Origin of the sequence: Curtobacterium sp. VKM Ac-2852, assembly GCF_013205045.1 — a bacterium.
Lineage (GTDB): Bacteria > Actinomycetota > Actinomycetes > Actinomycetales > Microbacteriaceae > Curtobacterium > Curtobacterium flaccumfaciens.
The window spans coordinates 451932-567005 of the sequence record NZ_JABMLI010000003.1 but is presented as its reverse complement, the minus strand read 5'-3'; the positions used below and the strand labels follow the sequence as shown (position 1 = coordinate 567005).

At 70.6% G+C, this 115074-nt stretch carries 103 protein-coding genes and 1 tRNA gene (2 of these 104 running past the window's edge); 48 read left to right on the top strand and 56 right to left on the bottom strand.

The window, feature by feature from the left end:
- The 3 genes from HQQ79_RS13825 to HQQ79_RS13815 form a co-directional block, all read right to left on the bottom strand.
- Positions 1 to 1334: the 5' portion of a thiamine pyrophosphate-requiring protein gene (locus tag HQQ79_RS13825; protein ID WP_173034988.1), read on the bottom strand. Its footprint begins 481 nt before the window's first position; only the first 1334 of its 1815 coding nucleotides appear in the window; it begins with the start codon at positions 1332 to 1334; its stop codon lies off the left edge, out of view.
- A 152-nt stretch (positions 1335 to 1486) separates the two neighbouring features.
- Positions 1487 to 2413 carry a sugar phosphate isomerase/epimerase gene (locus HQQ79_RS13820; RefSeq protein ID WP_173034987.1) on the bottom strand — a complete coding sequence of 309 codons (927 nt, stop codon included), beginning with the start codon at positions 2411 to 2413 and terminating at the stop codon, positions 1487 to 1489.
- Positions 2410 to 3567: a Gfo/Idh/MocA family protein gene (locus HQQ79_RS13815; RefSeq protein WP_035808774.1), complete on the bottom strand. Its 1158-nt coding sequence runs from the start codon at positions 3565 to 3567 to the stop codon at positions 2410 to 2412. The genes HQQ79_RS13820 and HQQ79_RS13815 overlap by 4 nt, the downstream gene beginning before the upstream one ends.
- A gap of 76 nt (positions 3568 to 3643) precedes the next feature.
- Between HQQ79_RS13815 and HQQ79_RS13810 the strand changes: the two genes are divergently transcribed.
- The 3 genes from HQQ79_RS13810 (at position 3644) to HQQ79_RS13800 (ending at position 6063) form a co-directional block, all read left to right on the top strand.
- The gene (locus tag HQQ79_RS13810) at positions 3644 to 5065 is read left to right on the top strand and encodes a glucose-6-phosphate dehydrogenase (RefSeq protein WP_173034985.1); all 1422 of its coding nucleotides are present in this window, start codon (positions 3644 to 3646) and stop codon (positions 5063 to 5065) included.
- A 29-nt stretch (positions 5066 to 5094) separates the two neighbouring features.
- On the top strand, positions 5095 to 5880 hold the full coding sequence (locus HQQ79_RS13805; protein ID WP_173034983.1) for a dienelactone hydrolase family protein: 786 nt from the start codon (positions 5095 to 5097) through the stop codon (positions 5878 to 5880).
- 110 nt (positions 5881 to 5990) lie between these two features.
- A tRNA-Arg gene (locus HQQ79_RS13800) sits at positions 5991 to 6063 on the top strand.
- Positions 6064 to 6222: 159 nt separating this feature from the next.
- Here the strand turns inward: HQQ79_RS13800 and HQQ79_RS13795 are convergent.
- From HQQ79_RS13795 to HQQ79_RS13755, 9 genes are all read right to left on the bottom strand, one after another.
- A complete protein-coding gene (locus HQQ79_RS13795; RefSeq protein ID WP_051596854.1) occupies positions 6223 to 6855 on the bottom strand; it encodes a TetR/AcrR family transcriptional regulator in 633 nt (210 codons plus the stop codon).
- 92 nt (positions 6856 to 6947) lie between these two features.
- A complete protein-coding gene (aroQ, locus tag HQQ79_RS13790; RefSeq protein ID WP_051596855.1) occupies positions 6948 to 7628 on the bottom strand; it encodes a gamma subclass chorismate mutase AroQ in 681 nt (226 codons plus the stop codon).
- Entirely contained in the window at positions 7625 to 7846 is a 222-nt protein-coding gene (locus tag HQQ79_RS13785; RefSeq protein WP_027466125.1) for a hypothetical protein, read from the bottom strand. The genes aroQ and HQQ79_RS13785 overlap by 4 nt, the downstream gene beginning before the upstream one ends.
- A 29-nt stretch (positions 7847 to 7875) precedes the next feature.
- Positions 7876 to 9537: a glycoside hydrolase domain-containing protein gene (locus HQQ79_RS19210; RefSeq protein WP_173034981.1), complete on the bottom strand. Its 1662-nt coding sequence runs from the start codon at positions 9535 to 9537 to the stop codon at positions 7876 to 7878.
- 218 nt (positions 9538 to 9755) lie between these two features.
- Positions 9756 to 10850, bottom strand: coding sequence for an alkene reductase (locus tag HQQ79_RS13775; RefSeq protein WP_173034979.1), 1095 nt, complete (start codon positions 10848 to 10850; stop codon positions 9756 to 9758).
- Positions 10851 to 10914: 64 nt separating this feature from the next.
- Positions 10915 to 11127: a hypothetical protein gene (locus HQQ79_RS13770; RefSeq protein WP_173034977.1), complete on the bottom strand. Its 213-nt coding sequence runs from the start codon at positions 11125 to 11127 to the stop codon at positions 10915 to 10917.
- Positions 11128 to 11178: 51 nt separating this feature from the next.
- Positions 11179 to 11622 (bottom strand): MarR family winged helix-turn-helix transcriptional regulator, encoded by a 444-nt coding sequence (locus HQQ79_RS13765; RefSeq protein WP_017888357.1) that lies wholly within the window; start codon positions 11620 to 11622, stop codon positions 11179 to 11181.
- A gap of 134 nt (positions 11623 to 11756) precedes the next feature.
- The gene (locus HQQ79_RS13760; protein ID WP_173034975.1) at positions 11757 to 14408 is read right to left on the bottom strand and encodes an MMPL family transporter; all 2652 of its coding nucleotides are present in this window, start codon (positions 14406 to 14408) and stop codon (positions 11757 to 11759) included.
- An 87-nt stretch (positions 14409 to 14495) separates the two neighbouring features.
- Positions 14496 to 15134: a TetR/AcrR family transcriptional regulator gene (locus HQQ79_RS13755; RefSeq protein WP_027466131.1), complete on the bottom strand. Its 639-nt coding sequence runs from the start codon at positions 15132 to 15134 to the stop codon at positions 14496 to 14498.
- A 185-nt stretch (positions 15135 to 15319) separates the two neighbouring features.
- On the opposite strand from HQQ79_RS13755, the gene HQQ79_RS13750 reads away from it, so the two are divergent.
- On the top strand, positions 15320 to 16801 hold the full coding sequence (locus tag HQQ79_RS13750; RefSeq protein WP_173034973.1) for a mannitol dehydrogenase family protein: 1482 nt from the start codon (positions 15320 to 15322) through the stop codon (positions 16799 to 16801).
- Between the two features lie 84 nt (positions 16802 to 16885).
- On the opposite strand, the gene HQQ79_RS13745 is transcribed toward HQQ79_RS13750, so the two are convergent.
- Complete coding sequence (locus tag HQQ79_RS13745; RefSeq protein WP_173034971.1) at positions 16886 to 17443, bottom strand: GNAT family N-acetyltransferase; 558 nt, start codon at positions 17441 to 17443, stop codon at positions 16886 to 16888.
- 201 nt (positions 17444 to 17644) lie between these two features.
- Between HQQ79_RS13745 and bla the strand changes: the two genes are divergently transcribed.
- Positions 17645 to 18448 carry a class A beta-lactamase gene (gene bla, locus HQQ79_RS13740; protein ID WP_367948103.1) on the top strand — a complete coding sequence of 268 codons (804 nt, stop codon included), beginning with the start codon at positions 17645 to 17647 and terminating at the stop codon, positions 18446 to 18448.
- A 46-nt stretch (positions 18449 to 18494) separates the two neighbouring features.
- On the opposite strand, the gene HQQ79_RS13735 is transcribed toward bla, so the two are convergent.
- The 8 genes from HQQ79_RS13735 to HQQ79_RS13700 all read right to left on the bottom strand — a co-directional run bounded on the left by HQQ79_RS13735 (position 18495) and on the right by HQQ79_RS13700 (position 25028).
- On the bottom strand, positions 18495 to 19484 hold the full coding sequence (locus tag HQQ79_RS13735) for an alpha/beta hydrolase (RefSeq protein ID WP_173034967.1): 990 nt from the start codon (positions 19482 to 19484) through the stop codon (positions 18495 to 18497).
- A 90-nt stretch (positions 19485 to 19574) separates the two neighbouring features.
- Positions 19575 to 19766, bottom strand: coding sequence for a hypothetical protein (locus tag HQQ79_RS13730; protein WP_027466139.1), 192 nt, complete (start codon positions 19764 to 19766; stop codon positions 19575 to 19577).
- A gap of 55 nt (positions 19767 to 19821) precedes the next feature.
- Positions 19822 to 20391 (bottom strand): GNAT family N-acetyltransferase, encoded by a 570-nt coding sequence (locus HQQ79_RS13725; RefSeq protein ID WP_216852515.1) that lies wholly within the window; start codon positions 20389 to 20391, stop codon positions 19822 to 19824.
- A gap of 76 nt (positions 20392 to 20467) precedes the next feature.
- On the bottom strand, positions 20468 to 20704 hold the full coding sequence (locus HQQ79_RS13720; protein ID WP_173034965.1) for a hypothetical protein: 237 nt from the start codon (positions 20702 to 20704) through the stop codon (positions 20468 to 20470).
- 79 nt (positions 20705 to 20783) lie between these two features.
- Positions 20784 to 21809, bottom strand: a complete 1026-nt coding sequence (locus HQQ79_RS13715) for an ABC transporter substrate-binding protein (protein ID WP_173034963.1) — start codon at positions 21807 to 21809, stop codon at positions 20784 to 20786.
- A gap of 11 nt (positions 21810 to 21820) precedes the next feature.
- On the bottom strand, positions 21821 to 22765 hold the full coding sequence (locus HQQ79_RS13710) for an ABC transporter ATP-binding protein (protein ID WP_173034961.1): 945 nt from the start codon (positions 22763 to 22765) through the stop codon (positions 21821 to 21823).
- Entirely contained in the window at positions 22762 to 23913 is a 1152-nt protein-coding gene (locus tag HQQ79_RS13705) for an iron ABC transporter permease (RefSeq protein WP_173034959.1), read from the bottom strand. Before HQQ79_RS13705 ends, HQQ79_RS13710 begins: the two co-directional genes overlap by 4 nt.
- An 11-nt stretch (positions 23914 to 23924) precedes the next feature.
- Positions 23925 to 25028: a FecCD family ABC transporter permease gene (locus tag HQQ79_RS13700; protein WP_367948102.1), complete on the bottom strand. Its 1104-nt coding sequence runs from the start codon at positions 25026 to 25028 to the stop codon at positions 23925 to 23927.
- A gap of 28 nt (positions 25029 to 25056) precedes the next feature.
- Here HQQ79_RS13700 and HQQ79_RS13695 point away from each other — a divergent pair, with 28 nt between their 5' ends.
- A complete protein-coding gene (locus tag HQQ79_RS13695; protein ID WP_173034957.1) occupies positions 25057 to 25887 on the top strand; it encodes a siderophore-interacting protein in 831 nt (276 codons plus the stop codon).
- Between the two features lie 665 nt (positions 25888 to 26552).
- Here the strand turns inward: HQQ79_RS13695 and HQQ79_RS13690 are convergent.
- The 3 genes from HQQ79_RS13690 to HQQ79_RS13680 form a co-directional block, all read right to left on the bottom strand.
- Positions 26553 to 27464: a carbohydrate ABC transporter permease gene (locus HQQ79_RS13690; RefSeq protein ID WP_027466145.1), complete on the bottom strand. Its 912-nt coding sequence runs from the start codon at positions 27462 to 27464 to the stop codon at positions 26553 to 26555.
- A gap of 1 nt (position 27465) precedes the next feature.
- Entirely contained in the window at positions 27466 to 28437 is a 972-nt protein-coding gene (locus tag HQQ79_RS18730) for a carbohydrate ABC transporter permease (protein WP_027466146.1), read from the bottom strand.
- Positions 28438 to 28521: 84 nt separating this feature from the next.
- Positions 28522 to 29877 carry an extracellular solute-binding protein gene (locus HQQ79_RS13680; RefSeq protein ID WP_027466147.1) on the bottom strand — a complete coding sequence of 452 codons (1356 nt, stop codon included), beginning with the start codon at positions 29875 to 29877 and terminating at the stop codon, positions 28522 to 28524.
- 295 nt (positions 29878 to 30172) lie between these two features.
- Between HQQ79_RS13680 and HQQ79_RS13675 the strand changes: the two genes are divergently transcribed.
- Positions 30173 to 31678 carry an alpha-N-arabinofuranosidase gene (locus tag HQQ79_RS13675; RefSeq protein ID WP_173034955.1) on the top strand — a complete coding sequence of 502 codons (1506 nt, stop codon included), beginning with the start codon at positions 30173 to 30175 and terminating at the stop codon, positions 31676 to 31678.
- A gap of 326 nt (positions 31679 to 32004) precedes the next feature.
- Here HQQ79_RS13675 and HQQ79_RS13670 read toward each other — a convergent pair whose 3' ends face one another.
- Complete coding sequence (locus HQQ79_RS13670; protein ID WP_035808788.1) at positions 32005 to 33030, bottom strand: LacI family DNA-binding transcriptional regulator; 1026 nt, start codon at positions 33028 to 33030, stop codon at positions 32005 to 32007.
- A 196-nt stretch (positions 33031 to 33226) separates the two neighbouring features.
- On the opposite strand from HQQ79_RS13670, the gene HQQ79_RS13665 reads away from it, so the two are divergent.
- The 4 genes from HQQ79_RS13665 (at position 33227) to HQQ79_RS13650 (ending at position 38539) form a co-directional block, all read left to right on the top strand.
- The gene (locus HQQ79_RS13665) at positions 33227 to 34171 is read left to right on the top strand and encodes a carbohydrate ABC transporter permease (RefSeq protein ID WP_027466150.1); all 945 of its coding nucleotides are present in this window, start codon (positions 33227 to 33229) and stop codon (positions 34169 to 34171) included.
- A gap of 158 nt (positions 34172 to 34329) precedes the next feature.
- A complete protein-coding gene (locus tag HQQ79_RS13660; protein WP_071261973.1) occupies positions 34330 to 35139 on the top strand; it encodes a carbohydrate ABC transporter permease in 810 nt (269 codons plus the stop codon).
- A 97-nt stretch (positions 35140 to 35236) separates the two neighbouring features.
- The gene (locus HQQ79_RS13655; RefSeq protein ID WP_173034953.1) at positions 35237 to 36571 is read left to right on the top strand and encodes a sugar ABC transporter substrate-binding protein; all 1335 of its coding nucleotides are present in this window, start codon (positions 35237 to 35239) and stop codon (positions 36569 to 36571) included.
- Between the two features lie 138 nt (positions 36572 to 36709).
- A complete protein-coding gene (locus HQQ79_RS13650) occupies positions 36710 to 38539 on the top strand; it encodes a beta-galactosidase family protein (RefSeq protein WP_173034951.1) in 1830 nt (609 codons plus the stop codon).
- Between the two features lie 111 nt (positions 38540 to 38650).
- On the opposite strand, the gene HQQ79_RS13645 is transcribed toward HQQ79_RS13650, so the two are convergent.
- Entirely contained in the window at positions 38651 to 38956 is a 306-nt protein-coding gene (locus HQQ79_RS13645) for a biopolymer transporter Tol (RefSeq protein WP_173034949.1), read from the bottom strand.
- A 44-nt stretch (positions 38957 to 39000) separates the two neighbouring features.
- Between HQQ79_RS13645 and HQQ79_RS13640 the strand changes: the two genes are divergently transcribed.
- On the top strand, positions 39001 to 40074 hold the full coding sequence (locus HQQ79_RS13640) for a spore photoproduct lyase family protein (RefSeq protein WP_173034947.1): 1074 nt from the start codon (positions 39001 to 39003) through the stop codon (positions 40072 to 40074).
- 16 nt (positions 40075 to 40090) lie between these two features.
- Here the strand turns inward: HQQ79_RS13640 and HQQ79_RS13635 are convergent, their stop codons facing one another.
- Together HQQ79_RS13635 and HQQ79_RS13630 are read right to left on the bottom strand one after the other, a co-directional pair.
- On the bottom strand, positions 40091 to 41191 hold the full coding sequence (locus HQQ79_RS13635; protein ID WP_111104290.1) for an SDR family oxidoreductase: 1101 nt from the start codon (positions 41189 to 41191) through the stop codon (positions 40091 to 40093).
- A 37-nt stretch (positions 41192 to 41228) separates the two neighbouring features.
- A complete protein-coding gene (locus HQQ79_RS13630; RefSeq protein WP_111057637.1) occupies positions 41229 to 41627 on the bottom strand; it encodes a DUF3253 domain-containing protein in 399 nt (132 codons plus the stop codon).
- 81 nt (positions 41628 to 41708) lie between these two features.
- Between HQQ79_RS13630 and HQQ79_RS13625 the strand changes: the two genes are divergently transcribed.
- Positions 41709 to 43049, top strand: a complete 1341-nt coding sequence (locus HQQ79_RS13625) for an alpha-amylase family glycosyl hydrolase (RefSeq protein ID WP_367948101.1) — start codon at positions 41709 to 41711, stop codon at positions 43047 to 43049.
- Between the two features lie 57 nt (positions 43050 to 43106).
- Here HQQ79_RS13625 and mmsB read toward each other — a convergent pair whose 3' ends face one another.
- From mmsB to chvE, 3 genes are all read right to left on the bottom strand, one after another.
- Entirely contained in the window at positions 43107 to 44288 is a 1182-nt protein-coding gene (mmsB, locus tag HQQ79_RS13620; protein ID WP_027466160.1) for a multiple monosaccharide ABC transporter permease, read from the bottom strand.
- Positions 44275 to 45828, bottom strand: a complete 1554-nt coding sequence (mmsA, locus tag HQQ79_RS13615) for a multiple monosaccharide ABC transporter ATP-binding protein (RefSeq protein ID WP_173034945.1) — start codon at positions 45826 to 45828, stop codon at positions 44275 to 44277. Before mmsA ends, mmsB begins: the two co-directional genes overlap by 14 nt.
- A gap of 102 nt (positions 45829 to 45930) precedes the next feature.
- Positions 45931 to 47058: a multiple monosaccharide ABC transporter substrate-binding protein gene (gene chvE, locus HQQ79_RS13610; protein WP_027466162.1), complete on the bottom strand. Its 1128-nt coding sequence runs from the start codon at positions 47056 to 47058 to the stop codon at positions 45931 to 45933.
- 180 nt (positions 47059 to 47238) lie between these two features.
- Between chvE and HQQ79_RS13605 the strand changes: the two genes are divergently transcribed.
- Positions 47239 to 48288, top strand: a complete 1050-nt coding sequence (locus HQQ79_RS13605) for a substrate-binding domain-containing protein (protein ID WP_173034943.1) — start codon at positions 47239 to 47241, stop codon at positions 48286 to 48288.
- 198 nt (positions 48289 to 48486) lie between these two features.
- Here HQQ79_RS13605 and HQQ79_RS13600 read toward each other — a convergent pair whose 3' ends face one another.
- The 4 genes from HQQ79_RS13600 to HQQ79_RS13585 form a co-directional block, all read right to left on the bottom strand.
- Positions 48487 to 49440, bottom strand: a complete 954-nt coding sequence (locus HQQ79_RS13600; protein WP_173034941.1) for a carbohydrate ABC transporter permease — start codon at positions 49438 to 49440, stop codon at positions 48487 to 48489.
- 4 nt (positions 49441 to 49444) lie between these two features.
- Positions 49445 to 50413, bottom strand: a complete 969-nt coding sequence (locus tag HQQ79_RS13595) for a carbohydrate ABC transporter permease (protein ID WP_173034939.1) — start codon at positions 50411 to 50413, stop codon at positions 49445 to 49447.
- 78 nt (positions 50414 to 50491) lie between these two features.
- Entirely contained in the window at positions 50492 to 51808 is a 1317-nt protein-coding gene (locus HQQ79_RS13590; RefSeq protein WP_367948100.1) for a sugar ABC transporter substrate-binding protein, read from the bottom strand.
- Positions 51805 to 53814 (bottom strand): glycoside hydrolase family 127 protein, encoded by a 2010-nt coding sequence (locus HQQ79_RS13585; protein WP_173034935.1) that lies wholly within the window; start codon positions 53812 to 53814, stop codon positions 51805 to 51807. The genes HQQ79_RS13590 and HQQ79_RS13585 overlap by 4 nt, the downstream gene beginning before the upstream one ends.
- Before the next feature lie 164 nt (positions 53815 to 53978).
- Here HQQ79_RS13585 and HQQ79_RS13580 point away from each other — a divergent pair, with 164 nt between their 5' ends.
- The 11 genes from HQQ79_RS13580 to HQQ79_RS13530 all read left to right on the top strand — a co-directional run bounded on the left by HQQ79_RS13580 (position 53979) and on the right by HQQ79_RS13530 (position 68559).
- Entirely contained in the window at positions 53979 to 54977 is a 999-nt protein-coding gene (locus HQQ79_RS13580) for a LacI family DNA-binding transcriptional regulator (protein WP_173034933.1), read from the top strand.
- An 865-nt stretch (positions 54978 to 55842) separates the two neighbouring features.
- The gene (locus HQQ79_RS13575; protein WP_173034931.1) at positions 55843 to 57546 is read left to right on the top strand and encodes a xylulokinase; all 1704 of its coding nucleotides are present in this window, start codon (positions 55843 to 55845) and stop codon (positions 57544 to 57546) included.
- Entirely contained in the window at positions 57543 to 58253 is a 711-nt protein-coding gene (locus HQQ79_RS13570) for an L-ribulose-5-phosphate 4-epimerase (protein ID WP_110862339.1), read from the top strand. Before HQQ79_RS13575 ends, HQQ79_RS13570 begins: the two co-directional genes overlap by 4 nt.
- Positions 58250 to 59785 carry an L-arabinose isomerase gene (gene araA / locus HQQ79_RS13565; protein WP_173034929.1) on the top strand — a complete coding sequence of 512 codons (1536 nt, stop codon included), beginning with the start codon at positions 58250 to 58252 and terminating at the stop codon, positions 59783 to 59785. Before HQQ79_RS13570 ends, araA begins: the two co-directional genes overlap by 4 nt.
- Before the next feature lie 17 nt (positions 59786 to 59802).
- The gene (locus HQQ79_RS13560; RefSeq protein WP_173034927.1) at positions 59803 to 61077 is read left to right on the top strand and encodes a D-arabinono-1,4-lactone oxidase; all 1275 of its coding nucleotides are present in this window, start codon (positions 59803 to 59805) and stop codon (positions 61075 to 61077) included.
- A gap of 88 nt (positions 61078 to 61165) precedes the next feature.
- Positions 61166 to 61630: a DUF2510 domain-containing protein gene (locus tag HQQ79_RS13555; protein WP_173034925.1), complete on the top strand. Its 465-nt coding sequence runs from the start codon at positions 61166 to 61168 to the stop codon at positions 61628 to 61630.
- Between the two features lie 506 nt (positions 61631 to 62136).
- Positions 62137 to 63015 (top strand): cation-transporting ATPase, encoded by an 879-nt coding sequence (locus tag HQQ79_RS13550; protein ID WP_254066262.1) that lies wholly within the window; start codon positions 62137 to 62139, stop codon positions 63013 to 63015.
- 204 nt (positions 63016 to 63219) lie between these two features.
- Positions 63220 to 64887 carry an ABC transporter substrate-binding protein gene (locus HQQ79_RS13545; protein WP_173034922.1) on the top strand — a complete coding sequence of 556 codons (1668 nt, stop codon included), beginning with the start codon at positions 63220 to 63222 and terminating at the stop codon, positions 64885 to 64887.
- Positions 64884 to 66626 carry an ABC transporter ATP-binding protein gene (locus HQQ79_RS13540; RefSeq protein ID WP_173034920.1) on the top strand — a complete coding sequence of 581 codons (1743 nt, stop codon included), beginning with the start codon at positions 64884 to 64886 and terminating at the stop codon, positions 66624 to 66626. Before HQQ79_RS13545 ends, HQQ79_RS13540 begins: the two co-directional genes overlap by 4 nt.
- The gene (locus HQQ79_RS13535) at positions 66623 to 67558 is read left to right on the top strand and encodes an ABC transporter permease (protein ID WP_173034919.1); all 936 of its coding nucleotides are present in this window, start codon (positions 66623 to 66625) and stop codon (positions 67556 to 67558) included. The genes HQQ79_RS13540 and HQQ79_RS13535 overlap by 4 nt, the downstream gene beginning before the upstream one ends.
- Positions 67555 to 68559, top strand: coding sequence for an ABC transporter permease (locus tag HQQ79_RS13530; RefSeq protein WP_173034917.1), 1005 nt, complete (start codon positions 67555 to 67557; stop codon positions 68557 to 68559). The genes HQQ79_RS13535 and HQQ79_RS13530 overlap by 4 nt, the downstream gene beginning before the upstream one ends.
- Before the next feature lie 162 nt (positions 68560 to 68721).
- Here HQQ79_RS13530 and HQQ79_RS13525 read toward each other — a convergent pair whose 3' ends face one another.
- The 8 genes from HQQ79_RS13525 to HQQ79_RS13490 all read right to left on the bottom strand — a co-directional run bounded on the left by HQQ79_RS13525 (position 68722) and on the right by HQQ79_RS13490 (position 74946).
- Complete coding sequence (locus HQQ79_RS13525) at positions 68722 to 69711, bottom strand: squalene cyclase (RefSeq protein ID WP_173034915.1); 990 nt, start codon at positions 69709 to 69711, stop codon at positions 68722 to 68724.
- 49 nt (positions 69712 to 69760) lie between these two features.
- The gene (locus HQQ79_RS13520; protein ID WP_173034913.1) at positions 69761 to 70225 is read right to left on the bottom strand and encodes a DUF2087 domain-containing protein; all 465 of its coding nucleotides are present in this window, start codon (positions 70223 to 70225) and stop codon (positions 69761 to 69763) included.
- On the bottom strand, positions 70225 to 71544 hold the full coding sequence (locus tag HQQ79_RS13515; protein ID WP_173034911.1) for a GNAT family N-acetyltransferase: 1320 nt from the start codon (positions 71542 to 71544) through the stop codon (positions 70225 to 70227). The genes HQQ79_RS13520 and HQQ79_RS13515 overlap by 1 nt, the downstream gene beginning before the upstream one ends.
- 136 nt (positions 71545 to 71680) lie before the next feature.
- The gene (locus HQQ79_RS13510; protein WP_173034909.1) at positions 71681 to 72112 is read right to left on the bottom strand and encodes a hypothetical protein; all 432 of its coding nucleotides are present in this window, start codon (positions 72110 to 72112) and stop codon (positions 71681 to 71683) included.
- On the bottom strand, positions 72078 to 72878 hold the full coding sequence (locus HQQ79_RS13505) for a signal peptidase I (protein WP_254066261.1): 801 nt from the start codon (positions 72876 to 72878) through the stop codon (positions 72078 to 72080). Before HQQ79_RS13505 ends, HQQ79_RS13510 begins: the two co-directional genes overlap by 35 nt.
- Positions 72875 to 73771 (bottom strand): hypothetical protein, encoded by an 897-nt coding sequence (locus HQQ79_RS13500; RefSeq protein WP_173034905.1) that lies wholly within the window; start codon positions 73769 to 73771, stop codon positions 72875 to 72877. Before HQQ79_RS13500 ends, HQQ79_RS13505 begins: the two co-directional genes overlap by 4 nt.
- Entirely contained in the window at positions 73768 to 74346 is a 579-nt protein-coding gene (locus HQQ79_RS13495) for a TasA family protein (RefSeq protein WP_173034903.1), read from the bottom strand. Before HQQ79_RS13495 ends, HQQ79_RS13500 begins: the two co-directional genes overlap by 4 nt.
- A 45-nt stretch (positions 74347 to 74391) precedes the next feature.
- Entirely contained in the window at positions 74392 to 74946 is a 555-nt protein-coding gene (locus HQQ79_RS13490) for an alternate-type signal peptide domain-containing protein (protein ID WP_071247818.1), read from the bottom strand.
- A 393-nt stretch (positions 74947 to 75339) separates the two neighbouring features.
- Between HQQ79_RS13490 and pnuC the strand changes: the two genes are divergently transcribed.
- Together pnuC and HQQ79_RS13480 are read left to right on the top strand one after the other, a co-directional pair.
- On the top strand, positions 75340 to 76005 hold the full coding sequence (gene pnuC / locus HQQ79_RS13485) for a nicotinamide riboside transporter PnuC (RefSeq protein WP_173034901.1): 666 nt from the start codon (positions 75340 to 75342) through the stop codon (positions 76003 to 76005).
- Between the two features lie 90 nt (positions 76006 to 76095).
- A complete protein-coding gene (locus HQQ79_RS13480; RefSeq protein ID WP_111057794.1) occupies positions 76096 to 76728 on the top strand; it encodes a hypothetical protein in 633 nt (210 codons plus the stop codon).
- Positions 76729 to 76753: 25 nt separating this feature from the next.
- Here the strand turns inward: HQQ79_RS13480 and HQQ79_RS13475 are convergent, their stop codons facing one another.
- The 6 genes from HQQ79_RS13475 to HQQ79_RS13450 all read right to left on the bottom strand — a co-directional run bounded on the left by HQQ79_RS13475 (position 76754) and on the right by HQQ79_RS13450 (position 83936).
- Complete coding sequence (locus HQQ79_RS13475) at positions 76754 to 77974, bottom strand: ABC transporter permease (RefSeq protein ID WP_173034899.1); 1221 nt, start codon at positions 77972 to 77974, stop codon at positions 76754 to 76756.
- Positions 77971 to 78906 (bottom strand): ABC transporter ATP-binding protein, encoded by a 936-nt coding sequence (locus tag HQQ79_RS13470; RefSeq protein WP_173034897.1) that lies wholly within the window; start codon positions 78904 to 78906, stop codon positions 77971 to 77973. Before HQQ79_RS13470 ends, HQQ79_RS13475 begins: the two co-directional genes overlap by 4 nt.
- Positions 78907 to 79051: 145 nt before the next feature.
- Complete coding sequence (locus tag HQQ79_RS13465) at positions 79052 to 80710, bottom strand: glycoside hydrolase family 13 protein (RefSeq protein ID WP_173034895.1); 1659 nt, start codon at positions 80708 to 80710, stop codon at positions 79052 to 79054.
- A 44-nt stretch (positions 80711 to 80754) separates the two neighbouring features.
- Positions 80755 to 81669 carry a carbohydrate ABC transporter permease gene (locus tag HQQ79_RS13460; RefSeq protein ID WP_027466185.1) on the bottom strand — a complete coding sequence of 305 codons (915 nt, stop codon included), beginning with the start codon at positions 81667 to 81669 and terminating at the stop codon, positions 80755 to 80757.
- A complete protein-coding gene (locus tag HQQ79_RS13455) occupies positions 81669 to 82625 on the bottom strand; it encodes a carbohydrate ABC transporter permease (protein WP_111057796.1) in 957 nt (318 codons plus the stop codon). The genes HQQ79_RS13460 and HQQ79_RS13455 overlap by 1 nt, the downstream gene beginning before the upstream one ends.
- 12 nt (positions 82626 to 82637) lie before the next feature.
- On the bottom strand, positions 82638 to 83936 hold the full coding sequence (locus HQQ79_RS13450) for an extracellular solute-binding protein (RefSeq protein ID WP_173034893.1): 1299 nt from the start codon (positions 83934 to 83936) through the stop codon (positions 82638 to 82640).
- 132 nt (positions 83937 to 84068) lie between these two features.
- On the opposite strand from HQQ79_RS13450, the gene HQQ79_RS13445 reads away from it, so the two are divergent.
- Positions 84069 to 85298: an ROK family protein gene (locus HQQ79_RS13445; RefSeq protein ID WP_173034891.1), complete on the top strand. Its 1230-nt coding sequence runs from the start codon at positions 84069 to 84071 to the stop codon at positions 85296 to 85298.
- On the opposite strand, the gene HQQ79_RS13440 is transcribed toward HQQ79_RS13445, so the two are convergent.
- Complete coding sequence (locus HQQ79_RS13440) at positions 85210 to 85902, bottom strand: CoA pyrophosphatase (RefSeq protein WP_071247793.1); 693 nt, start codon at positions 85900 to 85902, stop codon at positions 85210 to 85212. The two genes, HQQ79_RS13445 and HQQ79_RS13440, sit on opposite strands and share 89 nt — an antisense overlap.
- Before the next feature lie 183 nt (positions 85903 to 86085).
- On the opposite strand from HQQ79_RS13440, the gene HQQ79_RS13435 reads away from it, so the two are divergent.
- From HQQ79_RS13435 to HQQ79_RS13425, 3 genes are read left to right on the top strand one after another with little or no spacing between them, the layout of a single operon-like run.
- Entirely contained in the window at positions 86086 to 87417 is a 1332-nt protein-coding gene (locus HQQ79_RS13435; protein WP_173034889.1) for an esterase family protein, read from the top strand.
- Positions 87414 to 89921 (top strand): DUF2156 domain-containing protein, encoded by a 2508-nt coding sequence (locus HQQ79_RS18970; protein WP_173034887.1) that lies wholly within the window; start codon positions 87414 to 87416, stop codon positions 89919 to 89921. The genes HQQ79_RS13435 and HQQ79_RS18970 overlap by 4 nt, the downstream gene beginning before the upstream one ends.
- Before the next feature lie 38 nt (positions 89922 to 89959).
- Positions 89960 to 90493 carry a hypothetical protein gene (locus tag HQQ79_RS13425; protein ID WP_173034885.1) on the top strand — a complete coding sequence of 178 codons (534 nt, stop codon included), beginning with the start codon at positions 89960 to 89962 and terminating at the stop codon, positions 90491 to 90493.
- Between the two features lie 459 nt (positions 90494 to 90952).
- Here HQQ79_RS13425 and HQQ79_RS13420 read toward each other — a convergent pair whose 3' ends face one another.
- A complete protein-coding gene (locus HQQ79_RS13420) occupies positions 90953 to 91936 on the bottom strand; it encodes an aldo/keto reductase (RefSeq protein ID WP_173034883.1) in 984 nt (327 codons plus the stop codon).
- A gap of 89 nt (positions 91937 to 92025) precedes the next feature.
- On the opposite strand from HQQ79_RS13420, the gene HQQ79_RS13415 reads away from it, so the two are divergent.
- Entirely contained in the window at positions 92026 to 92433 is a 408-nt protein-coding gene (locus HQQ79_RS13415) for a MerR family transcriptional regulator (protein ID WP_173034881.1), read from the top strand.
- 166 nt (positions 92434 to 92599) lie between these two features.
- On the top strand, positions 92600 to 93046 hold the full coding sequence (locus HQQ79_RS18430) for a hypothetical protein (protein ID WP_216852513.1): 447 nt from the start codon (positions 92600 to 92602) through the stop codon (positions 93044 to 93046).
- A gap of 277 nt (positions 93047 to 93323) precedes the next feature.
- On the opposite strand, the gene HQQ79_RS13405 is transcribed toward HQQ79_RS18430, so the two are convergent.
- Positions 93324 to 94451 (bottom strand): FAD-dependent monooxygenase, encoded by a 1128-nt coding sequence (locus tag HQQ79_RS13405; RefSeq protein WP_173034879.1) that lies wholly within the window; start codon positions 94449 to 94451, stop codon positions 93324 to 93326.
- A 104-nt stretch (positions 94452 to 94555) separates the two neighbouring features.
- Between HQQ79_RS13405 and HQQ79_RS13400 the strand changes: the two genes are divergently transcribed.
- The 12 genes from HQQ79_RS13400 (at position 94556) to HQQ79_RS13345 (ending at position 109401) form a co-directional block, all read left to right on the top strand.
- Positions 94556 to 95188 carry a TetR/AcrR family transcriptional regulator gene (locus tag HQQ79_RS13400; protein ID WP_173034877.1) on the top strand — a complete coding sequence of 211 codons (633 nt, stop codon included), beginning with the start codon at positions 94556 to 94558 and terminating at the stop codon, positions 95186 to 95188.
- A gap of 142 nt (positions 95189 to 95330) precedes the next feature.
- Positions 95331 to 96437, top strand: coding sequence for an SGNH/GDSL hydrolase family protein (locus tag HQQ79_RS13395; RefSeq protein ID WP_173034875.1), 1107 nt, complete (start codon positions 95331 to 95333; stop codon positions 96435 to 96437).
- Between the two features lie 640 nt (positions 96438 to 97077).
- Positions 97078 to 99672: a hypothetical protein gene (locus HQQ79_RS13390; RefSeq protein WP_216852512.1), complete on the top strand. Its 2595-nt coding sequence runs from the start codon at positions 97078 to 97080 to the stop codon at positions 99670 to 99672.
- Between the two features lie 448 nt (positions 99673 to 100120).
- Positions 100121 to 102220, top strand: coding sequence for a glycoside hydrolase family 36 protein (locus HQQ79_RS13385; RefSeq protein ID WP_216852511.1), 2100 nt, complete (start codon positions 100121 to 100123; stop codon positions 102218 to 102220).
- Between the two features lie 53 nt (positions 102221 to 102273).
- Positions 102274 to 103590, top strand: coding sequence for an ABC transporter substrate-binding protein (locus HQQ79_RS13380; protein ID WP_173034873.1), 1317 nt, complete (start codon positions 102274 to 102276; stop codon positions 103588 to 103590).
- A 100-nt stretch (positions 103591 to 103690) separates the two neighbouring features.
- Positions 103691 to 104644: a carbohydrate ABC transporter permease gene (locus HQQ79_RS13375; RefSeq protein WP_173034871.1), complete on the top strand. Its 954-nt coding sequence runs from the start codon at positions 103691 to 103693 to the stop codon at positions 104642 to 104644.
- Entirely contained in the window at positions 104641 to 105534 is an 894-nt protein-coding gene (locus HQQ79_RS13370; protein WP_111022095.1) for a carbohydrate ABC transporter permease, read from the top strand. Before HQQ79_RS13375 ends, HQQ79_RS13370 begins: the two co-directional genes overlap by 4 nt.
- Positions 105531 to 106598: a LacI family DNA-binding transcriptional regulator gene (locus tag HQQ79_RS13365; RefSeq protein WP_349814984.1), complete on the top strand. Its 1068-nt coding sequence runs from the start codon at positions 105531 to 105533 to the stop codon at positions 106596 to 106598. The genes HQQ79_RS13370 and HQQ79_RS13365 overlap by 4 nt, the downstream gene beginning before the upstream one ends.
- Before the next feature lie 244 nt (positions 106599 to 106842).
- Positions 106843 to 107001, top strand: coding sequence for a hypothetical protein (locus HQQ79_RS13360; protein ID WP_173034869.1), 159 nt, complete (start codon positions 106843 to 106845; stop codon positions 106999 to 107001).
- A gap of 180 nt (positions 107002 to 107181) precedes the next feature.
- Positions 107182 to 107607: a hypothetical protein gene (locus tag HQQ79_RS13355; RefSeq protein ID WP_173034867.1), complete on the top strand. Its 426-nt coding sequence runs from the start codon at positions 107182 to 107184 to the stop codon at positions 107605 to 107607.
- Between the two features lie 76 nt (positions 107608 to 107683).
- Entirely contained in the window at positions 107684 to 108493 is an 810-nt protein-coding gene (locus HQQ79_RS13350; protein WP_173034865.1) for a hypothetical protein, read from the top strand.
- A 278-nt stretch (positions 108494 to 108771) separates the two neighbouring features.
- Positions 108772 to 109401: a hypothetical protein gene (locus tag HQQ79_RS13345; RefSeq protein ID WP_173034863.1), complete on the top strand. Its 630-nt coding sequence runs from the start codon at positions 108772 to 108774 to the stop codon at positions 109399 to 109401.
- A gap of 65 nt (positions 109402 to 109466) precedes the next feature.
- On the opposite strand, the gene HQQ79_RS13340 is transcribed toward HQQ79_RS13345, so the two are convergent.
- From HQQ79_RS13340 to HQQ79_RS13330, 3 genes are all read right to left on the bottom strand, one after another.
- Positions 109467 to 110447, bottom strand: a complete 981-nt coding sequence (locus HQQ79_RS13340) for an alpha/beta hydrolase (RefSeq protein WP_173034861.1) — start codon at positions 110445 to 110447, stop codon at positions 109467 to 109469.
- On the bottom strand, positions 110440 to 111981 hold the full coding sequence (locus tag HQQ79_RS13335; protein WP_367948099.1) for an MFS transporter: 1542 nt from the start codon (positions 111979 to 111981) through the stop codon (positions 110440 to 110442). The genes HQQ79_RS13340 and HQQ79_RS13335 overlap by 8 nt, the downstream gene beginning before the upstream one ends.
- A gap of 147 nt (positions 111982 to 112128) precedes the next feature.
- Positions 112129 to 112752 (bottom strand): flavin reductase family protein, encoded by a 624-nt coding sequence (locus HQQ79_RS13330; RefSeq protein WP_173034859.1) that lies wholly within the window; start codon positions 112750 to 112752, stop codon positions 112129 to 112131.
- A gap of 133 nt (positions 112753 to 112885) precedes the next feature.
- Between HQQ79_RS13330 and HQQ79_RS13325 the strand changes: the two genes are divergently transcribed.
- From HQQ79_RS13325 to HQQ79_RS13315, 3 genes are all read left to right on the top strand, one after another.
- Complete coding sequence (locus HQQ79_RS13325) at positions 112886 to 113248, top strand: hypothetical protein (RefSeq protein WP_111022117.1); 363 nt, start codon at positions 112886 to 112888, stop codon at positions 113246 to 113248.
- Between the two features lie 11 nt (positions 113249 to 113259).
- A complete protein-coding gene (locus tag HQQ79_RS13320) occupies positions 113260 to 114069 on the top strand; it encodes a hypothetical protein (protein WP_173034857.1) in 810 nt (269 codons plus the stop codon).
- Positions 114070 to 114133: 64 nt separating this feature from the next.
- Positions 114134 to 114946: an isocitrate lyase/phosphoenolpyruvate mutase family protein gene (locus HQQ79_RS13315; RefSeq protein WP_173034855.1), complete on the top strand. Its 813-nt coding sequence runs from the start codon at positions 114134 to 114136 to the stop codon at positions 114944 to 114946.
- Positions 114947 to 115043: 97 nt separating this feature from the next.
- On the opposite strand, the gene HQQ79_RS18720 is transcribed toward HQQ79_RS13315, so the two are convergent.
- Positions 115044 to 115074, bottom strand: partial view of a glycoside hydrolase family 16 protein gene (locus HQQ79_RS18720; RefSeq protein WP_254066260.1) — the 3' end only. Its footprint extends 908 nt past the window's final position; only the last 31 of its 939 coding nucleotides appear in the window; the start codon falls outside the window, past its right edge — the gene reads right to left on this strand; its stop codon occupies positions 115044 to 115046.

Genomic DNA, 115074 nt, shown 5'->3' with positions numbered 1-115074 from the left:
TCGCCGATCGTGCACACCGCCGGACGGTCCGGGAACGCGAACTTCGCCGTCACCGCGTACGGCATCGCCGCGAGCATCGTCGCGAGCCGGCCGGACATGTCGCCGCGCATGCCCTCGCGCAGCCGGATGTGGTGGCCGTACCAGTCGGCGGTCGTGCCGGCGTCCGCGGTGACCGTGACGCCGTCGGGCAGCCGGTCGTTCACGGCCTGGATCACCCGGCGCGGGTTCACCCCGTCGTCGTAGGCGACCTCGGACTGCGCACGCATCTCCGACTCCCACTCGCGCATCTCGTGGGCGACGGTCTGCTGGAAGGACCTGTCGGTCTTCTGCTCGAGCAGCGGGAGCACGGCGTCGAGGGTCGAGCCGACGTCGCCCCACAGGTTCAGCTCGGTCGGGTACCGCAGGCCGAGCTGCTCCGGCTTGATGTCGACCTGGATGCCCCGGGCCTGCCCCGACTTCGGCATGTACTCGCCGTACGGGTAGTTCGTGCCGAGCAGCACGAGGGTGTCGCAGTCGCGGATCTGGTGCAGCGACGGCAGCGACCCGAGCAGCCCGAGCTGCTGCGAGTGGTACGGCACGTCGGACGGGATCACGTCCTTGCCACGGAGCGCCGTGATGATCCCCGCGCCCGCCTTCTCGGCGGCGGCGAGCACCTGGGCCGTCGCACCGCGCGCGCCCGCACCGACCAGGAACGTCACCTTCGACCCGGCGTTGATGATCTCCGCCATCTTCCGGACCTCGTCGGCGGGCGGCGTGATCCGGGTGGACGCGGGGACGTCGCTCGACCGCGAGGCCCAGTGCTCCAGCGGCGGTGCGTCGTACTGCATCGCCTGCACGTCGTGGGGCAGCACGACGACGGCCGGCTGCTTGCGCAGCGACGCGGTGCGGAACGCGGTGTCGAGCACCACGCCGACGGCCTCGGGCGTGGCCACCGTCTGCACGTAGCAGGCGACGTCGGCGAACACGCGCTCCAGGTTCGACTCCTGCTGCGTGAACGACCCCATCGCCGCGAGCCCCTGCTGGCCGACGATCGCCACCACCGGCTGGTTGTCCATCTGCGCGTCGTACAGCCCGTTCAGCAGGTGGAAGGCGCCGGGACTCGACGTCGCGACGCAGACCCCGACCTCGCCGGTGAACTTCGCGTGCGCGGTCGCCATCAGCGCCGCGATCTCCTCGTGCGTGGGGCGGACGTACTCCAGGCCGTCGCCCGTCGACGCCGCCTTGCCGAGCGCGCCGTCGAAGGCGCCGATCCCGTCGCCGGGGTACCCGAACACGCGGGAGACCCCCCACGCCTTGATGCGGTCGATGACGAAGTCGCTCACGGTCGTGCTCATGGCACCAGCGTGCGCGGGCGCGCACGGGTCCGTTCACAGGCTCCGGTCTGGAGGCGCGGATCACGTGACCGACGTCGGTCACGTGATCCGGGCCTCCAGACCAGGGCGCCTGTGCTGGCTGGTGCTCGGTGTCGGCTCCTGCTCGGTACCGGCTACGGCTCCTGCGCGATCAGCGGACGCAGCGTGCGGTGCGCGATGCGCAGCCCCTCGAGCACCCGGTCGTCGGTGCCGCCCCAGAGCGGGTCCTCGTGCTCGACGCTCAGCGTGCCGTCGAAGCCCGCCTCGTAGAGGCGGTCGACGACGCGCGGCCAGTCGACGACGCCGCGGCCCGGCACGCGGAACCGCCACCAGCCCATGTCCCACGGGTCGTCGCCCTTGTCGACCTTGCCGAAGAACCCGTACTCGTTGCGCCGCTCGGGGAAGAGCTCGAGGTCCTTCGCCTGGGCGTGCACGATGTGCTCGGCGAACGGCAGGATCGTCTCGACCGGGTCGATGCCGATCCACGTCAGGTGCGACGGGTCCCAGTTCAGCCCGAAGCCCAGACCGGTCACCCAGCCCCAGAGCTCGGGGGAGTACGCGATGTTGCCGGGGTACCCGTCCGGGTGCCAGCCCTCCATCACGCAGTTCTCGATGACCAGCCGCACGCCGCGCTCGCCGGCGTAGTCGACGAGCTCGGGCAGGACCCGGTTCCCCTCGGCCATGTTCTCGCGGACGGACTTCGTGGTGTCGCGCCCGATGAAGGTGCCGACGTACGGGATGCCGAGCGTCTGCGCGGTGTCGATCGCGTGCTCGAGGTGGGTCCGCACCGCTGCACGGTGCTCCGGGTCCCGGTGCAGGTTGTTCTCGTAGTAGGCGAGCGCGGAGATCTCGAGCCCGGTTCGGTCGAGCAGGTCGCGGGTGGCCAGGGCGTCCTCGTCGGTGAACGTGGCGACCGGCAGGTGCGCCGCCTCGAAGTCACGGCCGCCGGTGCCCGGCCAGACGGCCACCTCGAGCCGCTCGTACCCCTGCTGCTGGGCGAACCCGGCGATCCGGTCGAGCGACCAGCCGGGCAGACAGGCGGTCAGCATGCCGAGCTTCACCGGATCTCCCGCCAGGTCGTCTCGGCCGCGCTGCCGATCACTGCCTCGATGATGTCCGCGGAGCGGGCGCCGTCCGCGAACGTCGGCAACCCGTCGGGGGCCACCCCGGTGCGGACCGCGGTGTAGGTGTCGGCGACGAAGGCCGCGAAGGCGTCGAGGTACCCCTGCGGGTGCCCGGCCGGCACGATCGCCAGCCGGCGCTGGTCCGGGTACCCCTGCGACGGGTCGCGGACCACGATCTGTGCGCCGCGCTCGTTGCCGAACCAGGCCGACTCGGGCTGCTCCTGGTCGAACGCCGCGCTGCCGCGGGTGCCGTCGACCTCGAACCACAGGCGGTTCTTGCGGCCCGAGGCGACCTGCGAGATCACGACGTTGCCGATGCGGCCCGTGGCCGTGCGGAAGGTGGCGACGGCGGTGTCCTCGGTGGTGACCTCGGCGCGTTCGGCCGCGTCGGCCACCGGGTCCGGGTCGGGGGAGCCGGAGAACGACGGGCCGGACGCCGCCGGCCGGGTCGGGTAGACGATGTCGGTCGCCGCGGACACCGAGGCGAAGCGCTCACCCGTCACGAACTCGACCAGGTCGCACCAGTGCGAGCCGATGTCCGCGAACGCGCGGGACAGCCCGCTCGAGGTCGGGTCGACCCGCCAGCTCGAGGCGTCCTCGTCGAGCATCCAGTCCTGCAGGTAGTGGCCGTGCACCGCGAGCAGTCGGCCGAGCTCCCCGTCGGCGATGCGCGCCCGGATCTCGCGGACCATCGGGTGGTACCGGTACACGAACGGCACCGTGGCCACGACACCAGCCTCGGCAGCGGCGGCGACGAGTTCGGCGGCCTGCGCGGGGTCGATCGCCAGGGGCTTCTCGCACACCACGTTGATGCCGGCCGCGATCACCGCGAGCGCCTGCGGGTGGTGCTGGTCGTTCGGGGTGCAGATGTGCACGACGTCGGGGGCGTCGGCGATGACCTCGTCGAGCGAGGCGTAGCCACGGGGCAGGTCGAGCTGCGCCGCCACCTGCTCCGACCGGGCGGCGTTCCGGCCGAGCACACCGAGCACCTCGGCACCGGAGGCCCGGGCCGCCCGCGCGTGGACCCCGGCGATCATGCCCGTCCCGACCACGGCGACACGGAGGCGTCGCCCTTCGTACCCACTGCTCATGGTGCTCCCTCGCGCCGGACTGACACCACCGTAGCGGCCCGGCCGTCCCCGGGGGACGGTGAGTACGGTCTGGTGCATGTCGAGCCTCCAGACCAGCCTGCTCATCCTCGGAGCCAGCGGCGACCTGTCCAAGCGCCTGCTCCTGCCCGGCCTCGCCACCCTGCTCCAGGTGAAGGACGACTGGGACGTCCAGCTCGTCGGGGCCGGTGTCGAGGACCTGTCCGACGCCGACTGGAAGGCGCAGGTGCGCGAGTCCTTCGAGAACGCGCAGGCGTCCAAGAACGAGGAGGACGAGGGCGCCTCGGGGGAGACGTCACTGCCGGACCGACTGCAGGCCGTGGTCGACGCCTCGACCTACCGGAAGGCCGACGTCACGGACCCGGACGACCTGCGAGCGCTGCTCGCCGCGTGCGACCACGACCCGGCGATCTACTTCGCACTGCCGCCGGCGGTCACCGAGAAGAGCTGCGAGCAGCTCGCCCACCTCGACCTGCCCGCCGGCACCCGCCTGGCGCTCGAGAAGCCGTTCGGCACCGACGCCGACAGCGCTTCGCACCTCAACGACCTGCTGCAGTCGTTCATCCCCGAGGAGCGCATCCACCGCGTCGACCACTTCCTCGGCCGCTCCACCGTGCTCAACCTGCTCGGGCTGCGCTTCGCCAACCGCATCATCGAGCCGCTGCTGTCGTCGCAGCACGTCGAGCGTGTCGACATCGTCTACGACGAGACCCTCGGGCTCGAGGGCCGGGCGCGCTACTACGACAAGGCCGGGGCGCTCACCGACATGATCCAGAGCCACCTGCTGCAGGTGATGGCCGTCGTCGCGATGGAGGCCCCCGCCTCGATCAAGGCCGACGACCTGCGCACCCAGAAGGAGCTCGTGCTGCGGGCCGTCCGGCCGTGGGGCGGCGACGTCGTCACCGCGGGGAAGCGCGCCCGGTACACCGCCGGCACCGTCGGGGACCGCCAGCTGCCGTCGTACGTCGACGAGGACGGCGTGGACCCGTCGCTCGGCACCGAGACCCTCGCTCAGCTCACCCTGGAGATCGCGAACTGGCGCTGGGCCGGCGTCCCGTTCACCCTGCGGTCCGGCAAGGCGCTCGCCGCGCAGCGCCGCGAGATCGTCATCACGTTCAAGGACTCCCCGCACGTGCCCGAGGGGCTCACCGGCACCGAGCTGCCCGACCGGCTGCGCATCTGGATCGCCCCGGACGAGATGCAGCTCGAGCTCAACGTCAACGGCGCCGGTGACCCGTACACGATCGACCACACGAGCCTCGAGGTGACCTTCAACCCCGGGCGTCTGAGCGCGTACGGCGAGGTGCTGGCCGGCGTGCTCGAGGGTGACGCCACGCTGTCGGTCCGCGGTGACAGCGCCGTGCAGGGCTGGAAGGTCGTCGGGCCCTTCCTCGACGCGTGGAAGGCCGGCAAGGCGCCCCTCGACGAGTACGCCGCCGGGTCCGTCGGCCCCGACGGCTGGGACAACATCGAGGCCTGAGCCCGAGCGGCGGCGTAGCGTCGGGCGACGTGAACACCACCGACGACGTCCTGCAGACCGTTCCCGAACCCGCCGGCGCCGACATCCGTGTCGACGACGTCCCCTACGACCACGAGGGCACCGAACTGCTCGGTGTGCTCGCGAAGGACGTCGCGATCGCGGGCCCTCGTTCGGCCGTCCTCGTCGTGCACGACTGGCACGGCGTGAACGAGCACGTCGAAGCACGGGTGACGATGCTCGCCCGACTGGGGTACGTCGCCTTCGGCGCGGACATCTACGGAGCGGGCGTCCGCCCGGGTGACGACACCGCGGCCCAGGTCGCCGGCGGTTTCTACCAGGACCTGCCGCTGCTGCGGGCCCGCGCCACCGCCGGACTCGAGCGACTGCTCGCCGACCCGGACGTCGACCCCGCCCGCGTCGTCGTCATGGGGTACTGCTTCGGCGGCTCGACCGCACTCGAACTCGCGCGGACCGGGGCCGACCTGGTCGGCGCCGTGGCGTTCCACGGCGGCCTCATCGCGCACGACCCCTCGGACGCCGCCGACATCCGGGCGAAGCTGCTCGTCCTCACCGGGGGTGCCGACCCCGTCGTGCCGGACGAGGCCGTGCACGCGTGGCAGGACGAGATGCGGGCGGCGCCGGACGTCGACTGGCAGGTCGTGACGTACTCCGGTGCGATGCACGCGTTCGCGGTGCCCGGCACCGACGCCCCGGACCACGGCGCGCAGTACCAGGAGCGCGCCGACCGCCGATCGTGGCAGGCGCTCCGGGTGTTCCTGGCCGAGGTGTTCGACGAGGAGCCCGCGGCGCTGTGACGGTGCGGCCGTCGGAGACCGCTCGCGACACGCCGAGCACGGGGGCCGGAGCGCCTCGATTGGCGCCCGGGCCGCACCTGTTGTAGAGTCTTCCACGGCCGCAAGGCCACGCGCTCGTAGCTCAATGGATAGAGCATCTGACTACGGATCAGAAGGTTGGGGGTTCGAGTCCCTTCGAGCGCACAGGCAAGCAGGACGAAGAAGGGCCCCGGTGGATTCCACCGGGGCCCTTCTTCGTTCATCAGCAGCGTTCGCGCCCGGGTCCACCCGTCGCGCGTCACGTCCGTGCGACTCGGTGAGCAGGAACGGTCGAGTCCCGGAGCCGGACTCGACCGTTCCTGCTCACGAAGTGGCGGGGGAGTACGGCTGGGCCGCCGCGATGACCTCCGACGCGCCGGCGATGCCGAACGACGTGAAGAGCGGTGCCCACAGCGCCTTGAGCTGCGCCACGAGCTCGTCGTCGGTCAGCTGCGTCGAACCGTCCACCATGCCCAGCGTCGTGTTGAGGAGCAGCAGGACTGACGGCTGGACCGCGGCCGCGTCGACGTCCGCCGCCGCGACCCCGGCGCTGACGAGCTCGCCCCGCGTCATCTCGAACCAGTCGAAGCCGCGCGGCACCGGCACGCCGGCCTTGCCGAGTTCGTGCAGGAGCCGGACCGCGCCGCCAGCCACCGAGCCCCGGCGGACGTCCATCCCGGTGGTCAGGAGGAACACCGTCAGCCGCTCGATGCCAGGCTGCGCGGGGAGTGCGTCGAAGAGTTCACGCCAGCGCTGCTGCTGCAGTTCGATGACCGCCGTCGCCAGGTCCTTCTTCGACGGGAACAGGTGGTACCCGATCGCCGACTTCGGCTTGCCCATCGCCTCGGCGACACGGGAGAACGTGGTCGCCTCGTAGCCGAAGGCCGCGAACTGCTGCCCCGCGGCGTCGATGATGGCTCGACGAGACGCCTCCATGGCGAGCTGCCGCTGGTTCATCTGGCGCGGTGTCCTTCCTCGCCCGGAGCTGAGCGATCAGTGAACACCACATCTTAGGGCCGCTCATGATGACGGCCCGTCCCCTGCCCGCGTCAGGCGGCGCAGAACGTGTGCCAGGCCACGTCGATCCCCTTCCGGTGCAGCGAGTCGAGTCCGACGTCGAGGTGCTTCCGCTCGGCGTCCACCAGGTGTGCGCACCGGTGGTCCTGGGCGACGGTCTGGGCCTGGCCGAGCGCGGTGACCAGGTCCGTGTCGATGGCGTCGAGCTGGGGCCGGATGGTCGTCAGGTCCGGCGCCGTCGTGGGTGCGGTCCACGGGTTGTGCGTCCAGTGGTTGATGAGGCCACGCTGGACCACCTTGCTCGCGGCGATCTGCGCGCGGATCACCCGGGTGACCAGGACGGGGTCGACGCCCTGCTGCTCCGCCAGGGTCACCGCTTCGTCGACGACGGCCTGTTCGCGCACCGGGTCGGCGATCGGCTTGCCGCTGAGCCACTTCGACTCCGCCACCGGGTCGGCGAGCTCCAGCCGTCGGAGGATGAGCGCGCCGATGGTGTCGAGCTCTGCCGTCGACGCCGCGGGACGGGAACCGTCGTGGGAGATGGTCATCGTGGAACCCGTCGGTTCGGCGGACGTGGGCAGGGGGTCGGCGTTCGCCGCCGTGGTCGGCAGGGCGATGCCCGCCGCGAGCAGCCCGAGGGTCAGGGCCGTCGCGGCGGTCCGGCGGCTGCGGTGCCGGGCGGTGGTCGGGGTGGTGGGGTGTGCGGTGTTCACGGGGTTTCCTTCCCGAACCGGCGCCGGACGCGTCGGGTCAGATCGTCGATGATCGGTTTGATGACCTCGTCGTAGAACGGGTAGACGCCGAAGTGGTCGGCGCCCTCGTCGCAGTAGCAGTCCATCGAGATCGCCTCCTCGAAGTTCGAGAAGACGTAGGTTGCACGGTGCGGGAACGCGGCGTGCGGCTCGTCGTCACGCGGGGTCGTGGTGGTCACGGCGGTGCTCGATCCCGGTCGGCAGCCGGTCAGCCGACCAGCCGAGCCGCGGGCACGCCGGGGTCGCGCCCGGAGTCCACCACGGCGTCGATCTCGGTGGATCCGTTGCCCGACCCGACCGTGCGGTTCTGGATCTGGTTGAGCGACCAGTTGCCCGGCAGGGGCTCGAGCTGGTTGCCCGCCCAGGCCGGCGACATCCCGGCGACGAACGAGAAGTGCGCGAGTCCGGCGCTGCTCACGGCGGTGCACGTGGCGCGGGAGCCGTAGACGCCCGCCTTGTACAGGTTCCCGCGGTCCCGCAGGCCGGCGGCGACGCCACGGAAGTACGGCACCACGAGCGACTCGTCCTGCGCCGCCGAAGCGTCGAAGTCGGCGGCGAAGTAGACGGTGGTCTGCTTCGGGATCCCGAGCTGTCGGGCGGCGTCGTGGGCGCGGTGGGCGTCGCGGACACCCTGCTCCTCGGTGAACCACGAGGCAGTGAACCCGCCTTCCTCGAAGATCGGCCACAGCCCGAGCCCGGCGCTCGCCATCACACGGAGTTCGTCGGGGGTCAGGGCCTTGTCGAGCGCTCCGGACTGCTGGTGGTTGGTGAGGTAGCGGCCGACGCCGGTGGCACCGGACGCACGGACGGCGGCCGCGCGGGCGTCGTCGAGGCGTACCGCGGTGTCGGCACCGGTCGTCGCACGGTCCGGGTCGCCCGTGCTCGCGGCCAGGGCCGCCCACGTGCCGGCGTCGCACGTCCCGGTCTGCTCGGCCGGCGGGAACGCCTGGAACTGCTGGAACGCACGGACCACCGCGGCGTCCGCTGCCGAGTAGGCACTGCTGAACACGACGCGCTCGCCGTTCAGCACCAGGAGCGCCTTGACGAGCAGCACCCAGGCGCCGGTGGCCCCGACCCCGACGACGCTCGGTCCCGCGGCACGGAGCGCGGCAGCCGTCCCCGGTCCCCAGGCGCCGTCGACCGTGACGCCGACCGCGACCTGCACCGCGCGGATCGCCGCGGAGTACGTGCTCGTGTCCACGAGCCCGCTCGTGCTGCCGTACGCGCCGCCGGTCGCCTCGGCGTAGGTGCGGTTGAGGTACTGCTGCACCGCGCGCACCGCTCGGGATCCGCCGGAGGCGAGCCGGACCGCGTCGACGGTCAGGAGGGCGCCGAACAGGTGGGCCGACAGCGGGAGTGCGCCGGGCTCGGCACCCAGGTCGGACCGGAGCGCCTGCACGGCCGCGACGGTGGCCGCGTCGTACTCGCCGGTGAGCGTCACGGTCGCAGCACCCTTGCAGACGAGTCCGGCCTGGACGAGCCGGCACCAGGTCGCGGCGTCGGCACCCGTCTCGGCCCCGACGTCGCCGTGCTGCTCGAGCTTCCGACGGGTCGTCGGCCCGAACGTCGCGACGACGGGGGAGATGCCGAGGAGCGACTGGGTGGCCTGCACGATCCCGAGCACGGTGCCGCTGCCGGTCAGCCCGTCCTCGTCGACGTGCACCCACCCGTGCAGGTGCCCGAAGGTCGTGTTGAGCCAGCGCTGCACGGCGAGCACGCCCGAGTCGGCGGAACCGGAGGAGCCGGTCGATCCGGTTGAGTCGGCCGCGCCGGACGGGGTGGCGGCGTCGGCCGGGGCCGCGAGTGCGGTCGTGACGAGCGGGACGGTGGCGGTGATGCCGATGAGCGCAGTTCGGCGCGAGATGTGCACGGGGGTGCCCCTTCAGTTGCCTCGAGCGTCCGCTGGCCGTTGATCGCACTGTGCGATGCTGATGGCCGCGGCATGGTCCGAGCAACTTCGTCCCTCAACTTGGGACGGCCCTGCATTTCAACAGACGATCGTCTGATGAAGCGCTCAGTCGCGCACGACGGACGGGAGGCCCGTGGCGGTGTCGCCACGGGCCTCCCGTCCGTCAGGTGGTGCGTCGACTACGCGACGGTCGCGCGCGCCTCGGCCAGCGACGGGTAGTCGGTGTAGCCCTCAGCGGTCGCGCCGTAGAAGAGCTCCGGACGGGGCTCGTTGAGCTCGGCATCGTGCTCCCAGCGGTGCGCGAGGTCCGGGTTGGCGATCGCGGCACGGCCCACGGCGACGGCGTCGGCGTGGTCGCCCTCGACGATCGCGATGGCCTCGTCGCGGGTGGTGAGCGACGAGAAGCCCGAGTTCACGATGAACGGCGCACCCGCGGTGCGGCGGACGTGCTGCACCAGGTCGCCGGTCGGCTCGGCGTGCAGGACGTCGACGAAGGCGAGCCCCAGCGGCGCGAGGCCCTCGGCGACGGCGGTGTAGGTGGCGTGGACGTCGTCGGCGTCGTCCTCGATGACGCCTTGGATCCCGTGCTCGGGCGACAGGCGGATGCCGGTGCGGTCGGCGCCGATGGCCTCGGCGATGGCGGTGGTGACCTCGAGAGCGAAGCGTGCGCGGTTCTCGGGGGAGCCGCCGTACTGGTCGGTGCGGGTGTTCGACACCGGCGACATGAACTCGTGCACCAAGTAGCCGTTGGCGCCGTGGACCTCGACGCCGTCGAGCCCGGCGGCGATCGCGTTGCGGGCGGCCTGCACGAAGCCCTGCACGGCCTCCTGCACCTCGGCGGTGGTCAGCTCGTGCGGGACGGGCATGTCGGCCTTCGAGCCGTCGGCCAGGTGCGTCTGCCCGGGGGCGGCGATGGCGGACGGGGCGACGATGCGCGGGGTCTGCGAGATGTCGGTGTGCGAGACGCGGCCGCCGTGCATGAGCTGCATGACGATCGTGCCGCCGGCGGCGTGCACGGCGTCGGTCACGCGGCGCCAGCCGGCGATCTGGTCGTCGGTCTCGATGCCGGGCTGCCCGGGGTAGGAGCGGCCCTCCTGCACGGGCCAGGTGCCCTCGGTGATGATCATGCCGAGGCCGGCGCGCTGCCGGTAGTGCTCGACGAGCAGGTCGTTCGGGACGCCGTGCTCGCCGGCGCGGGTGCGCGTGAGCGGGGCCATGACGACGCGGTTCGACAGGGACAGGGCGCCGATGGAGGCGGGTTCGAAGAGCTTCACCTCAGGGCGAACGACGAGTTGTCCGATGCAATTCCGCCTCGGAGCACTTCTTCAGGCAGCGCGGTCAGTCGCGCGGGCACACCAGCGTCGACGAGCGGACCTGGCCCTCGGGCCGGATCACCTGGTGCTGCGAGAGGGGCTTGCCGCACAGGGGGCACCCCCGGTCGATCGTCCGGTCGTCGATGCCCTCGGGGCGACCGGCGCCGATCTGCGAGGGGCCCATCTTGTTGATGAGCGTCGTGTTCCACCGTTCGTACCACCGGCCGAAGCGTCCCACGGTGCATCCTTTCGTTCGTGCACGAACCATTATGGCACCGATGGCCGCGGATCACACCTGGTCGACGCGCTCCAGCAGCTCGGTCAGCTCGTCCTTCAGGGACTCGAGCCGGGCGAGTGGCCACCCGAGCCGGTCGGCGACGGCGAGCGGGACCGCCTGGGCCCGGTCGCGCAGGGCGTGCCCGGCCGTGGTCAGGGAGACCTCGAGCTGGCGTTCGTCGGCGGCGCTGCGGGTACGGCGGACGTAACCGGAGGCCTCGAGCCGCTTGAGCAGCGGGCTCAGCGTCGCGGAGTCGAGTCGCAGTTCGCCGGCGATCTCGCGCACCGACCGCGGGTCCCGCTCCCACAGGGCGAGCATGACGAGGTACTGCGGGTGGGTCAGGCCCATCGGTTCGAGCAGGTCGCGGTACAGCCCGATGACGCTGCGGCTCGTCGCCGCGAGTGCGAAGCAGAGCTGCCGGTCGAGCGCGAGCGGGTCCGGGGCGGTCTGGGTCATGGGTTCAGGGTACTTCGTTCGTGCACGAAGTGGCGTGCTCGCAACCCGGGGCGGTGGGCGCGACGGACTGGAGGCCCGGTGCCGGTCTCGTGGACCGGCACCGGGCCTCCAGGGTGGTGGCGTTGGTGCGTCGACTACGCGCGGTGCGCGGGCGGGTGCCCCGAGTCGTGCGCGTTCGCGTCTGGCTCCACGGGAAGCGCGTGGGTGCCGGTGTGCGTGTCCTCGTGGCCGGCGACCGGGTGGGTGCGCTCGAGCTTCGCGCCCTCCACGTCGACGTCCGGCACGATGCGGTCGAGCCACTTCGGGAACCACCAGGCGCTCTTGCCGAGCAGGTGCATCGCCGACGGGATGAGCAGCATGCGGACGACGAAGGCGTCGATCAGCACACCGAACGCCAGCCCGAAGCCGATCGGCTTGATGGTGGACGAGTCCGAGAAGATGAAGCCCGCGAACACGGAGATCATGATGATCGCCGCCGCCGTGACCACCGCGCGACCCGCGTGCAGACCGCGCTGGACGGCCACCTTCGCGCTCGCACCGTGGGCGTAGGCCTCACGCATGCCGGACACCAGGAACAGCTGGTAGTCCATCGCCAGACCGAACAGGATGCCGATCTCGATGATGGGCAGGAAGCTCAGGATCGGTGCCGGGTCGTGCACACCGAAGACCGAGCCGAGCCAGCCGAACTGGTAGATCGCGGTCAGCCCACCGAACGACGCCAGCACGGACAGGATGAACCCGGCGGTGGCGGTGATCGGCACGAGGAACGACCGGAACACGATGATCAGGATGATCAGCGACAGCCCGACGACCACCACGAGGTAGAGCGGCAGCACGTTCGAGAGCTTCTCGGACACGTCGATGTTCGCCGACGCGTTGCCGGCGACGCCGAGGGTGACCTTGCCGTCGTCGGTGGAGACGGTCTGCTCGCGCAGGTCCTTGACGACGTTCTCGGTGGAGACGCTGTCCGGACCGCCGGCGGGCTTCACCTGGAACGCGATGATGTCGCGGTCCTTCGAGGCCCCGATGGGCAGCACGGCCTTGACGTCGTCGTTCTTCGCGATCGCCTGGCCGATGGTGACCTCGGTCGCGGTGACGTCGCTCTTGCTGATCGACTCCGGCAGGGTCGCCACGACGAGCAGCGGGCCGTTCTGACCGGCGCCGAACTCCTTCTCGAGCGTCTTGTAGGCCTTGTACTGGCTCGACTCGACGGCCTCGGACGAACCGCTCGGCAGGCCGAGGCGCATCTGGGTCGCGGGCAGGGCGATGGTGCCGAGCACCGCGACGCCGAGGACGAGCGTGATGACCGCGCGCCAGCTCGACATCGGCTTGTTCGGGATCCGCGTGGAGTCGGTGTTGCCGATCTTCGCGCGCTCCTTCTTCCGCAGGATCCGCATGCCGATGAGCGACAGCAGGGCCGGGGTGAACGAGGTCGCGATGAGGATCGCGAAGAGCACCGCGACCGCACCGACCGTGCCCATCAGGCCGAGGAACGGGATGCCGGTGATGTTCAGCGCGAGCAGCGCGACGATGACCGTCGCACCGGCGAACACCACGGCGTTGCCCGAGGTGCCGTTCGCGAGCCCGATCGACTCGTGCACCTGCATGCCCTGCTTCAGCTGGGTCCGGTGCCGGTTCAGGATGAACAGCGAGTAGTCGATGCCGACCGCCAGGCCCAGCATCACCCCCAGCACCGGCGTGACCGAGATGAACTCGACGACGCTCGAGAACGACAGGGCGGTGAGCGAAGCGACTCCGACGCCGAGGACGGCGCTGACGAGCGGGACCGCGGCGCCGATGACCGTGCGGAGCATCAGGAGCAGCACGATCGCGGCGATGATGACACCGCCGATCTCACCCGGGCCGAGGATCGACGGCACGCCCTGTGCGATGTCGTTCGAGACGTACACGTTGACGCCCTGGATGTCGGCCGACTCGGCGTCGTCCGCGATGGCGGTCTTCGTGTCCGCGGGGACCTCGTAGGTCGACTTCGTGAACTGCACGGTGCCGATCGCTGCGCTGCCGTTGTCCGACACGAAGCGGATGTCCTTCGACAGGTCGAGCAGGTCCGAGCCCTGTTCGAGCTGCTGCTCGTTGTCGTCGAGCTTCTGCTTGTTCGTGTCGATCGTCTTCTGGGCGGTCGCGATCTGCTGCTCTCCGGCGTCGATCTGGGCCTGCTGGGCGTCGATCTGTGCCTGCGCCTGCTGGAGCTGGGCGGCCGCGGCCTGCGCCTGTGCGGCGGGGACGGCCGCGCCGCCGGCGGCCTGCGCCTGGGCCTTCTGTGCGTCGAGCTGCGCCTGGGCGGTCGCGATCTTCTGCTTGCCGGACTCGAGCTGCGCCTTCTGGGCGTCGAGCTGCTGCTGGCCGGTCTCGATCTTCGCGCGACCGGACTCGATCTGGTCGCGCCCGTCGACGATCTTCTGCCGCTGGTCGTCGAGCTGCTTCTGGGTGGCGAAGCCGCTCGTCGTGCCTTTGACGCCGTCGAGCTTCTCGAGGCTGGTCAGGAAGTCGTCGATCTCGGACTGCTGCGACGACGAGAACGCCTTGCCGTCCTTCGTCTCGAAGACGATCGTGCCGTTGCCGCCGTTCGCCGACGGGAACTTGTCGGCGAGCTGGTCCTGCACCTGACTGGTCTTGGTGTTCGGGATCGTGATCGACGACGAGATGGTGCCGGCGAAGAGCGTGTACGTGACGCCCGCGACGGCCATGATCGCGACCCAGGTGATGATCACGAGCCAGTGGCGTCGTGCGGAGAACCGTCCGAGACGGTAGAGGAGACCGGCCATGCGGGTGCCTGCGGTCCTTTCGTTGTCAGGTGCTGGTGGTGCGGGGTGCGCCGGTGGACCCCTGGGGGATGAGGAGGTGGGGCGGTGTCAGTCGTCGGCCATGTAGCCGCTGCGGACGCTGTGCACGAGTCGGGCGAGCAGGTCGTCCCACGCGTCGAGCGCCGGCTGGTCGAGCTCGGGGCCGGACGTCGCCAGCCAGTGCTCCGCGATGACGACGATGCCGCTCATGAGCGACTCGACGAGCAGCGCGGCGTCGAGGGGGTCCGCGGCCGGGTAGCGCCGGGCGACCTCGTGCCGGAGCCGTTCGGTCACACGCGAGAACGCCGTCTGGGTCAGGACCGCGGCCTTCGGGTCGTCCTTGCCGGGGTCGCCGAGGATCCGGTACATGCTGGCGATCGCCGGAGCCAGGTCGGCACCGCGCGCCGCGGACTCGAGCTCGTCGAACATCGACGCCCGGCTGCCGTCGCCGACCGGGGTCCGGGCCATGTCGGCGAGGAACCGGTCGATGATGACGGACAGCTCCTGTTCGCACACGGCCAGCAGGACCTCGTCGAGCGAGGCGAAGTGGTTGAACACGGTGCGGCGGGCGATGTCCGCCCGGGCGGCGAGGTCGTCCACGCTGAAGTCGCGGCCGCCGCGCTCGTCGATCAGGTCGCGAGCGGCCTGCAGGATCGCCGCACGGTGCTTCGCCTTGAGGGCAGCACGGCGGTCGGTCGCGATGGTCACGAGATGGAACACTAGGTGCATCGATGCACTCGGTGCAACGAGGTTGAGTGCACCCCCAGGTTCGTCCCCCGGAGCAGAACGCCTGTGCTGCACCACTGTTCTGCCGGAGGTGGCGGGTGCCAGACTGGACGGACGAACCGCCGCGTCACCGCTCGCGGATCCGCCGCCGTACGAAGGAGTACCCGATGCCCGTCCGCCTGTCCCCGGAGACCCTCGACGAGATCGCCGCGAGCGGTGTCGCCGTGCCCACCTACGACCGCGACGGCATCACCGCCGGCATCGTCCACTTCGGCGTCGGCGGGTTCCACCGCGCGCACCAGGCGATGGTGATCGACCGGCTCCTGCAGCAGGGCGACGCCCGCGAGTACGGCATCTGCGGCGTCGGCGTGCTCGAGCAGGACCGTCGGATGGCGACCGCGATGGCCGAACAGGGCGGGCTGTACTCGCTCGTCCTCAAGCACCCGGACGGTACCCGCGAGTCCCGTGTCGTCGGCAGCATCGTCGAGTACCTGCTCGCCGTCGACGACCCGGACGCCGTCGTCGAGAAGATGGCGCACCCGGACACCAGGATCGTCAGCCTGACCATCACCGAGGGCGGCTACAACTTCGATCACGTCACCGGCGAGTTCGTCGCCGACGAGCCCGGCGTCGCGGCCGACCTGCGCGGCGACGGCCCACCCCACACGGTGTTCGGCCTGGTGGTCGAGGCACTGCGCCGCCGACGTGACCGCGGCCTCGCCCCGTTCACCGTGATGTCCTGCGACAACATCCAGGGCAACGGGCACGTCGCCCGGTCGATGTTCACCGCCTACGCCCGGCTGCAGGACCCGGCCTTCGCGGACTGGATGGACGAGCACGTGGCGTTCCCGAACTCGATGGTCGACCGCATCACCCCGGTCACCGCCGACGGGGACCGCGCCTGGGTCCGCGACGAGCTCGGCATCGACGACGCCTGGCCGGTCGTCGCAGAACCGTTCTTCCAGTGGGTGCTCGAGGACGACCACCCCGCTGGCCGCCCGCCCTACGAGGACGCCGACGTCCAGCTCGTCGACGACGTCGAGCCGTACGAACTCATGAAGCTGCGGCTCCTCAACGCCAGCCACCAGGGGCTCTGCTACTTCGGGTACCTGTCCGGGTACCGCTACGCGCACGAGGCCACGCAGGACCCGGCGATCGCGACCTTCCTGCGCCGCTACATGGACGAAGAGGGCACGCCGACGTTGCACCCGGTGCCCGGCATCGACCTGGAGGACTACAAGTCGACCCTCATCGAGCGCTTCCGGAACCCCGAGGTGCGCGACACCCTCGCCCGGCTCTGCGCCGAGTCGAGCGACCGGATCCCGAAGTGGCTGCTCCCCGTCGTGCGCGAGAACCTGGCGGCCGGTCGCCCCGTCACGCTGTCTGCCGGCATCGTCGCGTCGTGGGCCCGCTACGACGAGGGCACCGACGAGTCCGGTGAACCCATCGAGATCGTCGACCGGCTCGCCGAACCCCTGCACCGCATCGCCCTGACCCAGCGCGAGGACCGCCTCGCCTTCGTCGCGAACCGCCAGGTCTTCGGCGACCTGGTCGACGACGAACGGTTCGTCGCGGCGTACCGCGACGCCCTGGACGGGCTCATCGCGGACGGCGCGCACGCCACCGTGGCGCGCCTGTCGCGGTCCTGAGACGCGACCGACCGACGGACGGGAGGCCCGTGGCGGCGCCGCCACGGGCCTCCCGTCCGCCTTCTGGCGGCTGCCGTCAGCCGCTCACCGCGCGACGTCGTCCCACGGCACCGGGGTGGTCTCGCCCGTCTCCCAGTCGCGGCGCAGCACGCCGTAGCCGACCGACCCGACGGCCGGGCCGCCGTCGACGGGCCACGCCTCGCGGTAGTGGGCCTCCTGCACCCACCCGGCGCGGACGAAGACCCGGCGCATGGCGGTGTTGTCCTCGCGGGTCTGGCCCTCGAAGCGCGTGATCGCCGGCATCGTCGTCAACACGTGGTCGGTCACCGCACGCAGGGCGGGGACCCCGAGGCCCCGACCCCGGAACCGACCGGCCAGGCGCAGGTCGAACAGGGGGACGGGGTCGGCCAGGTCCTCGAGGCGGACCAGACCGATCCGCCCGTGGTCGTCGTGGTCGAGCCAGGAGGTGTCGTGCTCGTCGTCGCGGTAGGCACCGGAGTCGACGGCGCTCGCCGCGTCGGCCGCGCTGATGCGGCGTCGGACGTGGAACGGGAACTCCTCCGACGTCAGGAACGCGAGCAACTCCTGGCGGTCGGTGCCGGTGGGGTCCAGGCGGGTGAGGCGGACGGCGGGAGCTGGCATGCCGCTCAGGGTAGTTGCACGGTGATCGGGCAGGCTCGGGGTGTGCGAGGTGGGACGAGGACGACGACCGCGGCCCTGACGGCCCTGGTGCTGGTCGGGTTGGTGGGGTGCTCCGGTGGCCCGGGTGGGGCGTCGACCGGGAGGATGTCGTCGGCGTCGGCTTCTGCAACGGCTTCTGGTTCTGGGTCGGCTTCCGAGTCCGTGGCGCCGTCGACCGACCCGGCCACTGCCCGGGCCTTCGCTGCGTTGGAGCGGCGGTACGACGCACGACTCGGCGTCGTCGCCGTCGACACCGGGGACGGTCGGACGATCGCGCACCGTGCGGGGGAGCGGTTCGCGTTCGCGTCGACGAACAAGGTGTTCATCGCGGCTGCGGTCCTCGACGCCTCGTCCGGCACCGACCTGGCGACCGTCGTGCACTACGACCGCGGCGACCTGCTCGAGTACGCGCCCGTGACGAGCGAGCACGTCGACACCGGGATGACGGTGCGCGAGCTCATCGACGCCGCGCTCCGCTCCAGCGACAACACCGCGGCGAACCTGCTGGTGGAGCGGCTCGGCGGGCCCGACGCCGTCGAGCGGTGGCTGCGCGGCATCGGGGACCGGACGACGCATGTCGACCGGGTCGAACCCGACCTGAACGAGGCGACCCCGGGCGACCGACGGGACACGACGACACCGGAGCGGTTCGCGGCGGACCTGGGGACCGTGCTGCTCGGGGACGCCCTCGACGCCGCCGACCGGCGGGTGCTCCGCGAGGCGATGCTCGGCAACACGACCGGCGACGCGACGATCCGTGCCGGGGTGGACCCGTCGTGGCGGGTCGCCGACAAGACCGGCACGGCGTCCTACGGGGTGCGGAACGACATCGCGATCGTGACGCCGCCGGGGCGGGCGCCCATCGTGCTCGTCGTGATGACGAGCCGGGCCGATCCCGGTGCGGAGCCGTCGGACGCGCTCGTCGCCGCGGCGACCCGTGCCGCGGTCGCCGGGCTGAGCGACTGAGTCGCACGCATCGCGGGATCATCGTCGCGGGACTGTCGTCGCGTGACTAGCGGAGGGTGGTCGCCCAGCGCCCGATGGCGTCGTACGCCCGTTCCCGCACCTTCGGCGCGGACAGCACCACGTCGTGCAGGGCACCTTCGAGCCGGCGGATCGTGACCTCCTCGCCCAGGGAGAGCGAGCGGTGCGCCACCGTGTCGACGTTCAGGGCGACGTCGGCGCGCGCCATCCCGGGGTCCCACCGCGGCTGGAGCATGCTCTTGTCGCTCAGCATCACCAGGGTCGGCACCCCGATGCCGAGGCCCTTCTCGACCTGTGCCTGGCCGTCGAAGACCGCGGCGAGCCACCCGGGGTGCAGGGGGAAGCCGCGCTCCGGCCGCCACTTCTGTTCGTAGGTCCACGACCCCTCGCCCTCGGCCGAGACGGTGCGGGTGTAGAAGCCGGGGTCGACGGCGGGCATCGGAGCGAGGGGGTTCCGACGGGCACCGAGCTTGATGACCGGTGCGACGATCGCCCGGCCGACCGCGGTGGCCTGGAACTCGAGCCACGGGCTGTTCAGCACGAGGCCGTGCACGAGCTCCGGGTGCCGGGCGGCCCAGAGCGACAGGGTCAGGCCGCCGGTGGAGTGGCCCATCGGGACGAGCCGGCGGCGGTCCGAGCCGGGGTGCTCGGCCGAGATCGCGTCGAGCGCCGCGGCGATGTCCTCGTCGTACACCGCCAGGTCGTCGACCATGCCCGGGGTCTGGTACGGGCGCAGGCTCCGACCGTACTTTCGCAGGTCCAGCGCGTGGAACCGGGCACCGAGCCGCTCGAGGCGTTCGGCGAGCTCGACCTGGAAGAAGTAGTCCGACCAGCCGTGCACGTAGAGCACGTCGACCCCGTGCAGGGGCCCACGGCCGTGCAGCAGCAGGTCCGTCGGGGTGTGCCGGCGGCGGACCAGGGTGGCGACGACGGGTCCCTCGGAGTCGGTGCCGAGCGGCAGTTCGAGCCGTTCGTACGGTGCTCCGAGCACGTCCTCGTGCCACCCCTGGTCCGTCATGCGCCGAGCGTATCCGGCGCTGCTGCGGGTGGTGCGGGTGCGGCGGGGTCGCGCCGCACGCCAGCCCGTCGCGCCGGCGGGGTGCGCGTTCTAGCTGCGGGGAGCCCGCACGAAGAACAACGTGATGGCGCCGAGCACGACCGCGGCGACGATGAGCGCCCAGGCGAGCACGATGACCGGCCCGTCCCAGGGGGTGAAGAGCAGTCCGACCCCGATCACCAGGGCCACGGCGGCGCCGATGAGGGCGAGGCGGTGCGGTCGTACCGGAGCGGTGCGTGTCACGGTGCCCACGGTACGCGCGCCGGGCTGGCAGTGCGGCGTCGAGCGGGTACGCCGGTCACACCGTCGTGCGCATCACCCACCGCCACTTGGCGATGCGGCGGTCGCGCACGAACCCGAACTGCGTGAACAGTTCTTCCGGTCCGGTGTGCAGGTAGGCCCCGCGCTGCGGCTTCCGCTCGACCGTCTGCTCCGGGTAGGCCTCGACGGTCCCGCCGCCAGCCCGCCGGATCTCCTCGAGCGCGGTCGTGACCGCGGCGCGTGCGACCCCCTGACCGCGGTGTCGGGACTCGACGAACACGCAGCCGATCCGCCAGTCCGGCGGCGCCTGGGCATCCCGGGTGTAGGCGCCGGGGTTCAGGATCGTCGGCAGCTCCACCGGTCGCCCGAACTGGCACCAGCCGACCGCCGTGCCGTCGGCGTAGACGAGCACCTGGTGGTTCGTGCCGTTCCGCACGTGCCGGTGCTTCGCCTCCTGGTGGGACACCGTCGGGTCGGGCGTCCCGCGTGGACCGTCCGGGTGGAAGCCGATGCACCAGCACCCGCCCCACACGCCGTTGCTGCGGGTCACGAGCGCGGCGAAGTCGGGCCACGTCTCCTCGGTGAGCATCGCCGTCGAGTACTCCATGGGCCGATGATCCTCCGGCCCCGGCGATCCCGCCACCACCGCGACCGTGGTGTCCGGAACGGCGCGCGACCGGTGGTCAGGCTGCGCTGCGCCGGGCGGCGACGAGGCCGGAGACGAGCGCCGTGACACCGAGCCCGATGCCGACCACGCCAGCGAGTGCACCGAAGAACATCAGGGCACCGGCACCGATGTTCGCGCCGCCCTCGCCGGAGTCGTTCGCGTTCGCGTACCCACCGATGAACGAGGCCAGGAACGCCACGACGAGGAACGCCGTGCAGAGGATGTGCAGCACACGTGGCGCGAGCGGGGTCATGCCCGGATCGTAGCGCGGCGGTCCGGACGCGGTCGGCTGACGGCCCGGAACGAGACCACGAACGGCCTGGGCGTGGGTCCTAGGACAGCTTCTTGCTGTCCTCGAGCCAACCCGCGAGCTTGGTCATGTAGTCGGCCTGCGACGCGTAGTCGAGGGCCGGGAACGTCCAGCTGTGGACCTGCCCCGCCTCGAGCGCGGCGTTGTCGGCGAAGGTCGGCTGCTTCTCCAGATCGGCGACCTGGTAGCCCTGCTGCGACAGCAGCAGCACGTCACCGGTGATCTGGCCGGCGTTCTCCCACGAGTAGATGCCCCAGTAGAAGCCCTCGGGCTTCGGGTTGACGAAGTCGACCCCGTACGACGCGTACATCTGCAGCGACGGCTCGTCGGTCGGGCGGGTGACGTAGGCGCCGTCACCGTCGGCGTACATCGAGACGACCGACAGGTCCTTCTCCTTGGAGACCTTCTCGAGCTCGTCGGCCGCGGTGTCGAAGCGCTTCTCGGCGGCGTCGACCGTCGACTCCTTCGCGCCGAGGGACTCGGACAGTTCAGCGATCTTCTCGATGACGTCCTCGCCCTTGCCGCCCCACTTCACCTGGACGACCGGCGCGATGGCCTCGATCTGCTTCTCCTGCGCCGTGTCCTTGAAGCCGTAGCCGGGCTGCTTCGTGTCGAGCGTGCCCTTGGCGTCGGTCGGGTAGACCGACGTGACGACGAGGTCGGGCTTGAGCGCGGCGAGCTTCTCGAGGTCGATGTCGCCGTAGGCGGTGCCGAGCTGCGTGATGCCGTCGGTGTCCAGGCCCGCGAAGCGGGCGTCCTTCGCCATCGTCAGCTGCCCGAAGGTGCCGACGGGCTTCAGGCCGTACTCGATGAACGACAGGGCGATGTCGTTCAGCACGACGACGCGCTTCGGCGTGTGGTCGACCTTCACGGTGGCGCCCGTGGCGTCCTCGTACGACCACGCCTTCGACGCGGCGGTGCCGCCGTCGGAGTCGGAGTCGGAGTCGTTCGAGTTGCCGGTGCTCGAGCAGCCGGTCAGGAGGAGTGCCGAGACGGTCACGGAGGTCAGGAGGGCGGCGCGCAGGTGGCCACGTCGGGAGGTCTTCACGTTAGGAGAGGCTAACCTAAGTTCGCAGCACTCGCCAGCACGTCTTCGGTTTTCGTCGGGACCGTGTGCTCGGTCGGGGCGCTCGGGGCCGTGTGCTTCGTCGGGGCACTCGGCACGGGGTCGTGCTCGTCCGCCTCGGGCACGATCATCGGTGCACCGGTCACCGGGTCGGCGAACACCCGGGCGTGCAGGCCGAACGCGTGCTCGAGCAGTGCCGGGGTGAGGACGTCGTGGGGTGTGCCGTCGGCCACGACCCCGCCGTCGTGCAGCACCACGAGCCGGTCGGAGTACCGCGCCGCGAGCGACAGGTCGTGCAGGACCATCACGATCGTCGACCCCTGCTCGCGGTTCAGCCGCCGGACGAGCCGCAGGACCTCGAGCTGGTGCGCGAGGTCCAGGTAGGTCGTCGGTTCGTCGAGCAGGAGCGTCTGGGCCTGCTGCGCGACGACCATGGCGATCCAGGCACGCTGGCGCTGCCCGCCGGACAGGCTCGTGACGTCGCGGTGCGCCACCTCGGTCAGACCGGTGGCGGCGATGGCCTCTTCGGCGACGGCCGCGTCCTCGGCGGTCCACGGCTTCGCCCACGACTGGTGCGGGTTCCGGCCGCGCATCACCAGGTCGAGGACGCTGGTGCCCGCGGGGGCGACGGGGGACTGCGGCAGGATCGCGAGCTTGCGGGCGACCTGGCGGTTCGGTTCCCGGCGGATCGGGGTGCCGTCGAGCAGGACCTCGCCGGCCTGCGGCTTGAGCACGCGGCCGAACGCCTTGAGCAGCGTCGACTTGCCGCAGCCGTTCGCGCCGAGGAACGTCGTGACCGTGCCGCGTTCGATGCGCAGGTCCAGGTCGCGCAGCACGGGCTGGCGGTCGTAGCCGACGGACAGGGCAGTGGCTTCGAGGACGGGGGTGTGGTGCTCGTGCTGGTGCTCGTGCTGCTGCTGCTGGTGCGGTGTTGTCATCGGGACATCTCCTTGCGGTGACGGACGAGGAGCCAGATCAGGTACGGCGCCCCGATCACGGTGGTGATGATGCCGACCGGCACCTGCCACGGGAACGCGGAACGGGACAGCAGGTCGGCGGCGAGCACGAGCACGGCGCCGAGGGCACCGGCGAGCAGCAGCGGCGGCCGGTTCGTGCCGGCGAGCCGGAGCCCGACCTGCGGCACGACGAACGCGACGAAGCCGACCGGCCCCGCGGCGGCCACGGCGGCGGCGGTCAGCACGACCGCGAGCGCGATGACGAGCAGCCGGTGCCGCTGGACGCCGAGTCCGACGCCCGTCGCGACCTCGTCGCCGAGCTGCCCGATGCCGAGCGCCGCACTCGTCGCCAGTGCGATCGGCACCGCGACGGCGGCCACCACGAGCAGCGGCCAGACGCTCTCCCACGAGGTGCTCGACAGGCTGCCGACGAGCCACTGCGACGCTGCGGTGGCCACGGTGATCTTCGCGCGGACGAGCAGGTAGCTCGTCACGGCGTCGAGCGTCGCGCTCACGCCGATGCCGACCAGCACGAGCCGGTAGCTCTGCACACCCCCGCGCCAGCCCAGGCCGTACACCAGGACCGCAGCGACCAGGGCGCCTATCGTGGCAGCCACCGGGATCCCGCCACCGAGCAGCAGGGACGAGACCGAGTACGTCCCGCCGCCGAGCACGATGGCCGCGACCGCACCGACGCTCGCGCCCGCGGTGACACCGATGATGTCCGGGGTGCCGAGGGGGTTTCGGGTGAAGGTCTGGGTGAGCGCCCCGGCGACCCCGAGCGTCAGGCCGACGAGTGCGCCGGTGAGCACACGGGGCAGGCGCAGGGTGGTGATGATGAAGGCGTCCGGCCCGGACTCCAGGCCGAGCAGGGACCTGACGACGACCCCGGGAGCGATCCACGTCGAGCCGACCGCCGTCCCGATCACGATGAGCACCAGGACGGTGGCGAGCGACCCGACGGTGTACCAGAACACCCGGGGGCGCCAGGCGAGGCCGACGGGGCCGATGCGGATGCCTGTGCGGCCGGGGGTATGGGGGGCAGGGGCGGGCGTGCCCGGCGTGGTGGTCTCGGGCGTGCTTCCGGGCGTGCTGCCGGTGCTGCCGGGCGTGCTGCCGGTGCTGCGCACCGCTGCCCCGCTCACAGTGACACCAGCGATCGGCGACGGGCCACGGCGACGAACACGGGGCCGCCGATGACGGCGAGCACGATGCCGACCTCGACCTCGGAGAACCCGCCGATCAGGCGACCGATGACGTCGGCGAGCAGCACGAGGGCGGCGCCGACCAGACCGGAGACCGGCAGGGTCCAGCGGTGTCCGGTGCCGACGAGCGCGCGGGCGACGTGCGGCACGGTCAGGCCGACGAAGCCGATCGGGCCGGCAGCAGCGGTGGCGCCGGCGGCGAGCAGCGTGATCCCGCCCAGGCCGACGAGCCGGGCGACGAGCACGTTCTCGCCGAGTCCCTTCGCCAGCTCGGACCCGAGCCCGAGGGCGTCGAGGGCGCGGACGTTCAGCACCGCGAGCACGAGCCCGGCGGCCAGGAACGGCCACACCGCCCCGAGGATGTCGAGCTGTCGCGCGGCGAGTGACCCGACGACCCAGAGCCGGTACGCGTCGAGCGAGGCCTGGTCGGTCAGCACGACGAAGGAGGTCAGGGCGGCGAGCAGTGCCGACACCGCGGCCCCGGCGAGGGCGAGCGGAACCGGACTGGCCGTGCCGCTGCCGGCGATGGTCACCGAGAAGACGACGACGCTGGCGACCAGGGCCCCGACCAGGGCGAACCAGACGGTCGCGCTCGTGCTCGTCACCCCGAACACGTAGACGCCGAGCACCACCGCGAGCCCCGCTCCCGACGAGACGCCGAACAGGCCGGGGTCGGCGAGCGGGTTGCGGGTGTGTCCCTGCATGAGGAGTCCGGCGATGCCGAGAGCCGCACCGACCGCAGCACCGATCAGCGTGCGCGGGATGCGGGAGCCCCACACGATCGCCTCGTCGGTGCTCGACCCGGAGCGTGTGAGCCCCGCCCACACGTCGGCGACACCGATGCGGTTGCTGCCGAGCAGCATGCTCGCCACGGCGACGAGCACCAGGGCGACGACGAGTCCGATGATCACCGCGGTCCGCCGCCGCATCGCGGTCCGGTGGACGCCGAGGGCGCGGGACGCATCGCCGGCTCGGGCTCGGGACGCGTCGGGTTCGGGGGCCTCCGGACCGGAAGCCAGAACGGGATTGGGGGCTGGCACGGAAGTCATCTTAGGTTAGCCTTGCCTCATGGCGAAGACCCCGCGGCTCCTGCCGACGAACCCCCGGCTCTTCCGCGCCCGTGTCCTCCGGACCCAGCGGGTGACCCCCTCGATGCAGCGCGTCACCGTCACCGGGGACGACCTGCACGAGTTCGGCTACCTCGGTTTCGACCACTGGTTCCGCCTGTTCGTCCGACGCCCCGACCAGGACGCCTTCCGGATGCCCGACCTGGACGGCAAGAAGTGGTGGCCGACGTTCCTCGGCATCCCCGAGGACGTCCGTCCCCACTGCGCGAACTACACCGTCGCCGCGTACCGCCTCCTCGCCGACGGCACCGCCGAGCTCGACATCGACTTCGTCGTGCACCTGGACCACCGCGGTGAGCTCGAGGGCCGCGCCGCGATCTGGGCCTGCGCCGCACGCCCCGGCGAGGAACTCGCGATGCTCGACCAGGGCTGCATCTTCGATGTCCCCGCCGGCACCAGCGAGGTCGTCGTCGCCGCCGAGGAGACCGGGCTGCCCGGCGTCGTCGGCATCGCTGCCTCGTTGCCGCGCGACAGCGTCGGCCGCATCATCCAAGAGGTCCCGACCGCCGCCGACATCCGCGACCTCGACGCCCCCACCGGCGTGCAGGTGACGTGGATCGTCCGGCAGCCGGGCGCCGTCCCAGGCAGTGGTGCACTTGCCGAACTGCAGCGGCACGTGCCGTCCGACGACCAGGGCTACGCGTTCGTCGTGGGGGAGTCGCGCCTCGCAACGGAGGGCCGCCGCCACCTGCACCGTGCGGGTCTGCCGAAGTCGCGCATCACGTTCTCCGGGTTCTGGAAGCACGAGACGAAGGTCTCCGTCCCCGCCTGACCCGCGCGGTGCCTGGTGCTTCCGGGCGTACTGCCACAGAACTTCTGCCCAGGTACGCCCGGTCCGCCCAGGTATGCCCGGTTCCGCCAGGTACGCCCGGTTCTGCCAGGTATGCCCGGTTCCGCCAGGTACGCCCGGTTCTGCCAGGTATGCCCGGTTCCGCCAGGTATGCCCGGTCCTTCCCCTTGCGCGCGCCTTGCCTGGTGCTTTCGGGCATACCGCCACAGAACTTCTGCCCGGGTACGCCCGTTCTGCCCACGTATGCCCGGTCACGCCAGGTACGCCCGTTCTGATCAGGTACGCCCGGTCCTTCCCCTTGCGCGCGCCTTGCCTGGTGCTTTCGGGCATACCGCCACGGAACTTCTGCCCGGGTACGCCCGTTCTGCCCAGGTACGCCCGGTCGCGCCAGGTGCGCCCGGTTCCGCCCGCTGCGCCCGGTTCCGCCCGGTGCGCCCGGTTCCGCCCGCTACGCCCGGTCCTTCCCCTGGCGGGCGCGGTGCCTGGTGCTTTCGGGCGTACTGCCACAGAACTTCTGCCCAGGTACGCCCGATTCCGCCAGGTACGCCCGCTCTCGCCAGCCGCGCCGCGCTCGTGACGCGACCAACGGACGGACGGGAGGCCCGGTGCCAGCTGGCACCGGGCCTCCCGTCCGTGGTGGGGTGGCGTCAGCCCTTGAGGCCCGAGCCCGTCACGCCCTCCACGATCTGCCGCTGGAAGATCAGGTAGAGGATGATCAGCGGCAGCGCCGCGAGGATCGCACCGGCCTGGATGTCGGCGTAGCGCTGCCCGAAGCTGCCCTGGACCGTGGCGAGCCCGACCGGGATCGTCATGAGGTCCGGGTTGGACAGCACGAACAGCGGCAGCAGCAGGTTGTTCCACACCCCGACGAAGGTCAGGATCGTCACGGCCGCGATCACCGGACGCGACAGCGGCAGGATGACCGACCAGTAGACCTTCCAGATGCCGGCGCCGTCGATGCGCGCCGCCTCTTCGAGCTCCTTCGGGATGCCGTCGAAGAACTGCTTGAAGATGAACACCGCGATCACGGCGGGCACCTGCGGGAAGATCACCGACCAGTAGGTGTTGAGCAGGCCGACCGCGTTGAGCTCCTGGAAGATCGGGATGATCAGCACCTGCGTCGGGATCATGATCCCGAGGATGATGAGCAGGAACGCGATGTTGCGGCCGCGGAACACCAGCCGCGACAGCGCGAACGCCGCCATCGACGCGAACAGCACGGTGAGTGCCGCCGTGACGACGCTCGTGATGGCGCTGGCGAGGTACCAGTTCCAGATGTCGCCGGCCTGGAACAGCGACGAGTACGAGTGCAGCGTCGGGTTCCAGTTCGACAGGATCGCGTTCGCGCCGAGGGCGGCGACGCCGTTGTCGGACAGCGACGTCTTCAGGGCGAACACACTCGGGATGAGCCAGATGATCGCGAAGATCGTCAGGACGATCCCCGACGCGATCGTGAAGCCCCGACCGCTGACGCCGATCTTCGCGGCGCTCGTGGGAGCGGCGGACGAGACGCCGGTGCGGAGCTTGCGGCCGGTGGTGATGCTCTCGGTGGCGGTCATGTCAGGCCCCGATCTCTCGCTTGGCGGCAGCACGCTCGACGAGCTGCCGGATGACCGCGATCGCCACGATCACGATGAACAGGAGGACCGACGCGGCCGATGCGGCACCGAGCCGGTTGTCGGTGAAGCCGACGCCGGTGATGAGCTGCAGCGAGACCTGGGTCGAGATGCCCGGCCCGCCGTTCGTCATCAGGTAGACCTGGTCGAAGATCTTCAGGCTCGCGATGATCTGCAGCAGGACGACCAGCGTCGTCGTGCGGCCGAGCAGGGGGAGCGTGATCGACTTGATCTGCTGCCAGTTCGACGCACCGTCGACGGCGGCTGCTTCGTACAGTTCGCGCGGGATCTCCTGCAGACCGGCCAGGTAGAGCACGAAGTTGAAGCCGAGGGTCCACCACACGGTGGCGATCGCGACACCGATCATGGCCGTGTTCGGGCTCGACAGCATGCCGGAGCCGGGCGTCATGCCGATCGCGGACTGCAGGCTCGCCCACAGACCGGTGCTCGGCGTGAAGATGAACACCCAGATCAGCGAGATCGTCGCCGACGGCAGGATGAACGGCAGGAAGAACGCCAGACGGAAGAACCACTGCCCGCGGTTCATCCGGTTCGTGAGCACGGCGAACACGAACGCCAGGATGACGAGCGGCGGGGTCGTGTACAGCGTGAACTGCAGCGTGTGCCAGAGCGACGACCAGAAGTCGCTGCGCCCGAGCATCTCGGCGTAGTTCGCGAACCCGGCGAAGCTGCCGAGCCCGGTGCGGACGGTCGAGGTGTTGAAGAAGCTCGTGACGATCATCCAGACCGTCGGGCCGAGCAGGAAGGCCACGTAGAACAGGCCGAACGGGGCGAGGAACAGCCAGCCGCTGCGGCCCTGGCCGCGGTTCACGCTGGAGCCGTAGGAGCGGTTCCGGCGGAGACGCGGCGCGGTGGCCGCGTCGGTCGGCCGGTCGAGGACAGGTGCTGTGGTCACGTCATCGTGCCTTTCGCGCGGTGTTCACGGCGATCGCGGGGGTCGTCTGCCCGGGGTGGTCCCGACGGGCGGTTGCGTGCCGGGTCACAGGGGGCTCGGGGTGTTGAGGTACGTCGCGAGCTGCGACTTGATGGCGCTGAGGGCCTGCGCGGGGGACGAGCTGCCCTGCTGCACGAGGGCGAGCTGGGCGCCGACCGTGCCCTCGAACGTCGAACCCGAACCGCCGTACCAGGCGGCGTCGTCGAACACGGCGGTCTCGGCTGCGGCCGCGTAGTTCGACTGCGGCGTGAGCTTCTTGTAGGCGGCGCTGTCGAACGTCGGGATGTAGGCCGGCACGTGCCCGCCCTCGGCCCACGTCAGACTCTGCTCGAGCATCTGCTTGATGAAGAGCATGTGCTGCTTGCGCTGCTCCGGCGTGCGGGCCTTCTTCGGCAGGACGAACGTGTGCGAGTCCGCCTGGGTCGCCGGCTTGTCGTAGAGCTGGGGGATCGGCGCCATGCCGAAGTTCAGGCCCTTGATCGACTGCGCGGTGCTGATCTCCCACTCGCCCTGCATGAAGAAGCCGGCCTTGCCGTCGAACATGAGCGACTGCGCGGTGGCGTAGTCGAGGGCCTTGTTCAGCCAGCCCTCCTTCACCCACTTCTGGGTGCGGCTCGTGACCTCGTTGTAGGCGTCCTCGTTGACGGTGAGCTTCGATCCGCCGTCGCTGATGAACGGGGTGGCGTCCTTCAGCTGGTTGTACATCGTCCAGAAGAAGCGCCACGGGGTGGCCGTCTCCGGCACCACGTTCGCGACGTTGAGCGCCGTGCCGCCGGTGACCTTGGCGACCGCGGCGAGGGCCTTCTCGAAGTTGTCCATGCCGTTGAGGTCGACGAGGTTGCCGTCGCCGTCGATCAGGCCGGCCTTCTTGCAGACGTCGACGTTGTAGAAGAGGACGAAGGGGTGGGTGTCGAGCGGGACCGCGATGTTGTTGCCGTCGGTCTTCTGCGCCGCCCAGGCCTTCTGGTTGAAGTCGGCGGCGCTCAGGCCGACGCTCGCCAGGTCGTCGGAGGTGATCGGGTCGAGCAGGTCACCGTCCCAGAGCGGCTTCGCGCGGGTCAGGTGCGCGACCGCGACGTCCGGCGGCTTGTTCCCGACGGTCGCCAGTGTCAGCTTCGAGTAGTACGGGTTGCCCCACGCGAACGTGGTGCCCTGCAGCGCGCTCGAGCCGCCGTGCTGCTTCGCGTAGCCGTCCTCCATGGCCTGCATGCGGACGCCGTCGCCGCCGCCGAACAGGTTCCAGAAGACGAGGGTCTCGGGGTTGAGTGCGCTTCCGGCGAGGCCGGCGGCGAGGGGGCTCGAGCAGGCGGCGAGCGGCAGGACCGTCGCGGCCGCTGCCCCGGCGGCGAGGAAGCCCCGGCGCGAGAGGCGCGACGCGGGTGTTGCGGGTGGGATCGGCATGGCATCACTCCATCGGGATGGGCCGGGCTCGGGAACAGGGTCGGTGCTCCCGCCGGAGCATCGCTGCTCCGGACCCGGAGCACTGCTGCTCCGGACACGGAACGACCTTCCGGTGCTCCGTGAGCGCTCACATTAGCGCTCGCTCCCGGCATCCGCCACCCCTTTCGCGGCGGCGTGGAACCCGGTAGCGTTTCTGTCAGGTGAGCGCTCACTTTCGTGACGGCCCGCTTCGGTTCCCGTCCGTGGCCCCACCCGCTCCCCGCACGAACCGCACTGCCACGATCGAAGGAGATCCATGCCCCGCACACACCTCGTCCTCGACGCCGCGTTCACCGTGGGGCCGGTGCGACGTCGCCTGTTCGGCGGGTTCGTCGAGCACCTCGGCCGCCACGTCTACGACGGCATCCACGAGCCCACCCACGAGACCGCCGACGAGCACGGCTTCCGCAAGGACGTCGTCGAACTCGTCAAGGAACTCGGCGTCTCCGCCATCCGCTACCCCGGTGGCAACTTCGTCTCCGGCTACAAGTGGGAGGACGGCGTCGGCCCCGTCGAGCAGCGCCCCCGCCGCCTCGACCTCGCCTGGCACTCGACGGAGACGAACGAGGTCGGCCTGCACGAGTTCCAGCACTGGCTCGACCAGGTCGGCTCGGAGCTCATGCTCGCCGTGAACCTCGGCACCCGCGGCACGCAGGAGGCGATCGAGCTCCTCGAGTACGCGAACATCGACGCCGGCACCGCACTGTCCGAATACCGTCGTTCGAACGGTCGCCAGGAACCCTTCGCCATCAAGATGTGGTGCCTCGGCAACGAGATGGACGGCCCGTGGCAGCTCGGCCACAAGAACGCCGACGACTACGGCAAGCTCGCCGCGATGACCGCCAAGGCCATGCGGCAGATCCAGCCCGACCTCGAGCTCGTCGCCTGCGGTTCCTCGGGGGCGTCGATGCCGACGTTCGGCGAGTGGGAGCGCACCGTCCTCGAGCACACCTACGACGACGTCGACTACATCTCCGCGCACGCCTACTACGAGGAGGACGACGACCTGCCGTCGTTCCTCGCCTCGGGCGCCAACATGGACCACTTCATCAAGACGGTCACCACGGCCGCCGACCACGTCCAGGCGCAGAAGAAGTCCGACAAGCGCATCGACATCTCGTTCGACGAGTGGAACGTCTGGTCGATCAAGAAGTGGGAGGCGAAGGCCAAGACCTTCACGCTCGACGAGTGGCCCGTCGCCCCGCGTCTGCTCGAGGACGTCTACACCGTCGCCGACGCCGTCGTCGTGGGTGGCCTGCTCATCTCGCTGCTCCGCCACGCCGACCGCGTCGCCTCGGCCTCGCTCGCCCAGCTCGTCAACGTGATCGGCCCGATCATGACCGAGCCCGGTGGCCCGGCCTGGCGCCAGACGACCTTCTTCCCGTTCTCGGTCACCTCGCGCCTGGCGCAGGGCACCTCGCTGCAGGTCAAGGCCTCGGGTGACACGGTCGACGGTGGCAAGCACGGTGAGGTCCCGGTCGTGGACTCCGCCGCCACCGTGTCCGAGGACGGCAAGGCAGCGGTCTTCCTGATCAACCGCCACCCGTCCGAGCCGACCACGGTGACGATCGACCTGGCCGGCATCGGTGCGACGGGCGACGTCCACGCCGAGGGTGTCTGGGACGACGACCTGCACGCCGTGAACGACCTGAAGAACACCTCGCGCGTGGGGCTCCGCACGAACGAGTCGGTCCGCCGCGAGGGCGACACCGTCACGATCGAGCTCCCGCCGGTCTCCTGGACCGCCGTCTCGATCGGCTGACAGAACGCCTCGGCGCACGCCACGGCGGGCGTCGAGTGAGCACAGAGGACGTCGGGCGCTCGCGCCCGACGTCCTCTGCGCGTTGCGCGTGCGCGGCGGGCCGGGCGCGAGTTCACGGGGTGGGCGACACCTCACGGGGTGACGGGCGCGTGGACTGTCGCTGGGCCCGTGACGTGCCCGCGCGGCGGCCGGGAGGCCCGTGGCGGCCTGGCACCGGGCCTCCCGACCGGCGCGTGGTGACTCCACGGCCTGGGCGACACCTCACGGGAACGCGCGCGCGTGGACTGTCGCTGAGCGCGAAACGCGCCGCGCCTCGCGCGCGGCCGTCAGCGCGCCGGCGGCGCCGCCGTGCTCGCCCGCTCGACGAGCCGCACCGGCACCAGGTCGGCCGCGACGCTGACGCGCTCGCCGTCGATCTGGGCGAGCAGGTTCGCGACCGCTCGGCGGCCGACCTCGTCGAAGGACTGGTGCACGGTGGTCAGCGGCGGCCAGAACGAGTCGGACTCGGGGGAGTCGTCGAACCCCACCACGCTCAGCGACGACGGCACAGGGCGACCGGACTCGTGTGCTGCGCGCAGGACCCCGAGGGCGGTCTGGTCGTTCGCGGCGAACACCGCGGTGATCTCCGGCCGTGCGGCGATCTCGAGCCCGGCCTCGTAGCCGTGCTCGGTCGTCCAGCCGCCGCGGAACACCGGGGGGACCGGTCGACCGGCGCGCGTCAGGGTGTCCTGCCACGCGGCGAGGCGTCGGGCGGCCGAGTACGACGACTCCGGCCCGGCGACGTGCCAGACGGTCTCGTGCCCGAGGTCGAGCAGGTGCTGCGTGGCCTGCCGGGCGCCGTCGGCCTGGTCGGTGTCGATCGCGGGGTGGTCGGTGCTGCCCGTGGAGTCGATGATGACCATGGGCACGCCGTCGGGCAGCACGACCTCGGCGGTGTCGATGATGTGCGACTCGATGATGATCACGACGCCGTCGACGGCCTGTTCGTGCAGGCGCGAGAACGCGGAGCGGACGCCGGCCTCGGTGCGCGAGGCCATGGGCAGCAGGGTGATCGTGAAGTCGGCGACCCCGGCGGCGTCGGCGATCGCCTCGAGCGTGCGCATGTTGCCGAAGGAAGCGAGCGTGAACATGATCACGCCGATGGTGCGGAAGCGGCCGGAGCGCAGGGCGCGGGCGGCACGGTTGGGCCGGTAGCCGAGAGACTCCATCGCGCGCTGGACGCGGTCGCGGGTCTCCGGGCTGACGTTGTCGAAGCCCCGGGCGACGCGTGAGACCGTCTGCATGGACACCCCGGCGGCGTCGGCCACGGCGGCCATCGAGGGGGCGCGGCGGGTGCCGGCGGGGGACTCCATCGTCACGCTGGCGCTCCTTCCGGATCGAGGGGCCGAGCGGTCGGCCTCCCCGGACGCTAGCGCATGTTGACGTTGCCATGCTATCGTCGCGTCGTTCGATGTTGACGTCAACATCGGTGACCGCCCGGACACCCTGATCCGGCCCGGGCCGAGCCGCCGACATCGACCACCCGAACGCAGCAGACGAAGGAGTCACATGAGCACGCTCGCAGCGCGCCCCGGTGAGGCAGCACCGCGCCCCACCGCCGAGCGCCCCGCCGGCCGCCGCCCCAAGCCGCGGGGACGGTTCACCGGATGGCTGTTCGTCGGCCCGTTCGTCGTCGTCCTGGTCCTGATGCTCATCGTGCCGATCGGCTACGCGCTCTGGCTCAGCCTGTTCCGCGACCAGCTCATCGGCGGCAACCAGTTCGTCTGGTTCGCCAACTACGTGCAGCTCTTCCAGGACGCCAAGTTCTGGTCCGGGTTCGGTCGGGTCGCGATCTTCCTGGTCGTCCAGGTGCCGATCATGCTCGGCCTCGCGCTCGTCGCCGCCCTGGCCCTGGACAGCGCCCGACTGTGGGGGACGAGCTTCTTCCGCATCGCGGTGTTCCTGCCCTACGCCGTCCCCGGGGTCGTCGCGGCCCTGATCTGGGGCTTCATCTACGGCAACCAGTTCGGTCTGACGGGCGCCGCGAACGACGCGCTCGGCATCGACCTGCTGCAGCCGTTCAGCCCGAGCTGGGTCCTGACGTCGATCGGCAACGTGGTCACGTGGGAGTTCCTCGGCTACAACATGCTGATCTTCTACGCGGCACTCCGCACCGTCCCCGGTGAGCTGTACGAGGCGGCCGAGCTCGACGGTGCCGGCCCGATGCGCACGGTCTTCTCGATCAAGCTCCCGGCGCTCCGCGGCCCGATGGTGATCGCCACGATCTTCTCGATCATCGGCAGCTTCCAGCTCTTCAACGAGCCGAACCTGCTCAAGACGCTCGCCCCGAACGTCATCGGCAGCGCCTTCACCCCGAACATGTACGCCTACTCGCTGTCCTTCAGCGGTCAGCAGTTCAACTACTCCGCCACGGTCGCGATCGTGATGGGCGTGATCACCGCGGTGATCGCCTACGTCGTCCAGGTCCGCGGCACCCGCGAGGAGAACCGATGAGCACCATCCAGCACCCCTCCGGGCCCGCAGCGGCCACGGTGACCGAGGCGACCACGACGCAACGTGCGCCGCGCACCCGCTCGATCCGCGCCTCCAGGCAGCTCCGCACCGCGGAAGGCGGACGCAAGCCGAAGCGTTCCGGCCTGCTCACCGCGGTCATGGTCGTCTTCGTCGTGTACTCGTTCGCGCCGCTGTTCTACCTGCTCGTGAACAGCACGAAGACGCAGGCGTCGCTGCTCTCCACGTTCGGTCTGTGGTTCGGCGGGGACTTCAACCTCTGGCAGAACATCGTCGACACGCTGACGTACAACGACGGCATCTTCCTGCAGTGGTTCGGCAACACGCTGCTCTACGTCGTCGTCGGTGCCGGCGGGGCCACCCTGCTCGCCACCGTCGCGGGCTACGGCATGGCGAAGTTCCAGTTCCCCGGTCGCCGCGCGGTCTTCGCCGTCGTCCTCGGTGCCATCGCGGTCCCCGGCACGGCCCTGGCGGTCCCGACCTTCCTGCTGTTCTCGCAGGTCGGCCTGACCAACACCCCGTGGGCGATCATCCTGCCCTCGCTGATCAGCCCGTTCGGCATGTACCTGATCTGGACCTACGCGGTCGACGCGATCCCGGCCGAACTGCTCGAGGCCGCCCGCATGGACGGTGCCGGTGAGTTCCGGATCTTCTTCACGATCGCGCTCCGCCTGCTCGCGCCCGGTGTCGTCACCGTCCTGCTGTTCGCGGTCGTCGCCACCTGGAACAACTACTTTCTGCCGCTCATCATGCTGAGCGACCCGAAGTGGTACCCGCTGACGGTCGGCCTGAACCAGTGGAACGCGCAGGCCACCGGGTCCGGCGCGCAGCCGATCTACAACCTCGTCGTCACGGGATCGCTCCTCACGATCATCCCGATCGTGGTCGCGTTCCTCTTCCTCCAGCGCTTCTGGCAGTCCGGTCTCGCGGCCGGGTCGGTCAAGGCCTGATCCCTCGGACACCAGGCCCGTGGCGACCCCGCCACGCGCCGACCGGTCCGGCACACAGCAGCACCACCCCCTCCACGAAGAAGTGAAAGGCACTCCCATGAACAAGCGTCTCCGGCGCGGGCTCAGCGCCCTCGCCATCGGCGTCACCGCCGCGATCGCCCTCGCCGCGTGCGCCTCCGGCGGCTCCGGCTCCGGTGGATCGGCCGACGACATCGACAAGGCCCTGCAGGACGGTGGCACCCTGACCTACTGGTCGTGGACCCCGTCGGCGAAGGCCCAGGTCGCCGCGTTCGAGAAGCAGTACCCCAAGGTGAAGGTCAAGCTCGTCAACGCCGGCACCGGTGCCGACCAGTACACGAAGCTGCAGAACACGATCAAGGCCGGCTCGGGCGCCCCCGACGTCGCCCAGGTCGAGTACTACGCCCTGCCGCAGTTCGCGCTGTCCGAGTCGCTGCTCGACCTGTCGAGCTACGGCTTCGACTCGCTCGAGAAGGACTTCGCGAAGAGCACCTGGAGCTCGGTGTCGATCGACGGCAAGGTCTACGGCCTGCCGCAGGACTCCGGCCCCATGGCGCTGTTCTACAACAAGAAGGTCTTCGACAAGCACGGCATCGCCGTGCCGAAGACGTGGGACGAGTACGTCACCGCGGCCAAGAAGCTGCACGAGGCAGACCCGAAGGCCTACATCGCGGCGGACTCCGGCGACGCCGGCTTCACCACGAGCATGATCGCCCAGGCCGGCGGCACCCCCTTCACCACCGACGGTGACAAGGTGACCATCAACCTGCAGGACGAGGGCACCAAGAAGTGGACGAGCACCTGGAACGAGCTCGTCGAGCAGGGCCTGCTGTCGAAGACGGTCGGCTGGACCGACGACTGGTACAAGCAGCTCGGCAACGGTGAGATCGCCACGATGATCACCGGTGCCTGGATGCCCGGCAACCTGGAGTCCGGCGTCGCCCAGGCCTCGGGTGACTGGCGCGTCGCCCCGATGCCGACCTACGACGGTGGCACCGCCCAGACCGCGAACAACGGCGGCAGCGCCCAGGTCGTCATGAAGCAGTCGAAGAACCCGGCCCTCGCCGCGGGCTTCCTCAAGTGGCTGAACTCCTCGAAGGAGTCCACGAAGGTCTTCATGGAGTCCGGCGGCTTCCCGTCGACCACCGCTGACCTCGACTCGTCGGCGTTCCTCGACGAGAAGCCGGAGTACTTCGGCGGCCAGCAGATCAACAAGGTGCTCGTCGACGCGTCGAAGTCCTCGGACAACGACTTCACCTACCTGCCGTACCAGGTGTACGCGAACAGCGTCTACGCCGACACCGTCGGTCAGGCGTACGAGAACGGCACCTCGCTCGACGCCGGCCTCGAGGCCTGGCAGAAGGCCCTCGCCAAGTACGGCAAGGACCAGGGCTTCACGGTCTCGTCGAAGTAGTTCGACAGCATCCCCGCGGGGCCGTGCGGACACGTCCGCACGGCCCCGCTCCACGCCCGGCCTGGCTCCACGCCCGGCCTGGCTCCACGCCCGGCCCGGCTCGACGCCCGGCCCGGCCGGCAACGAAAGAACCACACCATGCGCTTCGCCATCGGCGACACCGACTTCCTGCTCGACGGCGAGCCGCACCGGGTCCTCTCCGGCGCGATCCACTACTTCCGCGTGCACCCCGACCTGTGGGCCGACCGGATCCGCAAGGCGAAGCTGATGGGCCTCAACACCATCGAGACCTACGTCGCCTGGAACGCACACGCGCCGTCGCCCGGGGTGTTCGACCTGTCGGGTGGCCTGGACCTCGGCCGCTTCCTCGACCTCGTCGCCGCCGAGGGCATGCACGCCATCGTCCGCCCCGGCCCCTACATCTGCGCCGAGTGGACGAACGGCGGGCTGCCGTACTGGTTGTTCGCAGACGGTTCCGTGGGCGTCCGGCGCAACGAGCCCGGGTTCCTCGCAGCGGTCCGGACGTACCTGCAGCACCTGGCCCCCGTGCTGGTCCCGCGGCAGATCGACCAGGGCGGGCCCATCGTCCTGGTGCAGGTCGAGAACGAGTACGGCGCCTACGGCTCCGACCCCGAGTACCTGCGCGCACTCGAGCAGATGCACCGCGACATCGGGCTGACCGTCCCCTTCACGAGCGTCGACCAGCCGATGGGCACGATGCTCGAGGACGGCTCCCTGCCCTCGCTGCACAAGACCGGTTCGTTCGGCTCACGCTCCGCCGCCCGGCTCGAGCGCCTGCGGCAGGCGCAGCCCACCGGACCCCTGATGTGCTCGGAGTTCTGGGACGGCTGGTTCGACAGCTGGGGCGAGCACCACCACACCACGCCGGCGTCCGCCAGTGCCGAGGACCTGGACGTCCTGCTCGCCGCCGGCGGCTCGGTGAACATCTACATGTTCCACGGCGGTACGAACTTCGGCTTCACGAACGGCGCGAACGACAAGGGCGTCTACCGCCCGATCGCGACGTCGTACGACTACGACGCCCCGCTCGACGAGGCCGGTCGGCCGACGTCGAAGTTCCACGCGTTCCGCTCGGTGATCGCGCGCTACGCGCCCGTCCCGCCGCTGCCCGCGACGATGGAGCCGGGTGGATCGGGTCGCCTCGGTCCCGCGGTCGCGTCCGGCGACGGCCTGGAGGCCCGGATCACCCACGCCACGGACCTCGCCGTCCGTCTGGACCGCGTCGCGTCGCTCCGTTCCCTGCTGCCCACGCTCACGGCGTGGTCCGCGCACGACGAGCCGCCGACCTTCGACGCCCTCGGGGCCGCGAGCGGCTTCGTCGCCTACCGCGCCGAGGTCGACCTGCCCACCGGAGGGGTGCTGACCGTCGGCACCGAGGTGCGCGACCGAGCGATCGTGTCGGCCGACGGTGTCGTCGTCGGGGTCCTGGAGCGTGAGCACCACGACCGAGCCATCGCTCTGCCGCCGGTGACCGGCACGCTCGAGCTCCTCGTCGAGGACCAGGGCCGCGTCGACTACGGCATCCGCATCGGCGAGCCGAAGGGCCTGATCGGCGGCGTCTCGATCGACGGCGTCCCGGTCGCCCGGTGGACGGCATCGCCGCTCGCCCTCGACCCCGTCGCACCCGCCGCCGTGACCGCGCTGTCCGAGGTCGCTCCGACCGGTGGTGACGTGCTCGCCGGACCGACGTTCGCAGCTGGCTCGTTCGACCTCGACACCGTGGACGACCGGTACCTGTCGCTCGACGGGTTCCGGAAGGGTGTCGCCTGGGTCAACGGGTTCTGCCTCGGTCGGTACTGGTCGCGGGGCCCGCAGCGGACCCTGGCGATCCCGGGGCCGGTGCTCCGCCACGGTCGCAACGAGCTCGTCGTGCTCGAACTGCACGCCGCCGCTTCCCGTACCGCGTGCCTGCTCGTCGAGCCCGACCTGGGCCACACCGAGGCCTAGTCGCGCCGCCTGGTCGAATCGGGCGTACCTGGTCGAATCGGGCGTACCTGGTCGGAAGTTTCGACCAGGTACGCCCGATTCTGCTCTCCTTTGCGGGCGTTGTGGGAAGGATCAGTCGGCGTCGAGGGCGTCCAGGTCGGCGAGGGCCTGCTCGGCATCGGCGATCCGGTCGGCCTCTGGGCGGCTCCACCACTCGGGGCCGCGTTCGCCCAGGCCGTGCTTGGCCACGCCGTTCCGGTGCCGCGCCGCCGCCAGGGCCTCGTCGTCGCCCGCGCGCTTCGCGGTCTTCACGGCGTTGCGCCCGCGCCCCAGGTGGGAGCGGAGTGCGGCGGCGAGCTCCTCGGGCAGGGCGGGGTCGGTGCGGCGCCAGCGTCGGCCGTCCACGACGAAGAAGTGGTCGTCGGGTTCAGCGGTCATGGTCCGAGTCTGCACCGTCGGTGGTGCCGGGTAGACACGAGCCGATGAGCCACGAACGCGTCCGCCCGATGCTCGACGTCCGACGCATCTACGCCGAGCCGGCCGCGCTCGAACTGCAGCGCGGGCAGGAGATCGTCGGGCGCTGGCCGGACGCCGAGATCGTCCCGGTCGAGTCGCACTGGAACATCCCCGAGGTGCACGGCGACGAACGGAACGTCCAGCGCTGGGTGCGGATCAAGACCGAGGCGCTCGTGCTCGGCGTGAAGAAGTCACTGGTGACCCGGCCGAACGGTCGCTCCGCCGACTTCATCGCACCGTCCACCGCGAACGGCTGCGCGATGGCGTGCGCCTACTGCTACGTGCCGCGTCGCAAGGGCTACAGCAACCCCGTGACGGTGTTCGCGAACATCGACCAGATCACCAAGCACGTGGCTCGGAACATCGCCAAGCAGGGGCCGAAGACCGAACCGAACCAGTGCGACCCGGAAGCCTGGGTCTACGACATCGGCGAGAACAGCGACTGCTCGGTCGACGCGATGATCAGCGACAACGTCCGCGACCTCTGCGACCTGTTCCGGATGACCCCGACGGCCAAGGCCTCGTTCGCCACGAAGTACGTCAACCGCGACCTGCTCGACTGGGACCCGATTGGCCGGACCCGGATCCGCTTCTCGCTGATGCCGCACGAGACCGCGAAGGTCACCGACATCCGCACGAGCCCGATCGCCGAGCGCATCGCCGCGGTGAACGACTTCGTCGACGCCGGGTACGAGGTCCACCTGAACTTCTCGCCGGTCATCCTCACGCCGACGTGGGAGTCGGACTGGGCCGAGCTGCTCCGGCAGGTCGACGACGTGCTGTCCCCGGCCGCCAAGGCGCAGCTCGCTGCCGAGGTGATCTTCCTGACCCACAACCAGCCCCTGCACGAGGTCAACCTCGGGTGGCATCCCAAGGCCGAAGACCTGCTGTGGCGTCCCGACCTGCAGGAGCAGAAGGTGTCCCAGAACGGTGCCGTGAACGTGCGCTACCGGTCCGGCATGAAGGGGCAGCTCGTCGAGCGCTTCCGCGAGCTCGTGGCCGAGCACCTGCCGTCGTGCCGGATCCGGTACGCCTTCTGATCGGCGACCTCCCCGATCAGGGGATGAGCCGGTCCGCCCGGTACCGGGCGAACAGGTCAGCGAAGGCCTGTTCGGTCCGGCGGAACGCCGTGAACCCGGCGTCGCGGCTCTTCCCCATGTCGGTGACGACCTCCATCGCTCGACCGAGGTCGGCGTCGGTGTGCCACCACGAGGCGAGCCGGGTGATGTCAGCCTCGGCGAGACCGTGGCGCTCGGCGATGCCGGCCCACTCGGACTCGTACGGCGCCATCTGCTCCTCGAGCGGTCGCGGAGCGTCCTCGTAGCCCACCACGCGCGCGGGGTCGACACCGAGGTGCGCGGCCAGGCGCGGCCACATCCAGCGCCACCGGAAGACGTCACCGTTGACGATGTTGAACGGCTCGTCCGCACCCTCGGGTGACGTCGAGGCCCACACCATGTGCTCGGCGAGGATGCCGGCGTCGGTCATGTCGGTCAGGCCGTTCCACTGCGCTTCACTTCCCGGGAACACGAAGTCCAGGTCGAGTTCCTTCGCCAGCGTGGCCTGCACGGCGAGTGTGAGGCCCATGTTCATGGCGTTCCCGACGGCGTGTCCGATCACGGTGTGGGAGCGGTGCACCGACCAGGTGAACCCCTGGCGCTCGGCGGCTGCGAAGAGCTCGTCCTCTTGCGCGTAGTAGAAGTTCGGGGTGTCGAGGCGCGGCTCCTCCTCGTGGAAGGGTGTGTCGGGCATCTCGCCGGCGGCGTACGCCTCGAACGGGCCCAGGTAGTGCTTCAGGCCGGTGACGAGGGCGACGTGCTCGAGCGGAGCGTGCGACAGTGCCGCGAGCAGGTCGCGGACCATGCCGCCGTTCACGCGGATGTTCTCCGCCTCGGTGTCCTGCCGCTGCCAGGCGGTGAAGAAGACGTGGGTCGGGTGCTCGTCGGCGAGTGCGGCCGTCAGGCTCTCCGGGTCGCGCAGGTCGGCCGCGACGGTCCGGACGCCCTGTTCGGCGAGCGGTCGGCGGGAGAGTGCCGTCACGTCCCAGCCGAGGTCGAGCAGGTGGCGCACCAAGGCGGAACCGGTGATGCCACTGGCTCCGACGACCAGGGCTTCGCGGCGGGCAGGGGTCGGTTCGGTCGATCCGGTTGCAGTCATCCCTCGATGCAACTCACGTTGGACGACACGTGTTCCCTCAACGCGGACGGCGGATGCGGATCGGACCCTTGGCGGTCGACGGGTCGACGACGGACCCGCCCTGGGTGATCTCGACCTCGCCGCGCGCGACCATGCGGCGGGCGGCTCGACGCGCGGGCTCCATCAGCGGTCGCCAGTCGTCCGGGTCCAGCGAGCGTGCCACCTCGGACGGGCAGATGCTCGAGGTCCGCGCCCGTGCCGCGAGCAGTTCGTCGATGCGCTGCTCCAGAGCCCGGTCGGTGTCGTCGAGACCGTGTCGACGGCAGGCTCCGGAACACCACTTCGCCTCCGGCGCCGCCGACGACGGCATCCGTCGCCCGCACGAGGCGCAGGTGCGCTCGACGTGTGCCGACTCCGACGCCGACGCATCGGCTTCCGTCCTGATCGCCCGTCCCATGGCCCCATCCTCGTCCTGCCCGGCAGGGCGGTGCACAGCGACCACGCACGCGGTCCAGGTGCGCCTGGCAGCATCGGAGCGGTGAACCCCGACACCGTCCCCGCCCGTCCGTCCGAGCCGGCCTGGGTCCAGCACGTGATGTGGTGGCACGTCTACCCGCTCGGCTTCGTCGGCGCCGAGGTCCGTCCGACGGCACAGGTGGGGGAGCGTCCGCTCGAACACCGCCTCGACCGCCTGACCGCATGGCTCGACCACGTCGTCGACCTCGGCCTGAACGGGCTGTTGCTCGGCCCGGTGTTCGCGAGCTCGACCCACGGGTACGACACGGTCGACCACTTCCGCATCGACCCGCGCCTGGGCGACGACGCCGACTTCGACGCCCTGGTCGACGCAGCGCACGAGCGGGGCGTGCGGGTGCTGCTGGACGGGGTGTTCAACCACGTCGGCCGTGAGCACCCGGCCTTCCGCGCCTTGTCCGACCACGGCCCGGAGGCGCCGACCGCCGACCTGTTCGCCATCGACTGGTCCGGGTGGCAGCCGGGGGAGCCCGTGCCCGTCGGGCTGTTCGAGGGCCACGACATCCTCGTCGCGCTCGACCACGACAGCCGCGCCACCGAGGACCTCGCGGTGCAGGTCATGACGCACTGGCTGGACCGCGGGGTCGACGGCTGGCGGCTCGACGCGGCGTACGCGGTGCCACCGGCGTTCTGGGCGCGGGTGCTGCCGCGGGTGCGGGAGCGGTTCCCGGACGCCTGGTTCAGCGGCGAGGTGATCCACGGTGACGCGGCGGCGATCGCACGCGACTCGACGATGGACTCGCTGACCCAGTACGAGCTGTGGCAGGGGATCTGGCACGGCATCGCGGACCGCAACGGTCACGAGCTCGCGCACGCGATCGAGCGGCACGACGCGCTGTTGGCCACCTTCGCCCCGACGACGTTCGTCGGCAACCACGACGTCACCCGGATCGCGAGCGCGGTGGGGGAGCGGTTCGCCGGGCACGCCGCCGCGGTGCTGTTCACAGTGGCGGGGACCCCGGTGGTCTACGCGGGCGACGAGTACGGCTGGACCGGGGTGAAGGAGGAACGCGAGGGCGGCGACGACGCGGTCCGCCCGGAGTTCCCGGCCGAGGTGCCGGCGCCGACGGACCTGACCCACGCGTACGAGGCGCTCATCGCCCTGCGTCGCCGGAACCCGTGGCTGCACCGCGCGCACACCGACGTCGTACACCTGACCAACACCGCCGTGGTGCTGCGGACCGCGACGGCGGACGCCGCCGTGGTGACCGCCCTGAACCTGTCGGACGATCCCGTCGAGGTGCCCGTGGCCGACGCGACGCAGGTCGAGGCGGGCGGGGCCGATCTCGGGGACGGGACCCTGCGCCTCCCGGCCGGGGGTTGGGCAGTCCTGTCGCGATCGTGAGCAGAAACGGTCGGGTCCCCATCGAGGACCCGACCGTTTCTGCTCACCAAGCGAACGCTACTTGCGCGCGGAAGCCGCCCGGCGCTTGTTGAACACGTCGAACGCGACGGCGGCGAGCAGCACCAGACCCTTGATCAGGGACTGGAACTCGGTGCCGACACCGAGGATCGACATGCCGTTGTTCAGCAGGCCGATGATCAGACCACCGACGATGGCGCCCGGCACGGTGCCGATGCCGCCGGTGACGGCCGCACCACCGATGAAGACGGCGGCGATGGCGTCGAGCTCGAAGCCGTTTCCAGCGCCCGGTGCCGCCAGGTTGAGCTGGCCGGTGAAGACCACGCCCGCCAGGGCCGAGATGACACCCATGTTGACGAAGAGCAGGAACGTGACGCGCTTCGTCTTCACACCCGACAGCTGCGCGGCCAGGGCGTTGCCACCGATCGCGTAGATGTGGCGGCCGAACACCGCGCTCCGCATGACGACCGAGTAGATCACCACGAGGGCACCGAGCACGACGAGCACGATCGGGGTGCCGTTGTAGCTGGCGAGCAGGAGTGCCACGTAGATCACGAGCACGGCGCCGAACGCCGTCTTCACGATGAACCAGGCGAACGGCTCGCTCTCGAGCTGGTACTTGCGACGCGTGATGCGACCGCGGAACGCGGCGATCACCATGACGGCCGCGGCGGCGAAGCCGAGGATCATCGTGAGCGGCTCGTACCCGGTGGTGCCGAAGGACGGCAGGAAGCCGGAGCCGAGCGAGCGGAAGCCGGCGGGGAACGGCGAGATCTGCTGGTTCTGCAGGACGATCTGCGCCGCGCCGCGGAACGCGAGCATGCCCGCCAGCGTCACGATGAACGCCGGGATCCCGAAGTACGCGATCCAGAAGCCCTGCCAGGCGCCGACGAGTGCACCGACCACCAGGCAGAGCACGACCGCGATCGGCCACGGGATGTTCCACTGCGTGATCATCACGCCGGCCATGGCACCGGTGAAGGCGACCACCGACCCGACCGACAGGTCGATGTGTCCGGCGATGATGACCATTACCATGCCGATGGCCAGGATGAGGATGTAGCTGTTCTGGACGATCAGGTTCGAGACGTTGATCGGGGCCAGCGTGATGCCGTTCGTGGTCACCTGGAAGAAGATGACGATGACGATCAGCGCGATGAACAGGCCGATCTGTCGGAGCTGCCCGGTGAGGTAGCCGACGGCGGACTTAAGCGCGTTCATTGACAGGGGTCTCCCGTTCCTGGGTCATGTACTGCATGAGGACCTCGGGCGTCGCCTCGGCGCGCGGGACGTCGGCCGTGATGGTGCCCTCGGAGAGGGTGTAGATGCGGTCGCAGATGCCGAGCAGTTCGGGGAGCTCGGAGGAGATCACGATGACCGCCTTCCCCTGGTCGGCGAGCTGGTTGATGATCGTGTAGATCTCGTACTTCGCGCCGACGTCGATGCCGCGGGTGGGCTCGTCGAGGATGAGCACGTCGGGGTCGGCGTACATCCACTTCGACAGGACGACCTTCTGCTGGTTCCCGCCGGAGAGCTTCCCCGTCACGACGTCGACGTTCGGCGCCTTGATGTTGAGGCTCTTGAGGAACTGGGTCGCGACCGTGGTCTCCTCCGAGGAGTTGACGAAGCCCCAGTTGGCGAGCTTGCCGAGTGCCGACCCGGAGATGTTCCGCTTGATGTCGTCGATCAGGTTCAGGCCGTACCGCTTGCGGTCCTCGGTGACGTAGGCGATGCCGTTGTCGATCGCCTGCGAGACGGTGTGCGTCTTGATCGGGGTGCCGCGCTTGTAGACGGTGCCGCTGATGCCGGTGCCGTAGGACTGGCCGAAAACGCTCATCGCGAGTTCCGTGCGGCCGGCGCCCATGAGCCCGGCGATGCCGACGACCTCGCCGGCGCGGACGTTGAGGTTGGCCTGGTGGATGATCTCGCGCGACGAGTCGAGCTGGTGGTGGACGGTCCAGTCCTCGATCCGCAGCAGTTCCTCGCCGATGACGGGGTTCTCGCGCTCGGGGTACCGGTTCGACAGGTCACGGCCGACCATCCCGCGGATGATCCGGTCCTCGGACACGTCGTCGGCCCGCATGTCGAGCGTCTCGATGGTCTTGCCGTCGCGGATGATCGTGACCCTGTCCGCGATCGCCTTGATCTCGTTGAGCTTGTGGCTGATGATGATCGCCGTCATGCCCTCGGCCTGCAGCGAGCGGATGAGCTCGAGCAGGTGCGCGGAGTCGTCGTCGTTCAACGCGGCGGTGGGCTCGTCGAGGATGAGGAGCTTCACCTCCTTCGAGAGCGCCTTCGCGATCTCGACGAGCTGCTGCTTGCCGACACCGAGGTCGACGACCTTGGTGACGGGGTTGTCCTTCAGCCCGACGCGCTTGAGCAGCTCGGCGGCCGTCAGGTTCGTCTTGTTCCAGTCGATGAAGCCGCCCTTGGACTGCTCGTTGCCGAGGAAGATGTTCTCGGCGATCGACAGGAAGGGGCTGAGCGCCAGCTCCTGGTGGATGATGACGACGCCCGCAGCCTCGGAGTCGTTGATGTTCGCGAACCGCACGGGTTCGCCGTCGAGCAGGATCTCGCCGTCGAAGGAGCCGGCCGGGTAGACACCCGACAGCACCTTCATGAGCGTGGACTTGCCCGCGCCGTTCTCGCCGCAGATCGCGTGGACCTGGCCGCGCTCGACCTCGATCGAGACGCCCTGCAGGGCCTTGACGCCGGGGAACGTCTTGGTGATGTCCCGCATCTCGAGGATGGTGTCCGCCATGTGGACGCCTTTCCGTCGTGCGCGCGTGGGCGCGCTGGTGGAGACGGACTGGAGGCGCGGTGCGGTCTGGCACCGCGCCTCCGGTCCGTGAGATGGGCCTGACTACTTCAGGTCGGCTTCGGTGTAGTACCCCGAGTCCACGAGGACTTCCTTGTAGTTGTCCTTCGTGACGACCGTCGGCTGGAACAGGAAGGTCGGGACGACCTTGACCTTGTTGTCGTAGCTCTTCGTGTCGTTGACCTCGGGCTTCTTGCCGGTGAGCAGGTCCTCGGCCATGGTGACCGACTGCTTGGCGAGCTTGCGCGTGTCCTTGTAGATCGTCGAGTACTGCTGGCCGGCGATGATCGACTTGACCGAGGCGGCCTCGGCGTCCTGGCCCGTGACGGTCGGGAGCGGACGGTCACTCGTGCCGTACCCGGCGCCCTGGAGCGCCGAGATGATGCCGATCGAGATGCCGTCGTACGGCGAGAGCACGCCGTCGAGCGTGGTGCCGCCCGAGTAGGACTTGGCGATCAGGTTCTGCATGCGGGCCTTGGCCGTGGCCGGGTCCCACTGCTGCGTCGCGGCCTGGGACAGCTGGTCCTGGCCGGACTGGATCTTCAGCGTGCCGTCCTCGAGGTACGGCTTGAGCGTCTTCATGGCGCCGTTGAAGAAGAACCCGGCGTTGTTGTCGTCGAGCGAGCCGGCGAAGACCTCGATGTTGAAGGGGCCCTTCTCGCCGGTCTTCTTGCCGTCCGCGTCGAGCACACCCAGGCCGGTGAGCAGGCTGTTCGCCTGGTCGACGCCGACCTTCTCGTTGTCGAAGGACACGTAGTAGTCGACGTTCTTGTTGCCCGTGAGCAGGCGGTCGTACGAGATGACCTTGATGCCGGCCTTGGCGGCGGCGTCGAGCTGGTCGGAGAGCGCGCCACCGTCGATCGACGCGATGATCAGGACCTTCGCGCCCTTGGTGATCATGTTGCTGACCTGCTGGGCCTGCTGCTGGACCTTGTTGTCGCCGTACTCGAGGTCGACCTTGTAGCCGGCCTTCTCGAGGTCGCTCTTGACGGCGTTGCCGTCCTTGATCCACCGCTCGGAGACCTTGGTGGGCATGGCGACGCCGACGAGGGCGCCCTTGTTGTCGCCGCTGCCGCCACCATCGGTGGACGCACGGCCGCCGGCCGAGCAAGCGGCCAGCGAGATCGCGATGCCGACGGCTGCGACGCCCGCGATGATCCTGCGCTTCATCATCGAAGTACCTCTGTTCCTTCGCGTCGTCCTCGACGCGGTCGGGTGCCGGGGCTGCTGTGCCCCGTGGGATGCGCTCGTGTGAGCGCTCACATCTTGTGGGTTCCGTGACGGGGTGTCAACTCAACACCGCCGTTTCGTGATCTTGCCGCGGTGGCCGGACCGAGCGGTACGGTTGGCCACGTGAGCACCACGACCGCCCCCGAGGGCAGGGGCGGCAAGCGCCGGAAGGCCCCGACGATCTTCGACGTCGCCGAACGCGCCGGCGTGTCCCACCAGACCGTCTCCCGCGTGATCAACGGCGACCCGACCGTCCGCGAGCAGTACCGGACGCAGGTCACCGACGCCGTCACCGAGCTCGGGTACCGGCCCCGCGCCGCCGCCCGGGCGCTCGCCGGTGGGCGGAGCAAGGCGCTCGGCATCATCACCGCCGGCGACGCGCTGTACGGTCCGTCGAGCACCTCGATCGGCTTCGAACGGGCCGCGCGGTCCGCCGGGTACCACGTGCTGCTGTCGACCCTGCCGGAAGAGCCGCGGCCGTCCGACCTGTCCGGGGCGCTCACCACGCTGCTCGCGCAGGACGTCGCCGCGATCGTGCTGGTTGCCGCCGACAACCGGGTGCTCGACGCCCTCGCGTCGCTCACCGTGCCGGTCACGGTGCCCGTCGTGGTGTCGAACGCCGTGCAGCGAGACGCCGTCCGGACCCCGGTCGCGCCGAGCGTCGCCGCCGTCGCCATCGACCAGGCGGCCGGCACCTCGCTCGTCATGCAGCACCTGTTCGATCGCGGACACCGGCGGATCGTGCACATCGCCGGACCGCACGTGTCGCAGGAGTCCGAGGTGCGCCGTGCCACCTACGTGCGGATCATGCAGGACGCCGGGCTCGAACCGGTCGTGCTCGAGGGCGACTGGACCCCGGCGAGCGGCTTCGCGGCCGCCCGGCACATCGACGTGGGGATGGTCGACGCCGTCTTCGCGGGTAACGACCAGATGGCCCTCGGGGTGCTGCACGCCTTCGCCGACGAGGGGCTGCGGGTGCCGGACGACATCGCGGTGGTGGGGTTCGACGACGTCCCCGAGGCCGCGCACTTCACGCCGCCGCTGACCACCGTGCGGCAGGACTTCCGGGCGATGGGGGAGCGGGTGCTCGACACCGTGCGGGCCCTGGTCGAGGGGGAGCCCCGCGACGAGACGCTGCTCGCGCCCGAGCTGGTGGTGCGGCGCAGCACGTAGCGCCCCCTCGCACCGTGCGAGGTCCGGCACCGCGCGCCCCCTCGCACGGTGCGAGGTCCGCACCGCGGGCTCGGCGTGGTGCGAGGTTCCGTACTCGGTGCGAGCCCCTGCGCCCCGCACGGAGTACGCAACCTCGCACCACACCGGCGGCGCCCCTCGCACGGTGCGTGGGGCGCCGCCGGCGAGCTGACCCGACCGTCAGCCCTTCAACGCCCCGGACGACAGCCCGGCGACGTAGAACCGTTGCAACCCGACGTACAGCGCGATGCACGGGATCATCGCCACCACCGACCCGGCGACGAGGTTGCCGTACGACACCTGCCCGTACGCCCCGGTCTGCAGGTTGAGCAGCGCGACCGGAAGCGTGTACAGCGAGTCCTTCGTCAGGAACGTCAGGGCTCCGAGGAACTCCGTCCACGACGCCAGGAACGCGTAGAGCGCCGCGGTCGCCGCCCCCGGCAGGAGCAGCGGGCGGAGCACCGACACGACGACCCGGAAGCGCGAGGCCCCGTCGACGAAGGCCGAGTCCTCGAGCTCGGTGGGGATCGACTCGAACGCGTTGCGCATCACGAACACCCCGAACGGCAGGTTCACGGTCGTGTAGAACAGCACGAGCCCGACCAGCGAGTTCGTCAGCCCCATGGCGTTCATCTCGAGGTACAGCGGCGTGAGGATGGCCTGGAACGGCACCATCATCGTCAGCAGCACCAGGCCGAACACGAGCCCGGCGCCCCGGAACCGGAAGCGGGCGAACCCGTAGCCGGCCATCGTCGCGATCACCGCGGTCAGCACTGCCGTGGCGATCGACACGATGAGCGAGTTCACGACGCCGGTGAGCAGGTGCGAGGACGAGGCGAAGACGGCGGCGAAGTTCTGCCACCCGAGTTGGAAGAACGTCGCCGAGTCCGGGGCCTGCGTGATGACGGCCTCGGACTGGAACGCCCGCAGGATCGACCAGATGAGCGGGACGCCGAAGACGAGGGCGGAACCGATGCCGGCGATCGCGTAGAGGGTGCGCTTGACGGTGGTGTCGCGGGGGTGCTGGACGCTGCCCTGCTGGTGGCGCCGACGTCGGCCGTCACCCGTGGTGGTCAGGGTCTTGGTGGACACATCCGGCGCCGCGAGGGCCGCACGGGAGGTCGTGGTGCTCATGGCGTCAGTCCTTCTCTCGCAGTGCCCAGAACTGGAACACCGTCACGGCGGCGATCACCACGACGAGGGCGATCGACTGGGCGGTCGCGGCCCCGAGCTGCAGGTTCACGAACCCGCGGTTGTAGATCGCGTTCACGATCGTGGTGGTCTCGGTGCCCGGCCCGCCCTGGGTCAGGATGTAGAACTGGTTGAAGGCGAGCAGCGACCCGATCACCGAGATGATGACGCTCAGCGCGACGGTCGAGCGGATCATCGGGAACGTGATGAGGCGTTCGGTCTGCCACCAGGAGGCCCCCTCGAGCTGCGCCGACTCGTAGACCTCGTCGGGGACGCCCTGCATCGCCGACATGAGCAGCACCATGGTCAGCCCGGACACCGCCCAGACCACGAGCACGCAGATGAGCAGCGTCGCCAGCGGACCGTTCACGAGCCACGCGGTGCTGCCGTCGGTGATCCCGAGCCAGCGGAGCACCATGTTGACGGCCCCGGAGTTCGGCTGCGCCTCGAGCACGAGCATGAACGAGAGCGTCGTCAGCCCGACCACGTACGGCAGGAAGAACACCGTCCGCAGGATCGTGCTGCCACGGCGGCGTGCGCGGACGAGCACGGCGAGGAAGTACCCGAGCGCCAGGATCGGCAGGGTCACGATCGCCGTGTACAGCAGCGTGTAGCCGATGGCGTGCACGAACGTCGGGTCCTGGAACAGCGTCAGGTAGTTCTGCAGCCCGATGAACCGGTACGGGCCGATCAGGGGCCAGTTCGTGAACGAGATGTAGAGCGCGAACACGAGCGGGACGAGCACGAAGACGGAGACGAACAGGATCGCCGGGGCGACGAGGACGGCGCCCGTGCGCGGCGGGTGGGTGAGCGAGTTGCGGGTCCGGACGGAGCCGCCACGCCCCGGGCTGCGGCCCACGGTGGGACGGCCCGGGCCGGTCCGGCCGGCGGGGCGCCGGGTGGAGATGGTCGACATGCGTGCACCTCTCTGTGCATCAACAAGAGCGAGACGAGCGAGACGAGGGAGACGAGCGGAGAAGACAGGCAGGCAGGCTCAGGCCTGCACCTGGTCGAGGATCCGCTGGTAGTCGGACTGCGCCGTCCGCATGGCGGCAGCGCTCCCCGACCCGAACACGGCCTCGCGGAACATCGCGAAGTACGGCGACGACGGCTGGTTGTTGAGCAGGTTGTACGCCAGCGTCTGCGGCGCGTAGCCCTTGTCGATGGCGTCGAGCGGTCCGTACGCCAGCGGGAACCGCTTGCGGTACTCCGGGGTGGCGGCGTCCGACCGCGTCGGGAAGTACCCGCCGTCCGGCAGTGCCTGCTGCTGCTGGATGCCGTTCGCGTACTGCATGAACGCCCACCCACCGGACGGGTTCGCCGCCCCGTTCGGGATGCACATGTTGTCGCCGCCGTCGAAGAACGACCGCTGGCCGTCCCACGACGGGATGAGCACCGTCTGCATCTTCGCCCGCATCGCCTTGGTGGCCGCGGGCACGGTCGCCCCGTACGAGGTCGGGAAGATCCCCACCTTGCCGGCCCGGAAGTCGGCACCCCACGTGGTGCCGGCGTCGGAGTACGTCGCCTTCGACAGCACGCCGTCCTTCCACAGCTGCCGGTAGAACTCGAGCATGCGTTCGAGGGCCTCGTTGCCGGTGATGTTCGCCCGCTGGGATCCCACCTCGCCGGTCATCATGTCGACCCCGGTCGCCCAGACGTGCGGCTGCGTGACGAAGCCGATGATGCCGGCGGCGTTGCCGGAGATCGACCAGCCGTACACGTCGTCGTCGAGCTTCCGGATGGCCTTCGCCGCGTCGAGCAGCGTGGACAGGTCCTTCGTCGACTCCTCGACGTCGAGGCCCGCACGCTCGAACAGCTCGGTGTTCACGAACAGCTGCGAGTTGTCGGCCAGGTAGGGCAGGCCGTAGTACCGGTCGCGGTACTCGAGCAGGCGCAGGTGCCCCGGTGAGATCGCGTCGAAGTAGTCCAGGTTCTTGACCACGTCGGTCAGGTCGGCGAACGCCTCGCGGAAGATGAACAGCTGCGAGTTGATGTCGTCGATGTCCACGACGTCCGGCGGCTCACCCCCGCGGATCGCGGTCGCGAGCTTGGTCACGTACTGCGCGTCCGGCACGGGCGTCAGCTGGACCTGCAGCGCCGGGTTCGCCTTGTTGAACCCGGCGACGGCCGACGTCAGGCCGGCCTGGGTCGCCGACCGGCACCACACCTGCACGGTACCGGTCGCGTTCTTCCCGAAGCTCGCGGGCTTCGCGACGACCTTCGGCAGGGTGCCGGAGCACCCGGCCAGGGCGAGTGCGGCCCCGCCGGCGACGCCGCCGACGAGGAACGCTCGGCGGTCCACGCCGGTCACCGCGCCAGCGGGAGCCAGACGCGCATCGGCGCGGCTCCCCGGTTGGCCCACGCGTAGTACGGGACCGCGGTCGCGGTGACGTCGCGGCCGTCGTGACCAGCCTGGAGGCCCGTGGTGGCGCCCTGCGGACCGGCCACGTCGTCGACGTTGGTCGCGTCGCGGGCCGTGGTCGCGCCTCCCGGCCCGCCCAGACGCTGGTACGGCCAGGCCGGCTGCACGTGCTCGGCGGGGGCGTGCCCCGGGATCCGCAGCGTGACGACGCCGTCGAGCAGGTCGTCGCGGCGCTCCTCGGTGATCGGCGCGTCCGCGTCGACCGTCAGGTCGTCGACCGTGAAGCCCTGCTGGTCCGCCTGCTCGACCGCGTACACGAGCGGGCCGCGCTCGATCGCGACCTGCCCGCGGGCGGCGTCGATGCGGGCGTCGGCGACGTAGCGGTGCGGCGTCGTGTCGAAGACGAGCTCGACCGTGTCGCCCGCCGACCACTCGCGGTCGACGACGTGCAGCGTGCCCGCTGTCGGACTCGCGGACCCGTCCGGACCCGTGATGGTCGTGGTGTCCGACCAGGCCGGGATCCGCAGGCCCAGGGCGAGCGGGCCGTCCTCGGTGACCGTGACACGGACGCGGCCGTCGTGCGGGTAGTCGGTCTCGACCCGCACCGGACCGAGGTCGGCGGTGGCGTACTGGTGGATCTGCAGCCCACCATCGGTCGCCGTGGCCAGGTAGCCGTCGAGGCTCGCGAAGGTGCGCATGATGTTCGGCGGGCAGCAGGCGCAGTCGAACCATCCGCGTCGCCCGTGGGCGGGGGAGCGGTTCTCGTCCTGGTGGGCGTGGTCGCGCTGCTGCAGCGGGTTCACGTAGAAGTACTCGGTGCCGGCCAGGCTCACCCCGGCGAGGAACGCGTTGTAGAGCAGGCGCTCGATCGCGTCGGCGTAGACCGGCTTGCCGGTCGCGAGCAGCAGCCGCCAGGCCCACTGCACGCCGCCGATGGCCGCGCAGGTCTCGGCGTAGCCGCGGTCGGTCGGTAGCTCGTACGGGTCGCCGAACGCCTCCCAGTCCCAGCGTGCACCGAGGCCGCCGGTGATGAAGGCCTTCGTCGCCATCATGTCCGCGAACTGCGTCTCGCTCGCGGCGAGGAGCTCGGTGTCCCCGGTCTCGATCGCGACGTCCACGGCACCCGCAGCCAGGTACACGGCGCGGACGGCGTGCCCCTCGACGGTCGTGGCCTGCCGGCTCGGCACCCGGTCGGAGAAGTACGTCGGCTCGCCGCCGGCGCGCTCGATGATGCCGTGCCCGCGGGCGTCGACGAACCAGTGCGCCAGGTCGAGGTAGTCACGGTTGCCGGTCTCGCGGTACAGCTCGACCAGGCCCATCTCGACGACGGGGTGGCCGTCGACGTCGCGGGTCTTCGGCGTGCCGTCGGGTGCGGTGCCGTCGCCGAACGTGCGGACCAGGTGGTCGGCGTTCTTGATCGCGACGTCGAGCAGACCGGTGTCGCCCGTCGCTCGGTGCTGCGCCACGGCCGCCTGGTACAGGTGCCCGGCGCAGTACATCTCGTGGCTCCACTTGAGGTCCGTGTACCGCTCACCCTTGCCGCGCACCTGCTGCACGGAGTCCAGGTACCCGTCGTCGGCCTGCGCCCGGGCGTACAGGGCGGTCACCTCGCGCTGCAGGTCGAGCAGGTCCTCGGCAGGGGCGCGGCCGTACTCCCACGCCACGGCCTCGAGCCACTTCGTCACGTCGGAGTCCATGAAGATCGGGCCGACGGCCTCGCCCTCCTCGAGCCCGGCGGCGATGCGGAGGTTGCGGAAGTTGCCGGCCGTCTCCAGCTGCTGGTAGCCGCTGCGGACGGCGTCGCGGCCGTTGCGCTCCTGGCGGAGCGCCCAGAAGCCGCCGGTGATCCGGGCGTCGCCGGTCGGCAGCGGCCGGAGCGTGAGGTGCGCGTCGGCGGTCGGGAGGACCGGGGTCGCGGTGTGCGCGCCGCGATCGGTCGCGAGCGTGGTGGTCATGTCGCCTCCTTGCGATGTGACTGGAGCCGTCCGGGTGGTTCGAGCCAGCCGGAAAACGGTTTCTGCGGTGGACGTTACGACACTGGGTGCACGCCGCGCAAGGGCGTCCCGGCGGTTTTGTGTAAGGTCATCGGCACGTCCTGAACGTCGGAAAGGTGGTTGCCGTGACGCTCGAACGCACCGGTCAACCGATCCGGATCACCGACGTGGCGGCGCTCGCCGGGGTGTCGATCGGCACCGCGTCGAAGGCGCTGAACGGTACCGGGCAGCTGCGGGACGCCACCCGGCTGCGGGTGAAGGAAGCCGCCGAGAAGCTCGGGTTCGTCGGCGATGCCCGGGCCCGTGCGCTGTCGTCGGGGCGGACCTACACCGTCGGCATGATCACCACCGACTCGTTCGGCCGGTTCTCGATCCCGGTGCTGCTCGGCGCCGAGGACGCCCTGTCCGCCGGGCGGATGGCCGTCCTGCTGTGCGACACCCGCGACGACCACGTGCGCGAGGCCCACTACCTGCGCTCCCTGGCGGCCCGCGGCGTCGACGGCATCATCGTGACCGGCCGTTCCGCCGACGCCCGTCCCCCGATCGACGTGTCCATCCCCGTCGTCTACGCCTTCACGCCCTCGACCGATGACTCCGACGTGTCGATCACCCTCGACGACGCCGCCGGGTCGGCGCTCGTCGCCTCGCACGTGCGCTCGCTCGGGCGGCAGCGGGTCGCGATCGTGACGGGGCCGGCCCGACACCGGTCCGCGGCACGACGGGTCGCCGGTGCCTCGACGGTCCTCGGGTCGCACCTGGTCACCGACCCGCTGTACGGCGAGTGGTCGGAGCGCTGGGGTCGGCAGGCGGTGGACGTGCTCGCGCGGGAGTCGCCCGACGTCGATGCGATCGTCTGCGGCAGCGACCAGATCGCCCGGGGCGTGTGCGACCGGCTGCGGGAGCTCGGGCGCTCGGTGCCCGGAGACGTCGCGGTCACCGGGTTCGACGACTGGGACGTGATGGCGCTCGCCTCGAGGCCGCCGCTGACCACCGTGGACCTGCGGCTCGAGGAGCTCGGACGCGTCGCGGGGCAGGCGCTCCTCGCCCTGATCGACGGCGGGACGGCGTCGTCCGCGGCCGTGACCCCGTCGCTCGTCATCCGCGAGAGCACCGTCGGCGCCTAGGGCGGTCGCGGCACCCCGTCCACCGTGGTCGGGCGGTCGCGACACCCCGTCCACCGTGGTCGGGCGGTCACGACTCGTCGCTCGGCGCACCTCCAGCCGACAGTTCGTGACCGCGCGGTGGCGAGACCTCGTCCACCGGGACCGGGCGGTCACGACACCCCGTCCGCCGTGGCCGAGCGGTCACGACTCGTCGCTCGGAGCACCTCCAACCGACAGTTCGTGACCGCGCGGCGGGGAGACCTCGTCCGCCGTGGTCGGGCGGTCACGACACCCCGTCCGCCGTGGCCGAGCGGTCACGACTCGTCGCTCGGTGCACCTCCAGCCGACAGTTCGTGACCGCGCGGTGGGGAGGCAACGGGGTGTCGTGACCGTCCCCGGCGCCGCCGTTCGGGGTGTCGTGGGGTCGGCGGGCCGGTGGTCGGGGACTTGCGCGGGTGGAGGGTGGCCGGTGGTCGGGGACTCGCGAGGGTGCGGGATGGCCGGTGGTCGGGGACTCGCGCGTGTGTGGGGCTGCCGTGGTCGCACGTCGTCGTCGCCCCTCGTTCGTCGCACGGTCACGACCCGTCGTGCGTGTGACGTCGAGTGGTCAGGAACGGTCGGTTGCCGATGCGCCGGACGACGGTTCGTGACCGGTCGGGGGAACTGAGCGGGGTGTTGCGACCGGTGGGGCTGGCGGGAGGGCGGGGCAAGCGGGAGGGCGGGGCAAGCGGGACGAGCGGGACGAGCGGGACGTGCGGGACGTGCGGGACGAGCGGGACGGGACGAGCGGGGCGGGGCGGGCGGCGCGCCGCAGCGTTGCGTGAGTGAGCGCTCACGTGCCAGGATGTGAGCGCTCACTGGGGACGACGAGGTTCTGGAGGAACGCATGGGTGACGACCGCCGACAGCGGATCGTGGACGGCCGCACCACACTGGGAATCGAGCTCGGCTCCACCCGCATCAAGGCCTGCCTGGTGGACGAGGACCTCGTGCCCATCGCCGCCGGTTCCCACGAGTGGGAGAACGAGTACGTCGACGGCCGCTGGACCTACTCGCTCGAGGCCGTCGAGACCGGACTCCGGGCCGCGTACGCCGCCCTGGTGGCCGACGTCGAGACGCAGTACGGCGTCACCCCCACCACGTACCGCGCCGTGGGCGTGAGCGCGATGATGCACGGCTACCTGGCGTTCGATGCCGCGGGTGAGCTGCTCGTGCCGTTCCGCACCTGGCGCAACACCTCGACCGGCCTCGCGGCCGAACGGCTCAGCGAGGCCCTCGGGTTCAACATCCCGCTGCGGTGGTCGATCGCCCACCTGTACCAGGCGGTCCTCGACGACGAGCCGCACGTGGCCGAGATCGCCGGTGTCACGACCCTGGCCGGCTACGTGCACCGACGCCTGACCGGGCGGAACGTCCTGGGCGTCGGCGACGCGAGCGGCATGTTCCCGATCGAGGGCGGCCCCGTGGACAGCGGCCCCGGCGACCCGGGCGCGAAGGACTTCGACCACGCCATGCTCGCCACCGCGCAGGACCTGATCGGCGTGCCGGACCTGCGGTCCCTGCTGCCCGAGGTCCTCGTCGCCGGTGCCGAAGCCGGTGAGCTGACCCCCGAGGGTGCGGCCTGGCTCGACCCGACCAGCACGCTCGAACCCGGCGCACCGCTCTGCCCGCCCGAGGGCGACGCCGGCACCGGCATGGTCGCGACGAACGCCGTGGCACCGCGCACCGGCAACGTCAGCGTCGGCACGAGCATCTTCGCGATGGTCGTGCTCGAGCAGCCCCTGACCACCGCGCACGAGGAACTCGACGTCGTCACCACCCCGGCCGGCGACGCCGTGGCCATGGTGCACTGCAACAACGGCGCGAGCGAGATCGCGAGCTGGGCCCGGGTGTTCGGACGCTTCGCCGAGGCCTCGAGCGAGCGGACCGGCGCGACGCCGACCGGCATCGACGACGTCTACGCCACGCTGCTCGCCGAGGCCGTCGCCGACGACACCGACCCCGACGCCGGCGGCCTGCTCTCCTTCAACTACCTGGCCGGCGAACCCGTCACCCGCGTCGAGGACGGCCGGCCCCTGCTGCTCCGCACCCCCGGCGCACGCTTCACGCTCGGCAACCTGGTGCGCTCCGAGGTGCACGGCGCCTTCGCGACCCTGGCCATCGGCATGGACGTCCTGCACGGCGAACAGGTGCAGGTCGACCGGATGACCGCGCACGGCGGGCTGTTCCGCACGACCGGCAGTCCGCAGCGGCTCCTCGCGGCGGCGTTGCGGGTGCCGATCGCGCTCGAGGAGACCGCGGGCGAAGGCGGCGCGTGGGGGATCGCCGTCCTGGCCGCCTACCTCGAGCACACCGACCAGCAGCTCGCCGACTACCTGTCCGACACCGTGTTCGGCGGGGACGCCGTGCACGTGGCCGAACCCGAGCCGGCGGACGTCGCCGGGTTCCAGACGTACCTGGAGCGCTACCGGGCCGCACTGCCCGTGCAGGACGTCGCCGCGGCGGCGACCCGCCCCAGCGCGACCACAGGACCGACCGAGCAGACCGACGGCGCCGACCCGCGCCTCCAGACAGAGGAAGTGACCCGATGACGGACGCGATCGACGAGACCACACGCCAGGCGGTGGCGACGACGCGGGAGCGCGTCGCGCGCCTGCACGGCGAACTCGTCCGCTACGGCCTCGTGATCTGGACCGGCGGCAACGTCTCCGAGCGCGTGCCCGGCACGGACCTGTTCGTCATCAAGCCGAGCGGGGTGTCGAGCGACGACCTGACGCCCGAGAACCAGGTCGTCTGCACCCTCGACGGCGTGCCGGCCGAGGGCTGGGGCAACGAGCACGGCCCGTCCAGCGACACCGCCGCGCACGCCTACGTGTACCGGAACATGCCGGAGGTCGGCGGTGTCGTGCACACCCACTCGACGTACGCGACCGCCTGGGCCGCCCGCGCCGAGGCGATCCCGTGCGTGATCACGGCGATGGCGGACGAGTTCGGCGGACCCATCCCGGTCGGCCCGTTCGCGATCATCGGCGACGACTCGATCGGTCACGGGATCGTCGACACCTTGAGCGGCCACCGCAGCCGCGCGGTCCTGATGCAGAACCACGGTGTCTTCACGATCGGCAAGGACGCGAAGGACGCCGTCAAGGCGGCCGTGATGTGCGAGGACGTGGCACGGACCGTCCACATCTCGCGGCAGCTCGGCGACGCGGTGCCGATCCCCGAAGCCGACATCGATCGACTCTTCGATCGCTACCAGAACGTCTACGGACAGAACCCCGAAGGAGCCATGCGATGACGCAGGACACCACCGTCGACCCCCAGGCCACGCTCGACAGCTACGAGGTCTGGTTCCTCACCGGCTCCCAGGGGCTCTACGGCGAGGAGACCCTGCGCCAGGTCGAGGAGCAGAGCAGGGCCGTCCACGCGGAACTCGCCGGGCACCTGCCGGTGAAGCTCGTCTGGAAGCCCGTGCTCAAGGACGCCGACGGCATCCGCCGGGCCCTCATCGAGGCGAGCGCCGACGACAAGGTCATCGGCGTCACCACGTGGATGCACACGTTCAGCCCGGCCAAGATGTGGATCGGCGGCCTGCAGGCCCTGACCAAGCCGCTGCTGCACCTGCACACGCAGGCGAACGTCACGCTGCCCTGGGCGGACATCGACTTCGACTTCATGAACCTCAACCAGGCCGCGCACGGCGACCGTGAGTTCGGCTACGCCCTCGCCCGCCTGGGCATCCGGCACGCCACGGCCGTCGGCCACGTCTCGGACCCCCGCGTCCAGCAGCGCGTCGCGAACTGGACCCGTGCCGCCGCCGGTGCCGCGGCCGTCCGCGAGCTGAAGCTGACCCGCTTCGGCGACAACATGCGCTACGTCGCCGTCACCGAGGGCGACAAGACCGAGGCCGAGATCGAGCTCGGCGTGCAGGTCAACACCTGGGCCGTCAACGAGCTCGCGGCAGCGGTGGACGCCGCAGCAGCGGACACGGCAGCGGTCGACGCACTCGTGGCGACGTACGAGCGCGACTACGACGTGGACCCGTCACTCCGCAGCGCCGGCGGTGAACGGCACGCCGCGCTCCGCGACGGTGCCGCCATCGAGATCGGCCTCCGCACCCTGCTCGCGCAGAACGGCAGCGCCGCGTTCACCACGAACTTCGAGGACCTCGGCTCGCTCAAGCAGCTGCCGGGCCTGGCCGTGCAGCGCCTGATGGCCGACGGCTACGGCTTCGGTGCCGAGGGCGACTGGAAGACGGCGGTCCTGGTCCGCGCGATGAACGTCGCCGGTGCCGGCCTACCCGGTGGTGCCTCCCTGATGGAGGACTACACCTACGACCTCACCCCGGGCGCCGAGAAGATCCTCGGGGCGCACATGCTCGAGGTCTCGCCGACGCTCACCACCACGAAGCCGACGCTCGAGATCCACCCCCTCGGCATCGGCGGCAAGGACGACCCGGTCCGCCTGGTCTTCACCGCCGACTCCGGCGAGGCCGTCGTCGTCGCGCTGTCCGATACCCGCGACGGCTTCCGCCTCACCGCCAACGTCGTCGACGTCGTGCCCCCGACCGAGGCCCTGCCGAAGCTGCCCGTGGGCCGCGCGGTCTGGGAGCCACGGCCGTCGTTCCCCGTCGCCGCCGAGGCCTGGCTCACCGCCGGCGCCGCCCACCACACCGTGATGACGACGGCGGTCGGCCTGCAGGTCGTCGAGGACTTCGCGACCATGGTCGGTACCGAGTTCCTGGTGATCGACGAGCACACCACCGCACGCGGGTTCCGCGACGAGCTGCGTCTCCAGCAGACGTGGCACCGTCTCGACCGCGGCTTCTAGAGGAGTCAGGACCCACGATGGACGACGTGATCGCGGCCGAGCGCACCCGCACCAACTGGGCGGGCAACGTCACCTACCGCGCCTCGGCGCTGGCCCGGCCGACGTCGGTGGCCGAGCTCCAGCAGCTCGTCGCCTCGACGCCGCGCCTGACGGCGCTCGGCTCGCGACACTCGTTCAACACCATCGCCGACACCGATGCCGTCCAGGTCTCGTTGTCGGACCTGCCGCCCGTGCTCGACATCGACACGTCGCGTCGCGTCGTGCGGGTCGCGGCCGGCATGACGCACAGCCAGGTCGCGGCCGGTCTGGAGGCCCGTGGCTGGGCACTCGGGAACCTCGCGTCCCTGCCGCACATCTCCACGGCCGGGGCCGTCGCCACGGGCACGCACGGCTCCGGTGTGCGGAACCCGTCGCTCGCGCAGGCGGTGGTCGCCCTCGACGTCGTCCGCGCCTCCGGTGAACTCGTGCACGTCGACGCCTCGTCGCCCGACGTGCTGCTCGACGCCCACCGGGTGGGGATCGGCGCGCTCGGCATCGTCACCGCGGTGGAGCTCGCGATCGAGCCGACGTTCCAGGTCGCCACGACGGTGCACCTCGACCTGCCGTGGGACGCCGTCGCCGCGCAGTTCGACCAGGTGATGTCCGACGCGTACTCGGTGTCGATGTTCACGTCGTTCGACGACCGCGGTGCCCGGCAGGTCTGGGTCAAGCACCGCGTCGACGAGGCCGCACCGACCGTCGACCTCGTCGCCCTGGGAGCCCGAGCGGCTTCGGGTCCGGTGCACCCGGGCGAGAACGACCCCGCCGGGGTCACCGAGCAGGGCGGCGTGCCGGGGCCCTGGTCCGAGCGGCTGCCGCACTTCCGGTCCTCGTTCACCCCGTCGACCGGGGCCGAGATCCAGGCGGAGTACCTGATCCCCGCGGCCTCGGCGGTGGAGGCGCTCGAGGCGCTCCGGCCGCTGGCGTCGCTGTTCGCCCCGATCCTCATCGCCGCCGAGGTCCGCACCGTCGCGGCCGACACGGCCTGGCTCGCGCCGTCGTCCGGTCGGCAGTCGGTGGGCCTGCACTTCACGTTCCGTCGTGACGCGGCCGCCGTGGCCGCGGCGGTGGCTCGGATCGAGGACGTCCTGGCACCGTTCGACCCTCGGCCGCACTGGGGCAAGGTCTCCGCGGCCAGTGCCGAGCGGCTGCACGAGGCGTACCCGCGGCTGTCGGACTTCGCGGCACTCGCCCGGGACCTCGACCCCACGGGGCGGTTCCGGAACGCGTTCCTCGCGCGCATCCTGTCCTGACGTCGGCGGGGCGCTGGCACCATGACTGGGGCGTGCGTCCGACGACATCGGGTCCGTAGCCTCCTCGGAAGGCAACCGAGGAGAGCACATGACGCTGCCGGTCGCCGGGTGGTACCCGGACCCGCAGGACCCGAACCGCACACGATGGTGGGACGGCGGTCGTTGGGGAGCACTCGCTCCTCAACCGCCGGCGCCCGTGTCCGTCCCGAGCACGGATCAGGCGCCCCGCCCGCCGGCGCCATCGGAGTACCGCTCCGTGGCCGTCGAGCGGCCACTCCGCGGTCGCAGCGCTCGCATCGAGAAGGACCGTGCAACCCGTGCGGCGAATCCGTACGGGTACGCCGGGCTGGTCCTGGCGCTCATCGCGTTCATCGTCAACGTTCTCGCGATCCCCGGCATCCTGGGGATCGTGTTCGGAGCTATCGGTCTCGCGCGCGCTGCGCAGATCACGGGACAGCGGACCACGGGGTTCGGAGTCTCGCTCGCAGCGGTCATCGTCGGACTCGTTGCGTCGGCGGCGTTCGCCCTCCGTGCCGCGCAGCTCTTCGCGTGAGGGCAGGTGCCCCGCACCACCGGCTGTGATGCGGGGACACCCGGGTCCTCAGTCCTTGCGGGACAGGTCGATCAGGAGCCTGACCACGGTCACGAGCAAGCTCGCGATCCCCAGCCAGGGCACCCGACGCCTGGACCGATCATCGGTGTCGTTCGACATCGCTGACCTCCTGGTGTCGTCGCCGGCTGACACGAGGAGCTTCGGCCGAGGGATGCGTCGCCGAGCGGGCTCGGCTACCATCGGTTCCGAGCGTTGGACTCGGGATGGTTGACGCATCCCTTGGCTTTCCACTCGGAAGGCGAATCGAGGCCCGGAACTGTTGTCGCAGTCCCGGGCCTCACGCTTTCGCCCAGGTCGCGCTCCGGCGGTGACGCGACCGGAGCCAGCCTACGTGGATGTGTCCGCTGAAATGCAGCGTGGTTCTCACAGGGGATCCCCATCGGATGCCCTGGCGAACCCCCGCCTCGGTGCCGGGCCTTCACATGTGAGGACGGAAAGGTCGGGGCATGGCGAACCTCAACCGCATCCTCGGCATGGCCTCCAAGGCCATCGACAAGCAGCTCCAGAAGCGTGGGCAGGGGGGAACCGCGCCCGGCGCCGGATCGCAGCAGGGCGGGACCGACTGGCGCGGCATCGTGCGCAGCGCCGCGGACAAGCTGACCGGCGACGACCGGAACCAGCAGCAGCCGCCGCAGTACGGCCAGCAGCCGCAGCAGTACGGCCAGCCGCAGCAGCACGCCGGCACGCCGCAGCACGGGGCCGACGCCGACAAGGTCGCCCTGGCGAAGTACGACTACCTGCTCCGCACCTCGTCGCCGGAGCAGCTCGAACAGGTCCACCACGACGCCTTCGCGCGGCTCACCCCCGCGCAGCGCCAGCAGGTCCGCGACCGCCTGAACTCGGAGCTCCCGCCCCATGAGCACCTGCGCGACGACTCGGCGGGCGGCATGGCCCGTGCGATGACCCGCGGCGAGATGTCGCGTCCGGGTCTGGTCCGACGGGTCCTCGGCGGTTCCGGCCGCAACGGCAACGGCCGCGGCCGCGCCGGGGCCTTCGCCGGTGGTGCAGCGGTCGGCGCCGGCGCGATGGCGTTCGGCGGCCTCGCCGCCGCGGTGGCCGGGGGAGCGGTGCTGAGTGCCGCCGCAGGGCCGGTCCTGGCAGGGGCCGCCGACCTCGGCGTGGACTTCGAGGGCATCGCCTCGGGCATGGGCGACCTCGGGCTCGGGGACCTCGGCGGTGGCGTCGAGGGGCTCTTCGGTCAGGGCGAGCAGCTCCTCGGCGGGTTCGGCGAGCAGGCCGCGGGCCTCGGGGAGCAGGCGTCCGGTCTCGGCGAGCAGGCGTCCAACCTCGGCAACGACTTCCTCGGTGGGCTCTTCGACCGCTGACGCACCGCTGTGCGAACGCATCGGGAATAGCGGGACGGCGTCCGGCGCTTGCAATGTTTCGTCGTGCGTCGTCCGACGCACGCGAGATTCGGACGGGCCACCGTCGCGGTGTCAGGATGGACGCCGCCCGGCGGGTGAACCGTTCCGCCGTCGCAGCGACCGCCACCGCGATCGCGGTACCCTTCCCCGAGGAGCAGCACCGTCATGAGACGCCCCAACCGCCTGACGATCACCGCGGCCGTCGCCGCAGCAGCAGCCCTGGTCCTGACCGGCTGCTCGGGTGGGGGTTCGTCCGACGACGGCGCCGAGGGCACGGCGAAGGGCGGCACGCTCAACATCCTGACGCCGCAGACCTCGTTCCACCTCGACCCCGCGACCAGCCAGAGCCTCGGCATCACGTCGATGGGCCTCGTCGCCCGACGGCTCACCACGTGGGACGTCGAGCCGGGCAAGACGGCGAAGGTCGTCCCCGACCTGGCGACCAACACCGGGGTCTCGAGCGACGACGGCAAGACCTGGACCTACACGCTGAAGGACGGCGTCGAGTTCCAGGACGGCACGCCGATCACCACGAAGGACATCAAGTGGGGCATCGAGCGCTCGTTCGCGCCGACGCTGAGCGGTGGCCTGAGCTACCACAAGACGCTCCTGGTGGGCGGTGCCGACTACAAGGGCCCCTTCGATGGCAAGTCGCTCGACAGCATCGAGACCCCGAACGACAAGACCATCGTCTTCAAGCTGAACGACGCGTACGGCGACTGGCCGTGGCTCGCGTCGATGCCGGCCTTCACGCCGGTGCCCGAGGGTGACGGCAAGGACACCGGCGCCTACGACCTGAAGCCGGTCGCGTCCGGCCCGTACCAGGTGCAGTCGAACACGCAGGGCTCGCAGGTCACGCTCGTCCGCAACAAGAACTGGAGCGCGAAGACCGACGAGGTCCGCACCGCCGGCCCGTCGAAGATCGTCTTCAAGGAGAGCCAGGACCAGTCCACGGCGACGCAGACGCTGATCGCGGACAACGGCGACGCCAAGAACTCGTTCGGCGCCATCTACCTGGGTGCCGCCGAGCTCAACCAGGTGCGCAGCAACCCGGCCGCCCAGGACCGCCTGGCCACGTCGAAGGCCGGTCCGATCAGCTACATGGCGATCAACACCCAGCGCGGCGAGCTCAAGGACCTCAAGGTCCGCCAGGCGCTGCAGTACGCGGTCGACCGCAAGTCCTTCCGGATCGCCGCCGGCGGCGCGATCGCCGGTTCGTACGCCTCGACGCTCATCACCCCGGGCATCGCCGGGCGCCAGGACTACGACCTGTACGAGACGAAGGCCACCGGTGACGTCGACAAGGCGAAGCAGCTGCTCAAGGAGGCCGGCGTCAGCAACCTGAAGCTGACCCTCGTGACGCAGAACGACCCGACCTACCTCGCCCAGGCCCAGGCGCTGCAGTCCGGCCTGAAGCGCGCCGGCATCGCCGTGACGCTCAAGCCGCTCGACTACGACTCCTTCACGCAGGCGACCACCAACGGCACCGACTTCGACCTGTCGCTTTCGAGCTGGCAGCCGGACTTCCCGAGCGCGAACGCCAACCTGCAGCCCCTCTACGACTCGTCGCAGATCGGTGGCGGTGGCTACAACGTCTCGAAGTACAGCAACCCCGACGTGGACGCCCTCATCGCGAAGGCGAGCTCCACGGTCGACCAGGACGACGCGCAGAAGCTCTGGGCCCAGGCGGACAAGAAGATCATGGCTGACGCTCCGGTCGTGCCGCTGATCTACGCGAAGCAGTCCTTCCTCGCCGGTTCGAACGTGCAGAACTTCCAGATCGCGGACTTCCCCGCGTACCCGAACTACCTCAAGGTCTCGCTCAAGCAGTGACCGAACCGATCCTGCAGGTCGAGGGGCTCCGCGTCGCGTTCGGCGACGCGGAGCCCGTCGTCCGTGACGTCTCCTTCGACCTGACGCCCGGCCGGGTCCTCGCCCTGGTGGGGGAGTCCGGCTCGGGCAAGTCCGTCAGCGCCATGAGCGTGCTCGGGCTCCTGCCGCCGCAGGCCTCGGTGTCGGGCAGCGCCCGGTTCCGTGGCGAGGAACTCATCGGTGCCCCCGTCGAGACGGTCCGCGCCGTCCGGGGGGCTGGCATCGGCGTGGTGTTCCAGGAGCCGATGAACTCGTTCACGCCGGTCCTCTCGATCGGCACGCAGATCGCCGAGGCCGTCCGAGCCCACCCGACCGGGCTCGACCGCGCCGGGGTCCGGACACGCGTCGACGAACTGCTCCGTGACGCCGGGCTCACCGACCCGGAGCGCATCCGGAAGGCCTACCCGCACGAACTGTCCGGCGGCCAGCTCCAGCGCGCGATGATCGCGATGGCCCTGGCCGGCGACCCGGTCGCACTCTTCGCCGACGAGCCCACGACCGCGCTCGACGTCACCGTGCAGGCCGGCATCCTCGACCTGCTGCGGCGGCTCGGCCGCGAGCGTTCCCTCGCCGTGCTGCTCATCACCCACGACATGGGCGTGGTCGCGGACGTCGCGGACGACCTGCTGGTGCTGCGCCGCGGCGACCCGGTCGAGCACGGCACCGTCGCCGAGGTCTTCGCCCACCCGACCGCCGACTACACGCGCGAGCTCCTCGCGGCCGTCCCCAGCCTGGAGGCCCGTGGCGGCTCCGACGAGCCGCTCGCGTCGACCGAGACTCGGCCTGCCGGACCGGACTCGGCTCCGGCAAGCCGCGATCTGTCCGCAGACGCGAGCACCGTGTCGGCCCCGGCCGACGTCGACGACGCGAGTCGCGCCTCCCGGCCGTCCGTGGCGCGCCTGCGCGACGTCGCCGTGCGGTACTCGCGCCGAGGCGGACCGACCGTGTCCGGCATCGACCTCGACCTGCACGCCGGCGAGACCGTCGGCCTGGTGGGCGAATCCGGTTCCGGCAAGTCCACGATCGGGCGCGCGCTCGCGGGCCTGGTGCCCGTCGTCGCCGGCTCGGTCGAGGTGGACGGCAGCGACCTGCGCACCGCTCGCGGACGACGACTGCGCGAGCTGCGCAGTCGGGTCGGCATCGTGTTCCAGGACCCGGCGTCGTCACTCAACCCGCGACAGACCATCGGCTGGAGCATCGCGGAGCCGCTCCTCGTGCACGGCACCGACTCCGTCGCAGACCGAGCCGAACGGGTCCGTGAACTCCTGACCGCCGTGCAGCTCGACCCGACGTGGGCCGAGCGGTTCCCGCACCAGCTGTCCGGCGGCCAGCGGCAGCGCGTCGCCGTCGCGCGTGCGCTCGCACTGTGGCCGGCACTCGTCATCGCCGACGAACCGACCTCGGCACTCGACGTGACGGTGCAGGCCGCCGTGCTCGACCTGCTCGCCGGGCTGCAGCGGGAGTTCGGCTTCGGCATGTTGCTCATCAGCCACGACCTCGCCGTCGTCCGCCAGCTCGCCGACCAGGTGATCGTGCTGCGCGACGGCCGGGTCGTCGAGCGGGGGAGCACCGACGCCGTGCTCGACGACCCGCACCAGGACTACACGCGCATGCTCCTCGCCGCAGCGCCCGTCGCCGATCCCGTGCGACAGGCCGCCCGCCGCGAGGCGTGGCGCGCGTGGGAAGGAGTGGCCTCGTGACGGCCAACGTCGTCGACCGACCGGTCGCACCGTCCGGCCGCACGACCGGCTTCCGGGCCGTGGTGCGACGTGTCCGGCAGGACCGTTGGGCGGTGGCCTCGGCCGTCGTCATCGCGGTGTTGCTGGTGGTCGCCGTGGCGGCCCCGCTCATCGCGAAGCTGTCCGGGCAGGACCCGTACTCGTACGACATCGACGCCCTCAACTCGTTCGGTGCGCCCCGGGGTGCCGGCGGCGGCATCAGCGGCGACCACTGGTTCGGTGTCGAGCCCCTGACCGGGCGTGACCTGTTCTCGATCGTCACGTACGGTGCGCGGACCTCACTCGGCATCGGACTCGCCGCGACCCTGGTGTCGATCGTCATCGGCGTGCTCGTCGGCGTCACCACCGGGTTCTTCGGCGGCTGGTACGACCGGGTGCTCTCGCGGGTCGTCGACGTGATCTTCGGGTTCCCGTCGCTCGTGTTCATGATCGCCCTCACCGCGATCGTGCCGTCGACGTTCCCGAAGCCCGTGCTCGTCGTGCTCGTCATCGGGTTCTTCGGCTGGCCGGCCGTGGCCCGTGTCGTGCGGGGGCAGACGCTGTCGCTCGTCAGCCGCAACTACGTCGTCGCCTCCACCGCGATGGGCGCCGGGCGCTGGCACGTCATCCGCACACAGCTGCTGCCGAACCTCGCCGCGACGATCACCGTCTACGCCACCATCTCGATCCCCTCGATGATCGGTGCCGAGGCCGCGCTCTCGTTCCTGGCCGTCGGCGTCAACCCGCCGACGCCGTCGTGGGGTCGCAGCATCGGCGACGCCATCGGCTGGGTGCAGACCGATCCCATGTACCTCGTGTTCCCCGGAGCCGCACTGTTCCTCATCACCCTCGCCTTCAACGTGCTCGGTGACGCCCTGCGCGACGCCCTCGACCCACGAGGGGGCACCGCGTGAACGCCGCCACCCTGCGGTTCCTCGCGATCCGCGTGCTCGGGGCCGCCGTCGTGCTGCTCGTCGTCGCGGCCATCACGTACGCGCTCTTCATGCTCCTGCCGACCAACCCCGCCCGGGCGATCTGCGACAAGCCCTGCACGCCCGACCGGCTGCGGGAGGTCCAGGCGTTCCTCGGTACCGACAAGCCCTGGCTCGCACAGTTCGGCGCCTACCTGGCCGGCATCTTCACCGGCCGGTCCTTCGGCAGCGGCAACAGCGTCATCGAGTGCGCGGCGCCGTGCTTCGGGTACTCGTTCCAGCTGCACGAGAGCGTCACCGAGCTGATCCTGGCGCGCCTGCCCGTCACGGCCTCGATCGCCGTGGGCGCCGCCGTGCTGTGGCTCGTCGCCGGGGTGTTCGGCGGCACCGTCTCGGCACTGCGCCGCGGCACCTTCGTCGACCGGGCCGTGATGACGGTCGCGGTCGCCGGTGTCTCGTCCCCGGCGTACCTGGTCGGGCTGCTCGGCATCCTGCTGTTCGGGTTCGTGCTCGGGATCCTGCCGACGAGCGGGTACGTGGCCTTCGGCGACGACCCGGTCGGCTGGTTCACCCACCTCATCCTGCCGTGGTGCGTGCTGGCATTCATCAGCGCTGCGATCTACGCCCGGTTGACCCGTGGTGAGATGCTCGAGTCGATGTCGCAGTACTTCGTCCGGACCGCCCGTGCCAAGGGGCTGCGGGAGCGCCAGGTCGTCGTGCGGCACGGGCTCCGGACGGCGATCCTGCCCGTGGTGACGCTGTTCGGGCTCGACCTCGGGTCGCTGCTCGGTGGCGCGGTCATCACCGAGAAGGTGTTCTCGATGCAGGGCCTCGGCGCGCTGCTCATCGACGCGGTGCACACGCTCGACCTGCAGGTGGTCGTCGGCTTCACGCTGTTCTCGGCGCTGCTGATCGTCACGGCGAACGTGATCGTCGACGTGGTCTACGCGTTCGTCGACCCGCGGGTGCGGCGCCGGGCGTAGGGGCGCGGCCGCTCGGTGCGAGGTGCCGAGCCTCGCACCGTGCGAGGTCCGGCGCCCCCGCCGCTGTTGTGGTGCGAGGTTCCGTACTCCGTGCGAGCGCGTCCGCCTGCCACGGAATCGGGAACCTCGCACCAGAGCGCTCGCCCCTCGCACCGTGCGAGGTCAGCCGGCCGTTGCCGCGCCGTCCCACCACCGCAGGACCCGCGTCCCCATCAGGGTGAGCCACTTCGAGCGTTCGCCCGCCGGGACGTCGACCTCGAACCACTGCCGCCCTGGTGCACGTTCACCTTGGGTCCAGGTGCCGTCGGCGTTGCGAACCGCCCGGACGAGCTCGATCGCCTCGGCAGCACGTGGGTCCGGCGGGGTCCCGTCCTGCAACCCGGCCGCCCGCAGATGATCGGTCGCCCGGAGCGCGGTGTAGATCCATCGCGACGGGTACGCGAAACGGTGCACCCAGGAGCCGACGAGCTCGCCGTCGGACTTCCGGTACAGCAGCCGCCGTTCGAGCAGGTACTCGGCTCCGCGGTGTCGGGCGGCGCGGAGCTCCGCGGCGCGCGGGTGCGATCCCTCGGACAGCTGCTCGTGCTGCAGCAGCCCGTCGAGCACGTTGAGGGTCGAGTGGAACGACGACACGGTGGACCCTTCGACCCACTCGCAGTTCCAGCCACCGTCGGCGAGCTGGTGCTCGAGCACCCATTCGGCGATGTCATCCACGTCAGCACCGAGCCAGGTGCCGTTGGCGAGCGTGAAGGCGTTGATGCAGCAGTCCACTTCGCCGCCCCAGTACGGCAGGTCGTCGTAGTCCCACCGACTGTTCTCGGCGAGGCGCACGGCGGTGTCCCCGAGCACAGCGGCGTCGAGCCCCCAGTCGCGCAGCGTGTTGAGCGACCAGGTCGTCGCCGTGTAGGGCTGTCCGGGGGCCTGGGCCTCCGGACCGTCGGGGTCGAAGTCGGCGGGGAAGTACGAACCGCCAGCCCACTGCCCGTCCGGGTCCTGGTGGGCGAGGAGCGCTGCGCCGAACCCCTCGGTCGCGACCCGGGCACGGGTGGCCTGCCACGTCGCGGCGGGGGCGTCGACGAGGTCCCGCTCGACCTGCCAGCGCAGTGCCGGGTCGGAGGCGACGAGCCAGTTGACCACCGTGTCGTCCGTCATGGCGGGGAGACTACTCGCTGCTGCGCGCCGTGCGGGACGATCAGCAGCCTCAGGCTGGACGACGCATCATCCGGTAGACCGAACCGTCGTCGGTGCGCGTCAGGACGCCGAGGTCCACGGCATCCCGGCGCACGACGGAGACGTCGGTCGCGAACATGCCGACGGCCGCGTTCAGGACGGCCTCCGGCACGGCTCGGTCCGGTCCGAGTCGCTCGAACACGAGCTCGACGATCCGGACGGACAGCGCATGTCGTTCGACGTCCTTCACCGGCATCCGCTCGATCCGATCGAACTCGAGCACCGCGGCCGGCGACTGCAGTCGCTGGAGTTCGCGTGACGTCCGGCCGAGCACCGACGCGTCGGGACCCTCGTCGGTGAGCCAGTCGAACGAGTCGATCGCAGCCCGGGTGCGGTCATCGACGGGGCTCCCACCGAGCGCGGCCGCACGCAGGGCAGGTGACGCCAGGACGGAGACGACCTGACGCGCGCGCCCCACCACGCGGCCGACGTCCATCAGAAGTACGTGATGCCGTGCGGCGTCCGCGGCGGCAGCAGCATCGCGCGGAGCAGCTCCACCGACGCCGGGTCCGCGGCGCGGACGAGCCCCGCGGCGGCCAACGTGACGGGGGAGACCGAGCCGATCAGCAGCGCACCGAGCTCCGCGACGTCGAGCTGGACGTCAGACCCGGCCACGTCGACGTCGTCGGCGAGGCGCGTGACGGTGCCACGGGCCTCCTGGACGTCGAGGCGGTACGTGCCGGTGGTGAAGCCGAGCGCGTCGGTGACCCCGAGTGTCAGCGACCCGTCGACGGCGAACGGCCGCGAGGCCAGCACCGCGGGCACGTCGAGTACGCGCAGCCAGACGTGGTCCTCTTCGTGGTCGACGTCGTACGCACGGTTGTCGCCGAGCGCCGCGACGATGGGGTCGTCGAGGCGGGAGCGGTTGTACTTCACGACGTCGTTGAGGTCGACCGAGAGCAGGAACTCCCACAGGGCGGTGTAGGCCTGGTCGTCCGCGTACACCAGGTCGACGATCTCGAGTGCGGTGTCGGAACCGCGGTCCTCCTTGACGCGCCAGGTGACGTAGCCGTCGATCTCGTCGGAGCCGTCGGGACGGTGCACCGCCGCACGGACGTCCTTCGCCTTCTGCCCGTCGTTGCCGAGCAGGCCGAACACGATCGGCCAGGTGCCGGTGTTGCGGACCATCGAGCCGGGGGTGCGCACGTGGAACCGGTCGAAGACCGCCTTGCCCGGGCCGTCGGCGAGCCACTGCGGCGTCACGACCGACACCGTGCCGGAGGTCGGGGCGAGCAGGGGGAGCGCGCGCTCGCGGCGGACGTGCACGGCACGCTCGCGGATGGCACAGCCGAAGCCGAAGCGGCGGTAGATGGTGCCCTCGGACGCGGTCAGCGACGCGACGGCGTAGCCCTCGGCGACCCCGCGCTCGAGCGCGTGCGTCATCATCCGGCGCAGGATGCCGCGGCGACGCTCGGTCGGGCGGACGGTGACCGCGGAGATCGCCTGGGTGTCGACGGAGGACCCGTCGCCCCAGCTCAGCGCCTTGCGGAACCACGTGAAGGTGCCGGCAGGCCACGTCTCGTCGACGGACCCCGGGAACGGCTCGCGCACGTAGACCCCGAGGAACGTCTCTTCGTCGGCGATGAAGTGCGACGCCATGCGGGCCGCGCCCTCGGCGTCGGGGTCGGCTTCGTGGAAGCCCATCCCGACGGCCTGCATCCACGCTGCCGTCTCGGCGTTCGGTGCCCCCTTGTCGTCCGTCTCGGGCGCGAACTCGCGCAGCTCGTAGCGGTCGTCGAATGCCTCGTTGCTCACGTTCCGACACTATCGGGACCGGGTGACGTCGCGACAGGCGCGTGGTCGGTCCGGTCGGACTGGAGGCCCGGATCGCGTCCGGCGGACGGGCTGCGGTGTGAGGTCGGCCGGTTCAGGGCCCGTGCCCGGTGCCGCGTCAGTCGGTCGCGCCCCGCGGGGGATCGACGAGCAGCCCGACGCGGTCGTCCAGGTAGTCGGCGAGGGGGACTGCGGCGCCGGCGGTCGGAGACCACCGGACCGACGGCACGTCGTCGATGACGACGAGCACGCCCTCGGCGCCGACCAGGGAGTCGTCGACGGGGATCGGGACGGCGCCGTGGTTCACCGTGTCACCGGCGCCGAAGTGCCCCTTCGCGGCGGCGGCTCGGTAGGCGCGACGGACCTCGGCGGAGACCGACTGGTACTGCGACCGACCGGGTTCGGTGACGCGGGTGATCGACCCGGTGGCCCAGACACGGCCTGCGGTCTCGGGGGACGACCCGATCAGGAGCGCTCCGACCCGCCACACCCGGCCGAGGGACCGCATCGTCGGGTCACGACGGATCCCGAGGACGGCCTTCGGCTGCACATACTCGCCGAGTGCTTCGTCCGGGACGCCCGCGGCGCGGAGCCGTCGGGCCGCCGCGTCGAGGAGCTCCCGCGCCCGCTGCACTCCGTCCGTCACGTCCACCGAGCCTAGACCGGGTGGTGGTCGTCGTCTCGGCCCTGTTCTCGGTGGTGGTCCGCTCGACGTGGTGCGCTGCGCTGCGTCGTCCGCGGCTGGTGCGGGCGCGGCTGGTGCCGTCGCGGCGACGACGTGCGGCGCTCACGAAGCCCGCGGCCATCATGACCGCACCGTACGTCAGGAGCACGCCGGCGACCGCGGGGATGAGCCAGCTCCGCGACCCGTTGACGACCTGGTTGACGATGCCGATCTCCGGCACGGAGTACCAGACCACGCCACGGATCTGCACGGCGGTGACCGGTGCCGGGTCGGCCTCGGCGTTGTTGTCGCCCTTGAGCACGAAGGTCCGCTCGCCGTCCGACGACGACGACACCGAGACCACGCGGTGGCTGACGACCGCGGGCTGGCCGGACACGATCTGGTAGGTGACGACGTCGCCGACCCGGATGTCGTCGATCGGGGTCGGACGGACCACGAGCAGCGTCCCCGGCGGCAGGGTCGGCTCCATCGACTGCGTCAGGACGGTGAGCGGCATCGAGCCAGTGGCCTTCGGCACGACGATCAGCACGACCGCCAGGGCAGCGACGAGCAGCAGGAGCCCGGTGCTGAGACCGAGCACGACGGCGTGGACGACTGCGCGCCAGCCGGTGCGCGGGGTGGGGGTGCTCATGCGCCGCATCGGATCGCCGCCCCGTTGTCCTGCGTGAAGAGCGTGACCTTGCCGGTGCCCGCGACGGTCGACGTGGGGTTGCCGGCGCTGTCGAGCACCTTGACGGTGACGGTCAGCGTGCCCGCGGTGCCGGCGTTCGCGGGGACGTCCGGCGGCGCGATCGTGATGAACGCGGAGTAGTCCTGCGCCTTCTGCCCGACCGGGGTCGAGCCGACGAAGGCCCCGTACCAGGTGTCCATCGGGCGGTTCGCGGCGTCCCAGCGGATCTCGACGTACCAACCGCCGTGGTCGGTGCAGACCAGCGAGGGGGTGGTGTCGACGACCGCAGCCGGGGTGGTCAGGGTGAAGCCGCCCGCCACGACGCCCGAGGTCCAGGTGCCGCTCGTGACGGTGAGGTTGACGTTCACCTTCGCGGTCGAGCCGGCCGGGGCCGACGACTGCAGGGTGCTGCGGGTGCACCAGACGGCGGAGGTGCCGGCGGCGAGCTTCGCGTTCATGCTCGGCAGCGAGGCCCAGGTGCCGGTGACGGACCCGGTGCCCACGGCCGTGCTCGTGGTGCAGCCCGCGGTCGAGGCGACCGGCCAGGCGACGACGGTGACGGCCTTGGCGAGCGCGGTCGAGCTGCCGGACACGACGGAGACCGTGGTGGTGGCGGTGCCGGCGAGGGTACCCGAGTCGGTCAGGGTGATCGGCTTCGTCGTCGACGTGACGCTCGACGAGAACGCCGTGGTGAGGGCGCTCGTGCCGCTGATCGACGCCGCGACCGTGCCGACCGTGGTGCTCGCCGCGGTGGTGCCCGCCGCGCTCCACAGTGCCCACGCGGCGCTCGACGTACCGCCGACGAACAGGGCGGTGAGGAGCACGGCGACGAGGAGCCGGAGGCGGCGGTTCATGCGGCGACCTGCGTTCCGGTGACGGTGAGGGTGAAGTCGGTGGTGGCGCCGGCGACGGTCTGCGGGGCGTCGGCGTCGAGGGCCATCTCGAGGCACGCGGTGCCGCTGACCCCGGCCGGCAGGGAGAATGCCCCGGTACCGGTGTCGAAGGTGGCGAGCCGTCCGCTCGTGCCGGTGAGCCCGGGCACGCACTTCGCGGTCGAGGACACCATCACGAGGTGGAGCGTCAGCTCACCGGTCGCCGCCGCGACGGACGACTTCGAGGCCGTCGTCGTGACGCGCATCGACAGCGGGACCGACCCGGTGTTCCGCACCGTGAAGGTGCCGGTGGTGCTCGTGCCCGGCCCGAGGACCGCGGTGTTCATCGCCGTGGTGCTGCTGACGCTGACGGTCGCCGTGGCGGAGCGCACCGTGGTGGCCGCCGTGCTGGCGGTCCCGTTCCAGAGCGCGTACGTGCCGCCGGTGCCGAGGAGTGCTGTTCCGACCGCGACGACCAGGGCGAGCGCGACCGGCCACACCCAGCGGCGCCGTCGGGCCGCGCGGTGGCGTCCCGTCGTCCGCGGTGTGGCGGTCATGTGCCTGCTCCTGGTCGTCGTGGTCGGTGGGGTGCGATCGGTGGATCAGGAACCGATCGCGGTCTGGGTGAGCGTGAAGGCCAGCGCGCTGAGGTTGATCGAGCCGCCCTGACCGGTGGTCGCCGACGCGGGGAGCGTCACCGTGAACACGACCTTGACGGTCGACGTGGACGAGGACGGCGAGACGACGAAGGTGTTCGTGTTCGACGAGGACTGCACCACCGAGGCGCTCGTCGAGGTGACGGCCAGCGTCTTCGTGGTGGCGGCGAGCAGCGCGGCGTCACCGGTGATGCTCTGGTTGGCGTAGGTCAGGTTCGCCTTGAGGTCCTGGCCGGTCGCACCGATGTTCAGCGTCTGCGTGAACTGGAACGTGTTGCCCGGGACCATCAGGGCCTTCGTCGGGTCGATCGCGGTGGAACGACCGTTCGTGATGTCGCTCCAGGCACCGTCGTTGTTGGCGCTCAGCGTCAGGGTGCCGGCGCTCACGGCGGACGCGGCGCTCGAGGCGCTGGCGTTCCAGAGCGCGAACGTGCCCGCGCCGCCGAGGAGGAGTGCGACGCCTGCTGCGCCGGCGATGGCACCGGTGACGATCTTGTGCATGGGGTGGATCCGTTCCTGCGTGCTCGGGGCACGCTGAAGCCCACCGGGGACATTCGGGCGTCGTGTCCGGTGGGGAGGTTGTCATCGACCCAGTGGTTGGAGGGGGTCGCGGCTGACCGGTGCCGAGAGCGGTCGCCGGGCCTCGGAGCGCATGTGCTGCTGCTCGGGCGGGCTGGACTCGCTCTGGTGTCGACGTTACCTGTCCCCCAAAGTGCCGACAAGCGAGAACGAGCGTTCCCCCGGACCCCAGAACGGGGGGCATTTTTGTCCCCGCTAGGGAGGACATGATTTGTACCCCGAATTCTGGGTGTGCGCTCCGCGTGGGCAGAGCGATCACAGAAGGAATGCCGGTACGCACGGCGTCGTTGCACCGTCCGGAAACGAGGAGGGCCCATGGACATCGTGCGCTGGTTGTTCGACGCGCAGATCGTCATCGGCGACCAGACGGTGCTCTGGCGCGAGGTGATCGGCAACGTCTTCGGGCTGCTCAGCGCCCTCGGGGGCATGCGCCGGAAGGTCTGGGCCTGGCCGGTCGGACTGGTCGGCAACGCCCTGCTCTTCACCGTGTTCATGGGGGCGCTCTTCGACACCCCGAACCCCGTCAACCTGCTCGGGCAGGCCGGCCGTCAGGTCATGTTCATCATCGTGAGCATCTACGGCTGGTACCGGTGGACGCACCGCCCCGAGGACGCGACGACCGTGATCGACCCGCGCTGGGCCTCCTGGCGGACCCGTCTGCTGCTCGTCGTCGGCCTGGTCGGCGGCACCGCCCTGCTGACCCCCGTCTTCCGTGCGCTCGGGTCCTACGAGCCGGTGTGGAGCGACGCGTGGATCTTCGTCGGATCGCTGCTCGCCACCTACGGCATGGCGAAGGGGTGGGTCGAGTTCTGGCTCATCTGGGTGGCGGTCGACCTGGTCGGCGTGCCGCTGCTGTTCTCCGCCGGCTACTACGCCTCCGGGTTGATGTACGTCTTCTACGGCGTCTTCACCCTGACCGGGTTCTTCGTGTGGATGCGCCAGCGGGTGCGGCCTCCGGCGGCGCCTGTCACCGTCGGCTGACCGCCGTGGTCGCGGCGCGCTGACGCGGCCGGGAGCACGGCCCCCGCTCTGGGACGAGACAAACGGCCCGGAATGCGCTGCAATGGTCGGATGGAACCCCTGCACGGCGAACGCGTCGAGGACGACGAGTCCCTCGCAGAGCGCACGGTGCGCGCGGCCATCCGCGCCTACCGGCTGCACCCGTTCGACACCGTGGACGCGGCGGTCGTCGCCGAGGTGGCCGGCATCCCGCTCGAGACCGTCGAGCGGCTGTTCCCGACCTGGCACGCCCTGCTCCTGGTCACCTACGACCGGTGGGCGCAGCTGCGGGGGACCCGGCGGAAGAGCCCGCCCACGTGCACGATCGAGCACGTCCGTCTGACCCTGGCCGAGGACGTCGCCGACCCCGGGCTCGTCCGGGTGCTCGCGGGGCTGATCACCGTGGCCAGCTCGGAGTCCGGGTTCGCCGAACTGTTCCGCAAGCGGTTCGAGGAGTACGCCGAGCAGCTGACCGTCGGGCTGCAGCGCGACTTCGACAAGGGCTCGGAAGAGGCCGGCATCCCCGCGTACCAGGCTGCGACCCAGCTGCTCTCGGTCTACGAGGGGCTGCAGATCCAGATGCTGGTCCGCCCGCACATCGACGTCCTGGTGGAGTTCGACCGCGCGGCGAACACCCTGCGTCAGGGATGGAAGCGGCATGCCGTCCCCTCGTGGGACCTCGACGAGGCACCCGTCCGCGTCTGACGCCGTGCGGCACCGACCGACGGGATCAGCCCCGCCGCCCCCGCCGCCACGACAGCATTTGCCGGACCGTCACCTTCGACCCGTACTGCGCGACCGAGTGCCGGAACAGGTACTCCGCGAACCACAGCAGCAGCCCGGCGACGACGAACACCTCGACGATGCAGACGACCGACTCCGTCACGGTCAGGGCCCCGACGGCGTTCCGCACCATCGCGGTGATCGGCGTGAAGGTCGGGAAGTACGTGAAGAACTGCGCCACCGGCGACGTCGGCGTCGTCATCACGAAGAACGCCGCGTACAGGGGGATGATCAGCGCGAAGATCGCCGCCGACTGCAGGGCCGAGGCGTCCTTGATCGACGGCACCGCAGCCCCCACGGCGACGAACAGCCCGGACGCCAGCAGCACCCCGCCGACGAGCAGCAGCGCACCGGTGACCATCCGCCACGGGTCGACCGTCAGCCCGCCGAGCTGCGAGGACACCAAGGGCAGGGCGACGAGCAGCCCGACCAGGCCGGGCACGACGAACACGCTGACCTGCACGAAGCCGACGAGCAGCATCGCGATGACCTTGCCGCGGATCAGGTCGCCCGCGGTCACCGTGGTCAGGATCATCTCGGAGATCCGGTTCTCCTTCTCCTCGACCACGACGGTGACCATCCGGGCTGCGAGCAGGATGACGAGCCCGAAGAACGCGGCGACGAACAGGAACGGCGGCACGACGGACAACCAGCCCGGCGCGACCCGGCCGTCGGCGTAGGTGGTGACGTCGGTGGCGGGTGGACTGCGGAGCAGCTGCACGGTCTCGGGGTCGTCGACCGACGCGGCGACGCTCTGCTCGAGCACCCGCTCGGCCAGCGACGAGTACACGCCGTTGGCGAAGAGCCCTCGGTCGGTGGCGTCGACCCGGATGGCCGTCGTGGACGGCGACGACGGGAACGCGATGAAGGCGTCGAGGTCACCGGACCGGACGGCGGCACGGTCGGCGGCGGCATCGGTGGATGGCGTCCCACCCCATTTCGCCGCCACGGACTCCGACACCAGGCCGGACTCGTCGACGTAGTGGAACGGGGTCTTCGTGGCGGACGACCCGGACACCACGGAGTTCGTGCCGGCGGCCTGCCCGATGCCGACGAGCAGCGACACGACCACGATGACGACCGGCAGCGCGAGCGTGCCGATCCAGAACGCGGGCTTCTTCACCGCGCGGACGAACTCGAACCGGACGACCGTGCCGAGGTTGCTCATGCCGCTGCCCCGTCCGACGACGCAGCGGCGAGGGCGTCGTGCCCGTAGACCTGCACGAAGATCTCGTCGAGCGGGATCCGGCGCATCTCGAACGCGGTGACGTGCACCCCGGCCGCGACCAGTTCCGCCAGGACGTCCGCACCGTCCGGAGCGGCGGCCTGGGTCGGGACCAGGTAGGCGACGTGCCCCTCGTGACGGGCGAGCCGGTACAGCGACGACTTCGGCACGGGGCCGTCGAGCCCCACGCGGGCGACGGCGCCACCGAAGGCGTCCTGCACGTCGGGCACGGATCCGTACGCGGCGGCCCGCCCGTCCTTGAGCAGCAGGATGCGGTCGCAGAGCCGCTCGACCTCGTCCATGTGGTGCGTCACGAGGACCGCGGTCGCGCCGTCGGCCTTCCGTTCGTCGACCAGGTCGAGCAGGAGCCGCCGGTTCACCGGGTCGAGTCCCTTGGTCGGCTCGTCGAGGATGAGCAGCCGCGGTCGGTCCATGATCGTGATGCCGAGCTGCACCTTCTGCTGCTGCCCGCCGGACAGCTTGTCGACGCGCAGCTTCGCGCGGTCGGCGAGCCCCACCCGGGCCAGGTAGTCCATGCTCCACGCGGTCGCCTCGGCACCACGGAGCCCGCGCAGGCGCCCGAAGTAGGTCATCACGTCGATGACGGACTCCTTGCGGTACAGCCCGCGCTCCTCGGGCAGGTAGCCGATGCCGCCGGTGGCCGGCCGGTAGGGGCGGCCGTCGATCGTCAGCGTGCCCGCCGTCGGGGTGGTGATGCCGAGCAGGGCCCGGATCGTCGTGGTCTTGCCGGAGCCGTTGCTGCCGAGCAGCCCGAACGTCTCACCGGGGGCGACGTCGAACGACAGTCCGTCGACCACGTTGCGGTCGCCGAACCGCATCACGAAGTCCTGCACGCTGATGCTCGCCCCGCTCATGCGGCGACCCTACCTGGGCCGGCTGACGGCGCGGACGCCGGTCGCGGCCCGGGACGGCGACGACACGACGGACTGGAGGCGCGGTGCTAGCTGGCACCGCGCCTCCAGTCCGTCATCCGGTTGCGCCCAGGGCGCGAGCGTCGCGTCAGGAACGCAACCAGGCCGTCCCCACGCCCGACAGGGCACCGTCGACCACGGGGGCCGAGGCGAGCAGCAGCTCGCCGGCCGGCAGCGCGAAGGGCTCGTCGCCGAAGACCGTCACGCTGGTCCAGCCGTTCGGCCGACGGAACGCGAGCACGTCGTCGCGGCCGGTCTCGATCCACTCGAGCTGTTCCTCGGACTGCAACTGGCCGCGCAGGCCGAGCGCCTTCCGGTACAGGTTCAGGGTGGAGTCGGGGTCGGCGTCCTCGGCCTCGACGCTGGAGTCCGCGAACCACGCCGGCTGCGGCAGGTGCGAACCGTCCGGACCGAAGCCGAACGACGAGCCGGTGCGCGTCCACGGGATCGGCACGCGGCAGCCGTCACGACCGACGTCGACGCCCGGGTTGCGGAAGAACGCCGGGTCCTGGCGGTCGGCGTCCGGGATGTCACCGACCTCGTGCAGGCCGAGCTCCTCGCCCTGGTACAGGTAGGCCGAGCCGGGTAGGGCGAGCTCGAGCAGCGTGGCGGCCTGTGCGCGGCGCAGGCCGAGCGACCGGTCGAGCGCGTCCTGCGAGCCGCCGGCGAGCAGCCACGCGCTGCCCTGCTTGTCGGTGCCACCGGCGCGGGGCGGCAGGGCGTAGCGGGTGGCGTGCCGGACGACGTCGTGGTTCGAGAACACCCACGTGGTCGACGAGCCGGACTGCTCGGCGAGCCCGAGGTTGAACTCGATGATCGTGCGGAACTGGCCGGCGTCGAAGTCGGCCTCGAGCAGGTCGAAGTTGAACGCCTGACCGAGTCCCTCGGCGCTGGCGTAGCGGGCACGCCGGTGGGCGGGGACCCAGGCCTCGGCGACCGCGGTGCGCGCCGGCGTGTACTCGTTGAAGACCGTCCGCCACTCGGCGTAGATCTCGTGCACGTCGTCGCGGTCCCAGAGCGGGTGCGTGCCGTCCTTCGGCATCTCGGCGAGCTCGGCCCAGGTGGGCAGGGTCTCGCCCAGGTCCTTCGCCAGGCCGTGGGCCACGTCGATGCGGAACCCGTCGACGCCGCGGTCGGACCAGAAGCGCAGGGTGTGCAGGAAGTCGTCGCGGACCTCGCGGTTCGCCCAGTTCAGGTCGGGCTGCTCCTTCGCGAAGCTGTGCAGGTACCACTGGCCGTCGCCGACGGCGGTCCAGGCCGGCCCGCCGAAGATCGAGATCCAGTCGGCGGGGGCGTCCTCGCCGGACGGCCCGCTGCCGTCACGGAACACGTAGCGGTCGCGGGCGGGGGACCCCTTGGGTGCTGCGAGGGCCTCGCGGAACCACTCGTGTCGGTCGCTCGTGTGGTTCGGGACGACGTCGACGATCACCCGGATGCCGGCGGCGTGCAGTGCCTCGACCATCCGGTCGAAGTCGTCGAGGGTGCCGAGGCGCGGGTCGACGTCGCGGTAGTCGTCGACGTCGTAGCCGCCGTCGGCCAGGGCGGACGGGTAGAAGGGGCTGAGCCAGACGGCCTCGATGCCGAGCGAGGCCAGGTACGGCACCCGCTCGGTGATGCCGGGCAGGTCGCCGATGCCGTCGCCGTTCGCGTCGGCGAACGAGCGGGGGTAGATCTGGTAGACGCTGGCCTGGCGCCACCAGGTCTCGTCGTGCGAGGTGGTGGCGGGCTGGGCGAGGGTGTCGGTCACGTCGGGCCTTTCGTGGGTCGAGGGGTTCGAGGGGTGTGTGTCGGTCACTTGATGGCGCCCTGGGTCACGCCGGCCATCACCCACCGCTGGGTGACGAGGTAGACGATGATCGCCGGGGCCATCGCCATCAGGTACGAGGCGAACGACACGTTGTAGTTGTTGCTGAACTGCGTCTGGAACATCTGCTGCAGCACCGGCAGGGTCTGCAGCGCCGGGTCGGAGGTGATCAGCGACGGCATCACGAAGTCGTTCCAGGACGCGAGGAACGCGAAGATGCCGACGGTGGCGCTCATCGGTGCCAGCAGCGGGAACACGAGTCGCCAGAACACCTGCCCCGTGCTCGCACCGTCGATGCGTGCACTCTCCTCCAGCTCCGCCGGGATCGACCGCAGGAAGGCCGTGAAGAGCAGCACGCTGAAGGACAGCTGGAACATGACGTGCAGGATCGCGACGCCGAGCGGGTTGTCCAGGTGCGCGAGCCCGGTGAGCTTCACCTGCGAAAGAGCGAGCACCGGGAACGGCAGGAACATCGCCGCGAGCAGGTAGAAGAACGACCAGCGGAACAGTCGCCGGTCCCAGTTCCGGGCGATCGCGTAGGCCGTGAACGAGGCGAGCAGGATCGTGCCGACGACGGTGATCGCGGCGACGAACACCGAGACCGCGAAGGCCCGCGGGAAGTCGGTCAGCTGCCACGCCTGCACGAAGCCGTCGACGCTGAACGGTGCCGGCAGCGAGAACGCGTTGCCGTCGACGGCCTGCCCGGTGGTCTTGAACGCCATCGTCAGCGTGACGTACAGCGGTACGAGCACCGACAGCGCGCAGAGCACGAGGACGACGGTGACGGGCCAGTTCGAACGACCGCGGCCGGCCTTGCCCGAGCCGGAGGACCGGTCGGCGTCGACGGAACGGATGCTGCCGGTCGCGGTGGTCCCCGGTCGCAGGGGTGCTTGCAGGGACATCAGAGCGCTGCCTTCCCGCGGGTCGCCCGCAGCTGGATCACGGCGATGACGACCGCGATGACGAAGAAGATCGTGGCGTTCGCCATCTGGTAGGCGTAGTCGCCGCCGTTGAAGCCCTTGAAGATCGACATCGCGACACTGGTGGTCGAGGTGCCGGGGCCGCCGTCGGTCAGGCCGACGATGATGTCGTACGAGTTCAGGAAGTTCTTGAACCCGATGACCAGGTTGATCAGGATGTAGCCCGCGGTCAGCGGGGCGGTGATCGAGACGAGCTGCCGCCAGGCGCTGGCACCGTCGAGGGCGGCTGCCTCGTACACCTCGCCGGGGATCGAGAGGACGCCGGCGATGTAGATGAGGAGCGTCGACGGGATCGCCTGCCAGGCGGTGACGACCACGATCGCCAGCCACGCCAGGTCGGGGTTCGCCAGGATGCTCTGCTCGAGCGGCCCGAAGCCGATCGCGGTGGCGAAGGCCGGCAGGCTGTTCGCGAACAGGAACGAGAACACGTAGGCGATGACGATCCCCGAGATCACCATCGGCAGCACGAACACCGCACGCAGCGCGATCTTGCCGCGGATCTTCGACGTCAGCGCGATGGCGAGCAGGAACGCGATCGCGTTCACGACGATCACGGTGACGAGCGAGAACCCGAGCGTGAACAGGTACGCCTGCAGGATCGCGGGGTCGGAGAACACCGCGATGTAGTTGGTGAGCCCGGTGAAGCGGAACTCGCCGAAGCCGACGGAGTTCGTGAAGCTCAGCACGATGCCCATCACGGCCGGCAGCGTGATGGCGAGCGTGAAGAGCACCAGGGTGGGCAGCAGGAACGCCAGGAAGAGCGGGTCGACGCGGGGCTTGCGTCGTCCGTCCCGTCGTCCGGCCTGGAGGCCCGTGGCGGCTCCGCCACGGCGGCGGCGGTCCGCCGTCGTGATGGATTCGGTGGTCGTGGTTGCCATTCGGACGTCTCCTTACGCGGCCGTGCGGAGCGCGAGACGCGCCCAGTCGGCGTCGAGGGTGCGGAGCTGGCGCTGCGGGTCGCCGCCGAAGGCGATCGACTGCGCGTAGTTCGCGACCGGGATCTCGGCGGGGATGAGCTGCGAGGCGCCGAGGTAGAAGGCTGCGTCGTCGTAGTACGACTGCATGCCGCGGAGGGCGGGGTTCGACGCCGGGGGAGCGTCCTTGCGGACCCCGAAACCGTTGTTGTCCGCGTTGTACCTGTCGTTGACCCGCTTGGTCATCAGGAACGACAGGAACTCGCGGGCGGCCTCCTGCTTGCGGGACGCCTCCGGGATCCAGAGCGCCAGGTCGACGTTCACGCGGACCTTGCGGTCGGCCGGGTCGTCGGTGACGGGCAGCGGGAACGTGCCGAGGTCCATGTCCTTCGTGGTCTTGGCGATCTCGCCGAGGGCCCACGGTCCCTGCAGGTACATGCCCGCCTTGCCCTGGGCGAAGGCGAGGTTGCCGTCGCCGTACCCGCGGCTCGCGGCGCCGTCCTGGTGCCAGGCGCGGAGCTGCACCATGCGCTCCATCGGCTTCCGCAGGTCGCGCTCGAACGAGACGGCGGATCCCTTGCCGACGTTCGTGCCCTCGCGGCGGAGTGCCTCGAAGGTCGCCGGGGTGTCGATCATGCCGCCGATCGAGTAGTCGAACATGCCCTGGGCGATCGTCCAGTTGTCCTTGAACGTGCCGTAGATCGGCGCGATGCCGGCCTTGGTCAGGCGTTCGCACACGTCGGCGAACTCGCTCCACGTCGTCGGGACCTCGAGCCCCTGCTGCGCGAAGAGGGCCTTGTTGTAGATCACCGACGCCGCCGTCACCGAGTACGGCAGAGCGCTCTTCCGGCCGGGGTAGTCGGCGGTCTGCTCCATGAGTGGCCACAGGTCGGGGTTGATGGTGTCGGCCTGCGGCAGGTCGGACAGGTCGGTCAGCGCGCCGTGCTCGACGAACGGCACGACCGAGAAGTTGTAGTTCCAGCAGCCGAGGTCCGGCGGCCGGTTCCGCACGAAGTTCGCGGACATGCTCGAGGTCGAGTCGCGCACGACCCGGACCTTCGACTGGCTCTGGTGGAACTGCGCGATGACGTCGTCGAAGTAGCCGATGACCTCGGGCTTCGACACGTAGAACGTGATGGTCTCCGGCTTGGCGCTCGAGGACCCGATCGGGGCGCATCCGGCGAGCGCGAGGCCCGCTCCGATGCCGCCCGCTCCCAGCAGGAACCCGCGTCGGCTGACCGATGCTGCGCTCCTGGCGGTGGCGTGTGCTTGCACGTCGTCTCCGTCCGTCCGGACCCGGCGTCCCTGCCGTTCCGTCCCGCGAGCGGCTCCGATGCTGCCCGCGGAACTAAATGTAGCGAGAAAATCTAATTCCGCAAGGAACTCGTCGCGCGATAGGGTCACGACATGCCGCCACCCCGTGGAACGAGCGCAGAGACGCTGCTCGCGTACGCCTTCGACTCGTCGGCGTTCACCGCGACCGAGGCGATCGACGCCACCGGCCTGACCCGGTCGACCGTGCTCGGGGCGGCCGAGGAGCTCGTGCGGCTCGGCTGGCTCCGCGAGCTCGACGACGCCCGCGCCGCGGGGGAGTACCGGATGGGACGCCCGGCCCGTCGCTACGAGCTCGACACGGTCGCCGGGGTCGTCGTCGGTGTGGACGCCGGCCAGCACCGGGTCACGGCCTTCGTCGCCGACCTGCGCGGCACGGTGCTCGGTCGTGCCGAGGGGTCGCTGGGTGCATCGGGCCTCGACGTGCCCGTGCGACTCGGGGTCCTCGCCGACACCGTGGCCGCCGCCCTCGCCGCGGCCGACGTCGACCGTACCCGGGTCCTGGTCACCGTCGTGGGCATCCCGGCGCCGGTCGACGCCGCCGGGGCCTCGCCCGACGACGGCGGCTTCTGGGTCCGGATGAACCCGGGGTTCGCCGACGCCGTGCCGGACGGGCGGGTGCTCGTCGAGAACGACGCGAACCTCGCCGCGCTCGCCGAGCGGCCGTCCTCGGGTGACGCCTCGTTCGCGGCGCTGCTGTCCGGCGAACGCTTCGGCGCGGGCCTCGTCGTCGACGGGGTCCTGCTGCGCGGTGCCCACGGCGGTGCCGGGGAGATGCGGGTGCTCGAACTCGTCGAGGGTGTCGGCTCCTCCGACGGCATCGGCGCGGTCGCCCGCACCTTCGTGGCCGACGCCGTCGCCGCCGGGCAGATCCCCGCGGACGCCGCACTCGCCGGCGACGCCGCCCTGGTGTTCGCGGCCGCGCGGAGCGGTGATCCGGTCGCGCGCACCATCGTCGACCGCCTGGGCGACCGCCTGGCCCGGGTCTGCATCCTGCTCGCGAGCCTGCTCGACATCGACCGCGTCGTGGTCGCCGGCGCGATCGCCCAGCCGGCGGTCGCGGTCATCGACCGTGCGCGCGACCTGCTCGCGAAGGGGCACTTCGACCCGGTGCCGGAACTCGTCGCGTCGTCGCTCGGGGCCGACGTCGTCGTCATCGGGGCCGTGGCCCACGCGGTCGACGCGGTGCGGGCCGACCCGCTGTCGTTCCGGGTGCTCAGTCGGGCAGCGGCACCTCGAGGCTCCGGTCCCACGGTTCCGTCCAGCCGAGTCGGTCGAACAGCGCATCCAGCAGCATCGCGGTGAAGCCCCACACCAGGTGCTCGTCTCCGTCGGCCTCGATCGTGAACGCTGGTCCGCGCCACTCCTGACCACTGCGGCGGATCACGGTCACGCCGCGGTTCGCCGGGTCGAGCAGGTCGGCCACGGGGACCCGGAACACCGCCGCCGACTCGTGCTCGTCGACGACGCGGATCGGTGAGGGGTCGCGCCACCAGCCGATGACGGGCCGGACCAGGTGGTTCGAGAACGCCAGGGGCACGGCCGGCAGTGTGCCGAGCACCTCGACGCCGGCGGGGTCGAGCCCCGTCTCCTCCTGTGCCTCGCGGAGTGCGGCGGCGACGGCGTCCGCGTCACCGGGGTCGATGCGTCCGCCGGGGAACGCGACCTCGCCGGCGTGCGCGCGCAGGGTCGTGGCCCGGGCGAGGAGCAGGACGTCGAGGTCGCGCGGGACCCCGGGTGCTGCTGCCGGTCGGTCGCTCGGCGTGTGGTCGAGCGCGCCGAAGAGCATCAGGACCGCGGCCCGACGTGGCGAGGCCGTGCTGCCGGGTTCGACGAGCGGCCCGCCGTCACCCCAGCCGTCCGCTGCGACCGCCGCGAGTGCAGCCCGTACCGATCCGTCGTGCGTCACCCGTTCACCCTAGGTGTGCGCCACCGAGAGGTCCGGCGGGCCCGTCGCTCCGGACGGTTCGCTGGGGGTTGCTCGAGCGCTGCCTGGGAGCCGCACAGGTGGGAACTGTGCGAACCGGAAGCGCCTCGGTGCCCCGTTCGCAGCGGACCGACGCCACGATTGCACCGTCCGCCGGGAGGCCCCATGTTCCACGATCTGCTCCGACCCCTGTTCCACGTCGCCGTCGTCGCACCGTCCGTGCTCGTCCCGGTGGACGTCGCCGCGGGGCTCCTCGCCGTCGCCGCGCTGCTGCCGGCGTTCGGTCGCCGCTCCCGGCATCCGGTCCGCGGGCTGGTCTGGCGGCTCGGCGGCGTGGCGGTCGGTGCCGTGATCGGCCTGGTCGCGGTGTGGTGGTTCGGGGACGTCCAGGACCTGTACGGGGTGTCGTTCACCCCGATCACCCGGATGTGGGTGGCCCTGGCCTTCGGCGCCGTCGGCCTGCTCGTCGTGACCGTCGTACAGGGCGGCTGGCTCCGCCGCGTGCTCGGCGTGCTCGCGGCGGTGGCGGTGGCCCTGGCCGCCGTCCTCGGCGTCAACGTCGACTTCGGGGCCTACCGCACGATCGAGCAGGCCGTCACGACCGATCCGTACCCGTCCGGTCCGCTGGGACACGAGACGGGGGTGGGGCGCGCCTCCAGTCCGGTGGTCGACCCGGCCACCTGGCGGGCACCCGCCGACATGCCGCGACGAGGGAAGGTGCTCTCCGTCGCCATCCCGTCGACCGTCTCCCACTTCCACGGGCGGCCGGCGGACGTGTACCTGCCGCCCGCTGCCCTGACCGAGCGACCGCCGACCCTGCCGGTCCTGATCAGCCTGGCCGGACAACCCGGCCAGCCGAGCGACATGTTCCAGGCCGGTCAGCTCGGGGCGGTGATGGACGCGTTCGCCGAGGCCCACCACGGACTGGCCCCGATCGTCGTCGCGCCGGACCAACTCGGGGCACCGGGCCGGAACCCGATGTGCGTCGACTCGCCCCTCGGCCGTTCCGCGACGTACATCATGACCGACACCACGAACTGGATCCGGCAGCACCTGCGCGTCGGGGCAGCGCCCTCCGCCTGGGGCATCGTCGGGTTCTCGCAGGGCGCGACGTGCGCCATGCAGTTCTCCTCCGCGCACCCCGGCGTGTTCGGCACGACCTTCGCGATCTCGAGCGAGCTCGCACCCCTGAACGGCTCCGTCCAGCACAGCATCCAGGTCGGGTTCGGCGGCTCCGCCACCCGGTACGCCGCAGCGGCACCGCGGGCGATCATGCGGGCGCACGGGCCGTACCCGGGGCACCTGACCGTCTTCGCCTACGGCAGCGATGACACGCCCTACGTCGCCTCGACCAAGGCGCTGCGCGCAGCTGCGGACGCCGCGGGGATGCAGACCCGACTGTTCGTGTCCGAGGGCTCCGCCCACGACTGGAACACCGTGCGCTACGCCCTGCGCGTCGGGATGCCCGGCGTGATCGCGCACATGGGCCTCCGGTGAGCGCGGTGGCCGCGGCCCTCGCGTGGGCGACCCCGGGGCGACTCGTGCCGGTGGCCCGTCGGTACCCGTTGACGAGCGTCGTCTCGGCCCTGACCGTCGTCGCCGGCATCGCCGCCGTGGTGCTCCGCTACGTCGGCGCGCTCGACGGGCGGACGCCCGACACCCTGGGCGGGACGATGGGTCCACTCGGCGTGGTCGCGGTGACGTCCAGCGTCGTCGGGTTCCTCGTCACCTTCGTCGCCGTCGTGGTGTGCACCGGCGCGTCCGAACGGCTGCTCGGCTGGCGGCGCACCCTGCTCGCGATGGTCGTCACGACCGTCGTGGGGACCGGCCTCGGTGCCGTGCTCCAGCTGTTCGACGGAGCCCCGGCCAACCCCGGCTTCCTCGTGCACCTGGGACACGTCGGCCCCTGGACCTGGATCGTCGGGACCATCGTCACCGCGAGCGCGTTCGCCGGCGCCCTGTGGCGACGCCGGATCCGGGTCGTGTCGATCGCCGTCGTCGCCGCGCTGCTGCTCTACGCCGGACACGCGTCCGACCTGCACGCGGCGCTCGCCCTGCTCGTCGGCCTGGTGCTCGGCCGCGTGCTGCGACGGTCACCGGTGCGGAGCGGCTGGACCAGGAGCTCCTCACGCGAGGCCCGCGTGCTCCTGGTGGCCGCGGTGACGGTGTCGGCGGTCGGCCCCGTCCTCGCGCTCGTCACCGGTGCCCAACTCGGGCTGCTCGCCCCGCTCGCCGTGGTGCTCGACACCGGGCCGACCGGACGGATGCCGCACTGCTCGGTGACCGGGGTGACCGCCAGCTGCGTCCGGGCGCTCGCCGCGGTGCACCCGCACGGCCTGTTCCAGTCGCTGCTGGCCGTGATGCCGCTCGTGGTCCTGGCGGTCGGTGCGGTGGGCCTCCGGCGTGGCAGTCGGTTCGCACTGTGGCTCGTCGTGACCGTCGACCTGGTCACCGGGGTCGCGACCGCCGTCTCGTACGGGGTGCTGCCCGAGCGGCACCACGCCGTCGTGCAGCGTCTGGCGTCTGACCACCTCGAGGTCTCGCTCTCGCTCGTCGCGTCGGTGCTGGTGCCGATCGCCACCGCCGTGGTGCTCGTCCTGCGCCGCGCGGACTTCCCGGTCCGGACCGACCGGCGACGGCTGCTGGGGTTCGCCGTGACGGTCGCGGGATCGGCCGTGGTGCTCGCGTTCGTCGTCGTCGGCGTCGCCGTGGCTTCGGGCGACAGTGTGCGCGACCCCGTCCACCTGGCGCTCGCCGTGCTCGGTCCGATCGCCCCCGTGACCCTGCCCACGCACCTCGCACAAGCCGAGCCGGCGCTGCGGTTCGTCGTCGGCATCTCGGGCCCGCTCCTGTGGCTCGCGGTGGCGATCGCCGCGGTCCGGCCGACCGGTGCCGGACGCTCGGACAGTGACCTCGACGGGCAGGACGCCGCGCGGGCGGCTGCTCGGGCGCTCCTGGTCGCCGGCGGCGGCGACACCTTCGGGTGGATGACGACGTGGCCCGGCAACGAGTACTGGTTCACCGAGGACGGCCGAGCCGGGGTCGCCTACCACCGCACCGGGAGCGTGGCCGTGACGACCGGCGGCCCCTTCGGACACGAAGACGCGCGGCTCGCGGCACTCGAGGGCTTCGCACGGGCCGCGGACGACCACGGCTGGACGCCCGTCTTCTACGGCATCGACGCCACCCTCGGTGCTGCACTCGCACGACTCGGTTGGACGACGCTCCCCGTGGCCGAGGACGCCGACCTCGACCCGCGCACCTGGACCACGACGGGCAAGCGCAAGCAGGACGTCCGCACGGCCGTCAACAAGGCTGCACGGTCCGGCACCACCGCGCTCTGGTCGGACTGGGCCTCGCTGCCCGGATCGGTCACCCGCCAGATCGAGGCGATCTCGGAGGAGTGGGTCGCCGAGCGCGAACTGCCGGAGATGGGGTTCACCCTCGGTGGCATCGACGAGATGCGCGACCCCGCCGTCCGGACGCTCGTCGCCCTGAGCGAGGACGGCACCGTCCTCGCCGTCACCAGCTGGCTCCCCGCGTACCGTGCCGGGCAGGTGGTCGGGTGGACGCTCGACGTGATGCGCCGCGCGCCCGACGCCCCGAACGGTGTGATGGAGTTCCTGGTCGCGAGTGCGGTCGACCGGATGCGCGCCGACGGTGCCGAGCGGCTCAGCCTGTCCGCGGCCCCGCTCGCGTCCTCGGCGGATCCACAGGGCGCCGGCCGGAGCGGCGTCGAATCGGTCCTCGACGTCGTCGGCGGTGCGCTCGAGCCCGTCTACGGGTTCCGTTCCCTGCTGCGCTTCAAGGCGAAGTTCGGGCCCGACCTGCACCCCCTGGTGATGGCGTACCCGGACCCGGTGGCGCTGGCCACCATCGGCGTCGCGATCGTCCGTACCTACCTGCCGGGGTTGTCGCTGCGCCAGGCGGTGGCGATCGTGCGGGAGCGGCGTCCGGCACGCGGAGTCCGGGCCGAGCCCCCGGTGGAACGGGTCGGCTGACCCGGACGGGCCAGGAGCGCCGTCGGTACGTTCGGAGCATGGGAACCGAACGGGCCGACGGACCGGCCGTGGACGAGCACGATCCGTACGAACGCCGCCCCGGTTACGTCACGAGTGCCGACGGCCGGACCGACCGGATGACCACGGACATGTTCGTGGGCATCGCGGTCGGGTTCGTCCTGGTGCTCGTCTTCGGGTCCTTCCACATCGTCGAATGGCTCGCGATCGGAGCGGCCGTCGTCATCGGCGCCGCGGTCTGGTTGGTCCTGCGCAGCCGGCGACGGCGTGCAGACCGCCGTGCAGGTCGGTCGCCCGACGCCGTCCCTCGTGCTCGGGACCGCGCGATCGCCGAAGCGAACGGTGGGCGCCGGTTCTTCATCGCTCAGAACCCGGTCGTCGTCATCGTGATGGGCGCGATCTTCATCGCTGTCGCGGTCGCCCCGCTGCTGTTCGGTGGGGTCTCCATCGGCCGGATCGTGACCGGGGTCATCGTCGTCGCGAGCGGCGTCGTCTGCATCGTGCAGGGGATCGGCACCCTGCGGGTGCGTCGTCGGGAGCGCAGCGACGGCTGAACCTCGGTCGTCAAGCATCTGGCAGCCCGGTCGAGGTCTGCGGCTCGACGAAGGGCGGCCCCGAGACCTGCCAGAAGTACTGGCCTTGGGAAGGCTGACGCGTCGTCGACGCGACCACAGGGCGGACGGGAGGCCCGGTGTCAGCTGGCACCGTGCCTCCCGGCTTGGCCGTCACCCCGCTGGCGCGGTGCGCCGGTACCGGCTGAAGGACCGCCCGAGGATGCTGAACGGCAGCCGCCCTCACCGTCTTCCCCGCGGACATCCCCTTGCTGCCGCGGAGCTGGATCCCGGACAAGTACCCCGCTCCATCCACTACGCGGTCGCGGACCGGGGCGGCCACTTCGCCGCACTCGAACAACCCGATCCGCTGGTCGACGAGTCGGACCTCGAGGGCGCCGAGTACCCGTCCCGGTGGGCGATCGGTTGGTACCTGCTGGTGTTGGGGGCGTTCCGTTCGGCTCAGCCGCGGTCGCGAGCCATTCCCGCTTCGGTGTTGCGGGTACCGACGGCGACGCCGTGCGGGGATGCAGCTTCGATCCGGGCGAGATCGTTCGTGGTGAGGACGACGTCGGCAGCGGCGACGTTCTCCTCGACACGGGAGGCCTTCGTGGTGCCGGGGATCGGGACGGTGCCGGCCTGCATCAGCCACGCGAGCGCGAGTTGCGCGGTCGTGACGCCCTTCTCGTCGGCGATGACCTTCAGCGCCTCGACGACGTGCAAGTTCGCGTCGATGGCCTCGTCGGAGAACCGGGGGAGGGTTCGCCGTGCGTCACCATCGGGGAGGTCGTCCTCGCGGGTGACGGTGCCGGAGAGGAACCCGCGGCCGAGCGGCGAGAAGGGCACGAACCCGATGCCGAGCTCCGACGCGGTGTCGAGGACGCCGTTGTGTTCGGCGTCGCGCTCGAAGAGGCTGTACTCGGACTGGATCGCCGTGATCGGGAACGTCGCGTGCGCACGTCGCAGGGTCTCGGCCGAGGTCTCGGAGACCCCGATGTAGCGGGCTTTGCCGGCGTTGACGGCTTCGGCCATCGCGCCGATCGTGTCTTCGATCGGCACGTTCGGGTCTGCCCGGTGGAGGTACCAGAGGTCGATGTGGTCAGTGCCGAGGTGGCTCAGGGACCGGTCGATCGCGCGGCGTGCATGCTCCGGGGACCCGTCGAGTCCGATGGGCTGGCCGTCGTCGGTGAAGTCGGTGGCGAACTTCGAAGCGACGACGACGCGGTCCCGATCCGAACCGAGGACATGGCCGAGGAGCTTCTCGTTCTCGAACGGTCCGTACGCCTCCGCGGTGTCGAACAGGGTGATCCCGAGGTCGAGGGCGCGTCGGATGGTCTCGGCGGAGCCGGTCTCAGTGGCGCCGCCGTAGAAGGCGCTCATGCCCATGCATCCGAGTCCGAGTGCGGACGTGACGAGCCCCTGGGAGCCGAGAGGGATCTGCTGCATGCGTGTTCTCCGTTCGTCGCCGGGATCACCCGGACGATGACGACCCTTCACCCTGGTGTGCACACCATGTCAAGTGGGAGACTCGGCTCATGCTGCTTCCCGAGGTCCACGTCGACGGACCGGTCACGATCAGCGCTGCGGCGGAGCTGCTCGGCATCACGGTCGACACGATCCGCTACTACGAGAAGGAAGGGATCGCACCGTCTCCTGATCGCGGTCCGGATGGATGGCGGCGGTACGACACGGCGGCACTGAGCTGGCTCGCCGGGACGGTGATGCTCCGCGGGACCGGGATGAACGTGCAGGAGATGCGTGACTACGCGGCCGCGTACAGAGATGGTGCCGACGATGTCGCTCGACTCGCGCTCCTCGAGCAGCACCATGCGACCGTCCTCGCTCGGCAGGCGGAGGTGCAGCGGCACCTCACTGCACTGGAACGGAAGATCGAGGCGTACCGGGGGACCATCGCCGCGACCGGCGCCCCATCGGCGGCATGATCTTTCTGGCCGGTCGGCAATCAGCTACAGGACGCGACAACGGCGCGGCGCGAGAACCACGACACCGATCGAAGCTGCTCACGGGCCTTGTGACCATGTCAGGATCGGCCGTCACACGACATCTCTCAGTGAGCAACCCGCGCTCCGATCGAGGAGGAGACCGCCGATGAAGACCCGAACCCGCCTCAGCGTCACCGCGGTTGCTGCCTGCGTCCTGGTCGCCGCCCTCACCGGTTGCGCAGCAAGCGCACCGACTCCGTCACCGTCCGCCACCTCGGCGACGACCGGGGACGGGACCCCGGCCCCGTCCCCGTCTGCGACCGCGACGGACGCCGTGACTCCGTCGTCGTCCCCCTCGCAGGGGGCCGCAGCGTCGGCGCTCGCGCAGCACGTCTACGACGAGTGCAGCAAGGGCGCCGCGGACGCCGGAGTCACCCTGACGTTCACGGACGACCCGTCGGGGTACACGGGCAGCGACGGGACCTACCAGCTCGTCTACCCCTTCACCTTCGACGACGGGCACACCGACCCGTACGCCATGTACAACTGCACGCTCACCGACGACACGGTGGGGTCCTCGTACGTCAGCAGCGGGATGACCGACAGCCACTGAGCACGGTCGGTAACGGCGCGGAGGGCAACTCACGGGTCAGGGCGGGGCTTCGCGCGACCAGTAGTCCGCTCGGACCATGAGGAGCTCTCCCTGGACCTCCGACGTCAGGTTGACGACACGGGGATCCCACAGCGTCCCGGGCAGTCTCGCGCGGCGCGCAGACCGGTGAACAGGACGGCCGCGGCACCGACGATCAGAACGGTCACGACGATCGCTCGTCGGGTGTTCGTCCGCCGCCTGGTCACCTCCGCAGCCGAGGCGGCGGCTCGGGCGGTGGTCAGCGGTCGAGCAGCATCCTGTTGCGCGCATCGATCTGGTCTGCGGTCGCGGGGAAGTAGCTGCTGACTCCGATGTGCTCGGCGTCGTGCTGTACCGCGTCGACGACCGGCCTGAGCGCGCGCTCGTAGCCGGCGAATGCCTGCTCGACGTCGCCGTCCGCGTCCCGGAGGGCGTCGTGGAGTGCGGTGGCGCCGATGATGGCGAGCGAGCCGCCCATCCCGGCGGCCGGGGAGGGGCAGTAGCCCGCGTCGCCGACGAGTGCGACGCGGCCGGACGTCCACGCCGGCATCTTGATCTGGCTGAGCTTGTCGAAGTAGAAGGTCTCGACGCCGATCGCCTCGTCGACGTGGTCTGAGAACGGCGAGCCGGCCCGGAGCATGTGGTCGCGGAGGATGCGCTTCTGTGCCGCTTCGTCGCGGTGGTCGAAGGGGATCTCCTGCTCGGAGCGGAATCCGAGGACGAGGTCGGTGGTGGTGTCGTACGAGTTGACCAGCATCGTGACGCCCGGTGCGTTGGTGATCCGGGTCGTCTGCGGTTCGATGACGAGGTCGTCGAGGGTGGCGACGGAGAAGTACGTCTGCAGGAAGTGGCTGTACAGCGCTTCCTGCCCGAAGTGCAGTCGACGCACTGTGGAGTGGTTGCCGTCGCAGCCGAACACCATGGAGAAGTCCCGTTCGGTTCCGTCGCGGAAGGTGACGTGCACCCGCTCCTCGTCGGTCTCGTGCAGGGACGTGACCGAGTTGTTCCACAGCATCTCCACTTCGCCCTCGGTCGCGGCGGCGAGGATGTCGAGCAGGTCGTCGCGGTGGATCTCGTAGCCGTCGCCCGTCGATCCGGCCGAGGGTGGCACGGGATCCATCCGCGCGATGCTGTCTCCCTCCGGCGTTGTGAACTCCGTCACCCGCGGCGCGAGCGCCTTCGCCGAGATCTGCTCGAGCAGGCCCATCCGGTCGACGATCGCGATGGTGTCGTCGCGGATGTCGACCGGGGTGCCGCCTCGCTTCAACCCGGGAGCGACCTCGACGATCGAGACGTCGTACCCGAGCCGACGCATCCACAGCGCGGTCGCGAGCCCGGCGAAACTCGCTCCTGCGATGAGTACCTGTTCCTGTGTCTGCGTGGTCATCGATCGTCCTCGTTCCTCGGCATCCGCCGAACTTGTAGTGACTCTAAGTTCGGCAAACGTACCAGAACTTTGGGTCACTCAACGTTTCGTGCCAGACTCGGGGGATGGTGGAGTCGAGTACGGGCGTTCCGTCGGGGCTGCGAGAGCGCAAGAAACGGGAGACCCGCGAGCGCCTGGGGGACGTTGCTGCACGGCTGTTCGCTGAGCACGGGTACGACGAGGTGTCGATCTCAGACGTGGCCCGAGCCGCAGGCGTCTCGGATCAGACCGTCTACAACTACTTCCCGACCAAACCCGATCTGGTGTTCGACCGAGCCGACGAGGTGCTCGAGAAGATCCGAGCTGCGGTTGCTGACCGAGGTGCGCACCAGTCGCCGGCGGAAGCGATGCGCACCATCGTCCTCGAGGACGTCGATCGGTACGTCGCAGAGGATCCGGCTTTGGCGCGGGGGGAGTTCCCTGCGCAGTGCCGGCTCAGCGCGGTGCTCCGTCGACGGGCGCTGGAGTTCTACGACGAGGTCACGTCCGCGGTGGCAGAGGAACTGGCGGACACGGGTTTCGACTCGATGACCCGGCGTGCTCAGGCTGCCGCCCTCGTGGCCGTCGTGCAGCAGGTCACCGAGGCCATCGGCGACGCGGTCCTCGCGGATGCCGACCGGGAATCGACCCGCAAGCGCTTGGTGAACACGGCCGGAGCGGCGCTGGACCACCTGTCCACCTGGTGCGCGCCGACCTGATCCACGTCGAGGGACAGGGCGGGTGCGCGGAATGCATCCCATGCACCTTGTGGCCCTCTCATGGCGCGGGGCGTCCCGCCGACCTACCGTCTACTTGTCAGACGATCGTCTGTCGAATGGACCTCTGGAAGGAACCTGCTCCATGCGTCACGCTCCTCGCCTCCGCCGGACCAACGCGCTGCTGATCACCAGTGGCGTCCTGACGGCGGCAGCGCTCGCTGTCGGGGCAGCCGGGCCCGTCTCCGCGGCCAACGCCGACGGTGCGGCGCCCGCCCAGTCCGTGGCCGCCGTGTCCTCGCCGTCCCGCGGTGACAGCTACGTGGCCCTCGGTGACTCGTACGCGGGCGGCTTCGGCGTCGCCCCCTACGGCTCGGGTCCGGCGGCCGGCTGCTTCCAGTCCACCACCGACTACCCGCACCAGGTCGCAGCATCGCTGGGGCTCCGGCTCGACGACCGTGCCTGCGCCGGTGCCACCACCGGCAACATCTCCCGGGTTCCGCAGGCGACCGGTGTCGGCACCGCCACCGCGCCCGTCCAGGCCGACGCGCTGTCCAAGGACACGGACGTCGTCACGGTGTCGATCGGCGGGAACGACCTGGGATTCACCGGAGTCATCTCGAACTGCGTCGCGCTGGACAAGGACGGCCCGGTGTTCTCGGAGATCCACGGCAAGACCTACGACCACTGCAAGGACTACTACGCACCGGTCGTGCACGGCGTCGAGCGGGACCGTCTCGCAGCGCGCATCCACAACACGGTCGCGCCACGGCTCGCGCAGACGTTCCGTGTGATCGCGCAGCGTGCGCCGCGGGCGAAGGTGTTCGTCGTCGGCTACCCGATGATCGCGCCGGGCTCGGCGCAGTCCCCGAAGGGGTGCTTCTCGAGCCTCCTCGGTGACTCCGGACTCGAGCCGCCGTTCCCGCAGAACGCGTTCCCCTTCACCGCGACCGACACCGCCTACTTCCACCGCACCCAGAACGCGCTCGACGCAGCGGTGAAGGCTGCGGCGCAGGCTCGTGGCTTCACCTACGTCTCGACGCTCCAGGGCTCTGCCGCGCACACGCCCTGTGCTGCGTCGGGTTCCGCCTGGATGGCAGGACTCACCCTGACCGATCGCGGCACCGCCGCGAACAGCACGCCGCTGGCCGGGACGAAGTACAGCATCCTCTTCGGCGCACTCCACCCGAACGCGGCCGGTGTCGCGTACCTGCGGGACCAGACCAAGGCCGCGATCGTCCGATCGCGCTGACGCACCAGCGCCTGCGGGTCGCGTCGTCGACGCGACCCCGAGACGGACGGGAGGCCCGGTGCCAGCTGGCGCCGGGCCTCCCGTCCGTCTCGTGTGGACCACCGGGCGTCAGGTCGCCAGCGCTCGACATGTTGTCGGACCGTGACCCGGCAGGGCGGCTCGTTGAGCCACCACTTCTCGACGGCGACGATGGATACGTCATCTTCGTCGGGTTCGCTCTCGTCCTGTCCGCAATGGCTCGATCGGGCCGAGGGGCGCTCGCCCGCTGCTGGAGTGAGGACGAGAGAAAGCGGCCGGGCCCGATGGCGTCCCGCATCCAACGCGCACCGCTCGGCGACCGCGGCGCGCTGTGGGCGAGGCGCAGCCTCCCATCGACAGCGCCGCCCTGCGCGGACGGCGGGTTCGCCCTGCGCCGGGAGCGGTGCGAGCCAGTCTGAGCCGCCGCCGTGGGACTTCTTGTGCGTTTCGGGGCGCCGAGACTTGTATCTCCCTAGGAAGCATGCAAACCTGATAGCGGTTTCACGTTCGCCGGGGTGGCAGATGAAGCCAGAAGTACAAAGGAGTACTCGTGCCTCAGTCACGTCCACGACACGTGGTCCGACGGGTTGCCACAGCAACAGCGCTCTCGACTGCGATCGCCATGGTGTTCGCTGCTGTGACGCCGCTGGCAGCATCCGCAGCCACGTCGACGATCGCCGTCGACTTCTCGAAGACAACCGGAACGTTCCGCGGCGGCGCCACCGGCACCCTGTACGGGCTCGGCGATGACGGTGTGCCCTCGCAAGCGGTGCTGAACGGCGCCCGCGTGACGAACACGTCCCAGAAGCCGCCCCAGGGCGCGCAACACCCGAACGGCGATGCGCTCGACGTCGAGCGGTCCTTCTTCGCTGGCGGAGGATCGGACCTCTACGTCTACAACCAGGACATGTACCCGGACTGGGCCTACAACGGCGGGAAACGACCGGGCGATGCCAACGGCGACGGAGTCTGGGACTACCTCCCGATCCTCCGACAGTCGGTGGAGCGCATCGCGACATCGTCCGCTCACCCCGAGAAGTACGTGTTCATCCCGTTCAACGAGCCCGACGGCGGCAACTGGTACCCGGATTGGGCCAACCAGAAGACCCAGTTCCTCGCAGATTGGTCCGCCGCGTACGACACGATCCAGCAGGTGTACGCAGCACACGGACTCGGGCACGCCCGCATCGGCGGCGCCGGCGACTCGGCGTGGCACGCCGACCGCACCAGGGACCTGCTCGCCGACGCAAAGGGCAAGAACCAGCTGCCGGACGTCTTCATCTGGCACGAGCTCGGCACCGGCAGCCTCGGCTCGTTCCGGTCGCACAAGCGCGAGTACGACGGGATCCTCTCCGATCTCGGGATCAGCCCGATCCCGGTGAACATCACCGAGTACGGCAACCTCCGCGACATGGGCACCCCAGGTCAGCTCGTGCAATGGGCATCGATGTTCGAGAGCGCCAAGGTCGATGCACAGACGGCCTACTGGAACTACGCCGGCAACCTCTCCGACAACAGTTCCCGCAACAACGGCGCGAACGGCGGCTGGTGGTTCTTCAAGTGGTACGGCGACCTCGCCGGTTCCCAGACCGCCACCCTCACGTCGCCGCGCGCTGACGTCCCGGACACGCTGCAGGGGCTGGCATCCATCGACGCGAGCGCGAAGCGCGCGACCGTCCTCGTCGGAGGCGGCTCGGACGACATCGCGTTGAACATGTCGGGTTTGTCGTCGACGGTGTTCGGATCGACCGTGGACGTCACTGTCCGCGCGGACCGGCTGAACGGCGCCGAGGGCGCGTCACTGCAGCCACCCGTGATCTCCTCCACCCGAGCGACCGTTTCGGGTGGCCGACTCTCGGTGACCATCCCGAACAGCGACCGCTACGCCGCGTACCAGGTGCAGGTCACCCCGCCGCGGGCAGACCGTCCGGCAGTCGACGGTGCGGTGGTGTCATCAGTCGAGGCAGAGTCGACCACGCTCGCGAACGCGCAGGTCTACACGCAGGACCCTGCTCGTGAGTGGGACTTCATGGCTTCGGGCGGCAAGGACGTCGGGTCCTTCGACAATTCCGGCTCGAGTGCAACCTGGACGGTGACTGCTCCGCGGAACGGCACGTACCGACTCACGGCACTCGGCGGCGCCAACGGCACCCCCGGGCAGCAGGCACTGTTCGTCGACGGGGACTTCGCCGGCTTGATCCGATGGTCGGCCGACCTCGGATGGGGCTACCGCGGCACGGCCGAGATCACCTTGCCGCTGACCAGCGGACAGCACACCCTCTCCGTCCGGGCGAGCCGCGATGGCAGAACCGTCCTTCCGGGATCGAACATCTCCCTGGACCGGTTCGAACTCCGAGACGCCACCGACGGGGACCAGCAGGTCACCCCCGCCGTTGACGCTCGCCTCGCCGACGGTGCAGCACTCACGTGGGCAAGCGGCACTGCTGGAGCGGCGAACCTGTCGGGGAAGGGGTCCGCGACCTTCTTCACGACCGCTGCGGAGACCGGCTACCACGACGTCAGCGTCCGCTGGACGAGCACGCAGGCGTCCTCGCTCGACCTCACCGTGAACAGCAGTCGCGTGCCGTCGCTCGCGGCGAGCGGGGCTGGGAACTGGACCTCCACGCAGCGGATCTGGCTCCCGCAGGGCGTCAACGAGGTTCGACTGTCCTCGAGCGTCGGCGCGAAGGTGCAGGACCTCCGCATCCTGCGCGGTGCGACGCAACGCGCCGCCGACGAGGCCAACGCATCACGGGTAGAAGCCGAGGACCTGACGCTCGCGGGGACGGCCCGCGCGCAGACCCTGCCGGCCGGATCCAACGGGTCGGCCGACCAGCAGGGAACCGTTCGAGACGTCGGCTTCATCGGCAACGGGTCGGGCAACACGATGACCTGGCAGCGCCCGCCCGGGTTCGGTGCGGGGGACTACGTCCTGACCGTGGCGGCTGCGAACGCCGACAAGACGTCGGCGATCAACTACAACCCGCAGTTCGTCAGCCGCTCCCTCGACGTCACCGAGAACGGCGGGCAGACCACGAAGGCGTCGTTCCGCAACACGTACTCCTGGTCGTCGTTCTGGGACCGCAGCGTCCCGGTCCGACTGAGCACGGCGACGGGATCCCTCACCTTCGGCAACGCGACCGCCTACGCACCCGATGTGGACGCGATCACGCTCGCCAAGCTCGTCGTCGGAACTCCGACGACGACGGCACGGTGAAAGCGCCGGGGGAGCGGGCAGCTCCCGCCAATCTCCGTGACACCCGCGACAGCGCACCGAGGATGCACGACAGGCCACGGACGCCTGTCATCTGAGAACTGAGCTCAGCCGCATCTGCTGTCGGGCCCACGTCTCGCGGTCCTTCGCGAGACCCTCTGAGCTGGCCCCACCGACGATCGACACCCCGGCCGTCGGTGGGGCCTTCACCATTGCCGATCGCGTCTGCTGAACGCGAGGAGAACTGCGCATGCGCCCCGGCCGCCGACTGCAGCGCGAGTCAGGTCGGTGCGAGCGAGCGCGAACGTGTCTCCCGCGGGGCGGGCTGCTTGTTCGCGTGCGCGGCGGTGGGCAGAAAAGATAGCGATTTCAAAAACCTGTTGTATCCCTTCTTGAAACCGCTATCATCATCGTACGGCCCAACGTTGGGCCGGTTGACGAGGAGGCAGCGTTGCCGCAGATCGACTGGACACCAGAAGGCGTCCACCTGGAGTTCCGACACGACGAGGACCGCCCGGTGCGACTCACCCGGTTCGTCGGGCAGGACGCGGACGCCTGCATCGGAGACGACGTCCCCCTTGTCGAGGTCCTCGCGGTCGGGCTGGGACACACGCTCGCCAACGACCGTCTCGTCCAGAGCTCCATCGGTGCCGCCCTGCGGTACCGGTCCCACAGGGAGCCGGCCGAGGACACCCTGACGCTGCGCCTCGCAACCGAGGGCATCACCCCCGAACTCGAGGTCCACATCGAACTCCGAGCCGTCGCCGGGGCGGTCCGCGCAGTCACGACCGTCCAGAACACCGGCGCCGAGCCGGTGTTGCTGACCTCCGTGACGAGTTGGGCGAGCGGCCTCGGACGCGACGCAAGCACCAGCAAGCAGCTGCAGGCGTCGGACTGGTCCCTCATCGAGGGCGTCAACGACTGGCTCGGCGAGGGCCGTTGGTCGACCCGGCCGCTGCGCGGTGCGCTCCTGCCGGAGCTCCGTGAAGAGCTCACCGGACACACCCCCCGGTCAGCAGTCACCCGCACCGCCGCCGGGACGTGGTCGACCGGCGGCCACCTGCCCGTCGCCGGCCTCTCGACCGCCGGGCTCACCTGGCTGTGGGAGATCGAGCACAACGGACCCTGGCGGTGGGAGATCGGCGAGCACGTGTCCGATTGCTACTTCGCGCTGTCCGGGCCGACGGACCGAGACCACCAATGGTCGGTGTCGCTGGAACCCGGTGACACGTTCACGACCGTCCCGGCAACCGTGGCACTGGGGCGCGACCTACCAACAGCGGTCGCTGCGATGACAGCAGCCAGGCGTCGGAACCGTCTCCCGCACGCTGAGAACACGGCGCCGACCATCGTCTTCAACGACTACATGAACACGCTCGACGGTGACCCCACCACGGCGAAGCTGCTCCCGCTGATCGATGCGGCAGCGCAGGTAGGGGTGGACACGTTCTGCATCGACGCCGGCTGGTACTCCGACTCGCCGGACTGGTGGGACACGGTCGGTGCGTGGGAACCATCGACCACCCGCTTCCCGAACGGGCTAGCCGAGGTCATCGACGCGATCCGGGACGCGGGGATGACCCCCGGATTGTGGCTCGAGCCGGAGGTCGTCGGTGTCGGCAGCCCGATCGCCGAAAGCCTGCCGCCGGACGCGTTCCTGCAGCGTCGTGGACACCGCGTCGAGGAACACGACCGGTACCACCTCGACCTTCGTCACCCCGCCGCACGCGCGCACTTGGACGCCGTCGTCGATCGCCTGGTCGACGAGTTCGGCATCGGCTACTTCAAGCTCGACTACAACATCGATGGCGGACCAGGCACCGACCGGGACACCGACAGCGTCGGCGCAGGGCTCCTCGACCACAACCGGGCCCATCTCTTCTGGCTCGAAGGTGTCCTCGCGCGGCACCCCGACCTCGTGCTCGAGAACTGTGCGTCCGGGGCAATGCGGATGGACGCAGCCATGCTCGCCCACACGCAGCTGCAGTCGACCTCCGACCAGCAAGACCCACTGCTGTACCCGCCGATCGCCGCGTCAGCCGGACTCGCGATGCTGCCCGAGCAAGCAGCGAACTGGGCCTACCCGCAACCGGACCTCTCGCCCGAGGAGAACACCTTCACCCTCGTCACCGGCCTCGCCGGCCGGTTCTACCTCTCCGGCTACCTCAACAAGATGACCGACGACCAGCTCGCGCGCGTCCGCGATGCCGTCGCGACGGCCCGCTCACTGCACCAGGACATCGCCGACACCGTCCCGTCGTGGCCCCTCGGGCTCCCCGGCTGGACCGATCGGTGGATCGCCTCCGCCCGGCACGGTGCCGACCGGACCATCGTCTCCGTCTGGGACCGCGAAGGCGGAGCCGACGGAGCGGAGCTGCGCTTCCCCGACCTGGCGGGTCACGACCTGCACGTCACCACGATCTTCCCGCACGACCTGCCCGACTGGCAGGCCGAATGGGACGCCGACACCGGCACCTTGTCGGTCCGCAACACCGTCACCACCCCGACGGCACGGACCTTCTCCCTCACGTCGACGGCGCCGTCTGCGTGACCTGCGAACACCGCACCACCCCACATCCCGAACACTTGACCGCAAGGACGAACATGAAGCACGCATGGAAGGGCGCCCTCGCTGTCGCCGCCGTGACCACAGCACTCCTCACCGGCTGCAGCGACCCCGGATCCAGCACCACGACCGGATCCGAATCAATCACCTGGCCGTCGCAGACCGCAGACCTCAAGGGCACCACCCTGACCATCTGGGCGGCCCAGAACTCGAACAAGACCGCCGATTCTGTGATCAACGGATTCGAGAAGGCCACCGGCGCAAACGTGAAAGTCGTCACGATCCCCGACCCCTACGAGCAGGGCGTGCAGACCAAGGTCGCCACCGGCGACAAGCCCGACCTGGCGTTCTGGCAGCCCACCGCATCGCAGCTCACCTCGTTGAACGCGAAGCAGAACCTGCAGCCGCTGACCGACGCTCCCTGGACGTCGAAGTACACCGGCAACCTCGCCGACATCACCGGCAAGCTCGACGGCACCCGCTATGCGGCACTCGTCAGCACCCCCGCAGTCGAGGGCGTCTACTACAACAGGGAAGTGCTCGCGGAGGCCGGAATCACCTCGACCCCGAAGAACTGGGACGAGTTCCTCGCCGACGCGAAGACCCTCAAGAGCAAGGGTGTGACGCCGTTCTACGAGATGGGCGGCGAGAAGTGGGCCACCCAGTGGTGGGTGCAGGTCCAGCTTGCCGACGCAGCCAAGGACGGCCTGTGGAAGCAGATCAACACCGGCAAGGAGAAGTTCACCGGCTCCACCGTCCAGAAAGCCGTCGACAACTACGACGACCTCATCAAGCAGGGCATGTTCAACAGCGACATCAAGACCGCTACCTTCGCCGACCAGGGCAAGGCGCTCCTCGCTGGAGACGCCAGCATGGTGATCCAGGTGAACTCGTTCTTCAACCAGCTCCAAACCCTCGCCCCGACGAAGGAGCTCAACGAGAAGATCGGCTTCTTCCCGATCTCACCGTCCGGGAACACCGGCACCTTCATCCCGGACCAGAGCAACGCGCTCGTCGCCTTCAAGTCCGGCAACGACAAGCAGGAAGCCGCCGCGCGCCAGTTCCTGTCGTACTGGATGGGTGAGGGCTACCCCAGCTTCGTGAAGGACCAGTCGACCGTCTCGATCGAGAAGGGCGTCGACACTCCCTCGAACGTCCCGACCGCGCTGCAGGACGCCGCCGCCGCCGTGCCGTCGTCCGTGGGCTCGATGCAGGCCGAGGCCATCGCCAACCCCGACCTGTACCTCAACCTCGCCGACATGATCCAGGGCACCAAGACCCCGGACCAGGTCACCGAAGCGACGCAGCAGCAGTTCGCGGAGCTCGCCAAGGCGCAGGGCGCCGCCGGGTTCTGACCCCGGCCGACAACCGACGGGAGGCCCCTGGCAGGCCCGCCACGGGCCTCCCGTCACCGCCACCAACGACATGAGCGAACGCACCAAGCAGAGGAAGCCCATGACCGCCCAGCTCACCCCTCGACGCACCCGGCCTTCGCATCCGGATCCGGCCATCACCGGCAGCGTCCCCACTCCCGGACATGCCCGCAGGCAGGACCATCCCCTCTGGTTCCTGATCCCAGCTCTCGCGGTCCTCGTCGTGTTCTTCTTCATCCCGACCCTGTTCAACTTCGTCTACGCGTTCACGAATTGGTCGAGTTTCCACAGCGACATCCAGTTCGTCGGTGGGGACAACTTCACAGCACTGCTCCAGAACGGCACCCTGCTCGCTGATCTCCGCACGACCCTCATCTACGCGGTGCTCGTCGCGATCCTCCAGAACCTCTTCGGTCTGGTACTCGCGCTCGTCCTCGAGGCCGACACCCGTATCAACCGGATTGCCCGCACGGCGTTCTTCGTGCCGGTCGTGATGTCCGCCCTGGCGGTCGGCTACATCTTCCAAGCACTGCTCAAGCCCGAGGGCGGACTGAACGCCATCCTCGGCTTCTTCCTCGGCCACGAAGTCACGATCGCGTGGCTCGGCAGCACCACCTGGACCCTCCTCGTCGTGGCGATCATCCACGCATGGAAGTGGATGGGCCTGTCGATGCTCATCTACCTCGCCGGACTGAAGACCATTCCCGGTGACGTCCTCGAAGCCGCACGCATCGACGGCAGCGGCTGGTGGAGCACCTTCCGGTCCATCCGGTTCCCGCTGCTCGCACCCGCCGTGACCTTCAACGTCGCGACCGCCCTGCTCGGCTCCATGAACGGGTTCGACATCGTCCAGGCCACCACCGCCGGCGGCCCCGGCGGATCGACCGAGCTGCTCAACATCTTCATCTTCCGCACCTTCGGCCAAGGGCTCTTCGCACAGGCGACCACCATGAGCCTGTCCCTGTTCGTCATGGTCACCCTCCTCGCCTTCCCCGTCATCTACTTCCTGCGCAAGCGAGAGGACGTGCTCTCATGACCGTCACCGACCTGCCCCTGCCCGCCGACCAGCGACGCCCCTCGGCCCCCGAGACCCAGCTCCGACGTCGCCGTCCAGTCAGCCACTGGCTGCAGCCGACCATCGTCGTCTTGCTCGTGGTCGCGTTGCTCGGCGTCCCGTTCTGGATGGTCGTCGTCACCGCCGGCAAGGACCAGGCCGAAGCGCTCAACCCGAACCTGTCACTGCCCTCGCACTGGCAACTGCTGGAGAACTTCGGCACCGTCCTCACACAAGGCCGCATGGTCCCCGCATTCCTCGGCAGCATGCTCGTCATGGTTCCGTCCGTCCTCGGCGTCCTCATCCTCGGATCGATGGCGTCCTGGGTGCTCGCCCGCCGAAAGAGCCGACTCATCTCTGTCGTCTACGCACTCGGCATCAGCGGCATCGTTCTCCCACCGGCAGTCGTGACGATCGTCCTGCTGCTCCGCCAGCTCGGCCTCGCCGGTACCGCCGTCGGCATGATCGGCGTCTACATGGGCATGTACCTCTCGACGGTGATCTTCTTCGTCACCGGATTCGTCCGAACGATCCCTGTCGAGCTCGAGGAAGCAGCACGCGTCGACGGCGCCGGCCCCGTCCGCGTGTTCGCCCGCATCATCCTGCCGCTGCTCGGTCCGACGCTCGCCACCGCAACGATCCTCATCTGCCTCTACATCTGGAACGACGTCTTCTACGCACTCTTCGTCGTCGGCGGCCGGCTCGACACCCTGCCGCTGAATCTGTACCAGGTCGCCTCCAGCGGGCTCTACCTGCAGAACTGGCACCTGATCTTCGCCTACGTCATCCTGATGAGCCTGCCCCTCCTGCTCACCTTCGTCGTCATGCAGCGCAAGATCATCGCCGGCATCACCAGCGGAGCGGTGAAATGAGCATCACCGCGGGCAGGTCGTATCGTGAAGCCACGATGACAACGAAACACCGCGACAAGCCAGCGACAATCAGCGATGTCGCCGAACTTGCCGGCGTCTCCGTCCCGACCGTGTCACGCGTGCTCACAGGAGCAGCGAAGGTCAGCGACGGACGCCGACGCCGCGTCCTCGACGCGATCGCCGAACTCGGATACCGGCCCAGCGCCGCAGCGCAGACACTCGCATCACGGCGGTCCAATGTCATCGGCATCGTCGCTGGCAACACGTCCCGTTACGGGTACGCCGAAGCAATCCGAGGTGTGGAGGAAGCGGCCCGCACCGCGGGGCTGCTCAGCTTCATCGTCGTCGTCGAGACCGCCGACGAAGCCGACGTGTCCGCAGCGACGGATGCCGTCCTCCGCCAATCACCCGCAGGAGTCGTCGTCCTGAAGTTCGATCCGCCCGGTGTCGCAGCTCTCGCTGCGCTCCAGCCGCACATCCCGGTGGTCGCCTTGTCCGGCGTCCCCGAGAATGGCGTCCCACAGGCCGTCCTCGACGAATCGCATGCGGCCGCGGCACTCACCCGACACCTGCTCGGACTCGGCCATCGGACCGTGCACCACGTGCGCGTCCCGCCGTCCGGCAAGGAAGACGGCCGCACCTCGGGATGGCGCCATGCCCTCGCGGAAGCCGGGATCGTCACCCCCGCCATCCGCGATGTCTCATGGGACCCGCGCTCGGCGTACGCCGTCGGCATCGAGATCGCCGCCGAACCGGACGTCACCGCGGTCCTCTGCGGGAACGACGAAACAGCGATGGGCCTGATCCGCGGGCTCCACGACGCCGGCAAGCGCGTTCCGCGGGACGTCAGCGTCGCGGGGTTCGACGATCACCCGCTGGCCGCCATGTTCCTGCCCTCGCTCACCACCGCGCGGCAGGACTTCGCCGAGCTCGGTCGGCACGGCATGGCGCAGCTCGACGCACTCCTCGCCGGAGCCGCCCCGCTCGCCCTCGACACCGTCGACCCGCCGGTCCTCATCCGCGAGAGCACGGCTGCTCCTCGCGATGCCGGGAGCGATGGCTGAACCGTGACGGGGGCGAACCCGACCATCAACGACGTCGCGGCCATCGCAGGCTGCTCCCGACGGTGAGGTCGGCGCTTCCGGCGAGTCCGAGCGTGACGGTACCGGTGCTCGTCGCATCGGCGTGGGGGGAGCCGGTAGCCGGTCTCGCGGCCAAGCCTCGATTCCACCCCCGCATCTTCGACGGATGCGGACGCTGCAGGGCTCTGCTGCGCACACGCCCTGTGCTGCGTCGGGTTCCGCATGGATGGCGGGACTCACCCTGACCGATCGCGGCACCGCTGCGGACAGCACCCCGCTGGCCGGGACCAAGTACTCCATCCTGTTCGGCGCACTCCACCCGAACGCTGCCGGCATCGCGTACCTGGGTGACCAGACCAAGGCCGCGATCGTCGGATCGCGCTGACGCACCAGCGCCTGCGGGTCGCGTCGTCGACGCGACCACGAGACGGACGGGAGGCCCGTTGCCAGCTGGCAACGGGCCTCCCGTCCGTCTCGTGTGGACCACCGGGCGTCAGGTCGCCAGCGCTCGACATGTTGTCGGACCGTGACCCGGCAGGGCGTCTCGTTGAGCCATGCTCGTCCTGTGCAGAAGCCACTCGTCCTCGCCGCCGCCGGACTCGCGCTCGTCGCGCTGCCGCTCCTGTCGGCGTGCAGCGAGCAGCCAGCTGACCCCATCGCGTCCGCCCGCACACTCGCCGATGCGCCCGAGTGGGTCAGCAACCCGAGCGGTACCGACTGCGGTGACGTGGAGCTCGAGGCCGACGGTGCGCTCCCCGCCGAGAGCCTGCGGTGCCTGCGGGACGCGAGCGAAGCGGGTGAGGTGGCCTCGCTCCAGTGGGTCCGGTGGACGACCGAGGGTGATCCGACCCCGTCCTTCGTCCGGACGGATGGTGCAGGGGCCACGGTGGCGTCGACTGCGGCGTACGACACCTACGGCCAGGGTGGGTGGAGCGAGTACCGGTGCACGGACATCGCGGCGTTGCCGAGATGCTCGGACGTGGGGGAGTAGGGGCGGTTCGGGTTGCGGATGGTCGTCGGAGACTGCTCCTCCTGAGTGAAGGCGTTCACCGTGGGATGCTGATGCGGTGCTCCTGCTGACCGAAGCCCTGCGAGGTGACTGGCTCGTGCAGCGAGCCGGTCGGTGGGCGACTGTCGGCGGTGTCGCTGGCACGGGCTTCGAGGCGTACGCGCGGCTGCTGCACCCGGTGGATGCGCACCGTACTGACCCGAACACGGTCGACGAGTGGGGCAACCCCGTCGATGTCGAGCACACGCGTTGGCGGTGGGCTGAGGTTGCGTGCCGCAACGGCCGGGTGATGCATCCCCTGGTGCAGTGGTTCCGCATCAGCGATGACGAGCACACGAGGGACTGGTCGGATGGTTGGAGTGTCGGTCAGTCCGACGATGGATGGTTCAACCCGGAGGACCTCGCGGTACTGACCACGCACCTGCGGGCCGCGACGCGGAACCCGGACGACCTGGTCATCGGTGCGTGGGAAGGCACCGGCAACCCACCATGGGCCGAGGGAGGCCGGAACGAGCGCGCGCGGGCTCGCATGCAGATGCTATGGCCCGGTCGGGACATGTGGTTGTTCAGCTCGAGCCTGAGCGAGCTTGCTGACCCATCGTGGGCGCAGCGCTCCGTCCCCGGATGGGGATGCAGTCGCCCCCAGCAGGAAGGGCCGTACACGTCGCTGATCTGGCCCGAGGATCACACCTGGGTCGTCGCTTCCGAGGAAGACTGGGACTCGACGATCGTCGCCGGCTCACGCGCACTCGTCGACAGCATCCTCGCGGACGATCACTTCGAGGCCTTCGAGGTGCACGAAGATGACGACCTGAGCTGGGACGGCGATCTCCTCAACCCCCGTCAACAGCCGACGTCAGAGCTCTGAGACGACCAGACCCCGGTGGTGACGAGTCACCACACAACACGGTGCTCGGTGTCTTCGCGACTGAGTCCGAAGCGTCGAAGTTCAGCGACGAGGTAGAAGCACGATTCCCGCTGGGAGTCATCTACTCGCGCTTCGGGCAGCGCCGGCGCGAACTCCGAATCGGCCTTGCTGGTTACCGCAAGATCGGTGAGGAACCGTCGTGTGGGCCGACGGTCCGGCAGTACGGTCCGGGAACAGCCTGACCCGAGGCTGCGAGAAGCCGACCCGAAGGCGACCCGATGGACAACTGCGACGAGCGACGGCCTGGCGCCCTTGCGTTCAAGAAGCATCTCGGCGAGCAGTTCGGCGGTGATCTCCGGCGGACAAGAGCAGCTCCGGTCGCGCCACGACTCCACGGCGCGGTGAAGGCGACTGCCCTGCGAGCGCACACCGCCGGCGGCTCGAACGGCGGAATCCGTCAGGTCGTTGCTGAGCCAGTCCCGTTGCGGTTCGAGATGGCGAGCACGGGGCTGTCCCTTGCCGGCCTGGGTGTCGCGATCGGATGCGGAGTCGCGCGCACGATCGGCCAGCAGATCCTGCCAATCGCGAGGATCGTGGATCCCGAGGCGGGCGACGCGGAGCTCGACGAACGCGGCGTGTTCGAGGCACAGCTCGCCGAGGTGCTCACGGAGTCTTGGCCTCTCACCGTGGAACTCGCTGCAGAGGAGCTGGCGGCGGACACCATCATCATGCCCGTCGTCGGTGATCGCGTGCACTACAGCAGGGGTTCCGGGCACCTCATCGGGCTGCAGGGAGTCGTCGTTGAGTCCGAAGACGGGCAAGCCCTGCCGCGCGGGCTGCGGTCCGTGCAGCTCGACGGTGAGGCGTGGCCGATCGTCGTCACGGTGGTGTCCCTGGACCGGATCTAGCTGTTGCTGCGAACAGGAGCCGGTCCCGGCACGAGCGCCGCGACGCGCTCGTGCCGGGACTGCCGTCAAACCGCCGGGCTGAGGAGACGCCCGGTGAACTCGCGCAGAGCCTGCACGGCCCGCCGCGACAGCGTCGCGTCGGGCATCATGCTCGTCGATCCGTGGAACGCTCCCGGCCACACGTGCAGTTCCGCCTGGACTCCGGCCGCCCACAGCGAGCTGGCGTAGGCGACGGTCTCGTCGCGGAACACCTCGGTGCTGCCGCAGTCGATGTACGCGGGCGGGAGCCCGGTGAGGTCGGTCGCGCGGCCGGGCGCAGCGTAGACGGACACGTCCTCGCCACCCCGCCGGTCACCGAGGTAGGCGTCCCAGCCGAACCGTGTCATCTCCCGGTCGGCGACCCCGACACCGTCGAACTGCCGAGCCGACAGCGTCGCGTCGCGGTCGTCGAGCATGGGACTCACGAGCACCTGGCCGATGACGGAGGGCCCCTGTCGGTCGCGGGCCAGGAGGGCCGTGCCTGCGGCGAGACCGGCACCGGCGCTCTGCCCGACGACGACGATGCGCTCCGGGTCGATGCCGAGTTCGTCGGCGTGCTCGGCTGCCCAGACGAGACCGGCGTAGCAGTCCTCGACCGGGTAGGGGTCCGGGTGTTCCGGCGCCAGGCGGTAGTCCGGGCTGACCAGGACGACGTCGTGCACCAGCAGCCACTCGTCGTAGGAGTCGAGGTTGCCGAGGTGGTGGCCGAACATCATGCCGCCGCCGTGGATCGCGTAGGCCAGGGCAGCCGTGCCGGTGCGGCCGGAGCGTTGGATCACGGCGAGGTCGATCGGGTCGCCGCGGTGCCCCGGGACCGTGATGTTGCTCCGCTCGAGGCCGCGAGCACGCAGTCCGTCGTCGAGCTGCGCCTCGGTCATGTCCAGTTGTCGCATCTGCGGCAGCATCTGGGTCGTGAGGTGGAGGCGGCCTCGCGCGTCCATGGCGGTGAGGAAGGGCACGAACTCGGGATCGAACGGCGGGCGGGGAAGAGCGATGGTGTCAGGCACGGGAGGTCTCCTCGGTGATGGTGGTCGGGGCGGTGTGTGCAGGGGCGGTGTCGGCAGGTTCGGACGGGGCCTCGTCCTCTGGTTCGACGGCGGGCCGGGCTCGGAGCATGCCGACCACGACGAGCAGGGCTGCGACCGCGGCGAGGCCGAGGCCGGCGACGGCGAGGGCGTCCTGGAAGCCCTCGAGCCGGGCGGCGGTCCAGGTGGTCGTGGTGATGCTCCCGGCGACGAAGGCGGCGACGATGGTCCCCGCCGCGGCGACGGCGGCACCGCCCGCGAGCTCGCTCGAGGTGTCGACAAGCGCCGCTCCGACGGAGGTGCGGTCCGCGGGCAGTCCCGTGAGGACCGACGCGCCGGCGACGACGCCGACGACCCGCATGCCGGCGGCGACGAGCACGAGCGCGACGAGCACCCACGGGTACCCGTGCCGGCTCAGGGCGCCGAAGACCGCGAGACCTGCGACGACCGAGGCGGCGCTCATCCAGGCGGCGCGGCCCAGGCCGACCCGCTGCACGAACGGCCCGACGAAGCGGCCGCCGACGAGCAGCACGACCACCTGCGGCAGCGTCCCGACCGCGGCCAGGGCCGGCGGCCAGCCCCAGGCGAACTGCAGCTGCAGGGTCACGAGGTACGACAGTCCGGCGACGGCCAGACCCGACGCGGCCTTGAACGCGAGGCCGCTCGAGACGAGTGGTCGGGCGAGCAGGTGCAGGTCGATCAGCGGGTGCCGCGCGGTCCGCTCACGGGCGACGAACCCCACCGCGCAGGTGACGGCGAGGGCGAGGGCGGCCCACCCCCACCAGCCAGTGGCTCCGGACTCGACCAGGATCGTCGGCGCCACGAGCGCTCCGGCCGTGGTCACGGTGCCGAGCAGCGCTCCGACCACGTCGACCGGATCGCGACGGAGGTCCGCCGCCTCGTCGCGGGCGACACCCAACCGGATGCCGACGAGTGCAAGGACCGCGATGGGCACGTCGGCCAGCAGCAGCACCTGCCACGGCGCGACGGCGAGCACGAACCCGCCGACGGTCGGACCGATGGCCAGCCCCACGAGCCCGGCCGTCGAGATGACGGTGAGCGCCCGCACCCGGAGACCTTCGTCGTCGAAGAGGCGGAACGCCAGCGCCATCGACCCGGGCGTCGTCATCGCCGCGGCGACGCCCATCGCGACGCGCACGGCGATCAGTTGCTCGGTCGACGTGACCACCGCCGTGGCGAGGCTCGCCAGGGCCAGCAGGACGAGCCCGGCGAGCATGACCCGACGGCGTCCGATGCGGTCGGCGACGGCGCCGAAGAGCAGCATCAGCCCTCCGAAGGCGACCGAGTAGGCACCCGAGACCCACTGCAGGCCCGTCGTCGACGAGCCCAGGTCGCGGCCGATCGTCGGCAGGGCGACGTTGAGCACGGAGTTGTCGAGCATCTCGAACAGGAACACCGCGGACAGCCCGGCGAGGGCGATCCAGGCGTCGCGCAGACGAGGAGAAGAACCACCGCCGAGCACGTGCCCGGTGGTGAGAGCGGGACTGGGGGACACGATGGCGCACTCCTTCGAGGGAAGAAGTGGCGACTCGTTCGATGCCGCGTGCTGGTGCGTCGCAGATCGCGGCGCCTTTTACCTCAGTGATCGAGACCATACACGGACTGCCCGCTCGAGGAAAGTCCGCGGTCGGGGCCCCTCTCGCTACCGGTACCACTCCTCGTCGACGCCGGCGAGCCGCGACGGGTGGAGCTCGCCGCCGAGGCCGTAGAACCGCTGGAAGCTCATGATGAGCGGACGCCACAGCTCGGGATCGATCCGGTTCGCGGTCCCCGCCATGCGGATGGAGTCGTGCACGTGGACGCGGCTGATCGCGGCTCCGAAAACGAAGGTGCCGTCGTCGGACGTGAGCGGTCGCGTGTGCACGACGTGCGCTTCGAGGTTGACCGGACACTCGTCGATCCGTTCCGCACGGACGGTGTCGCCGGGGCGGCCGTGGAGCCCGGCGAGGCGGAGCTTCTCCGGTTCGTGGCGGTAGCGGACGTGGGCCTTGTCCGCGGGGACGGGTGATCGTCCGGTCGTGAGGGCGAGCGTGTCCACCGCGGTCACCAGATCAGCGGACGGGAGGTTGATGACGCACTCACCGGTGGCGAGCAGATTCTGCGCGGTCTGGGATCGGCTTCCCATGCCGAGGACGGCGGTCTGCCCGAGCCAGAAGATCGACGACATGGGGGCGGTGTTCGTCGTGCCGTCGTCGGCGATGGTGCTCAGCAGCGCCACGGGCGTGCCGAAGTAGAGGATCGCGGGGTCGATGGGGCTGTGGTGCACGGCGCTCGGCTCTCGGTCGGGCTTCGCGGCGGTCGCGAGCTCCGAGCCAGTCTCGCCAGGCGCGGGGGCGGTCGCTGGCGGTTTCCCGCCGTCGCAGTTCGAGGTGGGAAGTGGCAGGACCTACCCTGGACGGATGCTCTCCCGCCGCGAAGCCGCCGTCCGGCTCGACATCCCCCTCGAGATGGCGACCCGCCACGGCATCCCGTCGCGCCTGAGCGAAGCGGAGCTCGACGCGATCGAGCAGGACCCGCCCGCCTGGCTCGTGCAGTCCCGCGCCAACCGCACCGGCACCAAGAAGGTCTGGACGCGCCTGGAGTGCGTGGTCTGCGGCTTCGACGAAGAGGCGCGCCCGAAGAAGTGGTGGCCCGAATGGGACTACCTGATGTGCGACTACCACGCCCCGTACCAGGCGCCCGAGCCCACCGCCGGCCTGACGCGGCGCGAGGTCGAGGGCATCGGCAGCCGCTTCATCGCGCTCGTCGACGAGAAGCTCTGAGCAGCAGCACGATGCGCCTGCTGAGCGAGGCATCGCGGGGCGACTGGCTCGTCGCGCGCGCCGGGCGTTGGGCGAGCGTCGGTGGTGTCGCGGGCACCGGGTTCGAGGCGTACGCACGACTGTTGCACCCGGTCGGCGCGCACCGGGCGGACCTCGACACCACGGACGAGTGGGGCGACCACCCGGACGTCGAACACACCCGCTGGCGGTGGGCGGAGGTCGCGCGCCGCAACGACCGCGTGATGCACCCCCTGGTGCAGTGGCGACGCCTGACCGACGACGAGCAGACGATGTCCTGGGCCGACGGCTGGCGCGTGGACCAGTCGGACGACGGATGGTTCGACCCGCAGGACCTCGCCGTCCTCACCACGCACCTGCGGAGCGCGACGTCGACCCCCGGAGACCTCGTCGTCGGAGCGTGGGAGGGGACGGGCGGGCCGCCGTCGGCTGGACGCCGGCACCGGGTGCGACGTGCGCGGGGGCTGATGGCCTGGCCCGAGCGGGACACCTGGCTCTTCAGCGCGACCCTGGACGAGCTCGCCGATCCGTCGTGGGCACAGCGGGCGGTCCCGGGTTGGGAGAGCTTCGGGCGGCACGACCAGGTGGCGCCGCCCACGACGTTCGTCTGGCCGGAGGACCACGCGTGGGTCATCGCCGCCGAGGAGGACTGGGACTCGACGATCGTCGCCGGATCGCGCGCGCTCGTCGACGGCGTGCTCGACGACGACCGGTTCGAGGCGTTCGAGGTCCGCGAGGGTGACGACCTGTCGTGGGACGGAGACCTGCTGAACCCACCCAGGTCTTCCCGGACCGAGGGCTGAGCGGCCCCACCGCGTCGTCCGGAATCCGCCAGCTCGTCCGCGCTCGGACCGCTGGGATCGAGGGGTGAACACGACTTCGACCAGAGCCGCGACCTTCCACGGACTCCACGACCACCCATCCCGGCCACTCGTCCTCGTCAACGTCTGGGACGCCGCGAGCGCCCGAGTCGTCGAGGACGCCGGCGCGACCGCGATCGCCACGACCAGTGCGGGCGTCGCCTGGTCCCTCGGGCGACCGGACGGGAACACCCTGACCCGCGCGGAAGCGATGGACGCGGTCGCGCGGATCGCGGCTTCGGTGTCGGTGCCGGTGCCGGTCACCGTCGACCTCGAGTCCGGGTACGCCGACGACGCGGACGGCGTGGCGCGCACGGTGGACGCGGTGCTCGAAGCGGGCGCCGTCGGGATCAACATAGAGGACGGCAGGTTGCATCCGGATGCGCTCGCCGACCGCATCGGGGCGGCCCGGCGCGCGGCGGAACGAGCCGGGGTGCCCCTGTTCGTCAACGCACGGACCGACGTCCACCTCGCCGGCCTCGTCGATCCCGAACTACGCCTGGCCGAGACGCTCGAGCGTGCTCGTCGCTACCGCGGAGCCGGCGCGGACGGCGTGTTCGTCCCCGGAGTCCGAGACGTTGAGACCATCCGTGCGTTGGTGGAGTCGATCGATGCGCCGGTGAACGTGATGGCCGGTCCGGGGTCGCCGACCGTGTCGGAGCTCGCCGGGATCGGTGTGGCCCGCATCAGTCTCGGTTCCGCCGTCGCGCAGGCCGCGTACGCCGTCGCTCGGCAGGCCACGGCCGAACTCCTGACCACCGGCACCTACGACTCGCTGGCGGCCGAGGTGGACTACGCGGACCTGAACGCGCTTTTCTGAGCGGCGCGCGTGACGCCCGGAACATGACCACGCAGACGGACGGGAGGCCCGGTGCCAGCTGGCACCGGGCCTCCCGTCGGTCGTGGACCTGCGGACGCTACTCGGTCGTCGAGACCCAGTCGATGAGC

Bases quoted from the DNA above. Each gene is read 5' to 3' on its own strand.
- HQQ79_RS13815 (WP_035808774.1), bottom strand. From the start codon at position 3,567: ATGAGCAGTGGGTACGAAGGGCGACGCCTCCGTGTCGCCGTGGTCGGG.
- HQQ79_RS13810 (WP_173034985.1), top strand. From the start codon at position 3,644: ATGTCGAGCCTCCAGACCAGCCTGCTCATCCTCGGAGCCAGCGGCGAC.
- HQQ79_RS13795 (WP_051596854.1), bottom strand. From the start codon at position 6,855: ATGAACCAGCGGCAGCTCGCCATGGAGGCGTCTCGTCGAGCCATCATC.
- HQQ79_RS13765 (WP_017888357.1), bottom strand. From the start codon at position 11,622: ATGACCCAGACCGCCCCGGACCCGCTCGCGCTCGACCGGCAGCTCTGC.
- HQQ79_RS13760 (WP_173034975.1), bottom strand. From the start codon at position 14,408: ATGGCCGGTCTCCTCTACCGTCTCGGACGGTTCTCCGCACGACGCCAC.
- HQQ79_RS13750 (WP_173034973.1), top strand. From the start codon at position 15,320: ATGCCCGTCCGCCTGTCCCCGGAGACCCTCGACGAGATCGCCGCGAGC.
- HQQ79_RS13745 (WP_173034971.1), bottom strand. From the start codon at position 17,443: ATGCCAGCTCCCGCCGTCCGCCTCACCCGCCTGGACCCCACCGGCACC.
- HQQ79_RS13735 (WP_173034967.1), bottom strand. From the start codon at position 19,484: ATGACGGACCAGGGGTGGCACGAGGACGTGCTCGGAGCACCGTACGAA.
- HQQ79_RS13725 (WP_216852515.1), bottom strand. From the start codon at position 20,391: ATGGAGTACTCGACGGCGATGCTCACCGAGGAGACGTGGCCCGACTTC.
- HQQ79_RS13720 (WP_173034965.1), bottom strand. From the start codon at position 20,704: ATGACCCCGCTCGCGCCACGTGTGCTGCACATCCTCTGCACGGCGTTC.
- HQQ79_RS13710 (WP_173034961.1), bottom strand. From the start codon at position 22,765: ATGACAACACCGCACCAGCAGCAGCAGCACGAGCACCAGCACGAGCAC.
- HQQ79_RS13695 (WP_173034957.1), top strand. From the start codon at position 25,057: ATGGCGAAGACCCCGCGGCTCCTGCCGACGAACCCCCGGCTCTTCCGC.
- HQQ79_RS13690 (WP_027466145.1), bottom strand. From the start codon at position 27,464: ATGACCGCCACCGAGAGCATCACCACCGGCCGCAAGCTCCGCACCGGC.
- HQQ79_RS13680 (WP_027466147.1), bottom strand. From the start codon at position 29,877: ATGCCGATCCCACCCGCAACACCCGCGTCGCGCCTCTCGCGCCGGGGC.
- HQQ79_RS13675 (WP_173034955.1), top strand. From the start codon at position 30,173: ATGCCCCGCACACACCTCGTCCTCGACGCCGCGTTCACCGTGGGGCCG.
- HQQ79_RS13670 (WP_035808788.1), bottom strand. From the start codon at position 33,030: ATGGAGTCCCCCGCCGGCACCCGCCGCGCCCCCTCGATGGCCGCCGTG.
- HQQ79_RS13665 (WP_027466150.1), top strand. From the start codon at position 33,227: ATGAGCACGCTCGCAGCGCGCCCCGGTGAGGCAGCACCGCGCCCCACC.
- HQQ79_RS13660 (WP_071261973.1), top strand. From the start codon at position 34,330: ATGGTCGTCTTCGTCGTGTACTCGTTCGCGCCGCTGTTCTACCTGCTC.
- HQQ79_RS13655 (WP_173034953.1), top strand. From the start codon at position 35,237: ATGAACAAGCGTCTCCGGCGCGGGCTCAGCGCCCTCGCCATCGGCGTC.
- HQQ79_RS13650 (WP_173034951.1), top strand. From the start codon at position 36,710: ATGCGCTTCGCCATCGGCGACACCGACTTCCTGCTCGACGGCGAGCCG.
- HQQ79_RS13645 (WP_173034949.1), bottom strand. From the start codon at position 38,956: ATGACCGCTGAACCCGACGACCACTTCTTCGTCGTGGACGGCCGACGC.
- HQQ79_RS13640 (WP_173034947.1), top strand. From the start codon at position 39,001: ATGAGCCACGAACGCGTCCGCCCGATGCTCGACGTCCGACGCATCTAC.
- HQQ79_RS13635 (WP_111104290.1), bottom strand. From the start codon at position 41,191: ATGACTGCAACCGGATCGACCGAACCGACCCCTGCCCGCCGCGAAGCC.
- HQQ79_RS13630 (WP_111057637.1), bottom strand. From the start codon at position 41,627: ATGGGACGGGCGATCAGGACGGAAGCCGATGCGTCGGCGTCGGAGTCG.
- mmsB (WP_027466160.1), bottom strand. From the start codon at position 44,288: ATGAACGCGCTTAAGTCCGCCGTCGGCTACCTCACCGGGCAGCTCCGA.
- mmsA (WP_173034945.1), bottom strand. From the start codon at position 45,828: ATGGCGGACACCATCCTCGAGATGCGGGACATCACCAAGACGTTCCCC.
- chvE (WP_027466162.1), bottom strand. From the start codon at position 47,058: ATGATGAAGCGCAGGATCATCGCGGGCGTCGCAGCCGTCGGCATCGCG.
- HQQ79_RS13600 (WP_173034941.1), bottom strand. From the start codon at position 49,440: ATGAGCACCACGACCTCCCGTGCGGCCCTCGCGGCGCCGGATGTGTCC.
- HQQ79_RS13595 (WP_173034939.1), bottom strand. From the start codon at position 50,413: ATGTCGACCATCTCCACCCGGCGCCCCGCCGGCCGGACCGGCCCGGGC.
- HQQ79_RS13585 (WP_173034935.1), bottom strand. From the start codon at position 53,814: ATGACCACCACGCTCGCGACCGATCGCGGCGCGCACACCGCGACCCCG.
- HQQ79_RS13575 (WP_173034931.1), top strand. From the start codon at position 55,843: ATGGGTGACGACCGCCGACAGCGGATCGTGGACGGCCGCACCACACTG.
- HQQ79_RS13570 (WP_110862339.1), top strand. From the start codon at position 57,543: ATGACGGACGCGATCGACGAGACCACACGCCAGGCGGTGGCGACGACG.
- araA (WP_173034929.1), top strand. From the start codon at position 58,250: ATGACGCAGGACACCACCGTCGACCCCCAGGCCACGCTCGACAGCTAC.
- HQQ79_RS13560 (WP_173034927.1), top strand. From the start codon at position 59,803: ATGGACGACGTGATCGCGGCCGAGCGCACCCGCACCAACTGGGCGGGC.
- HQQ79_RS13555 (WP_173034925.1), top strand. From the start codon at position 61,166: ATGACGCTGCCGGTCGCCGGGTGGTACCCGGACCCGCAGGACCCGAAC.
- HQQ79_RS13550 (WP_254066262.1), top strand. From the start codon at position 62,137: ATGGCGAACCTCAACCGCATCCTCGGCATGGCCTCCAAGGCCATCGAC.
- HQQ79_RS13545 (WP_173034922.1), top strand. From the start codon at position 63,220: ATGAGACGCCCCAACCGCCTGACGATCACCGCGGCCGTCGCCGCAGCA.
- HQQ79_RS13525 (WP_173034915.1), bottom strand. From the start codon at position 69,711: ATGACGGACGACACGGTGGTCAACTGGCTCGTCGCCTCCGACCCGGCA.
- HQQ79_RS13520 (WP_173034913.1), bottom strand. From the start codon at position 70,225: ATGGACGTCGGCCGCGTGGTGGGGCGCGCGCGTCAGGTCGTCTCCGTC.
- HQQ79_RS13505 (WP_254066261.1), bottom strand. From the start codon at position 72,878: ATGAGCACCCCCACCCCGCGCACCGGCTGGCGCGCAGTCGTCCACGCC.
- HQQ79_RS13500 (WP_173034905.1), bottom strand. From the start codon at position 73,771: ATGAACCGCCGCCTCCGGCTCCTCGTCGCCGTGCTCCTCACCGCCCTG.
- HQQ79_RS13495 (WP_173034903.1), bottom strand. From the start codon at position 74,346: ATGACCGCCACACCGCGGACGACGGGACGCCACCGCGCGGCCCGACGG.
- HQQ79_RS13490 (WP_071247818.1), bottom strand. From the start codon at position 74,946: ATGCACAAGATCGTCACCGGTGCCATCGCCGGCGCAGCAGGCGTCGCA.
- pnuC (WP_173034901.1), top strand. From the start codon at position 75,340: ATGGACATCGTGCGCTGGTTGTTCGACGCGCAGATCGTCATCGGCGAC.
- HQQ79_RS13480 (WP_111057794.1), top strand. From the start codon at position 76,096: ATGGAACCCCTGCACGGCGAACGCGTCGAGGACGACGAGTCCCTCGCA.
- HQQ79_RS13475 (WP_173034899.1), bottom strand. From the start codon at position 77,974: ATGAGCAACCTCGGCACGGTCGTCCGGTTCGAGTTCGTCCGCGCGGTG.
- HQQ79_RS13470 (WP_173034897.1), bottom strand. From the start codon at position 78,906: ATGAGCGGGGCGAGCATCAGCGTGCAGGACTTCGTGATGCGGTTCGGC.
- HQQ79_RS13460 (WP_027466185.1), bottom strand. From the start codon at position 81,669: ATGTCCCTGCAAGCACCCCTGCGACCGGGGACCACCGCGACCGGCAGC.
- HQQ79_RS13455 (WP_111057796.1), bottom strand. From the start codon at position 82,625: ATGGCAACCACGACCACCGAATCCATCACGACGGCGGACCGCCGCCGC.
- HQQ79_RS13445 (WP_173034891.1), top strand. From the start codon at position 84,069: ATGCCGCCACCCCGTGGAACGAGCGCAGAGACGCTGCTCGCGTACGCC.
- HQQ79_RS13435 (WP_173034889.1), top strand. From the start codon at position 86,086: ATGTTCCACGATCTGCTCCGACCCCTGTTCCACGTCGCCGTCGTCGCA.
- HQQ79_RS13425 (WP_173034885.1), top strand. From the start codon at position 89,960: ATGGGAACCGAACGGGCCGACGGACCGGCCGTGGACGAGCACGATCCG.
- HQQ79_RS13420 (WP_173034883.1), bottom strand. From the start codon at position 91,936: ATGCAGCAGATCCCTCTCGGCTCCCAGGGGCTCGTCACGTCCGCACTC.
- HQQ79_RS13415 (WP_173034881.1), top strand. From the start codon at position 92,026: ATGCTGCTTCCCGAGGTCCACGTCGACGGACCGGTCACGATCAGCGCT.
- HQQ79_RS18430 (WP_216852513.1), top strand. From the start codon at position 92,600: ATGAAGACCCGAACCCGCCTCAGCGTCACCGCGGTTGCTGCCTGCGTC.
- HQQ79_RS13405 (WP_173034879.1), bottom strand. From the start codon at position 94,451: ATGACCACGCAGACACAGGAACAGGTACTCATCGCAGGAGCGAGTTTC.
- HQQ79_RS13400 (WP_173034877.1), top strand. From the start codon at position 94,556: ATGGTGGAGTCGAGTACGGGCGTTCCGTCGGGGCTGCGAGAGCGCAAG.
- HQQ79_RS13395 (WP_173034875.1), top strand. From the start codon at position 95,331: ATGCGTCACGCTCCTCGCCTCCGCCGGACCAACGCGCTGCTGATCACC.
- HQQ79_RS13390 (WP_216852512.1), top strand. From the start codon at position 97,078: ATGGTGTTCGCTGCTGTGACGCCGCTGGCAGCATCCGCAGCCACGTCG.
- HQQ79_RS13380 (WP_173034873.1), top strand. From the start codon at position 102,274: ATGAAGCACGCATGGAAGGGCGCCCTCGCTGTCGCCGCCGTGACCACA.
- HQQ79_RS13375 (WP_173034871.1), top strand. From the start codon at position 103,691: ATGACCGCCCAGCTCACCCCTCGACGCACCCGGCCTTCGCATCCGGAT.
- HQQ79_RS13370 (WP_111022095.1), top strand. From the start codon at position 104,641: ATGACCGTCACCGACCTGCCCCTGCCCGCCGACCAGCGACGCCCCTCG.
- HQQ79_RS13365 (WP_349814984.1), top strand. From the start codon at position 105,531: ATGAGCATCACCGCGGGCAGGTCGTATCGTGAAGCCACGATGACAACG.
- HQQ79_RS13360 (WP_173034869.1), top strand. From the start codon at position 106,843: ATGGCGGGACTCACCCTGACCGATCGCGGCACCGCTGCGGACAGCACC.
- HQQ79_RS13345 (WP_173034863.1), top strand. From the start codon at position 108,772: ATGGACAACTGCGACGAGCGACGGCCTGGCGCCCTTGCGTTCAAGAAG.
- HQQ79_RS13325 (WP_111022117.1), top strand. From the start codon at position 112,886: ATGCTCTCCCGCCGCGAAGCCGCCGTCCGGCTCGACATCCCCCTCGAG.
- HQQ79_RS13320 (WP_173034857.1), top strand. From the start codon at position 113,260: ATGCGCCTGCTGAGCGAGGCATCGCGGGGCGACTGGCTCGTCGCGCGC.